Annotated in this window: 89 protein-coding genes, 3 tRNA genes and 3 pseudogenes (2 of these 95 cut by a window edge); 24 read left to right on the top strand and 71 right to left on the bottom strand. The window is 73.8% G+C overall.

The window, feature by feature from the left end; all coding sequences use genetic code 11:
- The 3 genes from smc to DMB38_RS27315 form a co-directional block, all read right to left on the bottom strand.
- Positions 1 to 1,800, bottom strand: the 5' portion of a protein-coding gene (gene smc / locus DMB38_RS27325; RefSeq protein WP_125937375.1) for a chromosome segregation protein SMC. Its footprint begins 1,773 nt before the window's first position; the window shows 1,800 of its 3,573 coding nt (coding positions 1-1,800); the start codon lies at positions 1,798 to 1,800; its stop codon lies beyond the left edge, outside the window.
- Positions 1,801 to 2,042: 242 nt separating this feature from the next.
- Positions 2,043 to 2,243, bottom strand: coding sequence for a hypothetical protein (locus DMB38_RS27320; protein ID WP_047018321.1), 201 nt, complete (start codon positions 2,241 to 2,243; stop codon positions 2,043 to 2,045).
- Between the two features lie 288 nt (positions 2,244 to 2,531).
- Positions 2,532 to 2,813, bottom strand: a complete 282-nt coding sequence (locus DMB38_RS27315) for an acylphosphatase (protein ID WP_047018320.1) — start codon at positions 2,811 to 2,813, stop codon at positions 2,532 to 2,534.
- 145 nt (positions 2,814 to 2,958) lie between these two features.
- On the opposite strand from DMB38_RS27315, the gene DMB38_RS27310 reads away from it, so the two are divergent.
- Positions 2,959 to 3,936: a CAP domain-containing protein gene (locus DMB38_RS27310; RefSeq protein WP_125937374.1), complete on the top strand. Its 978-nt coding sequence runs from the start codon at positions 2,959 to 2,961 to the stop codon at positions 3,934 to 3,936.
- Positions 3,937 to 3,964: 28 nt separating this feature from the next.
- Here the strand turns inward: DMB38_RS27310 and mutM are convergent, their stop codons facing one another.
- The 8 genes and pseudogenes from mutM to recG form a co-directional block, all read right to left on the bottom strand.
- Positions 3,965 to 4,819 (bottom strand): bifunctional DNA-formamidopyrimidine glycosylase/DNA-(apurinic or apyrimidinic site) lyase, encoded by an 855-nt coding sequence (gene mutM, locus DMB38_RS27305; protein ID WP_125937373.1) that lies wholly within the window; start codon positions 4,817 to 4,819, stop codon positions 3,965 to 3,967.
- A 7-nt stretch (positions 4,820 to 4,826) separates the two neighbouring features.
- Positions 4,827 to 5,774: a ribonuclease III gene (rnc, locus tag DMB38_RS27300; protein ID WP_125937372.1), complete on the bottom strand. Its 948-nt coding sequence runs from the start codon at positions 5,772 to 5,774 to the stop codon at positions 4,827 to 4,829.
- Between the two features lie 18 nt (positions 5,775 to 5,792).
- Positions 5,793 to 5,966 (bottom strand): 50S ribosomal protein L32, encoded by a 174-nt coding sequence (rpmF, locus tag DMB38_RS27295; protein WP_018844671.1) that lies wholly within the window; start codon positions 5,964 to 5,966, stop codon positions 5,793 to 5,795.
- A gap of 2 nt (positions 5,967 to 5,968) precedes the next feature.
- A complete protein-coding gene (locus DMB38_RS27290; protein WP_164716129.1) occupies positions 5,969 to 6,649 on the bottom strand; it encodes a YceD family protein in 681 nt (226 codons plus the stop codon).
- Positions 6,650 to 6,766: 117 nt separating this feature from the next.
- Positions 6,767 to 7,950 (bottom strand): annotated as a pseudogene (locus tag DMB38_RS27285) (ATP synthase F0 subunit B).
- A gap of 24 nt (positions 7,951 to 7,974) precedes the next feature.
- Positions 7,975 to 8,454 (bottom strand): pantetheine-phosphate adenylyltransferase, encoded by a 480-nt coding sequence (gene coaD, locus DMB38_RS27280; RefSeq protein WP_078898719.1) that lies wholly within the window; start codon positions 8,452 to 8,454, stop codon positions 7,975 to 7,977.
- Between the two features lie 88 nt (positions 8,455 to 8,542).
- Positions 8,543 to 9,118 carry a 16S rRNA (guanine(966)-N(2))-methyltransferase RsmD gene (rsmD, locus tag DMB38_RS27275; protein WP_125937370.1) on the bottom strand — a complete coding sequence of 192 codons (576 nt, stop codon included), beginning with the start codon at positions 9,116 to 9,118 and terminating at the stop codon, positions 8,543 to 8,545.
- 151 nt (positions 9,119 to 9,269) lie between these two features.
- Entirely contained in the window at positions 9,270 to 11,549 is a 2,280-nt protein-coding gene (recG, locus tag DMB38_RS27270) for an ATP-dependent DNA helicase RecG (protein ID WP_125937369.1), read from the bottom strand.
- A gap of 165 nt (positions 11,550 to 11,714) precedes the next feature.
- On the opposite strand from recG, the gene DMB38_RS27265 reads away from it, so the two are divergent.
- A complete protein-coding gene (locus DMB38_RS27265; protein WP_125937368.1) occupies positions 11,715 to 13,583 on the top strand; it encodes an HSP90 family protein in 1,869 nt (622 codons plus the stop codon).
- Positions 13,580 to 16,747 (top strand): tetratricopeptide repeat protein, encoded by a 3,168-nt coding sequence (locus DMB38_RS27260; RefSeq protein WP_125937367.1) that lies wholly within the window; start codon positions 13,580 to 13,582, stop codon positions 16,745 to 16,747. The genes DMB38_RS27265 and DMB38_RS27260 overlap by 4 nt, the downstream gene beginning before the upstream one ends.
- Positions 16,748 to 16,943: 196 nt before the next feature.
- Here the strand turns inward: DMB38_RS27260 and DMB38_RS27255 are convergent.
- Positions 16,944 to 18,660 (bottom strand): annotated as a pseudogene (locus tag DMB38_RS27255) (DAK2 domain-containing protein).
- A 221-nt stretch (positions 18,661 to 18,881) separates the two neighbouring features.
- Here DMB38_RS27255 and rpmB point away from each other — a divergent pair.
- Positions 18,882 to 19,067 carry a 50S ribosomal protein L28 gene (gene rpmB, locus DMB38_RS27250; protein WP_018839653.1) on the top strand — a complete coding sequence of 62 codons (186 nt, stop codon included), beginning with the start codon at positions 18,882 to 18,884 and terminating at the stop codon, positions 19,065 to 19,067.
- 151 nt (positions 19,068 to 19,218) lie between these two features.
- Here rpmB and thiD read toward each other — a convergent pair whose 3' ends face one another.
- Together thiD and DMB38_RS27240 are read right to left on the bottom strand one after the other, a co-directional pair.
- The gene (thiD, locus tag DMB38_RS27245) at positions 19,219 to 20,067 is read right to left on the bottom strand and encodes a bifunctional hydroxymethylpyrimidine kinase/phosphomethylpyrimidine kinase (RefSeq protein ID WP_125937366.1); all 849 of its coding nucleotides are present in this window, start codon (positions 20,065 to 20,067) and stop codon (positions 19,219 to 19,221) included.
- Positions 20,060 to 21,034, bottom strand: a complete 975-nt coding sequence (locus tag DMB38_RS27240) for a thiamine-phosphate kinase (RefSeq protein WP_125937365.1) — start codon at positions 21,032 to 21,034, stop codon at positions 20,060 to 20,062. The genes thiD and DMB38_RS27240 overlap by 8 nt, the downstream gene beginning before the upstream one ends.
- Before the next feature lie 137 nt (positions 21,035 to 21,171).
- Between DMB38_RS27240 and DMB38_RS27235 the strand changes: the two genes are divergently transcribed.
- Together DMB38_RS27235 and DMB38_RS27230 are read left to right on the top strand one after the other, a co-directional pair.
- A complete protein-coding gene (locus tag DMB38_RS27235) occupies positions 21,172 to 21,405 on the top strand; it encodes an Lrp/AsnC ligand binding domain-containing protein (protein WP_018839656.1) in 234 nt (77 codons plus the stop codon).
- A gap of 23 nt (positions 21,406 to 21,428) precedes the next feature.
- On the top strand, positions 21,429 to 22,016 hold the full coding sequence (locus DMB38_RS27230) for a DUF3515 domain-containing protein (RefSeq protein ID WP_125937364.1): 588 nt from the start codon (positions 21,429 to 21,431) through the stop codon (positions 22,014 to 22,016).
- Between the two features lie 57 nt (positions 22,017 to 22,073).
- Here DMB38_RS27230 and DMB38_RS27225 read toward each other — a convergent pair whose 3' ends face one another.
- The 3 genes from DMB38_RS27225 to DMB38_RS27215 are packed head-to-tail and all read right to left on the bottom strand — an operon-like array spanning position 22,074 to position 25,059.
- Entirely contained in the window at positions 22,074 to 23,243 is a 1,170-nt protein-coding gene (locus DMB38_RS27225; RefSeq protein WP_125937363.1) for a D-alanine--D-alanine ligase family protein, read from the bottom strand.
- A 32-nt stretch (positions 23,244 to 23,275) separates the two neighbouring features.
- Complete coding sequence (locus tag DMB38_RS27220) at positions 23,276 to 24,316, bottom strand: NAD(P)H-dependent glycerol-3-phosphate dehydrogenase (RefSeq protein WP_125937362.1); 1,041 nt, start codon at positions 24,314 to 24,316, stop codon at positions 23,276 to 23,278.
- Positions 24,313 to 25,059, bottom strand: coding sequence for a lysophospholipid acyltransferase family protein (locus DMB38_RS27215; protein ID WP_125937361.1), 747 nt, complete (start codon positions 25,057 to 25,059; stop codon positions 24,313 to 24,315). The genes DMB38_RS27220 and DMB38_RS27215 overlap by 4 nt, the downstream gene beginning before the upstream one ends.
- 156 nt (positions 25,060 to 25,215) lie before the next feature.
- On the opposite strand from DMB38_RS27215, the gene cofC reads away from it, so the two are divergent.
- Both cofC and DMB38_RS27205 read left to right on the top strand, forming a co-directional pair.
- Positions 25,216 to 26,079 (top strand): 2-phospho-L-lactate guanylyltransferase, encoded by an 864-nt coding sequence (gene cofC, locus DMB38_RS27210; protein WP_240662495.1) that lies wholly within the window; start codon positions 25,216 to 25,218, stop codon positions 26,077 to 26,079.
- 24 nt (positions 26,080 to 26,103) lie between these two features.
- Positions 26,104 to 26,307, top strand: a complete 204-nt coding sequence (locus tag DMB38_RS27205; RefSeq protein ID WP_125937360.1) for a hypothetical protein — start codon at positions 26,104 to 26,106, stop codon at positions 26,305 to 26,307.
- Positions 26,308 to 26,427: 120 nt separating this feature from the next.
- Here the strand turns inward: DMB38_RS27205 and DMB38_RS27200 are convergent, their stop codons facing one another.
- From DMB38_RS27200 to leuC, 4 genes are all read right to left on the bottom strand, one after another.
- Entirely contained in the window at positions 26,428 to 27,090 is a 663-nt protein-coding gene (locus DMB38_RS27200) for an HU family DNA-binding protein (RefSeq protein WP_125937359.1), read from the bottom strand.
- Positions 27,091 to 27,211: 121 nt separating this feature from the next.
- The gene (locus DMB38_RS27195) at positions 27,212 to 27,430 is read right to left on the bottom strand and encodes a hypothetical protein (protein WP_125937358.1); all 219 of its coding nucleotides are present in this window, start codon (positions 27,428 to 27,430) and stop codon (positions 27,212 to 27,214) included.
- A gap of 126 nt (positions 27,431 to 27,556) precedes the next feature.
- A complete protein-coding gene (leuD, locus tag DMB38_RS27190; RefSeq protein ID WP_125937357.1) occupies positions 27,557 to 28,168 on the bottom strand; it encodes a 3-isopropylmalate dehydratase small subunit in 612 nt (203 codons plus the stop codon).
- A 3-nt stretch (positions 28,169 to 28,171) separates the two neighbouring features.
- Complete coding sequence (leuC, locus tag DMB38_RS27185) at positions 28,172 to 29,584, bottom strand: 3-isopropylmalate dehydratase large subunit (protein WP_125937356.1); 1,413 nt, start codon at positions 29,582 to 29,584, stop codon at positions 28,172 to 28,174.
- A gap of 168 nt (positions 29,585 to 29,752) precedes the next feature.
- Here leuC and DMB38_RS27180 point away from each other — a divergent pair, with 168 nt between their 5' ends.
- Entirely contained in the window at positions 29,753 to 30,469 is a 717-nt protein-coding gene (locus DMB38_RS27180; RefSeq protein WP_047018299.1) for an IclR family transcriptional regulator, read from the top strand.
- Positions 30,470 to 30,528: 59 nt separating this feature from the next.
- On the opposite strand, the gene DMB38_RS27175 is transcribed toward DMB38_RS27180, so the two are convergent.
- The 11 genes and pseudogenes from DMB38_RS27175 to DMB38_RS27125 form a co-directional block, all read right to left on the bottom strand.
- A tRNA-Glu gene (locus tag DMB38_RS27175) sits at positions 30,529 to 30,604 on the bottom strand.
- A gap of 37 nt (positions 30,605 to 30,641) precedes the next feature.
- Positions 30,642 to 30,714: transfer RNA gene (locus DMB38_RS27170), tRNA-Glu, on the bottom strand.
- A 24-nt stretch (positions 30,715 to 30,738) separates the two neighbouring features.
- Positions 30,739 to 30,810: transfer RNA gene (locus tag DMB38_RS27165), tRNA-Gln, on the bottom strand.
- Between the two features lie 99 nt (positions 30,811 to 30,909).
- On the bottom strand, positions 30,910 to 31,503 hold the full coding sequence (locus DMB38_RS27160; RefSeq protein ID WP_078572953.1) for an ATP/GTP-binding protein: 594 nt from the start codon (positions 31,501 to 31,503) through the stop codon (positions 30,910 to 30,912).
- Positions 31,484 to 32,052, bottom strand: a pseudogene (locus DMB38_RS37200) (DUF742 domain-containing protein). The gene DMB38_RS27160 and the pseudogene DMB38_RS37200 overlap by 20 nt, the downstream one beginning before the upstream one ends.
- Before the next feature lie 167 nt (positions 32,053 to 32,219).
- On the bottom strand, positions 32,220 to 32,633 hold the full coding sequence (locus tag DMB38_RS27150) for a roadblock/LC7 domain-containing protein (RefSeq protein WP_078524293.1): 414 nt from the start codon (positions 32,631 to 32,633) through the stop codon (positions 32,220 to 32,222).
- A gap of 9 nt (positions 32,634 to 32,642) precedes the next feature.
- On the bottom strand, positions 32,643 to 35,405 hold the full coding sequence (locus DMB38_RS27145) for a sensor histidine kinase (protein ID WP_125939309.1): 2,763 nt from the start codon (positions 35,403 to 35,405) through the stop codon (positions 32,643 to 32,645).
- Positions 35,406 to 35,861: 456 nt separating this feature from the next.
- Complete coding sequence (locus tag DMB38_RS27140; RefSeq protein ID WP_078572953.1) at positions 35,862 to 36,455, bottom strand: ATP/GTP-binding protein; 594 nt, start codon at positions 36,453 to 36,455, stop codon at positions 35,862 to 35,864.
- Positions 36,436 to 36,846 carry a DUF742 domain-containing protein gene (locus DMB38_RS27135; protein ID WP_026276533.1) on the bottom strand — a complete coding sequence of 137 codons (411 nt, stop codon included), beginning with the start codon at positions 36,844 to 36,846 and terminating at the stop codon, positions 36,436 to 36,438. Before DMB38_RS27135 ends, DMB38_RS27140 begins: the two co-directional genes overlap by 20 nt.
- 73 nt (positions 36,847 to 36,919) lie before the next feature.
- A complete protein-coding gene (locus DMB38_RS27130; RefSeq protein WP_047018298.1) occupies positions 36,920 to 37,342 on the bottom strand; it encodes a roadblock/LC7 domain-containing protein in 423 nt (140 codons plus the stop codon).
- Positions 37,343 to 41,116 (bottom strand): nitrate- and nitrite sensing domain-containing protein, encoded by a 3,774-nt coding sequence (locus DMB38_RS27125; RefSeq protein ID WP_125937355.1) that lies wholly within the window; start codon positions 41,114 to 41,116, stop codon positions 37,343 to 37,345.
- A gap of 629 nt (positions 41,117 to 41,745) precedes the next feature.
- Between DMB38_RS27125 and DMB38_RS27120 the strand changes: the two genes are divergently transcribed.
- From DMB38_RS27120 to gltX, 3 genes are read left to right on the top strand one after another with little or no spacing between them, the layout of a single operon-like run.
- A complete protein-coding gene (locus DMB38_RS27120; protein WP_125937354.1) occupies positions 41,746 to 41,940 on the top strand; it encodes a hypothetical protein in 195 nt (64 codons plus the stop codon).
- Between the two features lie 45 nt (positions 41,941 to 41,985).
- The gene (locus tag DMB38_RS27115; RefSeq protein ID WP_125937353.1) at positions 41,986 to 42,798 is read left to right on the top strand and encodes a fumarylacetoacetate hydrolase family protein; all 813 of its coding nucleotides are present in this window, start codon (positions 41,986 to 41,988) and stop codon (positions 42,796 to 42,798) included.
- 19 nt (positions 42,799 to 42,817) lie between these two features.
- Positions 42,818 to 44,296 (top strand): glutamate--tRNA ligase, encoded by a 1,479-nt coding sequence (gene gltX, locus DMB38_RS27110; protein ID WP_125939308.1) that lies wholly within the window; start codon positions 42,818 to 42,820, stop codon positions 44,294 to 44,296.
- A gap of 83 nt (positions 44,297 to 44,379) precedes the next feature.
- Here the strand turns inward: gltX and DMB38_RS27105 are convergent, their stop codons facing one another.
- Both DMB38_RS27105 and DMB38_RS27100 read right to left on the bottom strand, forming a co-directional pair.
- Complete coding sequence (locus DMB38_RS27105; protein WP_047018293.1) at positions 44,380 to 44,592, bottom strand: acyl-CoA carboxylase epsilon subunit; 213 nt, start codon at positions 44,590 to 44,592, stop codon at positions 44,380 to 44,382.
- 65 nt (positions 44,593 to 44,657) lie between these two features.
- Positions 44,658 to 46,265, bottom strand: a complete 1,608-nt coding sequence (locus DMB38_RS27100) for an acyl-CoA carboxylase subunit beta (RefSeq protein WP_125937352.1) — start codon at positions 46,263 to 46,265, stop codon at positions 44,658 to 44,660.
- 215 nt (positions 46,266 to 46,480) lie between these two features.
- On the opposite strand from DMB38_RS27100, the gene DMB38_RS27095 reads away from it, so the two are divergent.
- Together DMB38_RS27095 and DMB38_RS27090 are read left to right on the top strand one after the other, a co-directional pair.
- A complete protein-coding gene (locus tag DMB38_RS27095) occupies positions 46,481 to 46,981 on the top strand; it encodes a MarR family transcriptional regulator (protein WP_125937351.1) in 501 nt (166 codons plus the stop codon).
- A gap of 100 nt (positions 46,982 to 47,081) precedes the next feature.
- The gene (locus DMB38_RS27090) at positions 47,082 to 48,713 is read left to right on the top strand and encodes an MFS transporter (protein ID WP_125937350.1); all 1,632 of its coding nucleotides are present in this window, start codon (positions 47,082 to 47,084) and stop codon (positions 48,711 to 48,713) included.
- On the opposite strand, the gene cimA is transcribed toward DMB38_RS27090, so the two are convergent.
- Entirely contained in the window at positions 48,634 to 50,280 is a 1,647-nt protein-coding gene (cimA, locus tag DMB38_RS27085; RefSeq protein ID WP_125937349.1) for a citramalate synthase, read from the bottom strand. The two genes, DMB38_RS27090 and cimA, sit on opposite strands and share 80 nt — an antisense overlap.
- Positions 50,281 to 50,665: 385 nt before the next feature.
- Here cimA and DMB38_RS27080 point away from each other — a divergent pair, with 385 nt between their 5' ends.
- Positions 50,666 to 51,742: a S1 family peptidase gene (locus DMB38_RS27080; protein WP_125937348.1), complete on the top strand. Its 1,077-nt coding sequence runs from the start codon at positions 50,666 to 50,668 to the stop codon at positions 51,740 to 51,742.
- 69 nt (positions 51,743 to 51,811) lie between these two features.
- Here DMB38_RS27080 and DMB38_RS27075 read toward each other — a convergent pair whose 3' ends face one another.
- Together DMB38_RS27075 and DMB38_RS27070 are read right to left on the bottom strand one after the other, a co-directional pair.
- Positions 51,812 to 52,921 (bottom strand): branched-chain amino acid aminotransferase, encoded by a 1,110-nt coding sequence (locus DMB38_RS27075; protein ID WP_125937347.1) that lies wholly within the window; start codon positions 52,919 to 52,921, stop codon positions 51,812 to 51,814.
- A gap of 271 nt (positions 52,922 to 53,192) precedes the next feature.
- Positions 53,193 to 54,233 carry a 3-isopropylmalate dehydrogenase gene (locus DMB38_RS27070; RefSeq protein ID WP_125937346.1) on the bottom strand — a complete coding sequence of 347 codons (1,041 nt, stop codon included), beginning with the start codon at positions 54,231 to 54,233 and terminating at the stop codon, positions 53,193 to 53,195.
- Positions 54,234 to 54,414: 181 nt separating this feature from the next.
- Between DMB38_RS27070 and DMB38_RS27065 the strand changes: the two genes are divergently transcribed.
- Positions 54,415 to 55,947: a metallophosphoesterase family protein gene (locus DMB38_RS27065; RefSeq protein WP_240662494.1), complete on the top strand. Its 1,533-nt coding sequence runs from the start codon at positions 54,415 to 54,417 to the stop codon at positions 55,945 to 55,947.
- Between the two features lie 40 nt (positions 55,948 to 55,987).
- On the opposite strand, the gene DMB38_RS36260 is transcribed toward DMB38_RS27065, so the two are convergent.
- The 5 genes from DMB38_RS36260 to DMB38_RS27045 form a co-directional block, all read right to left on the bottom strand.
- A complete protein-coding gene (locus tag DMB38_RS36260) occupies positions 55,988 to 56,134 on the bottom strand; it encodes a hypothetical protein (RefSeq protein WP_164716128.1) in 147 nt (48 codons plus the stop codon).
- A gap of 219 nt (positions 56,135 to 56,353) precedes the next feature.
- Complete coding sequence (locus DMB38_RS27060; protein ID WP_125937344.1) at positions 56,354 to 57,067, bottom strand: HAD family hydrolase; 714 nt, start codon at positions 57,065 to 57,067, stop codon at positions 56,354 to 56,356.
- 60 nt (positions 57,068 to 57,127) lie between these two features.
- Positions 57,128 to 58,711: an FMN-binding glutamate synthase family protein gene (locus DMB38_RS27055; RefSeq protein WP_125937343.1), complete on the bottom strand. Its 1,584-nt coding sequence runs from the start codon at positions 58,709 to 58,711 to the stop codon at positions 57,128 to 57,130.
- 114 nt (positions 58,712 to 58,825) lie between these two features.
- The gene (pruA, locus tag DMB38_RS27050) at positions 58,826 to 60,457 is read right to left on the bottom strand and encodes an L-glutamate gamma-semialdehyde dehydrogenase (RefSeq protein ID WP_125937342.1); all 1,632 of its coding nucleotides are present in this window, start codon (positions 60,455 to 60,457) and stop codon (positions 58,826 to 58,828) included.
- Positions 60,458 to 60,528: 71 nt separating this feature from the next.
- The gene (locus DMB38_RS27045; protein WP_125937341.1) at positions 60,529 to 61,455 is read right to left on the bottom strand and encodes a proline dehydrogenase family protein; all 927 of its coding nucleotides are present in this window, start codon (positions 61,453 to 61,455) and stop codon (positions 60,529 to 60,531) included.
- Between the two features lie 130 nt (positions 61,456 to 61,585).
- Here DMB38_RS27045 and DMB38_RS27040 point away from each other — a divergent pair, with 130 nt between their 5' ends.
- Positions 61,586 to 62,980 (top strand): helix-turn-helix domain-containing protein, encoded by a 1,395-nt coding sequence (locus DMB38_RS27040; protein ID WP_125937340.1) that lies wholly within the window; start codon positions 61,586 to 61,588, stop codon positions 62,978 to 62,980.
- Positions 62,981 to 63,066: 86 nt separating this feature from the next.
- Here the strand turns inward: DMB38_RS27040 and DMB38_RS27035 are convergent, their stop codons facing one another.
- The 8 genes from DMB38_RS27035 to DMB38_RS27000 all read right to left on the bottom strand — a co-directional run bounded on the left by DMB38_RS27035 (position 63,067) and on the right by DMB38_RS27000 (position 75,345).
- On the bottom strand, positions 63,067 to 64,587 hold the full coding sequence (locus DMB38_RS27035; protein ID WP_125937339.1) for an MFS transporter: 1,521 nt from the start codon (positions 64,585 to 64,587) through the stop codon (positions 63,067 to 63,069).
- Positions 64,588 to 64,653: 66 nt separating this feature from the next.
- Positions 64,654 to 65,310 (bottom strand): TetR/AcrR family transcriptional regulator, encoded by a 657-nt coding sequence (locus DMB38_RS27030; RefSeq protein WP_125937338.1) that lies wholly within the window; start codon positions 65,308 to 65,310, stop codon positions 64,654 to 64,656.
- A gap of 239 nt (positions 65,311 to 65,549) precedes the next feature.
- Positions 65,550 to 67,169, bottom strand: a complete 1,620-nt coding sequence (gene serA / locus DMB38_RS27025; RefSeq protein WP_047018278.1) for a phosphoglycerate dehydrogenase — start codon at positions 67,167 to 67,169, stop codon at positions 65,550 to 65,552.
- Between the two features lie 215 nt (positions 67,170 to 67,384).
- Positions 67,385 to 68,383, bottom strand: coding sequence for a ketol-acid reductoisomerase (gene ilvC / locus DMB38_RS27020; RefSeq protein WP_125937337.1), 999 nt, complete (start codon positions 68,381 to 68,383; stop codon positions 67,385 to 67,387).
- A gap of 171 nt (positions 68,384 to 68,554) precedes the next feature.
- Positions 68,555 to 69,079, bottom strand: coding sequence for an acetolactate synthase small subunit (gene ilvN / locus DMB38_RS27015; protein ID WP_018838935.1), 525 nt, complete (start codon positions 69,077 to 69,079; stop codon positions 68,555 to 68,557).
- A 29-nt stretch (positions 69,080 to 69,108) separates the two neighbouring features.
- Positions 69,109 to 71,037, bottom strand: a complete 1,929-nt coding sequence (locus DMB38_RS27010; RefSeq protein WP_125937336.1) for an acetolactate synthase large subunit — start codon at positions 71,035 to 71,037, stop codon at positions 69,109 to 69,111.
- A 233-nt stretch (positions 71,038 to 71,270) separates the two neighbouring features.
- Positions 71,271 to 74,099: an EAL domain-containing protein gene (locus DMB38_RS27005; RefSeq protein WP_125937335.1), complete on the bottom strand. Its 2,829-nt coding sequence runs from the start codon at positions 74,097 to 74,099 to the stop codon at positions 71,271 to 71,273.
- A gap of 313 nt (positions 74,100 to 74,412) precedes the next feature.
- The gene (locus DMB38_RS27000) at positions 74,413 to 75,345 is read right to left on the bottom strand and encodes a 2-hydroxyacid dehydrogenase (protein ID WP_240662493.1); all 933 of its coding nucleotides are present in this window, start codon (positions 75,343 to 75,345) and stop codon (positions 74,413 to 74,415) included.
- 106 nt (positions 75,346 to 75,451) lie between these two features.
- Here DMB38_RS27000 and DMB38_RS26995 point away from each other — a divergent pair, with 106 nt between their 5' ends.
- Together DMB38_RS26995 and DMB38_RS26990 are read left to right on the top strand one after the other, a co-directional pair.
- The gene (locus tag DMB38_RS26995) at positions 75,452 to 76,444 is read left to right on the top strand and encodes an aldo/keto reductase (RefSeq protein WP_047018273.1); all 993 of its coding nucleotides are present in this window, start codon (positions 75,452 to 75,454) and stop codon (positions 76,442 to 76,444) included.
- Between the two features lie 184 nt (positions 76,445 to 76,628).
- On the top strand, positions 76,629 to 77,777 hold the full coding sequence (locus DMB38_RS26990) for a PQQ-dependent sugar dehydrogenase (protein ID WP_125937334.1): 1,149 nt from the start codon (positions 76,629 to 76,631) through the stop codon (positions 77,775 to 77,777).
- Positions 77,778 to 77,835: 58 nt separating this feature from the next.
- Here DMB38_RS26990 and DMB38_RS26985 read toward each other — a convergent pair whose 3' ends face one another.
- Entirely contained in the window at positions 77,836 to 80,910 is a 3,075-nt protein-coding gene (locus DMB38_RS26985) for an AAA family ATPase (protein WP_125937333.1), read from the bottom strand.
- 271 nt (positions 80,911 to 81,181) lie between these two features.
- On the opposite strand from DMB38_RS26985, the gene DMB38_RS36255 reads away from it, so the two are divergent.
- The 4 genes from DMB38_RS36255 (at position 81,182) to DMB38_RS26970 (ending at position 88,111) form a co-directional block, all read left to right on the top strand.
- On the top strand, positions 81,182 to 81,352 hold the full coding sequence (locus DMB38_RS36255) for a hypothetical protein (protein ID WP_164716127.1): 171 nt from the start codon (positions 81,182 to 81,184) through the stop codon (positions 81,350 to 81,352).
- Positions 81,353 to 81,354: 2 nt separating this feature from the next.
- A complete protein-coding gene (locus tag DMB38_RS26980) occupies positions 81,355 to 84,396 on the top strand; it encodes a helix-turn-helix transcriptional regulator (protein ID WP_125937332.1) in 3,042 nt (1,013 codons plus the stop codon).
- Between the two features lie 240 nt (positions 84,397 to 84,636).
- Positions 84,637 to 84,792 (top strand): hypothetical protein, encoded by a 156-nt coding sequence (locus tag DMB38_RS36250; protein ID WP_164716126.1) that lies wholly within the window; start codon positions 84,637 to 84,639, stop codon positions 84,790 to 84,792.
- 298 nt (positions 84,793 to 85,090) lie between these two features.
- Positions 85,091 to 88,111 (top strand): helix-turn-helix transcriptional regulator, encoded by a 3,021-nt coding sequence (locus DMB38_RS26970; RefSeq protein WP_125939306.1) that lies wholly within the window; start codon positions 85,091 to 85,093, stop codon positions 88,109 to 88,111.
- 162 nt (positions 88,112 to 88,273) lie between these two features.
- On the opposite strand, the gene DMB38_RS26965 is transcribed toward DMB38_RS26970, so the two are convergent.
- From DMB38_RS26965 to mnmA, 13 genes are all read right to left on the bottom strand, one after another.
- Positions 88,274 to 91,291 (bottom strand): helix-turn-helix transcriptional regulator, encoded by a 3,018-nt coding sequence (locus DMB38_RS26965; RefSeq protein WP_125937330.1) that lies wholly within the window; start codon positions 91,289 to 91,291, stop codon positions 88,274 to 88,276.
- Between the two features lie 34 nt (positions 91,292 to 91,325).
- The gene (locus DMB38_RS26960; RefSeq protein ID WP_125937329.1) at positions 91,326 to 91,967 is read right to left on the bottom strand and encodes a hypothetical protein; all 642 of its coding nucleotides are present in this window, start codon (positions 91,965 to 91,967) and stop codon (positions 91,326 to 91,328) included.
- Between the two features lie 35 nt (positions 91,968 to 92,002).
- Complete coding sequence (locus tag DMB38_RS26955; protein WP_125937328.1) at positions 92,003 to 94,237, bottom strand: MMPL family transporter; 2,235 nt, start codon at positions 94,235 to 94,237, stop codon at positions 92,003 to 92,005.
- Positions 94,238 to 94,361: 124 nt separating this feature from the next.
- Positions 94,362 to 95,855: an Asp-tRNA(Asn)/Glu-tRNA(Gln) amidotransferase subunit GatB gene (gatB, locus tag DMB38_RS26950; RefSeq protein WP_125937327.1), complete on the bottom strand. Its 1,494-nt coding sequence runs from the start codon at positions 95,853 to 95,855 to the stop codon at positions 94,362 to 94,364.
- Between the two features lie 37 nt (positions 95,856 to 95,892).
- Entirely contained in the window at positions 95,893 to 96,132 is a 240-nt protein-coding gene (locus DMB38_RS26945; RefSeq protein ID WP_047018264.1) for a hypothetical protein, read from the bottom strand.
- Positions 96,129 to 97,631 (bottom strand): Asp-tRNA(Asn)/Glu-tRNA(Gln) amidotransferase subunit GatA, encoded by a 1,503-nt coding sequence (gene gatA, locus DMB38_RS26940; protein WP_125937326.1) that lies wholly within the window; start codon positions 97,629 to 97,631, stop codon positions 96,129 to 96,131. The genes DMB38_RS26945 and gatA overlap by 4 nt, the downstream gene beginning before the upstream one ends.
- A gap of 2 nt (positions 97,632 to 97,633) precedes the next feature.
- Positions 97,634 to 97,930: an Asp-tRNA(Asn)/Glu-tRNA(Gln) amidotransferase subunit GatC gene (gatC, locus tag DMB38_RS26935; protein WP_125937325.1), complete on the bottom strand. Its 297-nt coding sequence runs from the start codon at positions 97,928 to 97,930 to the stop codon at positions 97,634 to 97,636.
- Positions 97,931 to 98,100: 170 nt separating this feature from the next.
- On the bottom strand, positions 98,101 to 100,248 hold the full coding sequence (locus DMB38_RS26930) for a bifunctional diguanylate cyclase/phosphodiesterase (RefSeq protein ID WP_125937324.1): 2,148 nt from the start codon (positions 100,246 to 100,248) through the stop codon (positions 98,101 to 98,103).
- A gap of 149 nt (positions 100,249 to 100,397) precedes the next feature.
- Positions 100,398 to 102,557: an NAD-dependent DNA ligase LigA gene (gene ligA / locus DMB38_RS26925; RefSeq protein WP_125937323.1), complete on the bottom strand. Its 2,160-nt coding sequence runs from the start codon at positions 102,555 to 102,557 to the stop codon at positions 100,398 to 100,400.
- Positions 102,558 to 102,572: 15 nt separating this feature from the next.
- A complete protein-coding gene (locus DMB38_RS26920) occupies positions 102,573 to 103,631 on the bottom strand; it encodes a methionine synthase (protein WP_125937322.1) in 1,059 nt (352 codons plus the stop codon).
- A 33-nt stretch (positions 103,632 to 103,664) separates the two neighbouring features.
- A complete protein-coding gene (locus DMB38_RS26915) occupies positions 103,665 to 104,375 on the bottom strand; it encodes an SDR family oxidoreductase (protein WP_047018258.1) in 711 nt (236 codons plus the stop codon).
- 12 nt (positions 104,376 to 104,387) lie between these two features.
- Positions 104,388 to 104,924 (bottom strand): TIGR00730 family Rossman fold protein, encoded by a 537-nt coding sequence (locus tag DMB38_RS26910; protein ID WP_125937321.1) that lies wholly within the window; start codon positions 104,922 to 104,924, stop codon positions 104,388 to 104,390.
- A 112-nt stretch (positions 104,925 to 105,036) separates the two neighbouring features.
- The gene (gene mnmA, locus DMB38_RS26905; RefSeq protein ID WP_206337751.1) at positions 105,037 to 106,176 is read right to left on the bottom strand and encodes a tRNA 2-thiouridine(34) synthase MnmA; all 1,140 of its coding nucleotides are present in this window, start codon (positions 106,174 to 106,176) and stop codon (positions 105,037 to 105,039) included.
- A gap of 99 nt (positions 106,177 to 106,275) precedes the next feature.
- On the opposite strand from mnmA, the gene DMB38_RS26900 reads away from it, so the two are divergent.
- On the top strand, positions 106,276 to 107,037 hold the full coding sequence (locus DMB38_RS26900) for an N-acetylmuramoyl-L-alanine amidase (RefSeq protein WP_125937320.1): 762 nt from the start codon (positions 106,276 to 106,278) through the stop codon (positions 107,035 to 107,037).
- An 89-nt stretch (positions 107,038 to 107,126) separates the two neighbouring features.
- Here DMB38_RS26900 and DMB38_RS26895 read toward each other — a convergent pair whose 3' ends face one another.
- The 7 genes from DMB38_RS26895 to DMB38_RS26865 form a co-directional block, all read right to left on the bottom strand.
- On the bottom strand, positions 107,127 to 108,317 hold the full coding sequence (locus DMB38_RS26895) for a cysteine desulfurase family protein (protein WP_125937319.1): 1,191 nt from the start codon (positions 108,315 to 108,317) through the stop codon (positions 107,127 to 107,129).
- Positions 108,318 to 108,444: 127 nt separating this feature from the next.
- Positions 108,445 to 109,104, bottom strand: coding sequence for a trimeric intracellular cation channel family protein (locus tag DMB38_RS26890; protein WP_206337750.1), 660 nt, complete (start codon positions 109,102 to 109,104; stop codon positions 108,445 to 108,447).
- A 27-nt stretch (positions 109,105 to 109,131) separates the two neighbouring features.
- Complete coding sequence (locus DMB38_RS26885) at positions 109,132 to 110,337, bottom strand: dipeptide ABC transporter ATP-binding protein (protein ID WP_125937317.1); 1,206 nt, start codon at positions 110,335 to 110,337, stop codon at positions 109,132 to 109,134.
- Positions 110,334 to 111,509 (bottom strand): ABC transporter ATP-binding protein, encoded by a 1,176-nt coding sequence (locus tag DMB38_RS26880; RefSeq protein ID WP_125937316.1) that lies wholly within the window; start codon positions 111,507 to 111,509, stop codon positions 110,334 to 110,336. The genes DMB38_RS26885 and DMB38_RS26880 overlap by 4 nt, the downstream gene beginning before the upstream one ends.
- On the bottom strand, positions 111,506 to 112,513 hold the full coding sequence (locus DMB38_RS26875) for an ABC transporter permease (RefSeq protein ID WP_125937315.1): 1,008 nt from the start codon (positions 112,511 to 112,513) through the stop codon (positions 111,506 to 111,508). Before DMB38_RS26875 ends, DMB38_RS26880 begins: the two co-directional genes overlap by 4 nt.
- Before the next feature lie 75 nt (positions 112,514 to 112,588).
- Positions 112,589 to 114,319 (bottom strand): ABC transporter substrate-binding protein, encoded by a 1,731-nt coding sequence (locus DMB38_RS26870; RefSeq protein ID WP_125937314.1) that lies wholly within the window; start codon positions 114,317 to 114,319, stop codon positions 112,589 to 112,591.
- Positions 114,320 to 114,435: 116 nt separating this feature from the next.
- Positions 114,436 to 115,343 carry the 3' portion of an ABC transporter permease gene (locus DMB38_RS26865; protein ID WP_125937313.1) on the bottom strand. Its footprint extends 91 nt past the window's final position, so 908 of the gene's 999 nt are visible here — the last part of the coding sequence; its start codon lies off the right edge, out of view; the stop codon is at positions 114,436 to 114,438.

Raw genomic sequence — 115,343 nt, 5'->3', positions numbered from 1 at the left:
CAGTTGGTCGGGGCCCGCGACCAGGGCGGCGAGGTGGCGGGCGCCGGGCGGCAGCTCGCCGTCGGGCAGCGGCTCGTACGGGGCGTCGCCGAGGAGCAGCGCGGCGCGCCCGGCGTCGTGCTTGCGCAGCAGCCGCAGCGCGTCGGCCGCGGCGGCGGGTCCCGAGACGGCGAGGGCGTCGGCGGCGGCGCCGAGCGCGGCGGCGACGGCGACCTCGTACCCGGGGGCGACGGTGAGCAGTTCGGCGGCCGGGCCGAGCACGCCGGTGAGCTTGTCGCGGGCCTGGAGCAGGGTGCCGGTGCCGTCCTTGCGGCGCAGGCCCAGGGCGAGGGCGTCGCGGCGGGCGGTGGTGGCGGCGCGGGCGCGTTCGGCCTCGGCGGTCTCGTCCCGGGCGGCGGTCAGCTCGGCCTCGGCCGCCTTGAGGGCGCTCTTCGCCGCCTCCTGCTCGGCGGCCAGGTCGCTCTCGTCCCCGGCCAGCCCGTCGACCTCGGCCTTCAGCGTCTCGTACGCCTCCTGCGCGGCCGCGGCGCGCTCCTCCGCCTCGTCGCGCGCGGTGGCCAGCCGGTCGATCTCGGCCTGCGCCGAGGCGGCGCGGCCGCGGGCGGCGGTGACCTTGCCGCTGAGCCGGGCGAGCCGTTCGCGGCGGTCGGCGACGGCGCGGGCGGCGTCCTTCAGCCGCCGCTCCTCCGCGGCGAGTTCGCGCTCCAGTTCGGCCCGGTGGGCGACGGTGTCCTCCAGCGCCCGTTCGGCGGCCTCCAGGGCGGCTTCGAGCTCGGCCTCCTGCTGGCGGATGCGCTGCGCCTCGCGCTCCAGGTCCTCCGGGTCACGGCCGCGGCGTTCCTCCTCGGGGGCGGCGGTGGCGTGCTTGGCGCGGGCGTCGGCGAGGCTGACGGTGCCGCGGACCCGCTCGGCGAGCTGGCCGAGTTCGTGCCAGGCTCCCTGCGCCTCGGTGAGCCGCGGGGTGAGGGCCCGCACCTGCTCCTCCAGGGCCGATTCGCGCGCGCGGGCGGCGGTCAGCTCGGCCTCGGTGGCTTCCTTGCGCTCCTTCAGCGCCGCCTCGTCGGCGATCTCGGCGGAGAGGGCCGCGCGGAGGGTGACGAGGTCGTCGGCGAGCAGCCGGAGCCGGGCGTCGCGCAGGTCGGCCTGGATGACGGCGGCCCGGCGGGCGACGGCGGCCTGCCGGCCCAGCGGCTTGAGCTGGCGGCGGAGTTCGTCGCTGAGGTCCTGGACGCGGGCGAGGTTGGCCTGCATCGCGTCCAGCTTGCGCAGCGCCTTCTCCTTGCGCTTGCGGTGCTTGAGGACGCCGGCGGCCTCCTCGATGAAGGCGCGGCGGCCCGAGGGGTCGGCGTGCAGGACGGAGTCGAGCTGGCCCTGGCCGACGATGACGTGCATCTCGCGGCCGATGCCGGAGTCCGACAGCAGTTCCTGGATGTCGAGGAGGCGGCAGGTGTCGCCGTTGAGCTGGTATTCGCTGCCGCCGCTGCGGAACATCGTCCGGGTGATGGTCACTTCGGAGTAGTCGATGGGCAGCGCGCCGTCGGAGTTGTCGATCGTCAGCGAGACCTCGGCGCGGCCGAGGGGCGGCCGGCCGGTGGTCCCGGCGAAGATGACGTCCTCCATCTTGCCGCCCCTGAGGGACTTCGCCCCCTGCTCCCCCATCACCCAGGACAGCGCGTCCACCACGTTGGACTTTCCCGAGCCGTTCGGGCCGACGACACAGGTGATGCCCGGCCCGAAGCGGAGGGTGGTGGCGGAGGCGAAGGATTTGAACCCCCGGAGCGTGAGGCCCTTCAAGTGCACTGGCGAGCTCTCCTCCGGCGACGAAACATGTGCCGGAGACTCTATCGCGCAAGCCGGTTTCACTGGGTAACCGCCGGGGCACATCAATTACGGAGCATCACCCCCGGGGTGCCGGCTCCGGGGCGGGTTCCCTGCCGGGGGATCCGTAAGAGACGGAGAAACGACGAAGGGACGCCCGTAAGCGTCCCTTGACAGTTATCTCAAGCGGTTGAGGTGCAGACCTGACGGTTCTCGCATGATTGTCAGGTAAGCGCAGGCTCCGCCTGGGGTACGTCGAGCAGTGACTCGCTGTTGTGAGCAGCGGCGGCGGCGAGCATGTCGTTCTCGGCCTGGACGCGGACGAGCTCCGACTCCAGGTCCTGAACACGCTGCTGCAGCCGTCGCATCTCGGCGAGGAGTCGCGGGTCAGTACCGCCGACGTAACCGAGAAGCGCCTTTGCCATGATTGCAGGTCCTCCACACTGAGTGACCGACCGAGCGGTGTGGGTCGTGAGGGATTTCGCACCCGCGTGTCTGCCCATGGCACAAACAGCAAGGGTGCGCGGGGCTTCAAGCGTCTCACCAAATAGTTTGACGGTCAACACGATCACACCCCGCATCGGGCGCCGCGCGTGGAATTGCAAGCCGCGGGGGGTGGCAGGACCCGTCTGGTGTGAGAGCTTTGCACGCCCGGCAGCCGTTGGCAACCCGCTGGTCATCCCTGTCGGACCAGCCCTTATGGCGGAGCGTGCTCAACGGATGGCAAATGAGTGATATCCGCCGCGCGGCTCGTCCCAGATCTCCGTCACACCCGACACGCGGCCCGGCGTGTCGGCGGACCGCAGCCACTCCAGCAACTCCTGACACTGCGCTCGCGGACCCTCGGCGACGATCTGGACCCGGCCGTCCGCGAGGTTGGCGGCGAAGCCGCTGAGGCCGCCGATCTCCAGCGCGCGGGCGCGGGTGAACCAGCGGAAGCCGACGCCCTGGACCACGCCGCGCACCCATGCCGTCATGCGGACGTCTGTACTCATGTGACGCACGTTATCCGGACGATGTGGCCGCGGGCACGTCCGGCGTGGGGGTCATGGCGTACAGTCTGCCGACAGCAATATCACTCGTGTGTGCGAGTGGCGCGTGTGCAGGAGATGTTGTCGTCGGACGTGAGGGGTCAGCCGGATGGGCCGCCACAGACGCTCGGAGCCGCAGCCCCCGACAGGCCACCGCGGGCACACGCCCGCCGCATACGGCTCGTACGACTCCTACGGTGACCGCGAGGCGCACGGCACCGGCCGGTCGCGGGGGCAGCACCGCAAGCAGAGCCCGGCCAGGGCCGGGATGCTCGGTACCTCGGCGGCGCTGGCCGTGGGCGCGGTGGCGATGGCCTCCGGGGTCCTCGGCAGCGGCTTCGACCTCGACCGCGGCGGCGGCGGTCCCGCCGGGCACGTCCAGGCGGGTGACCCGCCGTCCCCGAGCACCCAGGGCTCCTCCGAGCTGCCGACACTGGAGTCGTCGCCGTCCGCGAGCGACGGGTCTGAGCGGCCGGGAAGCGGGACGCCGGAGGCGAAGAAGACCGGCGGCAAGGACGCGCGGGACGGCAAGGAGTCGAAGAGCGCTTCGCCCTCCACCTCGGCGCCCGAGCGCGAGAAGCGGGAGTCCGCGGAACCGTCGTCGAAGTCCCCGAGCCCGTCCCGTACGGAGTCGCGGTCCCCCTCCCCCACGAAGACGGAGACCTCCGCGCCCACCCCCTCGGCGAAGCCGACCGCCACCGCCGACGCCGCCACCGCCGCGGAGGCGGAGGTGCTGCGGCTGGTCAACCAGGAGCGTGCGCAGGCGGGCTGCCGCCCGCTGACGAACGACCCGGAGCTGGCGAAGCTCGCCGGCGACTACAGCCAGGACATGGCGGAGCGCGGCTTCTTCGACCACACCGACCCCGACGGCAACGACCCGTGGGAGCGCGCGCAGGACTACGGCATAGCCGACCTCGGCGGCGAGAACATAGCCCGCGGCCAGGCCAACGCGCAGTCGGTGATGGACGCCTGGATGAGCAGCGAAGGCCACCGCGCGAACATACTGAACTGCGACTTCCGCACCCTGGGCGTCGGCGCCCACTTCGGCGACGGCGGCCCCTGGTGGACGCAGAACTTCGGTTTCTGAGGCGCGGGTTGCGGGTGGTCCGGCCGGGTCAGGGGCGTGGTGGGCGCTGGCAGCGGGGGCAGAAGTAGCTGGAGCGGTTCATCCAGGGGCGGCGGCGGATCGGGGTGCCGCAGCGGCGGCAGGGTTCGTCCTCGCGGCCGTACGCGTCGAGCGAGCGGGCGAAGTAGCCGGACTCGCCGTTGACGTTGACGTACAGGCTGTCGAAGCTGGTGCCGCCGACGTCGAGCGCGGCGTTGAGCACCGCGCGGACGTGCCCGAGGAGTTCCGCGGTGCGGGGGCGGGTGAGGCCGGCGGTGGGGCGCTCGTAGTGCAGGCGGGCGCGCCACAGGGCCTCGTCCGCGTAGATGTTGCCGACGCCGCTGATGAGCGACTGGTTCAGCAGCGCCCGCTTGATCGTGGTCCGGCTGCGGCGCAGCGCCGCGTGGAACGCCGCGTCGTCGAACTCCGGGTCCAGCGGGTCCCTGGCGATGTGCGCGATGACGTCGGGCAGCCCCCCGGCCGCGTTCGGGTGGAGCGAGAGGCCGCCGAACGTGCGCTGGTCGACGAAGCGCAGCTCCGTGTCCGTCTCGTCCGCGAAGCGGACCCGGATCCGCAGGTGTTGCTCGTCCGGCGCCGCCTCCGGCTGGACCAGGAGCTGGCCGCTCATGCCCAGGTGCGCGAGCACCGACTCGGGGCCGTCGGCCAGCGGCAGCCACAGGTACTTCCCGCGCCGCCGCGGCTCCCCCAGCGGGTGCCCCGTCAGCCGGGCGGCGAAGTCGCCGGCGCCCGCGGGGTGCCGGCGTACGGACCTGGGGTGCAGCACCTCGACGGAGCCGACCGTGCGGCCCGCGACCCACTTCGCCAGGCCGCGGCGCACCACCTCGACCTCCGGCAGCTCCGGCATCGCCGCGCTACCGGTCGGCGGCCTGCGCCGCCCCGGCGGGGCCCGCGGCGGCGTCACCGTCCGCGGAGTCCGGTACGTCCGCGGGCGTACCGGCCGGCGCGGACGCGCCGTCGGACGCGGGCGTACCGCCTGATGCGGACGCGTCGTCGGACCCGCCGGACGGCGCGGGCTCCGGTGCCGCGGCCGCGGAGCCGTTGCTCCCCGCCGCGCCCGTGCCCGCCTCGCCGTCCGTCCCGGTCGCGCTGATCGCGCGCCAGGCCGTGTCCGCCGCCTGCTGCTCCGCTTCCTTCTTGCTGCGGCCGGTGCCGGTGCCGTACGTGACACCACCGACGCGGGCGGCAGCCGTGAAGGTCTTCTCGTGATCCGGGCCGGTCTCGCTGACCAGGTACTCCGGCACGCCCAGTCCCCGGGCGGCCGTCAGCTCCTGCAGCGACGTCTTCCAGTCCAGCCCCGCCCCGAGGTTCGAGGACTTCTCGATCAGCGGGTCGAAGAGCCGGTGCACCAGCTCCGACGCCGCCTCCAGTCCCTTGTCCAGGTAGACCGCGCCGATCACGGCCTCCAGCGTGTCCGCGAGGATCGACGCCTTGTCCCGGCCGCCCGTCCCCTCCTCGCCCCGGCCGAGCCGGATGAACGCGCCCAGGTCGAGCCCGCGGCTGACCTCGGCGAGCGCACGCGAGTTGACCACCGCGGCCCGCAGCTTGGCCAACTGGCCCTCGGGCAGGTCGGGGTGGCCCCGGAACAGCGTGTCGGTGACCACCAGGCCGAGCACCGAGTCCCCGAGGAACTCGAGCCGCTCATTGGTGGGCAGACCGCCGTTCTCGTACGCGAACGAGCGGTGGGTGAGGGCGCGCACCAGAAGGGCGGGCTCGAGTTCGTACTCGAGCCGCCCTTCCAGGATCTTGGGGGACGAGGCTGTGTCGGCCGGCGCCTTCCGCGGCGTAGTGGCATCTGACATGAGCCTTCTCCCCGTCGCTCAGACCTCGAGGACCTGGCGGCGGTTGTACGTGCCGCAGTTCGGGCATGCGATGTGCTGCTGCTTCGGCTCGTGGCAGCGCTCGCATGCCACCAGGTGCGGGACCGCAGCCTTCCACTGCGACCGGCGGTGGCGCGTGTTGCTGCGCGACATCTTCCGCTTCGGAACGGCCACGGCTACTTCTCCTGCTTCTCGCCGGCGCCGTCGTCAGCGCCGCTCGTATCGTTCTTCTCGCCGTCCGAGACGGTCTCGGCGAGTCCCTGCAACGCCGCCCACCGGGCGTCGACGACGTCGTGCCGGTGGTCCGGGTCGTCCGCGAGCCGCGCCCCGCAGTCGGGGCAGAGGCCCGGGCAGTCCTCCCGGCACACCGGCTGCAGCGGCAGTGCGAGCACCACCGCGTCGCGCAGCTCCGGTTCGAGGTCGAACATGTCGTCCTCGAGGTACAGCGTCTCCTCCTCCGCGTCCGCCTCCTCGGCGTCCGCGCCGGAGCCGCCGCCGCGGGCCACACGGCCCCTGGCGTCGGTCTCCGGGTAGGAGTACAACTCCTGGATGTCCACTCGGAGCTCCTGCCCGAGCGGCTCCAGACACCTTACGCACTCGCCCGTCGCGCGTGCCCGGGCGGTGCCCGTGACGAGCACGCCCTCCATCACCGACTCGAGCCGCAGCTCCAGCTCGACGGGGTCGCCCTCCGGCACGCCCACCACCTCGTTGCCGAGGTCCTTGGGCGCCGGCACGGTGCGGGAGAGCCGCTTGAGCGTACCGGGACGACGGCCCAGGTCCCGTGTGTCGAACACGAGAGGGGCGCGGTGGTCCGGATGGGCTTTCAGGGCTTTCCTGCTTTCGTGCACCCTGCGCATGACGGGCAGGGACGGGCGCGGCGCGATACGGCGAGGGTCCAGAATACTTGAGACCCCGCCCAAGACCCAATCCGGGCGTCCGGCCGCGGCCGGTCCCGGCGGGTGCTCCCCGGCGGCTCAGCGGCCGCGGTCGTCGTACTGCCTGAGCTGCTCCAGGTCGATCATGCTGGTGTCGAAGAGGCTGGTCTCGTCCAGCGCGGCGGGCGCCGGGGTGTAGCCGCCCTGCTGCGGCAGGTGCGCGTCAGTGTGGCCGTACGGCATCTGCTGCCCGGCGTCCGGGTACGCGCCGGCCGGGGCCTGCTCCTGCTGCCCGGCCTGCTGCGCCCAGCCGTAGCCGGGCTCCGGCTGCTCGTAGCCCTGCTGGTAGCCCTGGCCGTAGCTCTGCGGGTAGTCCGGCTGCTCCGGCTGGGGGTAGCCGGCCTGGCCGTAGCCCTGCGCGGCGGTGACGTCGTAGTACGCGGCGGCCGGCTGCGGGGCGGCGTGCGGGGGCTGCTGCGCGGGGGCGGCGGGATCGCGGGGTCCCGCGGGGCGCCGGGGGCGGGCGCCGGGCCCGGGGGCGGGTCGGCCAGCTCGGCCAGCTCCGCGAGGTAGCTCTCGTCCGTCGTGCCCGTGTGCCCCGTGCCCGGCTGTCCGAAGGTCTCGCCGAGCTGGTCCGTGGGCCGGGCGCCCTGGAGCTTCTGCCGGCCGCGGCCGACCGCCTCCAGGGTCTTGGTGAGCACCGACTGGAACGCCTGGAACTGCGCCTCGACGTACGTGTCCGCGCGCCTGCGCTGCTCCTGCGGGTCGGCGCTGCGCTCGGGCGCCTCGCCCGCCGGGTCCTGCCCCGCCTCGAAGCCCTGCGGGTCGTCGTACCCGGGGGCGCGGCCCAGCAGCTTGTCCCGGCCGCGGTCGACCGAGCCGATGGTCTTGGTGAGGACGACCTCGAAGTTGGCGAGCTTGCTGTCGACGTAGTCGTCGGCCTCGGCGCTGATCTGCTCGGCCTCCTGGCGGGCCTCGCCCAGGATCCGGTCGGCCTCGGCCTGGGCGTGCCGGGCGACCTCGGTGTCGGAGATCAGCGCGTTGCGCCGGTTCTGCGCCTCGTCGAGGATCTGCTCGGCCTCGCGGCGTGCCTCCTCGACCAGTTGCTCGCGCCCGCCGAGCAACTGCTGCGCCTGGGCGAGCGACCCGGGCAGTGCCTCGCGCACCTCGTTCAGCATGCCGAGCAGCTCGGCGCGGTTGACCACGCACGACGCCGACATGGGCATGGACCGCGCGCCCTGGAGGGCCTCCGCGATCTCGTCGAGCTTTCTCTGCACGTCCATGGGGAAAGACTCTACGGCGCCCGGCTAGGACTTGGTGAGGCGTTCGCCGAGTGCCCGGTTGACAACCGGGGGTACGAGGTGGGATACGTCGCCGCCCCAGGTGGCCACCTCTTTGACCAGGCTGGAGGAGAGGAAGCTGTAGGTCGGGTTGGTGGGGACGAAGAGGGTCTCCACGCCCGACAGGCCGTTGTTCATCTGGGCCATCTGCAGCTCGTAGTCGAAGTCGCTGACGGCGCGCAGCCCCTTGACGATGGCGGGGATGTCGCGCTCCTTGCAGTAGTCCACGAGGAGGCCGTGGAAGCTCTCGACCTCCACGTTGCCGTACTCCGTCGTGCACTGGCGGATGAGGTCCATCCGCTCCTCGACGGTGAACATGCCTTTCTTCGACTTGTTGATCATCACGGCGACGTGCACGACGTCGTAGAGCTTCGAGGCCCGGGCGATGATGTCGAGATGCCCGTTGGTGATGGGGTCGAAGGACCCCGGACAGACGGCGCGGCGCAACGGAGGTTCCTCGCTCTCGGTTCCGGTCGTGAGGGTCATGAGGGTGTGGGTGGCGGTCCAGGGTCGGGGGCGGGAGGGACGCGGCCGGTCATGGGGCCGGTGAGGCGGCGCGACCGTACCAGAGCGTGCCTTCGCCGTAGCGCCTGGCCCGCAGCCCCTCGAACCCGTCGGGCCAGGGGAATTCGCCTCCTCGGGTGCTGCGCTCCACGGTGGCGAGCGCGCCCGGTGACAGCCAGTCGTGGGCACGGAGTGTGACGAGTATCTCGCCCACGGCCGCGTCCTCCACCTCGTACGGGGGGTCGAGGAAGACCACGTCGTACGGGTCGGGGGGCGGCGGCCCGGCGACGACCTGCTCGGCGCGGGCGGCGCGCACCTCGGCGCCGGGCAGGCCCAGGGCGCGGACGTTCCGCCGGATGACGCGGGCGGCGCGGGCGTCGGCCTCGACGAGCAGCGCGTGCGCCGCGCCGCGGGAGAGCGCCTCCAGGCCGACGGCGCCGGAGCCGCCGTACAGGTCGAGGACGCGCAGTCCTTCGAGCGGGCCGAGGAGGGCCTGCCAGGTGGAGAAGAGACCCTCGCGGGCGCGGTCGGACGTGGGCCGGGTGCCGGTGCCGGGCGGCACGGCCAGGCGCCGCCCGCCGGCGGTGCCGGCGATCACGCGGGTCATGGCTGCTGGGTGTCCTTGTCCTCACGGGCGCTGTCCGTCCCACGATATGCCTCCGGGGTGACGGGCGCGGTGCCGCCCGGTGGCGCGCGGGCGGCGGGGCACGCGCCACTCGCACCGCCCGCCCCCGCGGAGCCCCGCCGCGGGGGCCGTGTCAGCCCTTGTCGAGGAACTGCTCCCGTTCGTCGTCCAGCAGGCTCGCCAGCGCGCCGCGCAGCTCCGGGTACGCGGTCAGTTCGGGGTCCTCGGCCACGATCGCCGCGGCGGCGTCCCGGGCCTCGGCGATGACGTCCTCGTCGTCGATGACCGTGAGCATCCTGAGGCTGGAGCGGGCCCCGGACTGCGCCTGGCCCAGGACGTCGCCCTCGCGGCGCTGCTCCAGGTCGATACGGGAGAGCCGGAAGCCGTCCTGCGTGGCGGCGACCGCGTCCAGCCGGGTCCTGGCGGGCGTGCCCTCCGGCATCTCGGTGACCAGCAGGCAGAGCCCGGCGGCCGCGCCGCGGCCGACCCGGCCGCGCAACTGGTGCAACTGGGAGACGCCGAAGCGGTCGGCGTCCATGATGACCATGACGGTGGCGTTGGGGACGTTGACGCCGACCTCGATGACCGTGGTGGCGACCAGCACGTCCACCTCGCCGGCCGCGAACCGGCGCATCACGTCGTCCTTGGCGTCCGGCTGCATCCGGCCGTGCAGCACCTCGACCTTCAGCCCGGCCAGCGGCGCCCCGGGGGCGGCGGAGAGCTGGGCGGCGACGTCGAGGACCGCCAGCGGCGGCCGCCTCTCCGCCTCGTCCTCCGGCGACGGCGCCTCCTTCGCGCCCTTCCCGCCCTTCGCCCCCTTTCCGCTCTTGCCGCTCTTGCCGCCCGTGGGCTCCGTCTCCTCCGCGGAGTCGCCGATGCGCGGGCAGACGACGTACGCCTGGTGCCCGCCCTCGACCTCCTCGCGCACCCGCTCCCAGGCGCGGGAGAGGAAGTGCGGCTTGTCGGCCGCCGGCACGACGTGGCTGGCGATCGGCGAGCGGCCGGCCGGGAGCTGGTCGAGCACGGAGGTCTCCAGATCGCCGAAGACCGTCATGGCGACCGTACGCGGGATGGGCGTGGCGGTCATGACCAGCAGGTGCGGCGTGCGCTTGTCGTCCCCGCGGTTGCCCTTCGCGCGCAGCGCGTCCCGCTGCTCGACGCCGAAGCGGTGCTGCTCGTCGACCACGACCAGGCCCAGGTCGTGGAAGTGCACCTTGTCCTCGATCAGCGCGTGCGTCCCGACGACGATCCCGGCCTCGCCCGTGGCCAGGTCGAGCAGCGCCCTGCGGCGGGCCGCCGCGCCGGAGGAGCCGGTGAGCAGCTCGACCTTCGTGCCGTGCTCGGCGCCGCCGAGGAGGCCGGCCTCGGCCAGCTCGCCCATCATCTCGGTGATCGAGCGGTGGTGCTGCTGCGCCAGCACCTCGGTCGGGGCGAGCATCGCGGCCTGCCCGCCCGCGTCCACCACGGCGAGCATCGCGCGCAGCGCCACCAGCGTCTTGCCGGAGCCCACCTCGCCCTGGAGCAGCCGGTGCATGGGGTGGTCGGTGGCCAGGTCGGCGAAGATGTCGGCGGAGACCCGCTGCTGGCCCTCGGTGAGGGTGAACGGCAGCCGGGCGTCGAAGTCCGCGAGCAGCCCCCCGGCGGGCGCCACCCGCGGCACCGCGGGCAACTGCCCGTCGGCGTGCCGCCGCCGGGCCAGGGCCACCTGGAGGACGAACGCCTCGTCCCACTTCAGCCGGTCCCGGGCCGCCCACAGATCGGCCTTGGTCTTCGGCCGGTGCACCTTCAGCAGCGCCTCCCGCAGCGGTACGAGCCCCCGCTCGGCCCGCAGCGCCGCGGGCAGCGGGTCGGCGACGCCCTCCCAGCCCGTGGCCTCCAGCCCGTCCAGCACGGTGTCGACGGCCTGCTGGAGCTGCCAGGAGGCGAGCTGCCGGCACGCCGGGTAGAGCGGGAGGAGCTTGCCCGCCCACTCGTCGGCCTCGGCGTCGGCGCCCGCGCCGTCCTTGCCGGAGAGCGGCTTGTAGTCGGGGTGGGCGAGCTGGCGCTTGCGGTTGAAGACGGTGACCTTGCCGGCGAAGAGGGCGCGCCGGCCGGGCAGCAGCTCCTTCTGCGGGTGGTACGCGCCGCGCCCGAAGAAGACGAGGGTGAGCCGGCCGCTGCCGTCGGTGATGACCACTTCCAGCCGGCGCCCCCGGCCCGTACCGAGCATGGCGGCCTTCTCCACCTGCGCGACGACGGTGACGTGCTCGTCGATCTCCAGGTCGGCCAGGCGCGTCAGCTCCCCGCGCTCGGCGTACCGCCGGGGGTAGTGGTGCAGCAGGTCTCCGGCCGTGTGCAGATCCAGGTGCTCCGCCATGGCCTTGGCGGTCCGGTCTCCGACGGCCGTCTTCAGGGGCTCTTCCAGCACGGACACGCGTCCATTGCACACCATCGGGCCGACAGAGCGTGGAAACCCCTGGTAACCCGGGCCCGCGCGGTCCTACGATGGTCCGCCTCGAACTCCCCTTCGCGATCACCGACGCCGATCGGGATCGCCCGACCCGCGCCGCCCCTTCCACCCCCTGCCGGCGCTCCAGAGATGACATCTGAGAACGCTGCGCCCGCCTCGTCCCACACCTTCCAGGTCGACCTGCGCGGCCTGGTGGACCTGCTCTCCCACCACCTCTACTCCAGTCCGCGGGTCTATCTCCGCGAACTGCTGCAGAACGCCGTCGACGCGGTCACCGCCAGGCGCGCGGCCGACCCCGGCGCGCCGGACCGGATCCGGCTGTACCCGCGGGACGGCGACGGCGCCGGGCTGCGCGTCGAGGACAGCGGGGTGGGGCTCACCGAGGCGGAGGTGCACGAGCTGCTCGCCACCATCGGCCGCAGCTCCAAGCGCGAGGGGGGCCTGGAGTCCGTGCGGGCCGGGTTCCTGGGCCAGTTCGGCATCGGGCTGCTGGCCTGCTTCCTGGTCGCGGAGCGGATCCGGGTGGTCAGCAGGTCGGCGCGGGAGCCCGGGGCGCCGCCGGTGGAGTGGACGGCCGCCGGCGACGGTTCGTACACGGTACGGACCCTCCCCCCGGCCGCCCGCCCCGAGCCCGGCACCACCGTGCACCTGACGGCGCGGCCCGGCTGCGCCGAGTGGTTCGAGCCGGCCCGCGTCGCCGGCCTGGCCCGCGACTTCGGCTCGCTCCTGCCGTACGACGTGCGCGTGGACGAGACGCCGGTCACCGAGCTGCCCGCGGTCTGGGACCGCCCGTACCCGAGCCCGGCCGCCCGCCGGGTGGCGCTCGCGGCCCACTGCCGGGACGTCTTCGGCTTCACCCCGCTCGACGCCGTCGAGCTGGACGTACCGCTCGCGGGCGTACGCGGGGTCGCGTACGTGCTGCCGTCCGCCGTCAGCCCCGCCCAGCGCGCCGGGCACCGCGTGCATCTGAAGGGCATGCTGCTCACCGCGCGCGCCGAAGGGCTCCTGCCCGACTGGGCGTTCTTCGTCCGCTGCGTCGTCGACACGGACAGCCTGCGCCCGACCGCATCGCGGGAGGCGCTGTACGAGGACGAGACGCTGCTGGCCGTACGGGAGGCGCTCGGCGGGGCCGTACGCGACTGGCTGACCTCGCTGGCCACCGGCGACCCCGACCGGCTCACGCAGTTCCTCTCCGTGCACCACCTGGGCGTGAAGTCGCTGGCCCGGCACGACGAGGAGATGCTGCGCACCATGCTGCCGTGGCTGCCCTTCGAGACCACCGACGGGCAGGTGTCGCTGGCGGAGTTCGCGCAGCGCCACCCGGTGGTGCACTTCACCCGCAGCGTGGAGGAGTTCCGGCAGGTCGCGCCGATCGCCTCCGCGCAGGGCATCGGCGTCGTCAACGGCGGCTACACCTACGACGCGGAGCTGGTCGAGCTGCTGCCGCGGGTACGCCCCGGCACCGCGGTCGCCGAGCTGGACCCGGACACCGTCACCGCCCACCTGGACGGCGTCGACGCGGCCGAGGAGCTGGCCCTGTCCGGCTTCCTCGGCGTCGCCCGCGCCCGCCTCGACCCGCTCGCCTGCGACGTCGTGCTCCGCGCCTTCCATCCGCTGACGGTGCCCGCGCTCCACCTCGACGACCGCGCCGCCCGGCACGAACGGGCCCGCGCGGACGAGGCGGAGCAGGCCGACGAGCTGTGGGCGGACATCCTCGGCAGCCTGCGCGGCGGCGCGCCGCGCGCCCGGCTCGTCCTCAACCACCGCAGCCCGCTGGTGCGCAGGATCAGCACGCTGGGCGCTCCCGAGCTGGTCGGCAGCGCGGTCGAGGCGCTGTACGGGCAGGCGCTGCTGATGGCGCAGCGCCCGCTGCGCCCCGCCGACTCGGCGCTGCTCAACCGGGCGTTCGCCGGCCTGCTGGAGTGGGCGACGCACCCGCCGGGGGCCGCGGACCCCGCGGCCGGCGCCCCCGGCACCGGTGAGGAGGACGGCCGATGAGCACGGACGCCCCCGCCCCCTCCCCCGCCGGGCCTCCCGCCGACATCGTCGCCTTCCGCCAGGCGATGCACGACAACGCGCGGGAGCCGGAGGGCCCCGGCCGCAACGCGGGCGCGGAGCGGCTCCTCGCCGAGGCGGAGCGGACCGGCCGCGCGGCGTTCGTCGTCGAGGGCCTGATCCACCTGCTGCAGACGTACAACTTCAGCTCCGAGCAGGACAAGATGTTCGTCCCCTTCGCGCGGCTGCTGCGCATGTGGGACGAGCGTCCGGAGGACTTCGACGAGGAGGACACCCACCGGCTGTTCTGGATGTTCAAGTGGGTCTCCTCGGGGATGACCGACCAGCCGCACATCCCGCTGGCGGCGATGGAGAAGTGGCTCGCCGAGATGGAGCGCCGCTACCGCCTCGCGGGCCACAGCGAACGCGCCGTGCGGCAGGCCGAGTACCACATCGCCGAGCACGTCGGCGACGACGCGCGCGCCGCCCGCGCGTACGCCGCCTGGCGCGCCGCGGAGCGCGACGTCATGAGCGACTGCCACGCCTGCGAGCTGCGCGGCCAGGGCGGTTGGGAGGCGGGGCACGGGGACGACGCCGCCGCGCTCGAGCTGTGGGCTCCGGTGCTGGGGGGCGTGCACACCTGCGCGCACGAGCCGCACGCCACGCTCGCGGAGTCGCTCCTGCCCCTGCTGCGGCTGGGCCGCGTCGACGAGGCGCGGGCCAACCATCTGCGCGGGCACCGGATGGTGCGGCGGATGGAGAGCATGCGGTTCGCGTTCGCGCGGCACGTGGAGTTCTGCGCGCTGACGGGCAACGAGGCGCGGGGCCTGGAGCTGCTGGCGGAGCGGCCCGCCTATCTGACCGACCGGGGCGAGCCGTCGAGTCTGATGGCGTACCTGGCGGTGACGACGCTGCTGACACGGCGGCTGGCGGACCTCGGCCTGGGCGCGGAGCCGGTGGTGGGCCCGCCGGGGGCCGGGGAGCCCGGGCGGGAGTGGACGGTCGCGGAGCTGGGGGCGTACGCGGAGCGCGAGGCGCTGGCGCTCGCCGGCCGCTTCGACGCGCGCAACGGCACGGCGGCGGTGTCCTCGGGCGTACGCGAGCGGATGGCGCGCGAGCCGCTGACGGAGCGGCTGCCGCTGGGGTTGCGCGTGGGCCGGCCGGTGCGCCGGTCCGCGGCTTCCGCGGCCGGTGCCGCGGCGCCGCCCGCCACGGGGGCCCCTGCGGCACGGCCCGGGGTGGCGGAGCTGCTGGCGGCGGCCAGGGAGCTGACCCGGGCCCGCCGCCCCGACGCGGTACGGGCCTGGGCGGACGCGGCGCGCGCCGCGGCGGAGGCGGGCACCGAGCTGTCCGTACGCGACCGGGCGGAGGCCACCGCCCACCGCGCGATGCACCCGGACACCGCCGACGCCGAGGTCGCGGCCCTCCTCGGGACGGCGGCCGGACTCTTCGAGGCGGCGGGCGACCCGGGCCAGGCCGAGGTGGCGCGCGCCCGCGCGGCGTTCGCCCTCGCCCGCGAGGGGCGTACGGACGAGGCCCTGGCGGCGGTCGCGGAGCCCTGTACCCGGGCGCTGGCGCTGCACGCGGAGGGCCGCGCCACGGCGGCCGAGGCGGCGACGGCGCTGATCTGCCGGGCCCGTATCCACATCATGCGCGGCGACGGGGCTTCCGGCGCGCAGGACACCGCCGCGGCGGACGGCTCCGCCGCCGACGCGGTGGCCGCGGTGGCGGACTTCGCCGCGCCGTACGCGGACGATCCGCGCGTCGCGGGACGGATCGCCGAGACGTACGAGCTGCGGGCGGAACTCGCCGCCCGCCGCGGCGAGACGGAGCCCGCCGCGGCGCTGTACGCGCAGGCGGTCGACGGGTACGCCGCAGCGGGCGTGCCCTGGTACGCCGTACGGGCCCAGTCCGCGCTGGCCGGCCTCGCGTCCCGGCTCGGCGACCGCGAGACCGCGGAGCGCGCCGTGCGCGGGGCGCTGGAGCACAGCGCCCTGCACGCCCAGCCCGCCGGGCAGGCGGGCCTGCACCTGCAACTGGCCGACATCCTCTGCAACACCGGCCGCGACGGCGAAGGCGCCGAGCACCTGCTCGAAGCCGCCCTCTGGGCCGACGAGGCCGGCGACTCCGCCGGCACCGGCGCCTGGGCCCGCCACCACCTCGGCGGCGCCCTGCACCGCCTCGGCCGCGCGGCGGAGGCGGCGACGGTGCTGGAGGACGCGCTCGCGGACCTGGGCGCGGAACGGCACGGCGAAGGCGCCGTGGTGCAGACGCGCTGGTGGCTGGGCGACGCCCTGGGGCGGCTCGGGGAGCACCAGCAGGCGGCGGAGCAGTACCTGCTCGCCGCGGAGATCGCCGCGCACTGGCCCCGCGAGGGCGCCCGCGACCACGCGATGCTGGCGACGCTGGCCGCGCAGTCGCTGAGCACCGCGGACCTGGACACCCAGGCGGCCCGCGCCTACGAGCGCGCGGGCGCGCTCTGGCGGGACCTCGGCGACGTCCCGGCCCTGATCCGCACGCTCAGGTCCCGCGCCTGGCTGGCGCTCCGGCCGGAGCAGGAGGGCGCGGCGGCGGGCCGGGCGCTGATGGCGGAGGCGGAGCGGGAGCTGACGACGGCCCTGGCCGCGGACGCCACGGATGCGCAGGGACCGGCCGAGGACGGGAGCCCGGTCCGGGAAGCCGCGGTCCCCGCTCCCGGCGCGCCGCCGGAGGGCGGCGATCCGGTACGGCGCGGAGCCGCCCCGGGCACCGGCCGCGCCCCCGTCCGCGGCGGGCGCCGCGACGTCCTGCTCGCCGAACTCGCCGCCACGCACCGGCAGACCGGGGACCTGATCACCGCCGCCGTCGGCGGCACGCCGCACGACCCGGACGAATCCGGGGCCGAGGCCGCCCGTACCGCGTACGAAGAGGGCCTGGCGCACGTGGTACGCGCGGTGGCGGGCTTCGCCGATCTCGGCCCCGACTGCCGCGACGAGTACACCGGGGCCCAACTGCTCGCCGCCTGGCTGGAGGCCGACCTCGGCCGCCCCGAGGCGGCCGCGCGGCGGGCCCGGGCGGTGCTCGCCGCGTACGCGGACGACGACACCGCGGGCGGGACCGCGGAGTCCCGCCGCGACGAGGCCCGGGCGCTGCTGAACTACGCCGGGGCCGAGGCTGCCGGGGACTGATCGTCCGCCGCACCGCCATCCGGCGCTTGTGCGGCGGGCCCGGCGGCAGCGCCGCCGCCGGGCTCCGCGAGGGAGGCCCTCGTCCGCGGACACCCGGGCTACGGCGCCGCGGTCCCCGGCCGGGCGGTCCGCGCGCGAACGGACCGCGCGGCGCGGCCGCACGCTCCCCCGCCCGGACCGCGCAGCGCCGTTCCCGCTACTCCACCCCGATCAGCAGCGGTGCCGACTGGCTGCCGCCCTCGTACACCACCGTGTCCACCGCCAGGTGCCCGCTCCGTACGTGCGCCTCCAGGCGGGCGCCGAAGCCCCGGGGCAGGCCGGGGCCGAGTACCAGCGTGACCAGTTCGCCGCCGCCCGCCAGCATCCGGTCGAGCACCGCCTCCGCGGTCCCGGCGAGGTCGGCGCCGACCAGCGCCACGTCGCCCTCCACCACCCCGAGCACGTCGCCGGGGCGGCAGATCCCCGCCGTCGTCCACGCCTCCTGCTCCGCGACCGCCAGCTCCGCGTGCCGCGTGGCGCCCGCGGCGGCCGTCATCGCGACCACGTCCTCGTCGAACCGCCGCCCCGGGTCGTGCACCGCGAGCGCCGCAAGGCCCTGGACCGCCGCCCGCGTCGGGATGAGGGCCGCGCGCACGCCGGACGCGCGCGCCTCCTCCACCGCCACGGCCGCGGTGTGCCGCAACTCCGCGTCGTTCGGCAGCAGTACGACCTCCCGCGCGCCCGTCCGCCGCATCGCCTCTGCCAGCTCCCCGCTCGCGGGGAGCTCCCCCTCCCGTACGGTCACCACGCCCGCGCCCGCCTCCGCGCAGAGCGCCGCCAGCCCGTCGCCCGGCACGACGGCGACGACGGCCCGGCCCCGGGCCCGCCGCCGGCATCGCCGCGCGGGGGCGCGGCGGCGCCGGCCGGGAGGTGGGTGATCCGGATGCGGTACGGGCGGCCCGCCTCGACGCCCGCCTCGACGGCGGCACCGGCGTCGTCGACGTGCACGTGCACCCGCCACAGCCCGTCGCCGCCGACGACGACGAGGGAGTCCCCGAGCGCGTCGAGCCGCGGCCTGAGCCGGGCGACGGCGTCGTCGGCGGCCTCCAGCAGGTAGATCACCTCGTACGCGGGCCCGCCCCCGGCCGGCACCGGACAGGCGGCGTCGCCGCCCTCGTGGCGGGCGGTGGTCCTGCGGGAACCCGCCCCGCGGCCCGCCGGCCCTTCGGGCTCCAGCTCCGTGGGGCGCGCGGCACCGCTCAGCGCGTCGGCGAGCGTGCCCAGCACCGCCACCAGGCCCAGCCCCCCGGCGTCCACGACGCCCGCCCGGCGCAGCACGTCCAACTGCCCGGTCGTCGCGGCCAGCGCCTCCCGCGCGCCGTCGTACGCGGCCCTCGCCACCCGCGCCGCGTCGCCCGCGCCCGACCCCTCGGCCGCCGCCGCGGCGGCGTCGGCGACCGTCAGCATCGTGCCCTCGACCGGGTGCTCCACCGCCGCCCGGGCCGCGTCCGCCCCCGCCGCAGCGCGCCCGCCAGCAGCGCCCCGGCACCCGGGCCGGCACCCGGGCCGGAGCCGGTACCCGAGCCCGCGTCCGCCGCCACCACCGCGCCCGTCAGCCCCCGCAGCAGCTCCGCCAGGATCGTCCCCGAGTTGCCCCGCGCCCCGATCAGCGCCCCGTGCGCCATCGCCCGCAGCACGTCCGCCACCGCAGGCTCCACGCCGCCGCCGCTGCCCGCGGCCTCCGCCGCGAACGCCCCGTACACCGCGTCCACCGCCTGCGCCGCCGACTCCACCGTCAGGTACAGGTTCGTCCCGGTGTCGCCGTCGGCGACCGGGAAGACGTTGACCGCGTCGATCTCCTCCCGGCCGCGGCCCAGCGCCTCCAGGGCCAGGGCACACCAGGCCCGCACGGACGAGGCGTCGAGCACCTGCACAACCCCCTCGGAACGGACGACGGCACGGCCGGGTACGGTGTAGCGGCAGCGTAGCCGCTGGACCGGTGATTTCCTCCGCCGGGAAGCGCCGTAGTATGCTGCACAGGTTGCCCGGTCCCGTACCGGGCCTTCCTCCCCCGGCACGGCCGGCCTGCTCCTTCCCGGAGAAGGGCGCGCTGCCGGGTTCCGACCGTACGTGCATCAGAAGCTTGGAGTGACCCGTGGCTGCCAACTGCGACGTCTGTGGCAAGGGGCCGGGCTTCGGCAACAACATCTCCCACTCGCACCGCCGCACCCGCCGCCGCTGGAACCCCAACATCCAGCGGGTGCGCGCCGTGGTCGGGGGGACGCCGAAGCGCCTCAACGCCTGCACCTCGTGCATCAAGGCGGGCAAGGTCTCGCGCTGACGTAGCGCAGCCGCCCACGCACGGCGAGCCGGTCCACCCCGGGGTGGACCGGCTCTCTCGTGTCCGCGCGGCCCCACCGGGCCGTACGGAGAAGGGAGTTCCCGCCCGTACGGGGCACGCCCCCGGCCCGTACGGAACGGAGCCCCGGGGCCTACGCCCCGCGCCACCGCCAGCCGTGGTCCACGGGACCCGTCCCCGCCCCCAGCGGGAAGCCCGCGGCGATCGCCCCCGTGACGTACTCCTTCGCCGCCGCCACCGCCTCCGGCACCGCCCGCCCCCGCGCCAGATACGCGGCGGCGGCGCTCGCCAGCGTGCAGCCGGTGCCGTGGGTGTGCCGCACGGGGATCCGGGGGGCGCGCAGCCAGTGTTCCTCCGTGCCGTCCGTCAGCAGGTCCACGGCGCCCTCGTCCGCCGGCAGATGGCCGCCCTTGACCAGCGCCCAGCGCGGCCCGTACGCGAGCAGCGCCGCCGCCGCCCGCCGCATGTCCGTCTCGCCCGCCACCCGGATCCCGGTCAGCCACGCCACCTCGGCCAGGTTCGGGGTGACGACGGTCGCGACCGGCAGCAGCCGGGTCCGCACCGTGTCCAGCGCCTCGGCCGCCAGCAGCCGGTCGCCGTGGGTCGAGACCCCCACGGGGTCGACCACGACCGGCGCGGGCGTCCCCGCCAGCAGCTCCGCGACCGCCGCCACCGTCTCGGCACCCGCGAGCATGCCGGTCTTGACGGCCTGGACCCCGATGTCGTCGACGACGCTGCGGAACTGGCCGCGCACCGCGGCCACCGGCAGCGTCCAGCTGTCCTGCACCCCGAGCGAGTTCTGCGCGGTCACGGCGGTGACGACGCTCATGCCGTGCACACCGAGCGCGAGCATCGTCTTCAGGTCGGCCTGGATGCCCGCGCCGCCGCCGGAGTCGGAGCCGGCGACGGTGAGCGCCCGCGGCGGCGCGCTCGCGCCGCCCCCGCCGCCCGCCGGGCCCTCCGTGCCCGCCGGCTCAGCCACCGAAGTGGTCCCAGCCGGCCGCGCCCCGCCACGGCTCGCCGTCCACCGTCACCTGGGCCACCGCCGACGGCGCCTGCACCTCGCCGACGACCCGCCACCGCGCGGGCAGCTTCACCTGCGGCGGGAAGGTCGCCACGATCGCGTGGTCCTCGCCGCCCGTCAGCACCCACTGCAGCGGGTCCACGCCCACCGCCTTGCCGATGTCCGCCATCTGGCCGGGCACGTCGAGGGCCGCGGTGCGGACGTCGATACGGACCTTCCCCGCCTCCGCGACGTGGCCGAGGTCGGCCAGCAGCCCGTCGCTGACGTCCGTCATCGAGGTGGCGCCGAGCGCGGCCGCCGCCGGACCCGCCTGGTAGGGCGGTTCGGGGCGGCGGTGGGCCTCGACGAAGGCGCGGGGCGAGCGGAAGCCGCGGGCCAGCACCGCGTGGCCGGCCGCGGACCAGCCGAGCCAGCCGGTCACCGCCACCACGTCGCCGGGGCGGGCGCCGGCGCGGGTGACCGGCTCGTGGCCCTGCATGTCGCCGAGCGCGGTGATCGCGAGCGTGATGGCGTCGCCCCGTACGACGTCGCCGCCGACGACGGCGGCGCCGGCGACCTGGCACTCGTCGCGCAGCCCGTCCATCAGCTCCGCGGGCCAGGTGACGAGGAGGTCGGCGGGGACGACGAGGCCGAGGAGCAGGGCGGTGGGGACGGCGCCCATGGCGGCGATGTCGGCGAGGTTCTGGGCGGCGGACTTGCGGCCCACGTCGTACGCCGTGGACCAGTCGCGGCGGAAGTGCCGGCCCTCGATGAGCACGTCCGTGCTGGCCACGACCCGGCGGTCGGGGGCGCTGATGACCGCGGCGTCGTCCCCCGGCCCGATCCGTACCGCGGGCGTCGTGGTCAGCCGGGAGGTCAGCTCCCGGATGAGCCCGAACTCGCCCAGCTCCCCCACGGTGCCCTGGCCCTGCCCGTGGCCCCTCATCGGATCGCTCCTTCCGTCAACCCGGCGCCCGCGGTCTCGCCCGTCACGGCCGCTCCCGACCCTCCCGCGCCGGCCGGAGTACGCGATACGGTTGCGTCTCCTCTCCCATGATCCTCGAAGCCGCCCCTGGAGGTTCCGTGGTACAGGCTTACATCCTGATCCAGACCGAGGTCGGCAAGGCGTCGGCCGTCGCCGAAGTCATCGCCAAGATCCCCGGAGTGATCCAGGCCGAGGACGTGACCGGTCCCTACGACGTGATCGTGCGCGCGCAGGCGGACACCGTCGACGAGCTGGGCCGGCTCGTGGTCGCCAGAGTCCAGCAGGTGTCGGGGATCACCCGGACCCTGACCTGCCCGGTCGTCCATCTCTAGGCCCCCCGTATGCTCGGCCGGTGATGAGCACACCGTCCCGGCCGCCCCGCACCCCCCGGCGCCCCGGCGCCACGCACCGCGGCGCACGGAGCGAACGCCCCGCCCTGCACTTCCGCCCCACCCGGCCATACCGCTCCGCTCTCCGCCTGCCCGCCGCACTGCTGCTGCTCGCCGCCCCGCTCGCCTGTTCCGGTGGCGGCGGCGGCACGCCGCAGGTGGCCGTGCCGACCCCACAGGGGAAGGCCGTGGACCACTGCCGCGCGCTCGCCGACCGGCTGCCCGGCACCGTCGACGGCCAGAGTCGCCGCGAGACCGATCCGGTCTCGGCGCTCACCGCCGGGTGGGGTGACCCGGCCGTCGAGCTGCGCTGCGGCGTGCCCAGGCCGGAGGTGCTCACGCCCGGGAGTGAACACTACAACCCCACCGCCGACGCGGTGAGCGTGAACGGCGTCGACTGGCTCTACGAGGAGCTGGACGACGGGGCCCGCTTCACCACCACGCAGCGCAGGGCCTTCGTGGAGGTCACCGTGCCCGGGGCGTACGCGCCCGAGGTGAACGCGCTGACGGACCTGGCGGAGGCGGTCGACGAGACCGTGCCCGGCACGCTCTGACGCCCCCGCGGGCCCGGGACCGGTCACGGGCAACGGGCCGCGGGCCGCAGGGGGCTGCTAGCGCAGCCCCGTCGAGCGGCGCAGCGCCGCCTGGATGAGCCGGTCGACCAGCTCCGGGTAACTCACGCCGGACTCCTGCCACATCCGCGGGTACATCGAGATGGGGGTGAAGCCGGGCATCGTGTTGATCTCGTTGATCACGAAGCCGCCGTCGGCGGTGCGGAAGAAGTCCGCCCGCACCAGCCCCTCGCAGGAGCACGCCTCGAACGCGGCGACCGCCAGCCGCTGCACCTCGGCGGTCTCCTCCGCGGTGAGCGGCGCCGGCACGATCCCGGCGGCGGAGTCGATGTACTTGGCCTCGAAGTCGTAGAAGTCGTGGCTGGTGGTCGGCGGGATCTCGGCGGGCACGCTGGCCCGCGGCCCGTCCTCGAACTCCAGCACGCCGCACTCGATCTCGCGCCCCTCGACCGCCGCCTCCACGATGATCTTCGGGTCGTGCCGGCGCGCCTCGGCGAGCGCGTCCTCCAGCGCGCCGAGTTCGCCGACCTTCGTGATGCCGATGGACGAACCGGCCCGCGCGGGCTTCACGAACACCGGCCAGCCGTGGTCGGCGGCGAAGTCCACGATCTTCTTGCGGGCCGCCGCGCCCTCCTGCCCGGGGGCGCCCTGGTCCCACTCGCGCGGCCGGATCACGACGTACGGGCCGACCGGCAGCCCGTACGAGACGAAGACCCGCTTCATGTACTCCTTGTCCATGCCGACCGCGGAGGCCAGCACCCCGGAGCCCACGTACGGCACGCCGGAGAGGTCGAGCATGCCCTGCAGCGTGCCGTCCTCGCCGTACGGGCCGTGCAGCATCGGGAAGACGACGTCGACCTCGCCGAGCGCCTTGGGCACCTGCCCCGGCTCGGCGTAGACGACCTCGCGGCTGCCGGGGTCGGCGGAGAGCACGACGGCGCCGTCCTCGGCCTCCTCGTCGACCAGTTCCTCCACGCGCGGCACCTGGCGGTCGGCGATGGCCATCCGCGCGGGGTCGTCCGCGGTGAGGGCCCAGCGGCCGTCCGCGGTGATGCCGATGGGCAGCACCTCGTACTTGTCCCGGTCGATGGCGGCCATGACGGCGCCCGCGGTGACGACGGAGATGCCGTGCTCGGAGCTGCGCCCGCCGAAAACGACGGCGACGCGCGGCTTGCGGCCCTGGCTTTCGTAGGAGTGCTCGCTGCTCATCGCTCGCAGACTACCCGCTGCGCCGGGCGACGTCAGTGTCCCTCCGCCTTGGCGCTGCGCGACATCAGCTCCTTCAGCGCCACGAGCGGCGGCTTCCCGTCGTGCACGATGCTCACCACGGTCTCGGTGATGGGCATGTCGACGGCGTGTCTGCGGGCCAGATCGAGCACCGACTCACAGGACTTGACGCCCTCGGCGGTCTGCCTGGTGGCGGCGATGGTCTCGGCGAGCGTCATGCCGCGGCCGAGGTTGGTGCCGAAGGTGTGGTTGCGGGAGAGCGGCGAGGAGCAGGTGGCGACCAGGTCGCCCATGCCGGCCAGGCCCGCGAAGGTGCGCGGGTCGGCGCCGAGCACGCTGCCCAGGCGGGCGGTCTCGGCGAGGCCGCGGGTGATGAGCGACGCCTTGGCGTTGTCGCCGAGGCCCATGCCGTCGGCGATGCCGACCGCGAGCCCGATGACGTTCTTGACGGCGCCGCCGAGTTCGCAGCCGACGACGTCGGTGTTGGTGTACGGGCGGAAGTACGGGGTGTGGCAGGCGGTCTGCAGCCGGCGGGCCACCTCTTCGTCGGCGCAGGCGACGACGGCGGCGGCGGGCTGCCGGGCGGCGATCTCGCGGGCGAGGTTGGGTCCGGTGAGCACGGCGACCCGGCCGCGTACGCCGTCGGGACCGCCCGCGGGGCCCGCACCGGCGCCCTGCTTGGCGACGACCTCCTCGATGACCTCGCTCATGCGCTTGGCGGTGCCCAGCTCGACGCCCTTCATCAGGCTGACGAGTACGGTGCCGGGGTCGAGCAGCGGCGCCCAGTGCTCCAGGTTGCCCCGGAGGGTCTGCGACGGCACGGCGAGCACGGTGAACTCGGCGTCCCGGGCGGCCTCGGCGGGGTCGGCGGTCGCGGTGACCGCGTCGGGGAGGCGCACGCCCGGGAGGTAGTCGGGGTTCTCGCGGGTGGCGTTGAGGGCGTCGACGAGCGCGGCTCTGCGGCCCCACATCGTCACCCGGCAGCCGGCGTCGGCCAGCACCATCGAGAAGGCCGTGCCCCACGATCCGGTGCCGAAGACGGCGCAGCGCGTCACGAGTTCTCCTTACGGTCCGCGGAGCGGCGGCGCTGTTCGGCGCGTACGGTCTTCGGATCGAAGCGCTCCGCGGGCGCCTGCTCGCCGCGCAGCTCCTCCAGCAGGCGGGTGACGGCGTCCATGATGACCTCGGTGACCTCCGCGAGCACCTGCGGGGTGGGCTCCTTGCCGTAGAACTCCGACAGGTCCACCGGAGGCCCGGCGAGCAGGTGGAAGGTCTTGCGCGGGAAGGGCCGGGGCTTGCCGTACGGGGGCAGCAGCTCATTGGCGCCCCAGTGGGCGACGGGGATGACGGGCGCCCTGGTGACGAGCGCGACCCGGGCGGCGCCGGTCTTGCCCTTCATCGGCCACAGGCCGGGGTCGCGGGTGAGCGTCCCCTCGGGGTAGAACGCGACGCACTCGCCGTCCTCGACGGCTTTGACCGCGGCCCGGAATGCTTTGGAGGCGTCGGTCGACTCGCGGTAGACGGGAATCTGCCCGGTGCCGCGCATCACGGTGCCGACGACGCCCTTCTTGAACAGTCCGTCCTTCGCCAGGAACCGCGGCACACGGCCGGTGTTGTACTGGAAGTGGGCATAGAAGAACGGGTCGAGATACGAGTTGTGGTTGACGGCGGTGATGAATCCGCCGTCGGCCGGTATGTGCTCCGCGCCACGCCAGTCCCGCTTGACGAGCAGCCGCAGCGGGGGCTTGCAGATGGCCGCGACCAGCCGGTACCAGAAGCCGATCCTCCGCCGTGACACGGTCCTTTTCACCTTCCCGGTTTTTCTTCGGTGCGCGTTTCGTGGCCGAAACAGTCTGGCCCCGGGTCTCACGTCTGTCGAGAACACCGTACGCCCATGTGACCGGGCCGCCCCGCCGCGCGCGGCACGGTCAGGTGACAATGGGGCGTAACGACGATGACGAAACGCACGGCACCAGCGCAGACGGAACTCCCCGGCCGACCGGACCGGCGGCTGTGGCATGTCGTCGTACCGCTGAAGCCGCTCGCGCTGGCGAAGTCCCGGCTGGGCCCGGCGGCGGGCGAGCCGGGACGGGGCCGGCTGGCGCTGGCGTTCGCGCTCGACACGGTCGGCGCGGCACTCGGCTGCCCGGCGGTGGCCTCCGTCACGGTCGTCACCGACGACGCCGAGGCGGCGGGGCAACTGACGGCGGCGGGGGCGCGGGTCGTACCGGACGCACCGCGGGCGGGCCTGAACGCCGCGCTCGCGCACGGGGAGCAGCGGGTACGGGCGGCGGAGCCCGGCGCCGCCGTCGCGGCGCTCAACGCGGATCTGCCGGCGCTGCGCCCCGCGGAGCTGGCCCGGGTGCTCGCGGCGGCGGGCGGCGGCCGGGCGTTCCTGGCCGACGCCCCGGGGGTGGGTACGACGCTGCTGGCGGCGGACGCGGGAGCGGCGCTGGCGCCGGGGTTCGGGGTCGCGTCGCGGGCGCGGCACCTGGCGTCGGGGGCGCGGGAGATCGGGCTGCGCGGGGTGGACTCCGTGCGGCAGGACGTCGATACGGGCGCCGACCTGCGGGCGGCGCTGGCGCTGGGGGTGGGGCGGCACACGGCGGCGGCGCTGGACCGCCTGGCGGCGTGCGGCCGCGAGGTCCACGACCGGGACGAGGTCCACGACCGGGACGAGGTCCGCGACCGGGGCGGGGTCCGCGACCGGGAAGGGGTCCGCGAGCGGGAAGGGGTCCGGGGCCGGAACGGGGCCCCTGCCGGGTGCCCGGGGCACGCCCCGGGTACGCGGGCGGCGTCCGACGGCGTGTGCGGCTGAGCGCCGGCCGGTAACCTGCGGCGCATGCAGGCCACAGCGTTCACGTACGACCCGCAGACCCGCAGCGGCAGCGTGCTCCTCGACGACGGCACGCCGCTGCCCTTCGACGGCGCCGCGTTCGCGGCGGGCGGGCTGCGGCTGCTCAGGCCGGGGCAGCGGGTGCGGATCGAGACCGAGGGCGCGGGCGAGGAGCGCAGGATCGTCCTGGTGACGCTGCAGACCTTCTGAGGCCGCGGCCACGGGGCGCCGCGCGGTTGCGTACGGCGGCGCGCGGCCGGGCCCGGACATGCCGCGGGCCGGTCTCCCCGAGGGGAGCCGGCCCCGCTTGCGGACCCTGCGCCGGGTCCGTCATCGCTTCCTGGCAGTGGTCTTCTTCGCGGTGGTCCGCCGGCCGGCGGCCTTGCGGGCCGGCGCCTTCTTGGCGGTCGCCTTCTTCGCCGGGGCCTTCTTGGCCGACTTCTTGGCGGCCGTCTTCTTGGCGGCGGCCTTCTTCGCCGACGACTTCTTGGCCGTCGTCTTCTTCGCCGAGGACTTCTTGGCGGTGGTGGTCCTCTTCGCCGGCGCCTTCTTGGCCGCGGTCTTCTTGGCCGTGGTCTTCTTCGCGGTGGCCTTCTTGGCGGCGGCGGTGGCCTTCTTGGTGGCCTTCTTGGCGGCGGCCTTGGCGGTGGTCTTGGTGCCGCCGGACAGGCTGCCCTTCGGGGCCTTCTTCACGGCCGTGTCGTGCTTCGGCAGCCGCTTGGTGCCCGAGACGAGGTCCTTGAAGCCCTGGCCCGCGCGGAAGCGGGGCACGGAGGTCTTCTTGACCCGGACGCGCTCGCCGGTCTGCGGGTTACGGGCGTAGCGCGCCGGACGCTCCACCTTCTCGAAAGAGCCGAAGCCCGTGACCGATACACGCTCGCCGGAGACGACCGCACGAATGATCGCGTCGAGGACGGCGTCCACGGCGTCGGCGGCCTGCTGGCGGCCACCCATCTTGTCGGTAATAGCTTCAACGAGCTGGGCCTTGTTCACGTCTTCCCCTTCTGAGGCATTGATTGCCGGAACGAAATGTTCAAGCTTTTTCGCACGTTAGGCAGATATATACCGCAAATCAAAGGCAAAACGTCTCTCATCACCCTTGTGTCGCAACGGACTACCGCTGCGAGCGCGCGTCCAGCTCCCGGCGCAGCCGCTCCAGCCGCCTTGCGGCTCCGGCGAGATCGTGCTTCGCGGCACCCGTGATGGCGAGCAGGCGCCTTGTCAGCTCTGCCCGTTCGGCGTCCGTCGCGGCCACCTCGCGCACCTGGCGGTGGGCCTCCTTCAGCCCGGCGGCGACGGCCTCGTAGAGCGCGAGTTGGCCGTCGGGATCCATGCGCCGATTGTGTCATCTGCGGTGAGTTGTCGCTCGTCGGCATGCCAACGCGGCGGCGCGCAAAGCCCCGCGCCCGCCACCGGTCGGTGGCGGGCGCGGGGCCTCGGCTGGGGCGGAAACCGCCGGTCAGCCCTGTACGGTCTGCGGCTTGAACGCCGGCCGGGCCGCCTCGAAAGCGGCGATGTCGGCTTCGTACCGAAGGGTGATGCTGATGTCGTCGAGACCGTTCAGCAGCCGCCAGCGGGCGTTCTCGTCCAGCTCGAACGAGGCGGCGAACGCGGGCTCCCCCGGCGTACCGCCGGCGCGCACCTCCAGGGCCTGGAGGTCGACCGTCACCTCGGTCCGCGGGTCGGCCTCGGCCAGCTCCCACAGCCGCTCGACGTCCGCCTGCGGCAGCACGACGGTCAGCAGGCCGTTCTTGAGCGAGTTGCCGCGGAAGATGTCGGCGAAGCGGGACGAGACGACGGCCTTGAAGCCGTAGTTCTGCAGCGCCCACACGGCGTGTTCGCGGGACGATCCGGTGCCGAAGTCCGGGCCGGCCAGCAGCACGCTGCCGCCCCGGTACGCCGCGTCGTTCAGCACGAACTCCGGGTCCTTGCGCCACGCCTCGAAGAGGCCGTCCTCGAAGCCGTCCCGGGTGACCTTCTTCAGCCAGTGGGCCGGGATGATCTGGTCGGTGTCGACGTTGCTGCGGCGCAGCGGCACGGCGCGCCCGGTGTGGGTGGTGAAGGCTTCCATGGATCAGACCTCCGCGGTGATCAGGTCGGCCGGGGAGGACAGCCGGCCGGTCACGGCGGTGGCCGCGGCGACCTGCGGGGAGACCAGGTGCGTACGGCCGCCCTTGCCCTGCCTGCCCTCGAAGTTGCGGTTGGAGGTGGACGCCGAGCGCTCGCCGGGGGCGAGCTGGTCGGGGTTCATACCCAGGCACATCGAGCAACCGGCGTGCCGCCATTCGGCCCCGGCGGCGGTGAACACCTTGTCGAGCCCCTCTTCGACGGCCTGCAGCGCGACCCGTACGGAGCCGGGCACGACCAGCATCCGTACGCCGTCGGCGACCTGCCGGCCGTTCACCACCTCGGCGGCGGAGCGCAGGTCCTCGATCCGGCCGTTGGTGCAGGAGCCGACGAACACGGTGTCGACCGCGATCTCGCGCAGCGGCTGCCCCGCGGTGAGGCCCATGTACTCCAGCGCCTTCTCCGCCGCCTGCCGCTCGCTGGCGTCGTCGAAGGACGCCGGGTCGGGCACCTGCGCCGACAGCGGCGCGCCCTGCCCGGGGTTGGTGCCCCAGGTGACGAACGGGGCCAGCTCGGCGGCCTCGATGACGACCTCCCGGTCGAAGACCGCGTCGTCGTCGGTGCGCAGCGTGCGCCAGTACTCGACGGCCGCGTCCCAGCCGGAACCCTCCGGGGCGTGCGGGCGGCCCTTGAGGTACGCGAACGTCGTCTCGTCCGGGGCGACCATCCCGGCGCGCGCGCCGGCCTCGATGGACATGTTGCAGATCGTCATCCGCGCCTCCATCGAGAGCTTCTCGACGGCCTCGCCGCGGTACTCGATCACGTAGCCCTGCCCGCCGCCGGTGCCGATGCGGGCGATGATCGCGAGGATCAGGTCCTTGGCGGTGACGCCCTCGGGCAACTCGCCGTTGACGGTCACGGCCATGGTCCTGAACGGGGCCATCGGCAGCGTCTGGGTGGCGAGCACGTGCTCGACCTGGCTGGTGCCGATGCCGAACGCCAGCGCGCCGAACGCACCGTGCGTGGAGGTGTGGCTGTCGCCGCAGACCACGGTGGTGCCCGGCTGGGTGAGCCCGAGCTGCGGGCCGACGACGTGCACGACGCCCTGCTCGACGTCGCCGAGCGGGTGCAGCCGGACACCGAAGTCGGCGCAGTTCTTGCGGAGGGTCTCCAGCTGCGTACGCGAGACCGGGTCGGCGATGGGCTTGTCGATGTCGAGGGTGGGGGTGTTGTGGTCCTCGGTGGCGATGGTGAGGTCGGTCCTGCGCACCGGCCGGCCCGCCTTGCGCAGGCCGTCGAAGGCCTGCGGGCTGGTCACCTCGTGCAGCAGGTGGAGATCGATGAAGAGAAGGTCGGGCTCGCCCTCCGCGCGCCGGACGACATGGTCGTCCCAGACCTTCTCCGCGAGTGTCCTTCCCATCGCATTCCCATCGTCGTCGATTGCGAACTGCGTGTGCGCATGTCCGTGCCGGTGCCCGCAGGCACCGTCCGCTCCCCTCGCGCCGGACGGGGCGCGGTCTCCCCAGGGTGACGCGTTCCCCGGAAATTTGAACTTGCGTTTCACAGTGTGAGACGTGAGTATCGTTGCATGGACAACTCTAGCGGCGTCGGCGTACTCGACAAGGCGGCTGTGGTACTGAGCGCGCTGGAGTCCGGTCCGGCCACCCTCGCCGGGCTGGTCTCCGCGACCGGTCTCGCCCGCCCCACGGCCCACCGCCTCGCGGTGGCGCTGGAACACCACCGGATGGTGGCGCGGGACATGCAGGGCAGGTTCATCCTCGGCCCCCGGCTCGCCGAGCTGGCCGCGGCGGCCGGCGAGGACCGGCTGCTGGCCGCGGCCGGCCCGGTGCTCACGCACCTGCGGGACGTCACGGGCGAGAGCGCTCAGCTCTACCGGCGCCAGGGCGACATGCGCATCTGCGTCGCGGCCGCCGAGCGGCTCTCGGGGCTGCGCGACACCGTCCCGGTGGGCTCCACGCTGCCGATGAAGGCCGGCTCGGCGGCGCAGGTGCTGCTCGCCTGGGAGGAGCCCGAGCGGCTGCACCGCGGGCTGCAGGGCGCGCGGTTCACGGCCACGGCGCTGTCGGGCGTACGGCGCCGGGCGTGGGCCCAGTCCGTCGGGGAGCGGGAGCCGGGGGTGGCGTCCGTCTCGGCGCCCGTGCGCGGCCCGTCGAACCGCGTGGTGGCCGCCGTCTCGGTCTCCGGACCGATCGAGCGGCTGACCCGGCACCCGGGGCGGATGCACGCCCAGGCGGTCGTGGACGCCGCCGCACGGCTCACGGACGCGCTGCGCAGGACGGGCTGAGGCCCGCCGCGCACGGGAAAGGGCCCCCCGCGCCGCGGGAGGCCCTTCGACGTCTGCGCTGGTACCCCCGACCGGATTCGAACCGGCGCTACCGCCTTGAGAGGGCGGCGTGCTAGGCCGCTACACAACGGGGGCCTGTGGACGATCCTCTCCTCGCGATGGAGAGGACCTGTACCCCCGACCGGATTCGAACCGGCGCTACTGCCTTGAGAGGGCAGCGTGCTAGGCCGCTACACAACGGGGGCGTGCACATCTGCAACTGCGTTGCGCTGGGGTACCAGGACTCGAACCTAGACTAACGGAACCAGAATCCGTCGTGCTGCCAATTACACCATACCCCACCAAAACACAACCCCCGTCGCGGGGGCTCTGTTCCGGTGGCCGCCGTTCCCGGCGACGGACAGAACATTACCCGATCGCGGACCGCACTCCAAAACGGGTTAGCGGAGCCGGGCCATGAGGGCGTGCTCGACCAGCGTGATCAGCGTGGACTTCGACTCGGAGCGCTGACGGGCGTCCGTGGTGAGGATCGGCGTCTCGGGCCCGATCTGCAGCGCCTCACGCACCTCGTCCGGCGAGTACGGCTGATGACCGTCGAACCCGTTCAACGCGATCACGAACGGCAACCCCGAGTTCTCGAAGTAATCCACCGCAGGGAAACAATCCGCCAACCGCCGCGTATCCACCAGCACCACCGCACCGATGGCACCACGCACCAGATCGTCCCACATGAACCAGAAACGATCCTGACCAGGCGTCCCAAACAGATACAGGATCAAATCCTGATCCAACGTGATACGACCAAAATCCATCGCCACCGTCGTCGTGGTCTTCCCCGACACCTGCGACAGATCATCGATCCCCGCAGACGCCGACGTCATCACCGCCTCGGTACGCAACGGATTGATCTCCGACACCGAACCGACGAACGTGGTCTTCCCCACCCCGAAACCACCCGCCACCACGATCTTCGCCGACGTGGTCGCACGAGCCGGAGAAGAACCGGCCACACCACTAGAGCTTGCGAAGTCCACTGAGCACCCTTTCGAGCAAAGTCACATCTGGCTGGCCCCCGCGGCTTCGCCGCCGCCCGGCTGGTGGATCGTGACCAGGCCGGCTTCCGCGAGGTCGGCCACGAGGATGCGCGCGACGCCCAGCGGGAGGGTCAGCAACGCGGAGACCTCCGCGACCGACTTGAGTTCATAGCACAGTCGGCAGATGCGCTGGTGCTCGGGGAGCTGGGAAGTGAGGCGGGAGGGGTCGGCAGTGGTCTGCACCAATGCCTCGATGGCGAGCTGATAACGCGGCCGGGTCCGGCCGCCGGTCACGGCGTACGGGCGCACCAGCCGGGACTGCGGGCCTCGGGCCGCGCGGGCGCCGCGGGCCGCAGCCGCGGACTGGGGCTGCGCCGCGGGCGCGGGACTGCCCCGGTGCTGCGCCGGGCCGCCGCCGTACGGAGACGGCGAGGGGTGCTGCGGCTCCCCCGGGGACGAGGGCACGCCGGGGGCCGCGTACGGTACGCCGGGAGGGCCCGGCTGGTGGGGCATCCCGTGCTGCGGGGGCATCCCATGCTGCGGCGGCATGCCCGGCCGGTCGGACTGCGGGCCGTAGCCGTATCGCCAGTCCTCACCGCCGTGAGGTACCTCTTGGTGCGCTGCCACTGCGTTCCCCTTCCCCGACGGCGTGCCGGAGCGTCACTGCACTCGACGCACCTTAGCCCGGCGAGCATGCAACGTGCATCGGTTGTCGGCTAGTTCAGCAGGCTGCCCTGCAGCTCCGCGCGCAGGTCGGGGGTGAGCACGGCGCCCGCCCGGTCGACCAGCAGCGCCATCTCGTAGCCCACCAGACCGATGTCGCACTCCGGGTGCGCCAGCACGGCGAGGGCCGAGCCGTCGGAGATCGACATGATGAAGAGGAAGCCGCGCTCCATCTCCACCACCGTCTGGTTGACGTAGCCGCCCTCGAAGATCCGCGAGGCGCCGGCCGTCAGCGACGTCAGTCCGGAGGCCACCGCCGCCAGTTGGTCGGCGCGGTCACGGGGGAAGCCGTCGGACATCGCGAGGAGGAGTCCGTCGGCGGAGACCACCACCGTGTGCGACACCCCCGGGGTGTTGTCCACGAAATTGGTGATCAACCAGTTCAGGTTCTGCGCCGCCTGGCTCATCGGGCTCACCTAACGCTCCTGATCGTATGTGCCGGGGCCCACGCCCGGTCCGTCATTCCGCTGCGGCCCCCGCTCGCGGCCCTGCTGGACGCCGCGGCGCAGATTGCTCAGCCTGCCGCGCACGTCCTCCGGGGCCCGGGAGACCTGTGGGCCTCCCAGCGGCGCCTGCTCCGCGGTGCCCTCCACCAGATTCTGGCGGGGCACCCGCCGGGGAAGGCCCGCGGGGGTGATCCCGCCCGCCTTCGGTTCGCGCACCTGCTCGGCGCGCTCCCAGCGTTCGTCGTTCGCCGACCTCCACTCGTCGTCGGCCGGCGCCGGCTCCGGTTCGCCGAAGCCGAAGCCCCCGCGGCCGGTGCCGAGCTGTGCCGTAGATTCCGCTTCCGGTACTGCCGGGCTGTCGTACGCGCCCTGCCCCGTCCAGTGGTTCGACGCGGGGCCGGGCTCTACTTGGCCGTAGGTATCGTACGCGGGCTCCGGCGAGATACCCCCGGGCGTGAAGGCATCCGTACCGGCGGCCTCCGCTTCCGGGTCGCGGAAGCCGGGCGTACGGTCCTGCGCCGCCGCTTCCAGCGCGGCCCTGCGCTCCTCGCGGAGCAGCGAGCGCTGGATGGGGTCGAAGACCCCCTCCTGCCCGCCGAGCGCGGGCATGGCCGGGCGCTCCGGCTCGACCTGCGGGTACGGGGAGTCGTCGAAGCCCAGCTCGGCCGCGCTGCGCGGCCGGCCGACGGCGAAGCCGTTCCCCGGGGGCTGGAAGGAGGGGCGGTCGGCGACGATCCGGGAGACGGTGAACTCGTCGTGCTGGTCGGGCGCCTCGGTGGCGCCGCCGAAGGCGATGGCCTCGGGGAGCATCACCAGCGAGGTGGTGCCGGACTGCTCGCCGGACGGGCGCAACTGCACGCGGATGCCGTGCCGGTCGGCGAGCCTGCCGACCACGAACAGGCCCATGCGCTGCGAGATCGCGACGTCCACGGTGGGCGGGTTGGCGAGCCGGTGGTTGATGTCCGCGAAGTCCTCGGCGGTGAGGCCGATGCCCTTGTCGTGGATCTCGACCATCACCCGGCGGTCGGGCAGCCGGGTGGCGGTGACCCGGACCTTGGTGTGCGGCGAGGAGAACGTGGTGGCGTTCTCCAGCAGCTCGGCGAGGAGGTGCACGAGGTCGGTGACGGCGCTGCCGTGGATCTCGACGTCCGGCACGCCCTCCAGCTCGATGCGCTCGTACGACTCGACCTCCGAGGTCGCCGCGCGTAGCACGTCGACGAGCGGGACCGCCTCGTCCATGTGCCGGCCGGTGTCCTCGCCCGCGAGCACCAGCAGGTTCTCGCCGTTGCGGCGCATGCGGGTGGCGAGGTGGTCCATGTGGAAGAGGTTCTCGAGCTGCTCCGGGTCCGCCTCGTGGTCCTCCAGGCCGGAGATGAGCTCGAGCTGGCGCTCGATGAGGCCCTGGTTGCGCCGGGAGAGGTTGGTGAAGATCGCGTTGAGGTTCCCCCGCAGCAGCGCCTGCTCGGCGGCCAGCCGGACGGCCTCGCGGTGCACCTGGTCGAAGGCGCGGGCGACCTCGCCGATCTCGTCCCTGCTGTGCAGCGGGATGGGCTGCACACGGGTGTCCACCCGGCCGGGGTCGGTGCGGGAGAGCTGGTCGACCAGCATCGGCAGCCGCTGCTCGGCGATGCCGAAGGCGGAGTTGCGCAGCAGCCGCATGCTGCGGCCCATGGAGCGGGCCATCATCGCGGCGATGACGAAGCCGATGAGCAGCGCGCCGACCGCGATGGCGGCGCCGACGACGGTGTCGCGCTTGGCGGACTCGACGATCTCGTGGGCGTCGGCCACGGCGCGGTCGGCGAACTCGATCTCGACGGTGCGGTACGCGGCGATGGGCACGCTCGTGGCCGCGTACCACGTCTGCGGGGTGATGCCCTGCTCGGCGAGGTCCGCGGGCGTGACGTCCTCGCCGATGCTCGCGACGCCGGCGAGCATCGCCGCGGGCTCCGGCGGGGCGGTGAACTCGCCGCCGCCGCCCTCGGCCTCGCGCTGCGCCTCGGCGAGCCGCTGCTTGGCCTCTTCCTCCTGGTCGGCCAGCGCGTCCTTGAGCATGCGGTTGTCGGCGGCGGTGCTGCCGGTCCTGAACTCGTCGAGGGCGATGGGCTCCAGATAGGCGAAGGAGGCGAGCGCGGTCTTCTCCTCGGCCAGCACCCCGGCCTTCTCCGGCGGGCTGACGAGCAGCTCGGTGCCGATGGAGCGGACCAGCGAGGCGGAGGACTTGGCGAGCGAGATCGCATACATCGCGCGCCCGTAGGTGGTGATGTTGCTGGTGCCCAGGCCGAGCTCGTTGGCGAAGGTCATCAGCGGGCGGTACATCTGCGCGTACCCGAGGTGGGTGTCGGTGCCGGCCGCCTGGGGCGTGAACGCCGCCTGGCGCATCTGCTCCAGGTTCTTCTCCTGGTCCCGGAAGGCGTCCAGCCGGCGCTGCAGGCCGGGCTTGTCCGGCATGTCCTCGACCTGCCGGTCGAACTCGGCGGCGGCGGCGTCGGTGGCCTTGCGGGCCTCGGTCACCCGGCTCGCCTCGCGGTCTCCGTGCAGCAGAGGCTGCACGGAGACGTCGCGCTCGGCCATGAGACGCTCTGCGTAGTCGCCGGCGGCCTTGGCGACCTTGGCGGTGTTCTCCGCGTCCTGGGCCTCCTGCCAGGTGTCCACGGAGCTGTTCACCTGGAAGCCCGCGAAGACGATGGCCACGAGCACCGGGATCAGCAGGATCGCGTTGAGCCGCGTCGCCACCCGCCAGTTGCGGGGTGAGAACCGGCTGCCGCTGGGCGGCGGGGCCGGCTGCGCCCCGGCAGGGGGCGGCACCGCCGCGTGCGACGGCGGGCTGAAGTTGCCCCGCGCCTCCTGTGCGGGACCCTTGCTGCTGCGCCTCACCGGACCAACAACCTCTCGGCCTACTCTCGGGTCAGTTCCTCGAATTCCAGCACGCCGCGCGGCACATTCCAAACGCCTGCCGAGGACTTCGTACGATCACGCAGGCACCGTCAAAAAGGGCGTAAGCGGCGCCAACCGACAAAGTGCAACCACGGCATCAGCGGAACGGAGTCGACCGCCTGCGTCCTGTGCAACGCACCCCCTCAATCTGCTTCCAAACGTTATCAACGCCTCAGGGGCAGGTTGCACCGTACGGTGCAACCTGCCCCTGGCGGAGTCTTTGGCCGCGGCGTGCGGCCCGGGCGGCCGGCGCGGTCAGCGGAGCCGGGCCATGAGGGCGTGCTCGACCAGCGTGATCAGCGTGGACTTCGACTCGGAGCGCTGACGGGCGTCCGTGGTGAGGATCGGCGTCTCGGGCCCGATCTGCAGCGCCTCACGCACCTCGTCCGGCGAGTACGGCTGATGACCGTCGAACCCGTTCAACGCGATCACGAACGGCAACCCCGAGTTCTCGAAGTAATCCACCGCAGGGAAACAATCCGCCAACCGCCGCGTATCCACCAGCACCACCGCACCGATGGCACCACGCACCAGATCGTCCCACATGAACCAGAAACGATCCTGACCAGGCGTCCCAAACAGATACAGGATCAAATCCTGATCCAACGTGATACGACCAAAATCCATCGCCACCGTCGTCGTGGTCTTCCCCGACACCTGCGACAGATCATCGATCCCCGCAGACGCCGACGTCATCACCGCCTCGGTACGCAACGGATTGATCTCCGACACCGAACCGACGAACGTGGTCTTCCCCACCCCGAAACCACCCGCCACCACGATCTTCGCCGACGTGGTCGCACGAGCCGGAGAAGAACCGGCCACACCACTAGAGCTTGCGAAGTCCACTGAGCACCCTTTCGAGCAAAGTCACATCGGGGGTTCCGTCGGCATCCGTGCCGCCGCCGGGCTGGTGAATGGCCACGAGACCGGCCTCGGCCAGGTCGGCGACCAGAATGCGCGCGACGCCCAGCGGCAGGGTCAGCAGCGCGGAGACCTCGGCGACCGATTTCACCTCGCGGCACAGGTGGCAGATCCGCTGGTGCTCCGGAAGCAGCCCCTGCAGCCGCATCGGGTCGGCCGACGTGCTCACCAGGGCCTCGATGGCGAGCTGATAACGGGGCCGGGTCCGGCCACCGGTCATGGCGTAGGGCCGGACCAGCGGCTGATCGCCTTCACCTTCGTAGGGCTGATGCTGGGCACCACCGTACGAGTCGGGTGAGGCGGGTGGCGGGGTCATGGATCCTCCGGGCGGGAACATGGCCGATGGGGAAGGTCTGATAAAAGCGGTCGGCCGGGCGGCCGGCCGTGGTTCAGTTCAGCAGGCTGCCCTGCAGCTCCGCGCGCAGATCGGGGGTGAGCACCGCGCCCGCCCGGTCGACCAGCAGCGCCATCTCGTAACCAACCAGGCCGATATCGCACTCCGGGTGCGCCAGCACGGCGAGCGAGGAACCGTCGGAGATCGACATGATGAAGAGGAAGCCGCGCTCCATCTCCACCACCGTCTGGTTCACGCTGCCGCCTTCGAAAATGCGGGAGGCACCGGCCGTCAGCGATGTCAGCCCCGACGCCACCGCCGCGAGCTGGTCGGCACGGTCCCGCGGAAAGCCGTCGGACATCGCCAGCAGCAGTCCGTCGGCGGAGACCACCACCGTGTGCGACACCCCCGGGGTGTTGTCCACGAAATTGGTGATCAACCAGTTCAGATTCTGCGCCGCCTGGCTCAATGGACTCAACTAACGCTCCTGCTGATAGGTGGGACCAAAGCCGTTGCCGCCGAGGGTCTCACCGGTGCCGCCGGCCTGGCGGCCCCGCTGGATCCCCCGGCGCAGGCTGGTGAGCCTGCCGCGCACATCGTCGGGCGCGCGCGAGACCTGGGTCCCGCTGGCGTTCGAGGACTCCTGCGCGGTGCCCGCCACGAGGTTGGCGCGCGGCACCCGCCTCGGCAGCCCCGACGTGGTGACGCCGCCGGCCTGCGGGGTGCGCAACTGCTCCGCGCGGCGCCAGCGGTCGTCGTTGGGAGAGGGGCGCCAGGCCGGTGCGGGGGTGGCCGTGGCCGGCTGCGGCGCGGGAGCGGAGGGTTCGGCCGCGGTGTCCCGGTCCGGTTCCTCGGCGGTGGGCGCGTCGGCCGTGGGCTGCTCGGCGGTGGTGGCCGCGGGGGTCTGCCCGCGGCCGCGGCTCTCGCGGAACCAGTTGGACTCCATCGACTCGAAGATCGGCGTGGGTTCGTCGCCCCGGGTGGGTACGGGGGCGCCGTCGAGCAGGCCGTCGTCGAGGGGCGATTCGGCCCGCTGCGCCGGTACGGCCGCCGGGTACTCGCCGGTGTCGTGCGGGGCCGGGCGCTGCCCGGGGACCGCGTACTCGCCGGTGTCGCCGGGGCCGGGGCGCTGACCCGGCATCGCGTACTCGCCCGTGTCACCGGGACCCGGACGCCGGCCGGGCATCGCGTACTCGCCGGTGTCCCCGGGGCCCGGACGCTGGCCGGGCATCGCGTACTCGCCCGTGTCGCCGGGGCCGGGGCGCTGACCCGGCATGGCGTACTCGCCGGTGTCACCGGGACCCGGACGCGCCACCGGGTGCTCGCCCGTGTCGTACGACGCGGGGGCCGCCGGGGGCAGCGCGTGGGCGCCGGTGTCCTGCGGGCCGCCGCCGGGGCGGGCCACGGGGTGCGCCCCGGTGTCGCCAGGACCGGACTGCGGGCGACGCTGCAACGGCGGCGCCGGGTGCTCGCCGGTGTCCTGCGGGGCGCCGTACGCGGCCGACTCGCCGGGTACGGGCGCCTGCGGAGAGCGCGGCGGCGGCACGGAGCCGAACGCCGGGATGCCCGCGGCGCCGCCGGGCGGCGGGCCCGCGGTGTCGGGGCGGGAGAACTGCGTGGTGTCGGCGTCGTCGTGCTGCCGCGGTCCCTCGTGCCGGTCGCGGCCGGAGTCGCGCAGCCCGGCGCCGGTGTGCTGGGCCTCCGCGGGCTCGCGGGCACCGGAGTCGGCGCCCGGCCTGCCGGGCAGCCCGGAACGGCCGGGCGAGGACCCGAGGCCGCTACCCGAATGGGAGTTCGCCCCCGGTGCGGTGCCGAAGGCCGAACCGCCCGGGAAGGCGGAGCCCGTACCGGGGCCGGACGAGCGGCCGAAGGCCGAACCGGCGCCCGCCGGTTCGCGCCCGGGCAGTCCGGGCCGCTTGCCGGGACCGCCGGGGCCGCCCGCATCGCCGGGCCCGCCCGAGCCGCCGACGTCGCGGCTGGGCAGCGCGGGCCGGCCGGGACCTGCGCCCGCCCCCACCTGGCCGCGCTGCTGCGCGGCGCCGAGCCTGCTCATCGCGCCCGCGCGGGCCGCGGCACCGCCGCGCCCCGGGGCGCCGTTGCCGGCGCCGCCGGCGCCCGCGCCCGGTGCGCCGGACGCGGCGCCCGCCGGCTGCTTGCCGCCCGCGCCGCCGCCGTTCTGCGTGACGTCGACGGGGAGCATGACCAGCGCGGTGGTGCCGCCGGAGTCGGAGGGGCGCAACTGGATGCGGATGCCGTGCCGCAGGGACAGCCGGCCGACCACGAAGAGGCCCATGCGGCGGGAGACGGAGACGTCGACCGTGGGCGGGTTGGCCAGCCGCTCGTTGATCGCCCCGAGGTCCTCGGGCGACAGGCCGATGCCGGTGTCGTGGATCTCCACGAGCACCCGGCCGTCGGGCAGCGCGTGGCCGGTGACCTTCACCTTGGTCTGCGGCGAGGAGAACGACGTGGCGTTCTCCAGCAGCTCGGCCAGCAGGTGCACGAGGTCGTTGACGACACGGCCGGCGACCTGGGTGGCGGGCACGGCGGAGAGTTCGATGCGCTCGTACTGCTCCACCTCGGAGGCGGCGGCGCGCAGCACGTCGACCAGCGGGACCGGGCGGGTCCACCGGCGGCCCGGCTCCTCGCCCGCGAGGACGAGGAGGTTCTCGCCGTTGCGGCGCATGCGGGTCGCGAGGTGGTCGAGCTTGAAGAGGTTCTCGAGCTGGTCCGGGTCCGCCTCGCGGGACTCCAGTTCGGATATGAGTGAGAGCTGACGCTGGATGAGGCCCTGGCTCCGGCGCGAGAGGTTGGTGAACATCGCGTTCACGTTGCCCCGCAGCAGCGCCTGCTCGGCGGCCAGCCGGACCGCCTCGCGGTGCACGTCGTCGAACGCGGACGCCACCTTGCCGATCTCGTCCCGGCTGCGGATGCCCACGGTCTCGACGGAGGTGTCGACGTCCTGCGGGTCGGCGTCGGAGAGCTGCCTGACCAGCTCGGGCAGCCGCTTCTGGGCGACGGTCTGCGCGGTGTCCTGCAGCCGGCGCAGCGAGCGGACCATGGAGCGGGCGACGACGAAGGCGCCGGCGAGCGAGATGAGCAGGACGAGGAGGATCAGCACGCCGTTGAAGATCGCGTCGTTCTGGGCCTCGGACCGCAGATCGCGCGCGGTCTGCTCCATCTCCTGGAGCAGGTGCTGCTCGATCTTCTTCATCTCTTCGATCTTGACGCTGTCCAGCTCGTACCAGTGCCGGTAGCTCATGTCGGCGTTCTTGATGCTGTCCGGGTTGTTCACCAGGTTCTTGGCGAACGTGTCGGCCTGCTGCACGGAGGCGTTGCCGCCGTCCAGCGAGCGCATCAGATCCGTCAGACCGATCCGGCCCGAGTAGAGGTGGGCGAAGAGCTTGAGCGAGGAACTCTCCGCCTCCTGGGCGGAGGCGGCTTCCAGCCGGTCGGCCTCGGCGAACTCGTCGCGCGGCTCCTCGGCGAGGGCGGCGCTGATGATCGCCTGCTGGACGGACGCGTACTCCTTGGCGGAGGAGAAGGTGGCCAGCGCCCGGGTCTTGGCGATCATGTCCGGGTTGCTGGTCGCCAGGGCCATGTCCTGGGAGAGCGAGACCAGGGAGTCGACCAGTTCGCCGTACGCCTTCACCGTCTGGGCGGCGCCCCCGGTGTCGTCCGAATAGGCCGTCTTGCGAATGCTGTTGATCTTGTTGAGCTTCTCGATGACGCTCGTGAGCGAGTTGTTGACCCCGGCGAGGTCCTCGTCGTCGGTGGTGTCGATCTCGTCCGCGGACCGGGTGAAGGCGATCAGGGCCTTGTCGGTCTCGTCGCGGGCGTCGGTGATGTCCGGGTGCTTCGGGTTGCCGTCGACGATGAGGCCGGCCGACTTGTCGCGCTCCTGCTGGAGCATGTCGGCGAGTTCGGTGGCCTCTTCCGTCATGTCCGTCAGCAGCTTCATGTTCTCGAGCTGCTGCAGGTTCTGCCAGGAGTCCTCGATGCGGAAAGCTCCCAGCGTGGTCGCGGCGACCACGGGGAGCGCGAGGAGCGAGACAAGTCTGGTGCTGATGCGCCAGTTGCGCAGCAGGATCCGGGAGCCCGGGCCCTTGGAGCCCTTGGGCTGCTGCATGTTGGCGAAGTCGCCGGCCTCGGGCGCGGGTATTCGGGCGCTGCCGCGGTCGGCGTTCCGGTCCGGCGAGGAGCTCGCGCTCTGGCCGTACCGAAGGGAGGCTGCGCGGTCGGTCTTCCCACGCACCTCAGGCTCGCCCGGAACGCTGCCGTCAGTCTTCAATCGTCCCTGCACTAGCGTCGCAACCTCTAGGACCGGCTCCGGCGCATGCGCCGGAGCGTTGTCTGGTCGTGCGGGAGCTTAGGCCCCCGCCCGCCGTGAACCAACCGGCGCACGCTCCCCGCACAGCCCCCCGCGTGGCGCCCCGTTGCGCCCTCTGCGTCGACTGCACTCCAGCGACGGTCCGTGGAATTCCAGCACAGTGCCGGGATCTCCAACAAGGCCCGGGGGTAACAGCTCGACCGCAACTACGCACCGTGCCAGACAGATTACATGCGGTTGACGCGGCGGGTGGGGATAACGGACATTTTCCTACGAGGTGCATGGCGCGGGCCCGTGTCCCGGGTCGCGCCCATCGGTCGGGAAATGTCGCCCCTGTGGGTAGATGGCCCGTTTCAGCCCGACGTCGGGGCCGACGATATTTGGCTTTCGTCACCGACGAGGTGAGGAAAGTCACAATGCCGTACGGGATGGGTCCCGGCGGTGCGGGGAATAGCGGCCCCTTACCCTTCCCTTGACACAGTGAATCATTCCGTAAAGCTCGGTCTCGTCGGCCCGACAGCGGGCCCCGGCACGTAAAGGCGCGCGTAACCCTCATGATCTTCCGCACCATAGCCAACCCGCGGCGCACCACCCTCGCCCACCTCGACGACGCCGGGGACCTGCTGCTTCCCGAGCCGCCCGCGGCGGTCGCCGCCCGGATCGCCGCCGCGGCCCCGGCCGCCCAGCCGCCGGAGCGCACCGCGAACCCGCGCCGTACGGTGCTGGAGGAGATCCCGTCCGGCGCCTGACCCGCGCGGCACGGCGGCGAGCGGCGGGGCGATAACCTGGGCCCCGTGCGTATCGCCAGGTTCTCCGTCGACGGCAGCGTCGCGTTCGGTGTGGTCGAGGGCTCCGACGGCTTCGACGGGGCGGGCGCCCCGCGGGGCGAGGTCACCCTCGACGTGATCAAGGGCCATCCCTTCGCCGAGTTCGAGCGGTCCGGCCGCAAGCTCCCGCTGGACAAGGTGCGGTTGCTGCCCCCCGTCCTCCCCAACAAGGTCGTCGCGATCGGCCGCAACTACGCCGAGCACGCCGCGGAGCTGGGCAACGAGGTGCCGGAGGTGCCCGTCACCTTCTTCAAACCGTCCACCTCGGTGATCGGGCCCGGCGACCCCATCGCGTACCCCTCCTTCTCCGAGGACCTGCAGCACGAGGCGGAGCTGGCCGTCGTCATCGGCCGGCTCTGCCGCGACGTGCCGCTGGAGCGGGCCCAGGACGTGATCCTCGGCTACACCTGTGCGAACGACGTGACCGCGCGGGACGTGCAGCGGCGCGAGAAGCAGTGGGCCAGGGCCAAGGGCTTCGACACCTCCTGCCCGCTCGGCCCCTGGGTCGAGACGGACCTGGGGCACGACAGGATCGCCGGGGGCATCGCCATCCAGTGCACCGTCAACGGCGCCCAGCGCCAGCTCGGCAGCACCACGGACCTGATCCGCTCGATCCCGGAGCTGATCGTGCACGTCACCGAGGCGATGACGCTGCTGCCCGGCGACGTCATCCTCACCGGGACCCCCGCGGGCGTCGGCCCGCTCCACGACGGCGACGAGGTCGCCGTCACCATCGAAGGCATCGGCACTCTCGCCAACAAGGTGATCAAGCGTGGCTAGCGCAGCCCCCCCGGCCCCCCTGCGGGTCCGCTTCTGTCCCTCCCCCACCGGCAACCCCCACGTGGGCCTGGTGCGCACCGCCCTCTTCAACTGGGCGTACGCCCGCCACACCGGCGGCTCGCTGGTCTTCCGGATCGAGGACACCGACGCGGCCCGCGACTCCGAGGAGTCGTACGAGCAACTGCTCGACTCCTTCCGCTGGCTCGGCATCGACTGGGACGAGGGCCCCGAGGCCGGCGGCCCGCACGCGCCGTACCGGCAGTCGCAGCGCATGGACATCTACGCCGACGTGGCCGGCCGGCTCCAGGACGCCGGGCACGCCTACCGCTGCTACTGCACCGCGGCGGAGCTGGAGGAGCGCCGCGAGACGGCGCGCGCGGCGGGGCGGCCCTCCGGGTACGACGGGCACTGCCGCGACCTGAGCGCCGAGCAGGTGGCCGCGTACGAGGCCGAGGGCCGCACCTCGATCGTCCGCTTCCGCATGCCGGACGAGACGATCACCTTCACCGACCTGGTCCGCGGCGAGCTGACCTTCGCACCCGAGAACGTCACGGACTACGGGATCGTGCGCGCCAACGGCGCCCCGCTCTACACCCTGGTCAACCCCGTCGACGACGCGCTGATGGAGATCACGCACGTGCTGCGCGGCGAGGACCTGCTCTCCTCCACCCCGCGGCAGATCGCGCTCTACCGCGCGCTGATCGACCTCGGCGTCGCCAAGCGGGTGCCGGACTTCGGGCACCTGCCCTACGTCATGGGCGAGGGCAACAAGAAGCTCTCCAAGCGCGACCCGCAGGCTTCGCTCAACCTCTACCGGGAGCGCGGCTTCCTGCCCGAGGGGCTGATCAACTACCTCTCGCTGCTGGGCTGGTCGCTCTCCGCCGACCGGGACGTCTTCACCCGCGAGGAGCTGGTCGCGGCCTTCGACATCGCCGACGTCGTGCCCAACCCGGCCCGCTTCGACCTGAAGAAGGCCGAGGCCATCAACGCGGACCACATCCGCATGCTCGACGTGAAGGACTTCGCCGAGCGCTGCGCCCCCTGGCTGCGGGCGCCGCACGCCCCGTGGCCGGCGGAGTCGTTCGACCCGGACGCCTTCGCGGCGGTGGCGCCGCTGGCGCAGACGCGGCTGACCGTGCTCTCCGACATCACGGCCAACGTCGACTTCCTCTTCCTCGACGAGCCGGTGTTCGACGAGAAGTCGTGGGACAAGGCGATGAAACCGGGGCAGCCGGGCGCGGCCGACCTGCTGCGCACGGCGCGCGCGAAGCTGGCGGCGGCCGAGTGGTCGGCGGAGCCGCTGAAGGAGGCGGTGCTCGCGGCGGGCGAGGAGCACGGCCTGAAGCTGGGCAAGGCGCAGGCGCCGGTACGGGTCGCGGTGACGGGGCGGACGGTGGGGCTGCCGCTCTTCGAGTCCCTGGAGGTGCTGGGCCGCGAGCGGACGCTGGCGCGCGTGGACGCGGCACTGGCCAGGCTGGCGGCGGAGCCGCGGGGCTGAGGCGGCACGGCGCCGACGACGCGTGAAGGCCCCGCCTGCGGCGGGGCCTTCGGTGTGCGCGGGGCCGGGTGTCGCCGGCCGGGTCAGCGCTGCCAGCTGTGCGGGGCGCGGAACCCGTGCTGGCGCTCCAGTCGGCGCCAGCGGGCCGCGGAGCCGCCGTGCCCGCCGTGGCGGGCGTGCGTCGGCTGCGGGGCGGCGGCGCGGGCGAGGAGCACCGCGGTGAGCGCGGCGAGCTCCTCCTCGCTGGCCTCGCCCTTCTCGACGCGGACGAGGTTCTCGGTGTGCTGCGTGGTCACGTCTGTGCTCCTGGGCTGTTCTGCGCGGTCGGCTGCGGGCTGCGGGGCGTGCGGAAGCGGCGGGGTCACTGCGGCGGGTTGCCGTGCTTGCGCGCCGGCAGGTCCGCGTGCTTCGTACGCAGCATCGCCAGGGACCGGATGAGGATCTGGCGGGTGTCCACGGGGTCGATGACGTCGTCCACGAGGCCGCGTTCGGCCGCGTAGTAGGGGTGCATCAGCTCCGCCTTGTACTGCTTGACCATGTCGGTGCGCTTGGCGTCGGGGTCGTCCGCGGCCGCGATGTCACGCCGGAAGATCACGTTCGCCGCGCCCTCCGCACCCATCACCGCGATCTCGTTGGTCGGCCAGGCATACGTCAGATCCGCACCGATGGACTGACTGTCCATCACGATGTACGCCCCGCCGTACGCCTTCCGCAACACCACCGAGATCCGCGGCACCGTGGCATTGCAGTACGCATACAGCAGCTTCGCCCCATGCCGGATGATCCCGCCATGCTCCTGATCCACCCCCGGCAGGAAGCCCGGGACGTCGAGCAGGGTGACGATCGGAATATTGAAAGCATCGCACATCTGGACAAAGCGGGCACCCTTCTCGCTCGCCTCGATGTCCAGAACCCCCGCAAGGGACTGCGGCTGATTGGCGACGATGCCCACCACCTGACCGTCCAGCCGGGTGAGCGCACAGATCAGATTCGTCGCCCAGCGCTCATGCACCTCAAGGTACTCACCGTCATCGACGAGCTCCTCGATCACCCTGCGCATGTCATACGGGCGGTTGCCGTCCGCCGGCACCAGATCCAGCAGCACATCACCACCGCGGTCCGCCGGATCCTCCGCGGTGACCGCCGGGGGGTTCTCGCGGTTGTTCTGCGGCAGCATCGACAGCAGATACCGCACCTCCTCCAGGCACGTCACCTCGTCGTCATACGCGAAGTGGCACACCCCCGAGGTCTCCGCATGCACATCCGCACCGCCCAGCCCGTTCTGCGTGATCTCCTCACCCGTCACCGCCTTCACCACGTCCGGACCGGTGATGAACATCTGCGACGTCTCACGCACCATGAACACGAAGTCCGTCAGCGCCGGACTGTAGGCCGCACCACCCGCACACGGACCGAGCATCACCGAGATCTGCGGAATCACCCCCGACGCACGGGTATTGCGCTGGAAGATCCCCCCGTAACCGGCGAGCGCCGAGACACCCTCCTGAATACGCGCACCCGCACCGTCGTTCAGCGACACCAGCGGCGCACCCGCCGCGATCGCCTTGTCCATGATCTTGTGGATCTTCTCCGCATGCGCCTCACCGAGAGCGCCGCCGAAGATCCTGAAGTCGTGCGCGTAGACGAACACCGTCCGCCCGTGCACCGTCCCCCAGCCGGTGATGACGCCATCGGTGTACGGCCGCTTCGCCTCCAGGCCGAACCCCGAAGCACGATGCCGCCGCAGCGGCTCCACCTCACTGAACGACCCCTCGTCCAGCAGCAGGTCGATCCGCTCCCGCGCAGTCAGCTTCCCCTTGGCCTTCTGCGCGGCGGTCGCCCGCTCACTCGGCCCCGCGTGAGCCTGCTCGCGAATGCGGCGCAGTTCGGCCGCCCGCCCCCGGGCCTCGTTCTCGACGGCGCCTGCCGTCGCTGCCGCGTCGGAGGGGGCGTAGTCCACTGTGGTCATGAAACGACGGTACGGGTACTTGGGCATCGAACCTTATGTCATTTCCCTACAACGTCGGCCGGTAAATCATGAGCACCCGGCACTATGCGCAGGTGACGGGGCCAGAGATCGGCCAACGACACGTCGATCAGGGCTGTAGGGCTTCGACAAGCAGTTGGACAGATCGTTGGCGCACGAGAAGGTTCCGTAGCAGACCTTCTTGTTAGTCTGGAGCCATGACCACCATGCCCGCATCCCGCGCACCCGCCCGTACCGTGCCGGACATCACCGGCATCCTCATGCACACCGCGCACGTGCTCAACACCCGGCTGTCCGCCGCACTGACGGAGGTCGGACTGCTCCAGCGCGAGCAGTGCGTGCTCGTCCACGCGCTCGCGGCCGAGCATACCCAGGGGCAGCTCGCCGAGCTGTCGCGCATGGACAAGACCACGATGGTCGTGACCGTGGACGGCCTGGAGAAGGCCGGGTACGCCGAGCGGCGGCCGTCGAGCACGGACCGCAGGGCGCGCATCATCCACGTCACCGAGGCCGGCGCGGAGGTCGCCGCGCGCGGCCAGGAGGTCGTCGACCGCGTGCACCAGGAGGTGCTCGACGCGCTGCCGGCCGCGCAGCGGGACGTCTTCGTCGCCGCCCTGGAGGGCCTGATGGCCGGCCCGCTCGCCGAGCCCGTCCCGTCCGAACAGCCGGTCCGCCGGGCCCGGCAGGCGCGGCGGTAAGCGGCGAGAAGGTCCGTACAAGAAAACTGAATAAGAGATAGTCCCGTAGAAAACTATCTGCTACGGTCTTTCCTGTTGCCCAAGCCTCAGGAGAGACCGCATGAACGCCACCGACGCACCGCAGGACCGATCCCGCTGGTTCGCACTCGCGATCCTTTGCACCGGCGCGCTGATGATCGTCCTCGACGGCAGCATCGTCACCGTCGCGCTGCCCGCCATCCAGGAGGACCTGGGGTTCTCCCCCGCCGACCTGACCTGGACGGTCAACGCCTACATGATCGCCTTCGGCGGGCTGCTCCTCCTCGCCGGCCGCCTCGGCGACCTGCTCGGCCGGAAGCGGGTGTTCGTCGCCGGCATCGCGCTCTTCACAGCCGCCTCACTGCTGTGCGGCGTGGCCACCGAGCCGTGGGCACTGATCGCCGCCCGCTTCCTCCAGGGCGTCGGCGGGGCGCTGGCCTCGGCCGTCGGGCTCGGCATGATCGTCACGCTCTTCACCGACGCGAAGGAGCGCGCGAAGGCCATCGGCGCGTTCGCGTTCACCGGCGCGGTCGGCGCCTCGCTGGGCCAGGTGCTCGGCGGCCTGCTCACCGACGCGCTGAGCTGGCACTGGATCTTCTTCATCAACGTGCCCATCGGGCTGGCGACCGCCGCGCTGGCGCTGCGCGTGCTGCCGGGCGACCGCGGCATCGGCCTGGCCGCGGGCGCCGACGTCGCCGGGGCGCTGCTGGTCACGTCCGGGCTGATGCTCGGCGTCTACACCATCGTCGAGACCGAGAGCCACGGCTGGGCCTCCGGCCGCACCCTCGGCTCCGCCGCGCTCGCCACGGCCCTGCTCGCCGGCTTCGTGCTCCGCCAGGCCCGGGCCGCCGCGCCGCTGCTGCCACTGCGGGTATTCCGCTCGCGCACCGTCGCCGGCGCCAACGCCGTCCAACTGCTCGTCATCTCGGGGATCTTCGCCTTCCAGATCATCGTGGCGCTCTACATGCAGCAGGTACTGGGCTACGGGGCCGCGGAGACCGGTCTGGCGATGCTGCCGGCCGCGCTCACCATCGGCGTCACCTCGCTGCTCGTCTCCGCCCGGCTGGTGGCGCGGTTCGGCGAGCGGACGGTGCTGCTGGCCGGGCTGGTGCTCCTCGCGGCCGGCCTGGCGCTGCTCGTCCGCCTCCCGCGGGACCCGGCCGAGGTGAGCTACGCGGCCCATCTGCTGCCGACGATGCTGCTGCTCAGCGGCGGCGGGCTGGTGCTGCCCGCGATGACCGCGCTGGGCATGTCCGGGGCGCGCGAGGACGACGCCGGGGTGGTGTCGGGGCTCTTCAACACCGGGCAGCAGATGGGCGGCGCGCTGGGCGTCGCGGTGCTCACCACGCTGGCGGCGGGGCGCACGGAGTCGCTGGCCGCGGCCGGGGAGGGCCGGGACGCGGCGCTGACGGGCGGCTTCCAGCTCGCGTTCGGCATCGGGGCGGTGCTGGTCGCCGCGGCGGCGGTGCTGACGGTCGCGGTGCTGCGGCCCCGTACGGCAGGCGGGCCGCGGCAGCCCGGCTCCGGCGCGCGGGCCGCCGGTGCGGAGGGTCCGGCCGCGGATGCCGCCGGTGCGAAGAGCGCCGGGACCACGGGCGCAGGTGCGGGCTCCGGCGCCGCCCCGGCGCCCGGTGCTACTCCTGCGGCACGACTCCGGCCCGCAGCAGACCGTAGGCGTACGCGTCGTCCAGCGCCTGCCACGACGCCGCGATGACGTTGTCCGCGACGCCGACGGTGTCCCACTCGCCGCGGCCGTCGCCGGTGGTGATGAGCACCCGCGTCGTCGACGCGGTGCCGTGGGTCCCCTCCAGGATCCGCACCTTGTAGTCGATCAGCTCGAAGTCGGCGAGCTGGGGGTAGATCCGCTCCAGTGCCACCCGCAGGGCCCGGTCCAGCGCATGGACCGGGCCTTTGCCCTCCGCCGTGACGACGGCCCGCTCGCCCTTCGCCCAGAGCTTCACCGTGGCCTCGTTGGCGTGGGTGCCGTCCGGCCGGTCCTCGACGATGGCCCGCCAGGACTCGGTACGGAAGTAGCGCCGCGTCCTGCCGGACTCGCGCAACTGCAGCTCCTCGCGGAGCAGCAGCTCGAAGGAGGCGTCGGCGGCCTCGTACGTCAGCCCGCGGTGCTCGTTCTCCTTGACCCGCTCCACGACCCGGCTCAGCAGTTCGCGGTCGTCGCCTAGGTCGAGGCCGAGGTCCTTGCCCTTCAGCTCGATCGACGCCCGGCCCGCCATGTCGGAGACCAGCATGCGCAGCCGGTTGCCGACCAGCTCGGGGTCGATGTGCTGGTAGAGGTCGGGATCGACCTTGATGGCGGAGGCGTGCAGGCCCGCCTTGTGGGCGAAGGCCGAGACGCCCACGTACGGCTGGTGGGTGGCGGGCGCGATGTTGACGACCTCGGCGACGGCGTGCGAGATCCGGGTCATCTCCGCCAGCTTGCCGGCGGGCAGCACGCGCATGTCGTACTTCAGCTCCAGCGCGGCCACCACCGGGAAGAGGTTGGCGTTGCCGACGCGCTCGCCGTAGCCGTTGGCGGTGCACTGCACGTGGGTGGCGCCGCCGTCGACGGCGGCCAGGGTGTTGGCCACGGCGCAGCCGGAGTCGTCCTGGGCGTGCATGCCCAGTCTTGCTCCGGTGGCGGCCAGCACCTCGGCGACGGTCTCGCGCACCTGGCCGGGGAGCATGCCGCCGTTGGTGTCGCAGAGCACGACGACGTCCGCGCCCGCCTCGTGCGCGGCGGCGACGACCTGCTTGGCGTACGCGGCGTTGGCGCGGTGGCCGTCGAAGAAGTGCTCGCAGTCGACGAAGACCCGGCGGCCGTGCTCGCGCAGGAACGCGACCGTGTCGCGGACCATCGCCAGGTTCTCCGCGAGCGTGGTGCGCAGCGCCAGTTCCACGTGCCGGTCGTGCGCCTTGGCGACCAGGGTGATGACGGGGGCCTTCGACTCCAGCAGCGCGAGGACCTGGGGGTCGTCCTCGACCCGTACGCCCGCCTTGCGGGTGGCGCCGAAGGCGACGAGCTGCGCGTGCCGGAAGTCGACCTCGTCGCGGGCACGGCGGAAGAACTCCGTGTCCCGGGGCACCGCGCCGGGCCAGCCGCCCTCGATGAAGCCCACGCCGAAGTCGTCGAGGTGCCGGGCGATGGCCAGCTTGTCGGCGACGGTCAGGCTGATGCCCTCGCGCTGCGCGCCGTCGCGCAGCGTGGTGTCGAAGACGTGGAAACCATCGTCGGAAGCCTCGGGGGCCTCGGGGGCCTCGGAGGCGGCGGGCTCTGTGCTCATCGAAGTGCTCCTGTCGGGATGGTGTGTGCTCTCCGGTCCCGGAAATGGAAAAGACCCCTCGCGGGTCGCGAGAGGTCTGCGCGCGGGTCTGGGACGCGGTGAGCCGGCACCGCATGCGGATCGCGGTACGGGTCAGCGCGGACCGGCGCGCCTGTTGCCAATAATCATGACGGCAGACGAGGTCACGTCGGGAAGTGTGGCACACACGCCGCCCGATCTGGAGACCCGTCTCACGATACGGGCAGAGTGCCCACGTTTCGTACGAGGAGGTCAGGGCGCAATTGCGGTCTTGTGTGGATGACATGCGCGTGCCAATTTGGTCCAGGCCAGTCGGTACGGCACCTCCCACAACCCCCACATGGTTCACACAAAGGAGAACCACCGCATGAGACCCCAGAAGTCCGCGCGTCTGGGTGGCACCATCGCCGCCCTTCTCCTCCTCGGCACCGCCGCACTCGGCTCCACGGCCGCCGCGGCGCCCCCGCCGGCCGACCGTTCCGGGCAGGGGGTGCAGGCCGACGCCGCCACCCTCGCGCTCGACGCCGACGTCACCCGCACCCTCGGCAGCGACAGCGCCGGCACGTACCTGGACGCCGAGACCGGCGACCTGGTCGTGACGGTCACCGACAAGGCCGCCGCCGCCGAGGCCCGCGCCGCCGGCGCCCGCGCCGAGCTGGTCGAGCACAGCGCCGCGGAACTGCGCTCCGCGATGGGCGCCTTCGAGGACCGGGCGAAGATCACCGGCACCTCCTGGGGTGTCGATCCGGCCACCAACCAGATCGCCGTGCAGGCCGACTCCACCGTCTCGGCCGCCGAGTACGCGAAGCTGAAGAGCGTCGCGAGGAGCCTCGACGGCGCGGCCCGGGTGGAGCGGGTACCCGGGGCGTTCAAGAAGGAGGTGCTCGGCGGCGACGCGATCTACGGCGGCGGCTACCGCTGCTCCGCGGCGTTCAACGTGACCAAGAACAACGCCCGCTACTTCGTCACCGCGGGCCACTGCACCAACGCCGGCGCCTCCTGGTCGGCCACCAGCGGCGGCGCGGCCATCGGCACCCGCGAGGGCACCAGCTTCCCGACCAACGACTACGGCATCGTCCGCTACACCGACGGCTCCTCCCCCGCGGGCACCGTGAACCTCTACAACGGCAGCACCCGGGACATCACCAGCGCCGCCAACGCCGTCGTCGGCCAGGCCATCCAGAAGAGCGGCTCCACCACCCAGGTCACCAGCGGCACCGTGACCGCGGTGAACGTGACCGTCAACTACAGCGACGGCCCCGTCTACAACATGGTCCGCACCACCGCCTGCTCCGCCGGCGGCGACAGCGGCGGCGCCCACTTCTCGGGCAACGTCGCGTACGGCATCCACTCCGGCAGCTCGGGCTGCTCCGGCACCAACGGCTCCGCCATCCACCAGCCGGTCACCGAGGCGCTCAGCGCGTACGGCGTGAGCGTCTACTGACGCACGGCAGCGCACCACGGCACGAAGGGGGCCGCCGCCGCAGCCCGGCGGCGGCCCCCGGCCCGTGCCTCAGCCCAGCTCGTGCATCCACCCGTGCGGGTCCGCCGCCTGCCCCGTCTGCACGTCGACCAGCGCCTTCCGCAGCCGCGCCGTGACCGGCCCCATCGACCCGTCGGCGACCGTCCACTCCGCCGTGCTCGACTTGGCGTGCCCCACCGGCGTGATGACCGCCGCCGTGCCGCACGCGAAGGTCTCCGAGATCGTGCCGTCCAGGCAGCCGGCCTGCCACTCCTCCTTGGAGATCCGCACCTCGCCGGTCCGGTAGCCGAGGTCGGCGGCGATGGTCAGCAGCGAGTCGCGGGTGATGCCCGGCAGCAGCGTGCCGGTCAGCTCGGGCGTGACCACCTCCGCCGCCCCTTCCTGCCCGCCGGGCCCGCCGCCCCGGACGAAGTAGAGGTTCATCCCGCCCATCTCCTCGATCCACCGGCGCTCCACCGCGTCCAGCCACACCACCTGGTCGCAGCCCTGCTGGACGGCCTGGAGGGTGGCGGCCATCGCGCCCGCGTAGTTGCCCGCGCACTTGGCCTCGCCGGTGCCGCCGGGCGCGGCGCGCACGTACTCCTCGGTGAGCCAGACCGACACCGGCTTGATGCCGCCCGTGAAGTACGCGCCCGCGGGCGAGGCCAGGACCATGAAGAGGTACTCGTGCGCCGGGGAGTTCACGCCGAGGCCGACCTCGGTGGCGAACATGAAGGGGCGCAGGTAGAGCGACTCCTCGCCGGTGCCCGGCACCCACGCCTTGTCCTGGCGCACCAGCGCGTCGATGGCCGCCACGAAGGTCTCGACCGGCAGCTCCGGCATCGCCAGCCGGCGCGCGGAGAGCTGGAAGCGGCGCGCGTTGGCGTCGGGCCGGAAGGTGCGGACGCTGCCGTCCGGCTGCCGGTAGGCCTTCAGCCCCTCGAAGATGGACTGCCCGTAGTGCAGCGCCATCGTCGCCGGGTCGAGGGTGAGCGGCGCGTACGGCTGGAGCTGCGCGTCGTGCCAGCCGCGGCCTTCGGTCCACTTGATCGTGACCATGTGGTCGGTGAAGTGCTTGCCGAAGCCGGGGTTGGTGAGGATCGCCTCGCGCTCCGCGTCGGACAGCGGGTGCGCGGACGGCTTGAGCTCGATCGTGGTCATGAGATTCGTGTCCTTCACCGTTCGGTGGGTGGCGGACCGCGTCCCGTACCGAGGTCCTCGCACCCGAAGGTACTAGGACGTCCGAGCATTACCCCGTGCCGCGGCCCCGCTGTCGATTATGACGGGGGCGCGGGCAGCGGCAAGCGTGGCGGTGGTACGCGGCCCGAAGGGTCATCGTCGCACCGACCCCGCCCGGAGGGCAGGGTCGCCGGCCGTACGGAGAAACCTGACCGGCCGGGCCGGCCGCGGCGAGCGTGTGTGGTCCCGGCGGTCAGCCGGATACTCGGGCGGCGAGCGCGTCGCCGATCTCGTCCGTGGTGCGCGCGGTGGCGCCCCGCGCGGCGAGGTCGGCCTCGACGGCCTCCTCGACGCGGGCGGCCTGCGCGGCGTAGCCGAGGTGGCGCAGGAGCAGGGCGACCGACAGCACCGTGGCCGTCGGGTCGGCCTTGCCGGTGCCGGCGATGTCCGGCGCGGAGCCGTGGACCGGCTCGAACATCGACGGGAAGGCGCCGGCCGGGTTGATGTTCCCGGAGGCGGCGAGACCGATGCCGCCGCTGATGGCGGCGGCCAGGTCGGTGAGGATGTCGCCGAAGAGGTTGTCGGTGACGATCACGTCGAACCGCTCGGGCTGGGTGGTGAGGAAGATCGTCGCGGCGTCGACGTGCAGGTAGTCCGTGGTGACGTCGGGGTACTCGGCGCCGACCCGGTCGAAGGTGTCCTTCCACAGGTGGCCGGCGTACACGAGCACGTTGTTCTTGTGCACGAGCGTCAGCTTTTTGCGCGGGCGGGCCTGGGCGCGCTCGAACGCGTCCCGGACCACGCGCTCCACGCCGTACGCGGTGTTGACGCTCACCTCGGTGGCGACCTCGGCCGGGGTGCCGGTGCGCAGGCTGCCGCCGTTGCCGGTGTACGGGCCCTCGGTGCCCTCGCGGACGACGACGAAGTCGATGGCGGGGCGGCCGGCGAGCGGGGTCTCGGTGCCCGGGAAGAGCTTCGACGGGCGCAGGTTCACGTAGTGGTCGAAGGCGAAGCGCAGCTTCAGCAGCAGCCCGCGCTCCAGCACGCCGGACGGCACCGAGGGGTCGCCGATGGCGCCGAGCAGGATCGCGTCGTAGTCCTTGAGGGCGGTCAGCTCCGCGTCCGGCAGGGTCTCGCCGGTGGCGTGCCAGCGCCGGGCGCCCAGATCGTAGCTCTCGGTCTCCAGCTTCACGTCCTGCGGCAGGACGGCGGAGAGCACTTTCAGGCCCTGGGCCACGACCTCCGGGCCGATGCCGTCGCCGGGAATGGACGCGAGACGAATGCTGCGAGACATGTGAGGGAGCCTACGCGCTACGTCTTGCGGGATGACACCGCCGTCCGGGATGTGGACATACCGCGGGCGTTCACCACGCCGACGGCCGCGGTTCTCCGGTGCGCCGGCAACGAGGGGGAATGCTCGGGCATATGGAGACCCCCGGCTTCGGCATCCCCCACGGCTCGCCCGCAGCATGAGCATGGCCGAACAGCACGAGTACCTGCGCCGCGCGCTCTCCCGGCGCCGCGTCGTCACCGGCGCCGGCGGTCTGGCCGGCGGGCTGTTCCTCGCCGGGTGCGGCGACGGGGGCGGGGGCGGAAGCGGGAGGGCCGGACGTACGGACGACTCCCCCGCCGACTCCGTCAGCCCCGCGCCCTCCGGGGCGCCCGCGGCGTTCGGCCGGCATCTGGCGTTCGGCGCCGACCCGCGCAGCCAGATGCGGGTGGGCTGGCAGCTCCCGCTGCCGGTGCGCCGGCCGTACGTCCGCTTCGGCACGGACCGCGGCGGCCTCGGCGAGCGCGTCGAGGCGGAGATCCGGCCGCTGAAGACCCCGGCGCTCAGCGGCCTCCCGGCGGTGGAGCAGCACTACGTGCACGCCGCGCTCGACGGGCTGGAGCCCGGAACGGAGTACGTCTACGGGCTCGGCCACGAGGAGTTCGACCCCGCCGCCTCACCGGGCGCCGAAGCGTACCTGGCGGAGTTCCGCACCGCGCCCGCCGGGCCGGAGCGCTTCGTCTTCACCGCCTTCGGCGACCAGGGCACGGGATCCGCCGCCCGCGCCGTCACCCGGGGCATCCGCGACCTGCCCGGCGGCCCGCCGGCGTTCCACCTGCACGCCGGCGACATCTGCTACGCCGAGGACTCCGGGCGCGGGCTGGAGGGCGACCGCTACGACGCCCGGGTGTGGGACCGCTTCCTGCGGCAGATCGACCCGGTGTCCTCGCGGGTCCCGTGGATGCCGGCGATGGGCAACCACGACATGGAGGCGTGGTACTCCCCCGACGGCTACGGCGGCCAGCGCGCCCGCTGGACGCTGCCGGACAACGGGTTCGACCCGCGCGAGGCGCCCGGTGCGTACTCCTTCGTCTACGGCAACGTCGCCGTCGTGGCGCTGGACGCCAACGACGTCTCGTACGAGATCCCGGCCAACCTCGGCTACACCGACGGCGCCCAGGCGCGCTGGCTCGACCGGCGGCTCGGGGAGCTGCGCGGCGCGCCCGGGGTCGACTTCGTCGTGGTCTTCTTCCACCACTGCGCGTACTCCACCAGCACGCACGCCTCGGACGGCGGGGTGCGGGAGCACTTCACGCCCCTGTTCGACACCCACCGCGTCGATCTGGTGATCAACGGCCACAACCACGTCTACGAGCGGACCGACGCGCTGCGCGCCGGGGCCCTGACCCGGCCGCTGCCCGTCGGCGGCTCGGTGGACACCGAGCGGCACGGGGCGGTCTACGTGACCGCGGGCGGCGGCGGGCGCAAGCTGTACGACTTCAGCGCGCCGGACAGCTACGAGGGCCGGCGCCGCGACCGCGACGTCGTGCACACCTTCTCCTGGGCACGCGGAGGCGAGAAGGCGCTGGAGGACGTGGAGTGGTCGCGGGTGCGCTACACCGGCTACTCGTTCCTGGCGGTGGAGTCCCGGCCCGGCACCTCGCCCGCGCTGCGGGTCGCCGCGTACGCCGAGGACGGCACGCGGATCGACCGGTTCGAGCTGGTACGGGGCCGCTGAGCGGCCGCCGTGCGCGGGCCGGGGTCCCGGGGGCGGCGGCTCAGTGGCCGGTCGCGCCGCCGTTGTCGCGGCGGTCGAACGCCCGCTGGAGCGCGGCGGCGGCGTTCTTCCGGGCGATCGCGGAGTCCTGGCTCTGCTCGGTGCGGGCGGAGTGGCGGGCGCGGCGGACCGTGGTGGTGGCAGCCATGGGGCAGCTCCTCTGGGGCGCTGGGAAGACGTGGGGACGCCGCTGGGGCGGGAGCGGCGCCGCAGGGGTGACCTGCGTGAGGCGCCAGACCTCGACCACCGTCGCTGATCGGCGAGCGTTCGGCTCCTATAAAAGTAGGACGTCAAAGCGTTCTTGTCTCGCCATATACTCGGGCTTCCTACTATCTGAGACGGCACCGCCCCTGACCTGCGGTGATCGTTACGGGTCCAGGGTGCCGAGGAGCGGCCCGAGCTGGCCGGGCGAGGTGATGCGGCGCACATCCGGGGCCCCCTTCCCGGCCACCCGTGCGGCCGCGCCCGGACGGTCCAGCCAGATCCCCGTCAGCCCGGCCGCGTCCGCGCCCGCCGCGTCGGTGTCCGGACGGTCCCCGACGTAGGCGACGCGCTCCGGCGGCAGCCCGAGGGCGGCGCAGGCGGCGTGGAAGGCGCCCGCGGCGGGCTTGGCGATGCCGAGCTCCTCGGAGCACACCAGCGCCTCGAAGCGGTCGTGCACGCCGATGGCGCGGAGCTTCTCCTCCTGGTGCGGGGCGCTGTTGTTGGACAGCAGGCCGTGCCGGCGGGGCGGGCTGAGGCCGTCGAGCGCCGGTACGACGTCGGGGAAGACCCGCCAGTGCCGCCGGTACGCGGCCAGGTAGCCGGCCATCCAGACGTCGGCCTCGGCGTCGGTCAGCGGCCGGCCGGCGAGCACCCGGGCCCGCTCGCGGCGCTGGGCCAGGAAGGTGAACTCCCCGGCGAGGTAGCGGTCCACGTACTCCTCGGAGACCGCGTGCCAGTGGTCCGCGGCGGCCTCGGGCGAGGCGTACCGGCCCAGCAGCCCGCGCGCGGTCAGGTACTCGAGCGCGGCGCGCCGCTCGGCGCCCGAGTGGTCGAAGATCGTGTCGTCGATGTCCCAGACCACGGCGAGTATCCGCATGTCACGACGGTAGCGCGGGGAGGGCGCGGGCGGCTGCCGGAGAGCGCGCGGAGGCGTCCTTCAGATCGTGAACCGGTCCGGATCGGCCGCCGCCCAGTCCGCGGCCCAGGCCCGCGGCGGCTCGGCCAGGAGCTGTCCGGGCGCCGGCGGCGGCAGCGGCCGGTCGTCCCGGCGGACGGCGCGGGGCTCGATGCGGACGCGAAGCTGGTGCCGGCGAAGTTGCGCCGGGTCGTCCACGCCCATCGCCGACATGATCTCCAGGGCGCTCTGCACGGTGGCGCGCTGGAAGCGCTCGACGCGCACCGTCTTGTCCGCCACGTCCAGCGAGCGCACGCGGAGCGGATCCTGCGTGGTCACGCCGACCGGGCAGGTGTTGGTGTGGCAGCGCTGGGTCTGCAGGCAGCCGAGGGCGAACATCATCGCGCGGGCCGAGTTGGTGTAGTCGGCGCCCTGGATGAGCCGCTTGACGATGTCGGAGCCGGTGGCGACCTTGCCCGCGGCGCCGATGCGGATACGGTCCCGCAGCCCGGTGCCGATGAGGGCGCCGTGCACGGCCGCCAGTCCCTGGGTGAGCGGGGCGCCGATGTTGTCGGCGAACTCCAGCGGCCCCGCCCCCGTACCGCCCTCCGAGCCGTCGACCAGGATGAAGTCGGGCGCGGTGCCCTCGGCGAGCATCGCCTTGCAGACCGCGAGGAGCTGCACCCGCGAGCCCACGCACAGCTTGATCCCGGCCGGCTTGCCGCCGGCCAGCTCCCGCATCCGGGCGACGAACCGCACCAGCTCGCGCGGGGTGGAGAAGACCCGGTGGTACGGCGGCGAGACCACGGTCTCGCCCTGGGGCACGCCGCGGGTGCGGGCGATCACGGCGTCGACCTTGGCGCCGGGCAGCAGCCCGCCGATGCCGGGCTTGGCGCCCTGGGACAGCTTCAGCGACACGCACCTGACCCGGTCGTCGGCGGCCTTGTCGGCGAACTGCCGGGCGTCGAAGTCGCCGTCGGGGGTACGGCAGCCGAAGTAGCCGGTGCCGATCTCCCACACCAGGTCGCCGCCGGGCCGCAGATGGAACTCGGAGATGCCGCCCTCGCCGGTGTCGTGCGCGAAGCCGCCGCGCGCGGCGCCGCCGTTGAGGGCGAGGATGGCGTGGGAGGACAGGGCGCCGAAGCTCATCGCGGAGACGTTCAGCAGCGCCATGTCGTACGGCCTGGTGCAGTCGGGGCCGCCGACGCGGACCCGCGGCGGGGTCGTGGGCATCGCCACCGGGGCGATGGAGTGCACGAGGAACTGGTGGCCGGGGGCCTCCACGTCCAGCTCCGTGCCGAAGGGCTCCTCGGCGTCGGTGCCCTTGGCGCGCTCGTAGACGATGCTGCGCACGTTGCGGTCGAAGGGGCGGCCGTCGAAGTTCCGCTCGATGAAGTACTGCTGCATCTCGGGGCGGAGCCGTTCCAGCAGGAAGCGCAGATGGCCCACCAGCGGGTAGTTCCGCAGCACGGAGTGGCGGCGCTGGAGCACGTCCCACACGCCGAGCGCGGTGAGCGCCAGGAACACGCCCGCGGCCGGCCACCACGCACCGGACACCAGCGTCGCGGCGAGGGTGCACCCGACTGCGGCCACGACGACGGCGGCGAAGAAGCTGTTCCTCTTCATACGCGATCCATCGGACCACAGCACCGGCCCGCACGCACGGGGCCGCCCCCGGCCGACGGGGGAGGCGACCGGGGGCGGCGTGTGCGGGGACCGCGCGGAGCGGTCCTGCGGGCGTCAGCCCATGTGGGGGTAGCGGTAGTCCGTCGGAGCGTCCATCGTCTCCTTGATGGCGCGCGGCGAGGACCAGCGCAGGAGGTTGAACTTCGAGCCCGCCTTGTCGTTGGTGCCGGAGGCGCGGGCGCCGCCGAAAGGCTGCTGGCCGACGATCGAGCCGGTGGGCCGGTCGTTGACGTAGAAGTTGCCGGCCGCGAAGCGCAGCCGCCGGGTCGCGTCGGCGATGACCGCGCGGTCCTGCGCGAGGACGGCGCCGGTCAGGGCGTACGCGGCGACGGACTCCATCTGGTCCAGCATCGCGTCGTAGGTGTCGTCCTCGTACACGTGCACGGCGATGATCGGGCCGAAGTACTCCTCGGTGAAGACCTCGTTCTCCGGGTCCGAGCAGACGATGACCGTGGGGCGGACGAAGTAGCCGACGGTGTCGTCGTACGTGCCGCCCGCGACGATCTCGCACGCCGGGTCGGCCTTGGCGCGGTCGATGGCGGCCTTGTTCTTCGCGAACGCCCGGTCGTCGATGACGGCGCCGATGAAGTTCCCCAGGTCGGTGACGTCGCCCATGGCCAGGCCCTCGACCTCGGTGACCAGCGACTCCTTCAGCCCGCCGTCCCACAGCGAGCGCGGGACGTACGCGCGGGAGGCGGCCGAGCACTTCTGGCCCTGGTACTCGAAGGCGCCGCGGGTGATGGCGGTCTTCAGCTTCGCCACCTCCGCCGTCGGGTGGGCGACGATGAAGTCCTTGCCGCCGGTCTCGCCGACGATCCGCGGGTACGCCTTGTAGCCGGGCAGGTTCTTGCCGACCTCGCCCCACAGGTACTGGAAGGTGCGGGTGGAGCCGGTGAAGTGGATGCCGGCCAGGTCCGGGTGCGGGAGCGCGACCTCGGAGACCTCCTTGCCGTCGCCGGTGACGAGGTTGATGACGCCGGGCGGCATCCCGGCCTCCTCCAGCAGCCGCATGAGCAGCACGGCGGCGTGCGTCTGGGTCGGGGACGGCTTCCAGACCACGACGTTGCCCATGAGGGCGGGCGCGGTCGGCAGGTTGCCGGCGATCGCGGTGAAGTTGAAGGGCGTGATCGCGTAGACGAAGCCCTCCAGCGGGCGGTGGTCGAGCCGGTTCCACACCCCGGGCGGCTGGACCGGCGGCTGCTCGTCCATGATCTGGCGGGCGAAGTGGACGTTGAAGCGCCAGAAGTCGACCAGCTCGCAGGGCGCGTCGATCTCCGCCTGCTGCGCGGTCTTCGACTGGCCCAGCATGGTCGACGCGGCGATCGTCTCGCGCCACGGCCCGGCGAGCAGGTCGGCGGCCTTGAGCAGGATCGCGGCGCGGTCGTCGAAGGAGAGCGCACGCCAGCCGGGCGCGGCGGCCAGCGCGGCGTCGATGGCGTCCTGCGCGTCGGCGCGGGTGGCGGTGCCGTACGTGCCGAGGACGGCCTTGTGGTTGTGCGGCTGCACGACGTCGACGCGCGCGCCGCCGCCCATGCGGCGTACGCCGCCGATGGTCATCGGCAGCTCCATGGGGCTCTCGGCCAGCTCCTTGAGCCTGGCCTCCAGCCGCGCACGCTCCGGTGTGCCGGGGGCGTAGGTGTGCACCGGCTCGTTGTACGGGGCGGGGACCTGGGTCACAGCGTCCATGGTTGCCGTTCTCCTTCGAGGTGCGGAGTCTTTCGGGGGCTCTCGGGGGCTCGCGGGGGCTCGCGGGGTCGTCAGCGGCGGCCGGCCAGGGCGCGCAGGAAGAAGGCCGTGTTCGCCGGGCGCTCGGCGAGCCTGCGCATGAAGTAGCCGTACCAGTCGGTGCCGTAGGGGGTGTAGACGCGCATCCGGTGGCCCTCGGCCACCAGCCGCTGCTGCTCCTGGGTGCGGATGCCGTAGAGCATCTGGAACTCGTACTCGTCCGTCTTGCGGCCGTGCCGGCGGGCCAGCTCCTGGGTGATGGCGATCATCCGGGGGTCGTGGGTGCCGATCATGGGGTAGCCGCGGCCGGTCATGAGGATCTTCAGGCAGCGCACGTACGCCCGGTCCACCTCCGCCTTGTCCTGGAAGGCGACGACGGCCGGCTCCTTGTACGCGCCCTTCACCAGCCGCACCCGGGAACCCTCGCCGGCGAGGTCGCGGCAGTCCTCCTCGGTGCGGAAGAGGTACGCCTGCAGCACCGCGCCGGTCTGCGGGAAGCGCTCGCGCAGGGTGCGCAGGATGGCGAGGGTGGAGTCGACGGTGGTGTGGTCCTCCATGTCCAGGGTAACCGTGGTGCCGGCCGCGGCGGCGGCTTCGACCACCGGAGTGACGTGGGCGAGCGCGAGGTCGTGGCCGCCGGGCAGCGCCTGGCCGAAGGCGGAGAGCTTCACCGACATCTCGGCGCGGGCTCCCAGGCCCTCGTGCGTCAGCGCCTCGGTGAGGGCGAGGTAGGCGTCCCGGGCACGCAGCGCCTCGCGGGGGTCGGTGACGTCCTCGCCGAGGTGGTCGAGGGTGACCTCCAGGCCGCGGGCGGACAGGTCGCGGACGGCGGCGACGGCGTCGGCCAGTTCCTCGCCGGCCACGAAGCGCGCGACCACCTGGCGGCTGACCGGCGCGGCCGAGACGAGGCGACGGATTCCGTCGCTGCGCGCGGCGGCGAGAAGCACGGGACCCAGCACGGGGCACCTCCACGGTCGGGGCGCAGGTAACACCTCCGTGAAATCTAAGGATCGCTCCGATCCTGGGCCATCGACACCTGTCACGCATCCGCGAGCGCCGTCTCATACAGATGTATGAGAGGCTGCGGTCATGCGCGGCGACTACCAGCAGCTGGTGGACGAGGTCTCGGCGGCGCTCGGCGCCCCCGCCACCCTGGAGGACCGGGACTTCGGGCTGATCGCGTTCGGCGTCCACGACACCGGCGACGGCTCGTCGGGCGGCGTCTCCTCGCTCATGGACCCGGTCCGCACGAAGTCCATCCTGCACCGGCGCTCCACGGCGGCGGTGCGGGCGTGGTTCGAGGCGTACGGGATCGCGCGCGCGACCGGGCCGCTGCGGATCCCGCCGGACCCCTCCGCCGGGGTGCTCACCGGGCGGATCTGCCTGCCGGCGCGGCACGACGGGGTGGTGCAGGGGTACGTCTGGCTGCTCGACGACGGGCACCTGGCCGACGTCGAGCTGGGCGGTCCTGGACGGGCGCAGGACCCGCGGATCGCGCAGGCCATGCGGACGGCGGCGCGGATCGGGGCGCTGCTGGCGGCGGAGACCCGGGCGGGCGCGGCGGCGGGCGCGCTGCTGCACGACGTGCTGGCAGGCCCCGTGACGGGGCGGGACGCGGCGCTCGCGGAGCTGCGCGACGCGCTGCCGGGCGGCGCGGCGGGGCCGGTGGCGGCGGTGGCGGTACTGCCCTGGCGCCCGGCGGACCCGGCGGCGCCCGGCCCGGGGCTGCCGCGGACGGCGGCGACGACGCTGGTGCGGGTGGGCGGCGGGGGCGGGCGCGACGGGGAGAGCGCGGGCGCGGGGACCGGCGCGCGGGTACGGACGGGCGCGGGCGGCGGGTCGGGCGGCGGGGCAGAGCCGGTGCGGGCGCTGGCGGCGCTGGTGCTGCTGCCGTCCGCGGGCTCGGTGGATCCTGCGGTGGCGGCGGCGGAGCGGCTGCTGCACGCAGCGGGCGGCGGGCCGCCGGGCGGGACGCGGACCGGTGCGCCCGGCGAGGTGCCGGCGGGGGTACGGCGCGGGGCGCGGGGCGCGGCACGTATCCGCGCCGGAGAGCCCGCCGCGGGTGCGGCTGCCGTACCGGACGCCGTGGCCGGCGTCGGCGACGGGCGGGCGGATCTCGTGGGGCTACCCGATACCTGGCGCGAGGCGCTGGCCGCCGCCCGGGCGGCGCGGGCCGCGCCGCGGCTGGGCCCGGTGGCGCGGTGGCCGGAGATCGGCCCGTACCGGCTGCTCACCGACCTGCCCGGCGGCGCCGACCCGACGGTCGGCCGGCTGCTGGAGCCGGCCCACGCCGCCCTGGCCCATACCGCCGAGGTCTATCTCGACCACGCGGGCCAGGCCGCCCGCACCGCGGCCGCGCTGGGCATCCACCGCCAGACCCTCTACTACCGGCTGTCGCGCGTCGAGGAACTGACCGGCCTCGACCTCACGGCGGGCGAGGACCGCCTGCTCCTCCACATGTCCCTCAAGTCCGCCCGCCTCTGACCTCGGCACGCACCCACGCGGCACGCCGCAGGCGAGACGTGCCCGGCCCGCCCCGGGGGTGTGGCGGGCCGGGGTGCGGGTGGGCGTCAGCCGAGGTGTGCCGCGGGAGCGGGGGACGGGGCGCCGGGCCTGGCGGGGGCGGGGCGGGGGGTGTTCATCACCACCGCCACCACCGCCGCGGCCACGACGAGGATCACCGACGCCACCGTGTACGCCGAACTGAAGCCCTCGACCAGGCCCGCCTTCACCACGTCCGGCACCGGCCCGCCCGCCGCCCGCCGCTCCTCCAGCGCACCCGCCTGCGGCAGCCGCTCGGCGAGGTAGTCGGCGGTGGTGCTGGTCGCGACGGTGTTGAGCAGCGCGGTGCCGATCGAGCCGCCGATCTGCTGCGCGGTGTTGACCGTCGCCGACGCCACCCCGGCCTCCTCCTCGCGCACGCCGTGGGTCGCGTAGTTGATCGCCGGGGCCATCACCATCCCCATCCCGAAGCCCAGGACCAGCTCCGCGGGCAGCACCCCCGCCGCGTACGAGGTGTCCACGTCCACCGTCGCCAGCCACCCGGTGCCGGCCGACGCGAGCAGCAGCCCGGGGACGATGAGCGCCCGCGGCGGCACCCGGGGCAGCAGCCGGCTGGCGAGCCCCCCGGCCCCCGCCAGCACCCCCGCCGTCAGCGGCAGGAACGCCACCCCGGTCTTCAGCGCGGAGTAGCCCATGACGACCTGCATGTAGTACGTGAGGAAGAGGAACATGGCGAACATCCCCACGGTGGCCAGCGCGATGCCCAGGAACGCGCTCCCCCGGGCCCGGCTGAGCACCACCCGCAGCGGCAGCAGCGGCGCCGCCGCGTTCCGCTCGTACAGCACGAAGCCGGTGAGCAGCGCCACGCCGAGGAAGAGCAGCCCGAGCACGAGCGCCGAGTCCCAGCCCTCCGACTCCGCCTCGCTGCACCCGTAGACGACGGCGACCAGGCCGGTCACCGCGAGCACCGTGCCCGGCACGTCGATCCGCTGCCGCGCCTGCGGGCGGGTGTCGGCGGGCAGCACCCACCAGCCGGCCGCCGCCAGCACCGCGATGGGCACGTTCACGTAGAGGCACCAGCGCCAGTCCAAGTACTCGGTGAGCGCCCCGCCCGCGACCAGGCCGATCGCGCCGCCGCCGGCGGCGATCGCGCCGAAGATGCCGAAGGCGCGGGCGCGGTCGCGCTGCTCGGTGAAGCTCGTGGTGAGCAGCGACAGCGCCGCCGGCGCGAGCAGCGCGGCGAACGCCCCCTGTGCGGCCCGCGCGCCCAGCAGCGCGCCGAAGCCGGGCGCCGCCCCGCCGAGCGCGGAGGCGGCGGCGAAGCCGACGAGCCCGGTGAGGAAGGCCCGGCGGCGGCCGGTGTAGTCGGCGATCCGGCCGCCGAGGAGCAGCAGGCCGCCGAAGGCCAGGGTGTACGCGGTGATCACCCACTGCCGGTCGCCGTCGGAGATGCCGAGGTCCGCCTGCGCGGACGGCAGGGCGATGTTCACGATCGTGACGTCCAGGACGATCATGAGCTGCGCCAGCCCGATGAAGGCGAGGGCGAGCCAGCGCCGCGATCCGGTCGCTTCCGTTTTTGTAGTGTCCATGCCACTACCTTTCTCGTGCGTGCTCGGGGTTTCGGGTGGCTGCGGGGCTTGCGGGCGGGACCGGCGCTAGCCGTCGTTCCCGCCGACGATGCGGTCCGTGGCCCTGATGAACCGGGCGGCGGTGATCGCCGGGCCCGGCAGCCCGGCGCCGCGGGCGCGGGCGGCCTCGGGGCGCAGCCCGTCGAGATAGAGCTCCAGATGGCGGTGGGCCAGCGCCTCGTCCTCCGCGAACCCGCCGCCGGGCAGCAGCAGCGTCAGCCGCATCACCATGAACGGCACGTCGCCGAAGACCACGTCGTCGCGGAGCCGGCCGGCCCGCTGCGCCCGTACGATCAGCTCCTGCACCGGCCGCAGCGTCCGCGCGCGCAGCTCCGCCAGCTCCTCGTCGATCCGGATCCGGCCGGAGAGCGCGGGGAGTACCGCGCCGATCCGCAGGTTGAGCGCCGTGTGGGCGAACCGGCGCAGCGCCTCGAACGGCTCGTCCCCGCCGGCCAGCGCCTCCTCGGCCGCTCCGCGCAGCTCGGCGAGGGTGGCGGCGGCGACGCCGCGGATCAGCGCCTCGCGGCTGCCGAAGTTGCGGTAGAGCGTGGCGATGCCCACGCCGGCCCGGCGGGCGACGTCCTCCAGCGGGGCGTCCGGGCCCTCGCCCACGAAGACCTCGCCGGCCGCCTTCAGGATCAGCTCGCGGTTCCGCCGGGCGTCCGCGCGCATCGGGGTCCGCATGGCCACTCCTCAACCGAAGGGAAATTCTCCACTTACCCGCACCGTAGGAGGGAACCGGAGAGATTTCATCCGTCTGGGGCGAAGTGAGAGGGCATCGCGCGAAGATCCTCCGCATCACGCCGCGGGCACCCCGGGCCCCGGCCCGGCCGGAGCACCGGGCCCTGACACGCGTACGGGCCCGGGCCGGCGGCATCGCTGCCGCCCGCCCGGGCCCGGTGCCCGGGGTCTCCCCCGGTCCGCTACTCGGTGAGGTTCACCGCGCGCGCCGAGGCCGCGCCGATCTCACCCGCGATCTCCTGCACGACGGCCGGCGGGATCGTGTCGTCCACGGTGAGCGCGACCAGCGCCTCGCCGCCCGCCTTGGCCCGCGACACCTGCATGCCGGCGATGTTGATGCCCGCCTCGCCCAGGATCCGGCCCATGGTGCCGACGACGCCGGGGCGGTCCCCGTAGCTGAAGAAGGCCATGTGGTCGGCGAGCGTCAGGTCCACGTCGTGCTCGCCGACGGCGACGATCTTCTGCTGGTGCTTCGGCCCGGAGAGCGTGCCGGAGACCGACACCTCCTCGCCGCTGGCGAGCGTGCCGCGCACCGTCACCACGTTGCGGTGGGCGTTCGACTCCGAGCTGGTGGTCAGCCGCACCTCGACGCCGCGCTCCTGCGCGAAGAGCGGGGCGTTCACGTAGCTCACGGTCTCGGCGACGATGTCCTCGAAGACGCCCTTGAGCGCCGACAGCTCCAGCACCTTCACGTCGTGCTGCGTGATCTCGCCGCACACCTCCACGTCGAGCCGGACGGCGACCTCGCCGGCCAGCGCCGTGAAGATCCGGCCCAGCTTCTCGGCCAGCGGCAGCCCGGGCCGCACGTCCTCGGCGATGACGCCGCCCTGGACGTTGACCGCGTCCGGCACCAGCTCGCCGGCGAGCGCGAGCCGCACCGAGCGGGCCACGGAGATGCCCGCCTTCTCCTGCGCCTCGCCGGTGGAGGCGCCGAGGTGCGGGGTGGCGACGACGCTGTCGAACTGGAAGAGCGGCGAGTCCGTACACGGCTCGGTGGCGTAGACGTCGAGGCCCGCGCCCGCGACCCGGCCCTCCTTCAGCGCGGCGGTCAGCGCCTCCTCGTCCACGATGCCGCCGCGGGCGGCGTTGACGATCCGGACGGACGGCTTCACCTTCTGCAGCGCCTCGTCGCCGATGAGACCCAGGGTCTCGGGGGTCTTCGGCAGGTGGACGGTGATGAAGTCGGAGGTCTCCAGCAGTTCGTCGAGCGATACGAGCTTGACGCCCATCTGCGCGGCGCGCGCGGCCTGCACGTACGGGTCGTACGCCACGACGCTCATGCCGAACGCGGCCATGCGCTGCGCGACGAGCACGCCGATGCGGCCGAGGCCGACGACGCCGAGCACCTTCTCGTTCAGCTCGACGCCGGTGTACTTGGAGCGCTTCCACTCGCCGGCCTTCAGCGCGGCGTTGGCCTGCGGGATGTTGCGCGCGCTGGCGATGATCAGGCCGCAGGCCAGCTCGGCGGCGGTGACGATGTTGGAGGTCGGCGCGTTGACGACCATGACACCGGCCTTGGTGGCGGCGGGCACGTCGACGTTGTCGAGGCCGACGCCCGCGCGGGCGACGACCTTCAGCCGGCGCGCGGCGGCCACGGCCTCCGCGTCGACCTTGGTGGCGCTGCGGATCAGGATCGCGTCCACGTCGGCGATGGCGGCGAGCAGCTCGGCCCGGTCGGCGCCGTTGCAGTGGCGGATGTCGAAGTCGGGACCGAGGGCGTCGACGGTGGCCGGCGAGAGCTCCTCGGCGATCAGTACGGCGGGCTTCCCGGGGGTGGCGCCGGTTGCGGGGGCAGTGCTCACGTGGTCCTCACTGGATTCCTGTACGGGACGGCCGTCCCGACGGCCGCAGGTGGAGGGATGCAGGCGCCGGTCCGCCGGACAGACGCGTGCTGCCGCGTTTGAAGGACACACGACGCTGTGAGCCTGACGCGCGATGTACCAAGAGTGTAGTGGCGCCGGGCGGTGGCCGGGCGCCGCTGCGCCCCGCCACCGCCCGAACGAGCGACCCGGTCCGCTCAGTCCTTGTCGTCGACCCAGCTCATGAGCTTCCGCAGCTCCTTGCCGGTCGTTTCGATCAGGTGGTCGGCGTCGCGCTTCTTGTACTCGTTGTAGCGCGGCAGGCCGTTGTGGTACTCGGCCATCCAGTCCTTGGCGAACGAGCCGTCCTGGATCTCGCCGAGGATCTTCTTCATCTCGGCCTTGGTGTTGTCGTTGATGATCCGCGGCCCCGAGACGTAGTCGCCCCACTCGGCGGTCTCGGAGACCGACCAGCGCATCTTCTCCAGGCCGCCCTCGTACATGAGGTCCACGATGAGCTTCAGCTCGTGCAGGCACTCGAAGTACGCGATCTCCGGCTGGTAGCCCGCCTCGACCAGGGTCTCGAAGCCGGCCTTGACCAGCGCCGAGGTACCGCCGCAGAGCACGGCCTGCTCGCCGAAGAGGTCGGTCTCGGTCTCCTCGGTGAAGGTGGTCTTGATGACGCCGGCGCGGGTGCCGCCGATGGCCTTCGCGTACGACAGGGCCAGCGCGAAGCCGCCGCCGCTGGCGTCCTGCTCGACGGCCGCGATGCACGGCACGCCGCGGCCCTCCTCGAACTGGCGGCGGACCAGGTGGCCCGGGCCCTTCGGGGCGACCATGCAGACGTCGACGTTGGCGGGCGGCTTGACGAAGCCGTAGCGGATGTTGAGGCCGTGGCCGAAGAAGAGCGCGTCGCCGTCCTTGAGGTTCTCCTTCACGGACTCCTCGTAGACCTTGCCCTGCACCGGGTCCGGCACCAGCATCATGATCACGTCGGCCTCGGCGGCGGCCTCGGCGGGGGTGACGACCCGCAGGCCCTGCTCCTCGGCCTTCGCCCGGGACTTGGAGCCCTCGTGCAGGCCGACGCGGACGTCCACGCCGGAGTCGCGCAGCGACAGCGCGTGGGCGTGGCCCTGGCTGCCGTAGCCGAGGACCGCGACCTTGCGGCCCTGGATGATGGACAGGTCGGCGTCGTCGTCGTAGAACAGCTCGGCCACGGTTGCGATCTCCTTGAGTCTTGCGGTTGGTCCCACCGTACGTCTGGCGCGGCGGGGGTCCTGGGGGGTTCGGGGGTCTCCCCCGAAAGATCTTCCTTCACTGCGACTCCACGGAGTGCAGCAGGGATACGACGGGGCGGGGTGCCGCCGCGGCGGCACCCCGCCCGGGGGTTACGCGGTCCTGTCGAGGGCGCGGAGGGAGCGGTCCGTGATGGAGCGGGCACCGCGGCCGATGGCGATCGTGCCGGACTGCACCAGTTCCTTGATGCCGTACGGCTCCAGCATCTTCAGCATCGCCTCCAGCTTCTCGCCGCTGCCCGTGGCCTCGATCGTGACCGCCTCCGGGGAGACGTCCACGGTCTTGGCGCGGAAGAGCTGGACGATCTCGACGACCTGGGAGCGGGTCTCGTTGTCGGCGCGCACCTTCACCAGGACGAGTTCGCGCTGCACCGCCGCGCCCGGCTCCAGCTCGACGATCTTCAGCACGTTGACGAGCTTGTTGAGCTGCTTGGTGACCTGCTCCAGGGGCTGGTCCTCGACGTTCACCACGATCGTCATCCGGGAGATGTCCGGGTGCTCGGTGGTGCCGACGGCGAGCGAGTCGATGTTGAAGCCGCGGCGGAAGAACATCGCGGAGATCCTGGCCAGGATGCCCGGCTTGTTCTCCACCAGGACCGACAGCGTGTGCTTGGACATGTCTTCGTCTCTCTCTTCGCTGCCCGGCCTCAGTCGTCTTCGCCGTCGCCGAAGTCCGGGCGGACGTCGCGCGCGGCCATGATCTCGTCGTTGGAGGTGCCGGCCGCGACCATCGGCCAGACCATCGCGTCCTGGTGGACGATGAAGTCCACGACGACGGGGCGGTCGTTGATGGCGTTGGCCTTCTCGATGACCGCGTCGAGCTGCTCGGGGTCCTCGCAGCGCAGGCCGACGCAGCCCATGGCCTCGGCGAGCTTGACGAAGTCCGGGCAGCGGGTGCCGGCGGCCTGGCGGGCCTGCTCCTCGGCGCCGCCGGCGCTCTCGGCCGCGCCGCCGTTGCCGTTCGGCCCGGAGTGCAGCACGGTGTTGGAGTAGCGGCGGTTGTAGAAGAGGGTCTGCCACTGGCGGACCATGCCCAGCGCGCCGTTGTTGATGATCGCGACCTTGATCGGGATGCCGTTCAGCGCGCAGGTGACCAGCTCCTGGTTGGTCATCTGGAAGCAGCCGTCGCCGTCGATGGCCCAGACCGTCGCGTCCGGCGCGCCGGCCTTGGCGCCCATGGCGGCCGGGACGGCGTAGCCCATGGTCCCGGCGCCGCCGGAGTTGAGCCAGGTGCGGGGCTTGTCGTAGTCGATGTAGTGGGCGGCCCACATCTGGTGCTGGCCGACGCCCGCGGTGTAGACCGTGTCCTCCGGGGCCAGCTCGCCGATGCGCTGGATCACCTGCTGGGGCGAGAGGGTGCCGTCGGAGGGCAGGTCGTAGCCGAGGGGGTACGTCTCGCGCCAGCGGTCGAGCTGCTGCCACCACTCCGCGTACCGTTCGGTGCCCGTGCCCTGCCGGTCGCCCTGCTCCTGCTCGCTCTGCACCGCCACGATCAGGTCTGCGATGACCTCGCGGGCGTCGCCGACGATCGGCACGTCCGCCTCGCGGTTCTTGCCGATCTCCGCGGGGTCGATGTCGGCGTGCACGATCTTGGCGTACGGCGCGAAGGTGTCCAGCCTGCCCGTCACCCGGTCGTCGAACCGGGCGCCGAGCGCCACGATCAGGTCGGCCTTCTGCAGCGAGGTGACGGCGGCCACCGTGCCGTGCATGCCCGGCATGCCCAGGTGCTGCGGGTGGGTGTCGGGGAAGGCGCCGAGGCCCATGAGGGTGGTGACGACGGGCGCGCCGGTCAGCTCGGCGAGCACCTTCAGCTCGGCGGTGGCGCGGGCCTTGAGCACCCCGCCGCCGACGTACAGCACCGGGCGCCGGGCGGCGCCGACGAGCCGGGCGGCCTCGCGGATCTGCTTGGCGTGCGGCTTGGTGACCGGGCGGTAGCCGGGCAGCTCGTGCCGCGGCGGCCAGGAGAAGACGGTGGGCGACTGCAGCGTGTCCTTGGCGATGTCGACCAGCACCGGGCCCGGCCGTCCGGTGGAGGCGATGTGGAAGGCCTCGGAGATCACCCGCGGGATGTCCGCCGGATCGGTGACCAGGAAGTTGTGCTTCGTGATCGGCATGGTGATGCCGCAGATGTCCGCCTCCTGGAAGGCGTCGGTGCCGATCGACTTCACCACCACCTGGCCGGTGATCGCGACCAGCGGCACGGAGTCCATGTGCGCGTCGGCGATCGGGGTGACGAGGTTGGTCGCGCCCGGGCCCGAGGTGGCCATGCAGACGCCGACCTTGCCGGTGGCCTGCGCGTACCCGGTGGCGGCGTGGCCCGCGCCCTGCTCGTGGCGGACGAGGACGTGCCGGACCTTCGTGGAGTCCATCAGCGGGTCGTACGCGGGGAGGATGGTCCCGCCCGGAATGCCGAACACCGTGTCCGCGCCCACGGCCTCCAGGGCGAGGATGAGGGACTGCGCGCCCGTCACGGTCTTCTCTGCCGGTGTGTGCCCCGGAACGCGGGACTGTCCCCCGCTGCGGGCCCGCGGCGGCTGCGGGTGGGGCTCACTCCGCGGGGGAGCCTGCTCGGTCATCGGTTTCTCTTCTCGTCTTCGATTCGGTGCGAGGGTTGGGGGTGAAGCAGCGGGTTCGAGCAACAAAAAACCCCTCGTGCCGGATGGCAAGCGAGGGGAGCGCGTCGGCGCGGTCCGGGAGTCGGGATCCGCTTCAGCCGACGCGCTGTCCAAGTACGAGAATTCGGGTGCGCATGGACCAGACCTTGCCCCCGGCGCGCCGGGGGTGTCAAGTTCGTGGAACCCGGGTCTCACTATGTGAGCGCAATGGCCGATGCATCCTCTTCCGGCAGCGCGAACGCTCCCAGGGCCAGTGCGTCCCGTACTCGCTCCTCCTCCAGTGGTTCGCAGTAGGCCATGCCCTGCGCGTGCCGGCAGCCCAGCGCGCGCAGTACCTCGGCCTGCTCGGGCAGGTCGACTCCCTCGGCGGTCGAGTCCAGGCCCAGCTCGCCGGCGATGCCGATCATCCCGGCCGCGATGGCACGCAGCCGGGGCGATTCGGCCAGGCCGTCGACCAGGCCGCGGTCCAGCTTGAGCACGTCCACCGGCAGCCGGCGCAGCGCGGCGATGGCGGCGTGGCCGCTGCCGAAGCCGTCGAGCGCGATGCGCACGCCGAGGCGGCGCAGCGCCACCAGGCGCCGCTCCAGCTCGTCCATGCCGGCCCGGGCGTCGCTGTCGGCGACCTCGATGGTCAGCGCGCCGGGCGGCAGCCCGTGCCGCATCAGCAGCGCCTCCACCAGTTGCGGGGACATGCTCCGGTCGGTGAGCCGGGCGGCGGACATCCGTACGGTCACGGGGATGCCCATGCCCGCCTCGTACCGCGCGGCGGCCTGCTCGACCGTCGCCTCCAGCAGCCAGCGCGCCAGCTCCGCGGTACGGGCCCGGTCCTGCCCGCTGCCGCGCCCGCCGGTGTCCGGCGGCCCCTGCATGAACTCGGCCGGCGTGTGCACGATGCCCTGCGCCGAGCGCCAGCGCGGCTGCGCCGACAGCGCCGCCAGCCGCCCGCTCGACAGCTCCACCACCGGCTGGTGGACGAGCGTGAACTGCCCGTCGTCCAGCGCGGAGCGCAGCCGGTTCGCCATCTCTATCCGGCGCACCACCTCGGCCTGCATCTGCGGCGCGTACAGCTCGACGCGCGCCTTGCCCGCCTGCTTGGCGCGGTACATCGCCAGGTCGGCGTTGCGCATCAGCTCCGCGGGCGTGCTGCCGGGCTCGGCGAAGGCCACGCCGATGCTGGCCGCGACCCGCACCTCGACGCCGCCCGCCGTGTACGGCTCGGAGAGCCGCACCCGCAGCCGGTCGGCGACCTCGCGGGTGCGGCGCTCGCGCCCGGCGCCGTCGGACCGGTTCTCGCCCGCGGCGCCGCCGACGAGCAGCACCGCGAACTCGTCGCCGCCGAGCCGGGCCGCCGAGTCCCCGGAGCGGATCGACTCCTGCAGCCGGCGGCCGGCCTGGATGAGCAGTTCGTCCCCGGCGGCGTGGCCCACGGTGTCGTTGACCGCCTTGAAGCCGTCGAGGTCGATGAAGAGCACGGCCGCGTTCGCGTCCCCGGCCCGCCGGCCGCCGAGGGCGTGGCCGACGCGCTCGGTGAAGAGCGCCCGGTTCGGCAGGTCGGTGAGCGCGTCGTGGGAGGCGCTGTGCTGCAACTGCGCCTGGAGCCGGACGCGCTCGGTGACGTCCCGGGAGTTGAAGATCAGGCCGTTGTGGTGCCGGTTGACCGTCGACTCGACGTTCAGCCAGCCGTCCTCGCCGTAGCCGCCCTCGCCGGCGCGGGCGCCGCGGCGGCCCCGGCCGGCCCGGAAGCGGCACTCGATGCGGATCGAGCGCGCCCCGCCGGGCGGCGCCGACAGGAACCGGCGCACCTCGTGCAGCACCCGGCCCAGGTCGTCGGGGTGGATGAGCCCGGCCAGCTCGCAGCCGACCAGCTCCTCCGGGTCCGTGCCGTAGACGCCCTGGGCGGCCGGGCTGACGTAGCGCAGCACGCCGGACGGCGCCGCGATCATGATGACGTCACTCGACCCCTGCACCAGCGAGCGGAAGTGGTTCTCCTTCTGGGCCAGCTCCTGGGTGAGGCTGATGTTGTCCAGCAGCATGATCGCCTGGCGGACGACCAGCGCCAGCACGACCGTGCACGCGGTCATCAGCACCACGCGGTCGACGCTGCGGCCGTCCAGCAGGTTGTAGAGGATCCCCAGCGTGCAGACCCCGGCCGCGAGATACGGCGCGAGCGCGCCGATGTGCCCGGCGATGGGGCGGCCGCGCTCCTTCTGGCCGGGCTCCTCGGCCTCCTCCGCCTCCTCGGCCCTGCCGACCCAGGGGGCGTACGCGAGGAGCACCGAGCCGGCGAACCAGCCGGCGTCCAGCAACTGCCCCGAGCGGTACTGCTCCTGGAGCAGCGGCGAGGTGAACAGCGCGTCGCACAGCACCGTGAGCACCAGCGCGCCGATCGCCGTGTTGATCGCGGAGCGGCCGGCCGCGGTGCGCCGGAAGTGCAGCGCCAGCACCATGCTCACCAGCACGATGTCCAGCAGCGGGTACGCGAGTGAGAGCGCGACCCGCGGCACCGACTCGTCGTCCCCCGCGGCGTGCGCCAGGGCGAGCGTCCAGGAGATGGTGAGCAGGGAGCCGCCGATGAGCCAGGTGTCCAGGCCCAGGCAGATCCAGCCCGCTCTGCTCACCGGCCGCCGGGCCAGCACCAGCAGTCCGATGACCGCCGGCGGCGCGAAGAGCAGGAAGAAGAAGTCCGCCACGGACGCCTCGGGCAGCGGGCGCCGGAGCACGACCTCGTACCAGCCCCAGATCCCGTTGCCGATGCCCGCCATGGCGGACGAGACGCCGAACATGAGCCAGGCCGGCCGGAAGCGGCCCTGGCGGATACGCGCGTAGTAGAGACACGAGAAGGCGGCCGCGAACGCCGCCGCGCTCAGCCCGAAGTCCCCCATGATCAGGGCGATCCGGGAAGAGCCCCAGCCCAGAGCGGCACCGGTGGCATACCCCGCGCAGAGCACCGCGAGGACCAGCTGGGGTACGAACCCCGCGGGCAACGGCGGCCTGGGCACCACCGCCCCGATCGACGCGGTCACCGCGCCCCCCGGCTGCCGGGAGCCGGCCCCGTCCGCGGCCGCGCCGCGACGCCGGCTCTCAGGACCGGGAGGCGCGCGGGACTACCGCGCTGCCCGCGTCCCGGAAAGGATTTCCACTTGCCGTGCATGTGCCCATCGCCCCCCTCGATATCGGATGCGCCGCCGGCAGCGGGCCGGCCACGTTGACGTCGGGAGCAATCCCCGCTGCGGACGATACACCAGGTTCGTCACGCAGGGACATACTTCCTCTACGGAGCGTAACTAAAACCGAGAGTTGTCTGTCAACTACGTAGAGTGTTCATGCGGTTGTCCATCAGGCAACGGCGACCACGTGCTCCACCGGTTCACCTGCGGCGAACCGCCGCAACTGGGCACGCAGCAGCCTCTCCGCACGCGGCCGGAAGGCGGACGTGGGCCCGCCGGTGTGCGGGCTGATCAGCACTCCCGCTGCGTGCCACAGCGGGTGTCCCGGCGGCAGCGGCTCGGGGTCCGTCACGTCGAGCGCGGCCCGCAGCCGGCCCGGTGTCACCTCGTCCAGCAGGGCCTTCGTGTCGACGACGGCACCGCGGGCGACGTTCACGAGCAGCGCGCCGTCCTTCATCCGGGCCAGGAACCCGGCGTCGACCAGGCCGCGGGTGGCGTCGGTCAGCGGGGTCGTCACGATCACCACGTCGGCGGCGGGCAGCAACTCCCCTACGCCGTCGAGGGCGTGGACGGGACCGCGCGGTGTGGTGCGCGGGGAGCGCGCGATGCGTATGACCCGCTCGCACTCAAAGCCCGCAAGCCGGTCTTCCACCGCGCTTCCGATGGCGCCGTAGCCGAGGATCAGCACGGTCTTGTCGGCGAGCGACGGGTGGAAGCCGCCGCGCCACTCCTCCGCGTCCTGGTTGCGCACGAAGTCGGGGATGCCGCGCAGCGAGGCGAGGGTGAGCGCGAGCGCCAGCTCCGCGGTCGACGCCTCGTGCACGCCGCGGGCGTTGCACAGCCGGGTCCCCGGCGGCAGCGTGGAGAGCCTGGGCAGGAAGTCGTCGACCCCGGCGGTGAGCGTCTGCAGCACCTTCAGCGCCGTCATCCGCGGCACCGGGTCGTGCGTGATCCGGCGCATGTAGGGGGCCACCAGGAACACGCAGTCCGCCGGGTCCGCGGGGAACCCGGGCTCGGCGTCCCAGTGGACGTAGTCGAGTTCCGGCGGCAGACCGGTGATCTCGTCCGGCGGAATCGGCAGCCACACCTGTCCATCGCTCATGGGCACGAGGCTAGGTGATCGACGCGGGCGCGCGGGGTGTGAGGGGGGCGTGCGGCGGCCGGAGGCCGCCGGCCGGGTGTCGGCGCCAGGGTCTAGTGTGCCTTGCGTGGAGCGCAGGACGATCGGGGCGGCGGCCCTGGAGGTGGGCGCGGTCGGCCTCGGCTGCATGCCGATGAGCTGGGCGTACAGCACGTCGCGGCAGCAGGGCGACGAGTCCGTACGGGCCGTGTGCGCGGCGCTCGACGCCGGCGTGAGCCTGCTGGACACCGCCGACATGTACGGGCCGTTCACCAACGAGCTGCTGGTCGGCCGGGTACTCAAGGAGCGGCGCGCGGACGCGTTCGTCTCCACCAAGGTCGGCCTCCTCGTCGGCGAGCAGCACGTCGTCGCCAACGGCCGCCCGGCGTACGTCAGGCGCGCCTGCGACGCCTCGCTGCGCCGGCTCCAGACCGACGTCATCGACCTGTACCAACTGCACCGCGAGGACCCCGAGGTGCCGGTCGAGGAGACCTGGGGCGCGATGGCCGAGCTGGTGGCGGCGGGCAAGGTGCGCTCGCTGGGGTTCTGCGCGGTCGGCGCGCGGGCGGACCGCCGGGCGGGCGGCGGGATGTACGACGCGACGATCCGCCGGCTGGGCCGGGTGCAGCAGGTGTTCCCGGTGAGCAGCGTGCAGGCGGAGCTGTCGGTCTGGTCGCCGGAGGCGCTGGCGAGCCTGCTGCCGTGGTGCGAGGCGCGGCAGGTCGGGTTCCTCGCGGCGATGCCGCTGGGGCACGGGTTCCTCACCGGCACGCTGACGCCGGGGCAGGGCTTCGAGCCGGACGACATACGGGCCAGGCACCCGCGGTTCACCGCCGAGATGATGGCGGCGAACCAGCCGGTGGTCGCCGGGCTGCGCCGGGTCGCCGAGCGGCACGGCGCGACGCCGGCGCAGGCGGCGCTGGCATGGGTGCTGGCGCAGGGGGCGCACGTGGTGCCGGTGCCGGGGGCGAAGCGGGCGCGATGGTCGGTGGAGAACGCCGCGGCGGCGGGGCTGCGGCTGGGGCCGGCGGACCTGGCGGAGATCGCGGCGCTGCCGCCGGCGCAGGGGTCGTGGGAGTAGCCGCGCGGACGGCCTTCCGGCCGGGGCCCCGGGCGGCGGTGCGTACGCGTGCGGGCGGGCGGGCTCGTACGGACGCGTGACGCTCGTCCGTACGGGCGGGAACGCCCCACCGGCGCGCGGTGTACGCCCGGTTGTGATGTGCTGGGTACGTTCCGGCCGCCGCCCGCCGAAGGAGAACCGTCCCGTGAGAGCCCGCGCCTTCACCGCCGTGGCCGCCGCCGCACTCGTGCTCGCCGCAGGCTGCTCGTCGGGCGACGACGACGGCTCCGGCGGGAAGGACGCGGCGTCCTCCACCGCGCCCGCCGGCAGCGGCGGCGCCACCGACGGGGGCGAGCCGCCACCGGCCAAGGGCTCCGCGAAGGTCGTCGGCACGGTCGCCGAGAACCTGGAGACCCCGTGGGGCCTGGCCGAGCTGCCCGGCGGCGACCTGCTGGTCTCCTCCCGCGACACCGGCACCGTGTACCACGTGGCGGCCGGGGGCGGGAAGGTCACCGAGGCCGGCGAGGTGCCGGGCGTGCAGCGCGAACCGGGCAACGAGGGCGGCCTGCTGGGACTCGCGCTCGGCGCCGACGAGATGCTCTACGCCTACGTCACCTCCGACAGCGACAACCGCATCGTACGGATGACGTACGACTCGGACGGGCCGGAGGGCAACCGGCTGGGCGCGCCGGACACCGTCTTCCGCGGCATCCCCAAGGGCGGCCGGCACAACGGCGGGAGGATCGCGTTCGGCCCGGACAGGATGCTGTACGTGGGCACCGGCGAGGCCGGCGACCCGGCGCTGGCACAGGACAAGGACTCGCTGGGCGGCAAGATCCTGCGGATGACGCCCGACGGCGAGCCGGCGCGTGGCAACCCGGAGGCGGGCTCGGTGGTGTACTCGTACGGCCACCGCAACGTGCAGGGGCTGGCCTGGGACGACGACAAGCGGCTGTGGGCGGCGGAGTTCGGCGACCAGAAGTGGGACGAGCTGAACCTGATCGAGCCGGGGAAGAACTACGGCTGGCCCGAGGTCGAGGGCAAGGAGAACCGCGACGGCTTCGTCGACCCCGTCGTGCAGTGGCCCACCCCGGACGCCTCGCCGAGCGGCATCGCGTTCGCGGACGGGTCGATCTGGATGGCGTCGCTCCGCGGCGAGCGGCTGTGGCGGATCCCGCTGGACGGCACGAAGGCGGCGGCGGACCCGCAGGCGTTCTTCGACGGCAGGTACGGGCGGCTGCGCACGGTGCAGCGGGCGTCCGACGGCGACCTGCTGCTGATGACCAACGAGACGGACCTGCGCGGCACGCCGGAGAAGGGCGACGACCGCATCCTGCGGCTGGAGGTCAGCTAGGCCCTTGGGGAACGCGTACGCCAGGAGGCGTACGCGGGCGTGCGGGCCGGGGCGGGACTCAGGCGCCCTCGAAGAGCCGCAGCCGGTGCGCGACCGCCGCCGCCTCACCCCGCGCCGCCACCCCCAGCTTCGCCAGGATGTGGGATACGTGCACGCTCGCCGTCTTCGGCGAGATGAACAGTTCCTCGGCGATCTGCCGGTTGCTCCGCCCCGCCGCCACCAGCCGCAGCACGTCCGCCTCCCGGGCCGTCAGCCCCAGCGACTCCGCCGGATCCTCCGGTTCCGCCGGGGCGGCGGCCGCGGTGAAGGCGATCCGGGCGCGGGCCGCCAGGGCCTCCGCGTCGCGGACGAGCCCGGCCGCGCCGAGGTCCCTCGCCGTGTCGTACGCGAGCCGTAGCGCCCGCGCCGCGCCGTCCCGGGCTGCGGCCGCGGCCTGGCCGCCCGCGAGCACCGACTCCGCCCAGCGGTAGCGGGTCACGGCCTGCTCGTACGGCCACTCCAGCTCCGCCCACGCCGCCTCGGCCTCCGTCCAGCGGGCCGTCGCGTCGCGGCCCTCGGCCGCGCACAGCTCCGCCTCCGTCATCAGCGCCAACGCCTCCCACGGCGGCGCGAACCGCGGCAGGTTGCGCATCGCCGCGCGGATCGCGGCCAGCGCCGCGGGCCGGCCCGTCTCGGCCGCGGGCAGCCCCCGCAGCCGGGCCTCGGCGGCGGCCGTGGCGTACAGCAGCGGCCAGGCGTAGCGCTGCATGCCCAGCCGCAGCCCGTCGCCGACGGCCTGCCCGAACGCGGCCCGCACCTCGGCGACCCGCCCCTCCGCGGCGGCGAGGCGGATCGTCATCTCGGCCCGCGGCAGCTCGTACTGCGGCTGCCGGTCGCCGCCGAACTCGTCGCGGGCCGCGGCGAGTTCGCCCTGTGCCGCGGCGTGGTCGCCGCGCAGCAGCGCCAGCAGCGCACGGAGAGACAGCGCGCTGCCGCGCAACTGCGTGCTGCGCGCGGTGCGGAACTGCGCGTCCACGGCCTCCTCCGCCTCGGCCCAGCGGCCGAGCGACAGCAGCGCGGTGGCGCGGTTGCCGTGGCTGAGGGAGAGGAACGTGGCCAGACCGGAGTCGGCGAGCATCTCGACCGCCTCGTCGGCGGCGGCCACCGACTCCGCGGACCTGCCGACGCCTTCGAGGGCCGAGGGCAGGTTCGCGTACGCCCGGGCCGCGGCCACCACCAGGCCATCGGCCACCGCCCGTTCCCGTACCGCGTGGAACTCCGCGATGCCGCCCTCGACATCGCCGGAGTCGACCATCATCCAGGCCCGCGGGATGCGCACGGTCAGCTCGGTCTCCTCGGCGCCGACCAGCCGGGCGAGCTGCACGGCGCGCTCCGCGGCCTCGATGGCGCCGCCGCCGGGTGCATGGATCGCCTGCCAGTCGGCGACCTCGGCGAGCACCTGCGCGTGCACCGGCGACGGCGGCAGGCCGCGGACCAGTTCCTGCGCCCGGTCCAGGTCCGCCCAGCCGTCGCCGCGGCCGAGGCCCTGGATGCAGCGGGCGCGCTCGAGGCGGAACCACGCGGCGCGCAGCGGTGCCCGGCTGCCGAGCAGCCGCAGCGCCCGGTCGCCGAGCGTGAGGGCCCGGCCGAACGCGGACGCGAGCCGGGCCGCGAACACCGTCTCGGCCAGCAGGTCGGCGAACTCGGGCTCCTCGGCGCGCGGGTAGGCGCCGCCGGAGTCCGGCACGGTACGGGAGGCGGGCGGCGCCTCGTCCCACAGCGCGACGGCCCGCTCCAGCAGCGCGAGCTGGTCGGCGAAGGCGTGCCGGGCGCGGGCGTCCGCGGCGGCGGCGAGGACGGCGGGCAGGGCGCGGGCGGGATCGCCGGCCAGATACCAGTAGCCGGCCAGCCGCGCGGGGCGCTCGTCGGCCCGTACGAGGGCGGGGTCGGCCTCCAGCGCCTCGGCGAAGCGGCGGCTGAGGCGGGCGCGTTCGCCGGGCAGCAGGTCGTCGGAGACGGCCTCGCGCATCAGGGCGTGCCGGAAGCGGTACGCGTCCACCCGCTCGTCCGCCGGGAGCAGCACCCCGGCGCCGATGGCGGTGCGCAGCGCGTCGAACAGCGCGTCCTCGCCGAGCCCGGAGACGGCGGCGAGCAGCGCGGTGTCGACGCGGTCGCCGCCGACCGCGGCCAGCGCGACGATCCGGCGGGCGGGGTCCGGCAGCGCCTCGGCCCGTACGAGCAGCAGGTCGCGCAGCGACTCGCCGATGCCGCCCGCGGGGCGCCCGGCGACCGCGCCGCCCCTGCCGCCCGTGCCGGCGCCGAGGCCCGCGGCCAGTTCCTCGACGAAGAACGCGTTGCCGTCCGAGCGCCCGTAGACCTCCGCCACCAGGTCCTCCGGGGGCTCGCCGCCGCGCAGCCCGGCGAGCTGGCTGCGCACCTCGTCGCGGCTGAACCGGGCCAGCTCGAACCGGCGGACGCCGCGCAGCCGGTCCAGCTCGGCGAGGCCGGGGCGCAGCGGGTGGCGGCGGTGCAGGTCGTCGGAGCGGTAGGTGGCGACGACGAGCAGCCGGGCGGCCTGGACGGAGCGCAGCAGGTAGCCGAGGAGTTCGCGGGTGGAGTGGTCGGCCCAGTGCAGGTCCTCGACGACCAGCACGAGCACCCGCTCGCCGGCCAGCTTCTCCAGCATCCGGGCGGCCAGCTCGTACAGCCGCGCCCGCCCGGCCTCGCCCTGGGCGGCCGCCGGCAGGTCGGGGATCGGCCCCAGCTCGGGCAGCAGCCGGGCCAGCTCGCCCTCCTGCCCGGCGACGGCCTCGTCCAGCCGGTCGCCGAGGCGGCGGCGCAGGGCGCGCAGCGCGGTGGAGAAGGGCGCGAAGGGCAGGCCGTCGGCGCCGGACTCGATGCAGTTGCCGACGGCGGTGACCGCACCCGCGGCCTCGGCGCGCGCCAGGAACTCCTCCACCAGCCGGGACTTGCCGACGCCCGCCTCGCCGCCGACGAGCACGGCGCACGGCTCCCCCGCGGCGGCCCGCTCGTACGCCTCCGTCAGCGCGCCCAGCTCCGCGGCGCGGCCGACGAAGACCCGGACGCCGGTACGCGTGCCGGCGTCCGCGCCTGCCGGCTCCAGGGGCTCCGGGGACTCCACGCGACCGAGCATCGCACGTCACGCGGCCGGGCGCGGCGCCGGCCCGGAGGTCGCCGGGGAACCGGGCGCGGCCGGGGCCGCGGGGGGCCGCTGGGGGCCGTAAGTGGGGGTCCTCGGGGCCCGTAAGAGGGGCCTTAGGCCGCGGGGCCCGGCCGGGGCGGGCATCTAAGGCGCCGGGCGCGGAGAGATGAGGAAGTCGCCCGATGCGCCGCACCCCCCTGGGAGACGAGTCTTGAGGCACAGGGAGAACACGGCGAGGAAGCCGACTCACAGGGGAGCGAATATGTACGACTACGAGATCCACCGGGCCAGGTCCGCCGAGCTGCGCCGCGAGGCGGAGCAGTACCGGATGGCACGCGGCGCCACCGCCGCCCGCCGGGCGCGCCGCCGCGGCGCGGCCGGCGACCCGGGCGGGGCCGCCGCCCGCCGCGGGAGCTGGGTGAAGGCGGCCTGAGGATGGCCGCCCCGCCGGCACCTGTCGCCGGGGCCGAGGCGCATGACATCCTCGGCGGCGTGAGAGCCGTCCGCCTCAGCCCCGTACTCGCCGGGCGCACGGAAGAACTCAAGACGCTCGACGCCGCGCTCGCCCGCGCTTCCGCGGGCGAGCCGCAGGCGTTCGTCGTCGCGGGCGAGGCCGGGGTGGGCAAGACCCGCCTGGTGGAGGAGTTCCTGGCCGCGGCGCGGGCCGCGGGCGCGGTGACCGCGGCCGGCGGCTGCGTCGAGCTGGGCGCGGACGGGCTGCCGTTCGCCCCCTTCACCACCGCCCTGCGCGCCCTCCAGCGCGAGCTGGGCGACGAGGCGATCGCCGCGGCCGTCGGCGGCCGCGAGGAGGAGCTGTCCCGGCTGCTGCCCGACTCCTCGTACGCGCCCCCGGCCGGTGCCCCGCCGCACGAGCGCGACGGCCGCACCCGCCTCTTCGAGCTGACCGCGCAGAGCCTGGAGCGGCTGGCCGCGGAGCGCACCGTCGTCCTCGCCCTGGAGGACCTGCACTGGTCCGACCGCTCCACCCGCGAGCTGCTCTCCTTCCTCTTCCGCACCATGCAGGCCACCCGGCTCGTGGTGCTGGCGACGTACCGCTCCGACGACATCCACCGCCGCCACCCCCTGCGCCCGTTCCTCGCCGAACTGGACCGGCTGCGCTCCGTGCGCCGCATCGAGCTGGCCCGGCTCAGCCGCGACGAGGTCGCCGCCCAGCTCACCGGCATCCACGGCACCGTGCCGGCGCCCACCCACGCCGACGACATCTTCCGGCGCAGCGAGGGCAACCCCTTCTTCGTCGAGGAGCTGTCGGCCAACCCCGACTGCAGCCTCAGCGAGTCGCTGCGGGACCTGCTGCTCGTCCGGGTCGAGCGGCTGACCGAGCCCGCCCAGCGGGTGGTACGGGTCGCCGCCGAGGCCGGCAGCCACGCGGAGCACGCGCTGCTCTCCGCGGTCACCGGCGAGGGCGAGGACGCGCTGCTGGAGTCGCTGCGCGAGGCCGTCGCCCACAACGTGCTCGTACCCGACGAGGACGGCGAGTCGTACCGCTTCCGGCACGCGCTGCTGCGCGAGGCGGTCCGCGACGACCTGCTGCCCGGCGAGCGCTCCCGGCTCAACCGCCGCTACGCGGAGGTGCTCCAGGCCGACCCCACGCTCGTCCGGGCCGAGCAGCGGCTCACCCGCATCGCCCGCCACTGGCACCACGGCCGGGACAGCACGCGGGCGCTGCCCGCGGTGCTGGCCGCGGCGGTGGAGGCGCGCTGCCGGCACGCCTTCGCCGAGCAGTACGAGCTGCTGAAGCGCGCGATGGAGCTGTGGGACGACGTACCGCGGGAGATCCGCGCCCGGCTGCGGCCCGCGGACCGCATCGAGGACTTCGAGACGGGCGCGGCGGACACCCCCCTCACCGAGCTGGACCTGCTCGCCGAGACCGTCGTCGCCGCCCGGCTCGCGGACGAGCGGGAACGGGCCCTGGCGCTCACCCGGCGCGCGCTGGAGGCCATCGACGAGGCCGCGGAGCCGCTGCGCGCGGCGTGGTTCTGGGTGCAGCGGCACTGGCTGGTGGAGGACCTCGCGCGCGGCGACGGCCGCGCGGAGCTGGACCATGCGCTGCGGCTGGTACGCGACCTGCCGCCGTCGCGGGTCCCGGCGCTGGTGCTGACGGCCGCGGCGAGCTGGGAGATGCTGCACCGGCCGGGCCGGCCCGAGGGGCTGGCGGCGGCCGAGCTCGCGGTACGTACCGCCGCGGCGGCCGGCGAGGAGAACCTGGAGCTGAACGCGCAGGTGACCCTGGGCATCCACCTGGAGGACTCCGGCCGGGAGGAGGTGGGCGTGGGCATCCTGCGCGAGGCCCGCGACCGGGCCCGGCGCAGCGGCGACTACACGGCGGCGGCGCGCGCGGAGCTGAACCTGGCCGCGGCGCTGGAGAACCTGGGCCGCTCCCGGGAGGCGGCGGAGGTCGCCGCGGACGCGGCGCGGGCGGCGGCGAGCCGCGGGCGGCGCGACAAGGTGGCCTTCTCGCTCGGCAACCAGGTGGACTCCCTGGTGGCGATGGGCCGTTGGGACGAGGCGGAGCGCGTCGCCGACCGGGCGGAGCGGGACGCGGTCGTCGCCCTGACGTACGGCAACCTCGTCCAGGCCCGCGCCCGTCTCGCGCTCTTCCGCGGCGACGTGGCGCGGGCGGAGGCGCTGCTGGCCACCGCCCGCGACCGGCTCGGGCCGCAGCAGACGCAGCCGCAGATGGCGATCCCGCTGAGCACGCTGACGGCGTCGGTCGCGGCGGCGCGCGGCGACCTGACGGGCGCCCGCGAGGAGGCCGCCCGCACCGTCGACGCCGGTCTGGCGCCGGGCGTGCACCGGTACGCGTGGCTGCTGCTGGAGGTGGCGGCGGAGGCCGAGGGGGACGGGCGGCGGGTGCCGGCGTTCGCCCGGGGCACCGCCGCGGCGCTGGCGCGGATCCGTACGGCGGCGGCGGGGCTCTCCTGCTCGGCGCCGGTGTGGGCGGCGCACGCGCTGCTCCTGCGCGCGCAGTTGGCCCGCGCCGCGGGCGACCCCGACCCGGCGCCGTGGGCCGCGGCGGCGGCCGCGTTCGAGCCGCTGGACCGGCCGTACGAGCTGGCCCGGGTGCGGCACCGGTGGGCGGAGGCGCTGCTGGCCGCCGGCGACCGGGAGGGCGCCGCGCCCCTCCTCGCCGACGCCCACGCGACGGCCGGCGCCCTGGGCGCGGTCCCCCTGCGCACGGCGGTCACGGCGCTTGCCTCCCGCGCCCGGGTGTCCCTCGGCGGCCCGGACCCGGCCCCGGCGGACCCGGTGCGGGCGCTGGGGCTCACGTCGCGGGAGCAGGAGGTGCTGCGGCTGGTGACGGCGGGACGCAGCAACCGCCAGATCGCCGAGGAGCTGTTCATCTCGCCGAAGACGGCGAGCGTGCACGTGTCCAACCTGATGGCCAAACTCGGCGTCTCCGCCCGCGGCGAAGCCGCCGCGACGGCCCACCGCCTCCGGCTCTTCGAGGACGCGTAGGACGGACGGCCGCGACCCGCCGCCCGGCTCCGGCCGAGGTGGTGGCTGCGGCTCTAAGGCACCTGAGGCCCCCGGCGGCGCGAATCCCCGGGGGCCTTAGGCGTGTACGCGCGCGTAGGCGCCCCGGGTAAGGCGGCGGGCGCCCGGAGATGCGGAAGTCTCCCGATGTGGCGGACCCCCCTGGGCCGCGAAGCTGGAATCACACCGCAGGAGACCAGCCGGAACGCAGGGGAGAACGAGATGTTCGCATACCAGATGCACGAGACCCGCTCCGCCGACCTGCGCCGCGAGGCGGCGCAGTACCGCCTCGCCCGCGAGGCCGCCGTGGCCCGCCGGGAGCAGCGCCGGGCGGCCCGCCGGGCGCGCGTCCTGGCCCGCTGGGTGAAGGCGGCCTGACGTGCCGTACGGTGCGGCGGATCGCCGTACGGTCCGGGCCGCGCGGAGACGGGATCCCGCCGCGGGACCCGGGGACCCCGGGCGGCCGGCCGCTGCCCCGCCGGGCAGCGGCCGCCGCCCCCACCGAAGACCGGACCTGGACCCACGCGCCCGGACCGGACCAGAGAGCGCCCACCCGCGCACCGCGGGCCGGGCGCTCTCGTCGTCCGCGGCCCCTCCCCCGCGGCTTCGCCGTGCTGCCCCCGTGTCGTAAGGCTGTGCGATGCTCTCCACTGTGACGATCTCGTGCGTGAGCCCCGTGCTCGTCGGCCGGGCCGACGAGCTGCGCTCCCTCGGCGCCGCCCTGGAGCGGGCCGGTGCCGGCGCGCCGCAGGCCCTGCTGGTCGGCGGCGAGGCCGGGGTGGGCAAGACCCGGCTGGTGGAGGAATTCGCCGGCCGCGCCGAGCGGGCCGGCGCCGTGGTGGCCGTCGGCGGCTGTCTGGAGCTGGGCGCCGAGGGGCTGCCGTTCGCGCCGTTCGCCACCGCGCTGCGCGCGCTGCACCGCGCGCTCGGCGACGAGCTGGTGCGGGCCGCCCGCGGCGGCGAGGCCGAGCTGGCCCGGCTGCTGCCCGAGCTGGCGGGCGCCGGTGGCGCGGAGGACCCCGGGGACCGGCACGACGTCGAGGCCAAGGCCCGGCTCTTCGAGCACGCCGCCCGGCTGCTGGAGAAGCTGGCCGCCGAGCGGACGGTCGTGCTGGTGCTGGAGGACCTCCACTGGTCGGACCGCTCCACCCGCGAGCTCTTCGGCTACCTCATCCGGTCCTTGCAGGGCGCCCGCGTCGTGCTGCTGGGCACCTACCGCTCGGACGACATCCACCGCCGCCACCCGCTGCGCCCCTTCCTCGCCGAGCTGGAGCGGCTGCGCACGGTGCAGCGGCTGGAGCTGGCGCGCTTCTCCCGGCAGGAGGTGATCGGCCAGCTCACCGCGATCCGCGGCGCCGGGCCGCTGCCCCACCTGGTGGACACGATCTTCCAGCGCTCGGACGGCAATCCCTTCTTCGTCGAGGAGCTGACCGCCCTGCTGGACTGCGGCGGCTCGCCGGACGCGCTGTCGGAGTCGCTGCGCGACCTGCTGCTCGTCCGGGTCGAGGCGCTGCCGGAGGCGACGCAGCGGGTGCTGCGGACCGCCGCGGAGGCCGGCTCGACCGTGGAGTTCGGGCTGCTGCTCGCGGTGTCGGGGCAGGACGAGGAGGAGCTGATCGAGGCGCTGCGGCCCGCGGTCGACGCCGGCATCCTGATGCCCGCGGCGGGCGGCCCCGGCGCCGACAGCTACCGCTTCCGGCACGCGCTGCTCCGCGAGGCCACCGGAGACGACCTGCTGCCCGGCGAGCGCTCCCGGCTGCACCGGCGCTACGCGGAGGCGCTGGCGGCCGATCCCTCGCTGGTCCGCCCGGAGGAGCACGCCGCCCGGCTGGCCAGCCACTGGTACGCGGCCCGCGACCCGGCCCGGGCACTGCCCGCCGCGCTCAAGGCGGCCGACGAGGCGGGGATGCGGCACGCGTTCGCCGAGCAACTGGCCCTGCTGCGGCGGGCCGTCGAGCTGTGGGACGAGGTGCCCGAGGAGCAGTTGCGCGAGCTGCCCGCGGCGCGCTACGCCGAGTCGTATCCGCTGTGCCGCTGCGCCGACCAGCCCCACCTGCACTTCGTCGACCTGCTCGCCGAGGCCGCCGTCGCCGCCCGGCTCGACGACTCGCACGAGCAGGCGCGCACGCTCACCCGCCGGGCGCTGGAGCTGCTCGACGAGGAGGCGGAGCCGGAGCGGGCGGCGTGGTTCTGGCTGGAGCGGCAGTGGCAGGTCGTGAACAGCGGCGGCGCCGACGGCTGGGCGGAGCTGGGCAAGGCGCAGGAGCTGGTGGCGGACCGGCCGCCGTCGCCGGTGAAGGCGGACGTGCTGGCGACGGCCGCGCTCTGGAAGATGCTGCACAGCCCCGACCCGGCGAGCATCCCGCTGGCGGAGAGCGCGGTGGAGCAGGCCCGGCTGGTCGGCGCCGCGGAGGTCGAGCTGCACGCGCGGATCACGCTGGCCACGCTCCGCACCCACGCCGCCGACGTCGAGCGCGGCATCGCCGAGCTGTACGAGCTGCGCGACGCCGCCGACCGCAGCGGGGCCCCGACCGTCATCGGCCGGGCGCACAACAACCTCGCGTCCGTGCTGGAGATGACCGGCAGGTCCCGCGAGGCCATCGAGGCGGCGCGCGGCGGTCTCGCGGCGGCCAGGAAGCAGGGCCTGCGCGACTCGATCGCCTTCATCGGGTGCAACATGGTCGACGCGATGATCTCCGTCGGCGAGTGGGACGCCGCCGAGCAGGACCTGGCCCGGCTGCGGTCGTACGGGGCCCAGGCCCGTACCCGCGCGTTCGCCGGGCTCGCCGCCGCCTGGCTGGCGCTGTACCGCGGGGACGTGGACCGGGCCGGGGAACTGCTCGCCGAGGCGCGCGAGGCCGCGGGCGCGAGCCAGGCGGAGCCGCAGGGCTCGTACCGCATGGTGCAGATCGGGGCGCGGATCCTGATGGAGCGCGGGCGGTACGACGAGGCGCGGGCGATGCTCGCCGAAGGGCTGGTGAAGCTGCCGGAGCTGGGGCACGAGTCGTATCTGTGGCAGCTCCTGGTCTCCGCGGCGGCGGCCGAGGGCGACGCGCGCGGGCTGCCGGGCACGGCGGCGGGCCGCGACGAGCTGCTGGACCGGCTGGAGCGCGCGGCGGGGCAGTTGGACACGCCGACGCCGATCTGGGTGGCGTGGCAGCGGTACTTCGTCGCGGAGCTGGCCCGGGCGCGGGGCGGCTCCGAAGTGGCCCTGTGGGAGGCGGCGGCATCGGCGCTGGAGCCGCTGGAGCGGCCGCACGAGCTGGGCTGGGTGCGTTACCGGTGGGCGGAGGCGCTGCTCGCGGGCGGCGCGGCCGTGCCCGTACGGGAGCGGGCGGCGCGGCTGCTCGGGCAGGCGTACGCGGCGGCCCAGGCGCTGGGCGCGGCGCCGCTGCGCGACGGCGTCGAGCAGTTGGCGGCCCGCGCGCGGATCCCGCTCGCGGCTCCCGGCGATGCGGCGGCGCAGGCGCCGGCGCCCGCCGATCCGGCGGAGGCGCTGGGGCTGACGGCCCGCGAGACGGACGTGCTGCGGCTGGTCACGGCGGGGCGGAGCAACAGGCAGATCGCCGAGGAGCTGTTCATCTCGCCGAAGACGGCGAGCGTGCACGTGTCCAACCTGATGGCCAAACTCGGCGTCTCCAACCGCGGGGAGGCCGCGGCGGTGGCACACCGAATGCGCCTCTTCGAGAGCGCCTGACACCCCCTCGGCTCCACCGGGATGGCGGGCGCCGGTCCGTCCCGGGGGCGGAGGGCCCGGCGGGCACGGTCGCGGGGCGCCGTCCTGCACCGCCCCGGGTTTCCCCGTCACCGTATGGGTCCGGCAGCCGCGCTCCGCGACGCGCGACCCGGCCCGCGGGGGTCAGTCCTCGAAGAGGCGCAGGCGGTGGGCCATCGCGGCCGCCTCGCCGCGGTTCGACACACCCAGCTTCGCCATCAGGTTCGACACGTGCACACTCGCCGTCTTCGGCGCGATGAACAGCTCTTCCGCTATCTCGCGGTTGCTCCGTCCCACCGCCACCCGCCGCAGCACGTCCGTCTCGCGGGCCGTGAGGCCCAGCGACTCCACCGGGTCCGCCGGCGGGCGGGACGCCCTGCCGAGGGGGACGCGGGCGCGGCCCGCGAGGTGTTCCACGGACTCGCGGAGCGGGGCCGCGCCGAGGCGGACCGCCGTCGCGTGCGCCTCGGCCAGCAGCGGGGCCGCGATGTCGCGGGCCGCCGCGCCGCCGCCCGCGGCGCCGGCGAGCAGCGTCTCCGCCCGGCGGTACGCGATGTGCGCCAGCGTGTGCGGGTGGCCCAGCGGCTCGTACGCCGCGGCGGCCGCCGCCCAGACGGCGGGGTCGGCGAGCCCGCGGGCGCGGGCCAGTTCCGCCGCGAAGAGGCGGGACGACGGCGTCCAGGGCGGCCCCTCGGCCGGCAGGACCGCCGCCGCGTCCGCCAGCCGCGCCACGATCTCCGCACGCCGCGCCTCCGGCACCCCCGGCACCCCGGCGACGTCCCCCGCCAGCCGGGCGCCGGCGACCAGGAGCTGCCAGACGTACGCCTCCTGGCCGGAGAGCGGCAGCAGCGCCAGGTGCCGCTCCAGCAGGTCCAGCGCCTCCGGCGCCTTTCCCAGCGTCCACAGGGCGCTCATCTCCACCGCGGCGAAGGGCAGTTCGTACTGCGGCTCGCCGTCGTTGCGCCCCCGGTACCTGCGGGCCGCGGCGATCAGCTCCGGCACCAGCTCGAACTCCCCGCGCAGCAGCGCGAGCTGGGCCCGCCGCAGCGCCACCGACGCGCCGGTGCGGGAGCCGGCCGCGTGCCGCTTCCACTCCTGGCGCATCTGCTCCGCGCGGTCCCACTCGCCCAGCGAGGTCAGCGACTCCACCACGTTGAGCGCGGCGAAGGCCGCGGCGTCGTACAGCCCGCGGCCGTACATGTCCTTCATGCCGGCGAGGCCCGCCTCGACCGCCTCCGCGGACCGGCCGGCCTTCTCCAGCGCGTCGCAGAGGTTGATACACGCGCGGCCCATCTGGCGGTGGGCGCCGCGCTGCCCGGCCAGGTCCCGTATCTCGTACAACTCCGCGATCCAGGCGTCGGAGTCGCCCTTGGCCGAGCGCAGCGTGCACAGCGTGATCCGCGCGCCCAGCTCGACCTCCCCGGCGCCCGCCTGCCTGGCCAGCTCGACGGCGCGCTCGGCGAGGGCCATGCTGTCCAGGTCGGAGGCGTGCAGCAGCTCCCACATCGCCACGTGCGCGAGCACGTCGGCGTGGGTGGCCGAGGCCGGCAGGTCGTGCACCAGCTCGTGCGCCCGGGTGAGCTCCGCGCGGCCGTCGCCGCGGCCGGCGAGCGCGATGAGCTTGGAGCGCTCCAGCCAGAACCAGGCGGCGCGCAGCGGGTCCCGCGTCTCGTCGACGACCTTGAGCGCCTTCTTCACGAACTTCAGCGCCGCCTCCCACTGGTGGTCGAGCCGGGCCGCGAACGCGGCGTGCGCCAGCAGGTCGACCAGGTGCAGCTCGATCTCCTCCGGCCGGTCCCCGCAGCCGCACGGCGGATACGACTCGAGGCCGCCCTGCGAAGGCAGCCCGCGGCGCTCCTCGGGCGACACCTCGTCCCACAGCTCCAGCGCCCGCTCCAGCAGCTTGAGCTGCTCGGCGTAGGCGTGCCGGGCTCGGGTCTCCAGGGCGGCGTGGAGCACGGCGGGCAGGGCCTTGGCGGCATCGCGCGCGTAGTACCAGTAGCTCGCCAGGCGGGTCGCCCGCTCCTCCGCCGCGACCAGCCCGGCGTCGGCTTCCAGGGCCTCCGCGTACCGCCTGCTGAGGCGGGTGCGCTCGCCGGGCAGCAGGTCGTCGAGGACGGCCTCGCGCAGCAGGGCGTGCCGGAAGCGGTACGCCTCGCCCTCCTCGTCGGGCACCAGCACGTTCGCCCCGACGGCGGCGCGCAGGCCCTCGATCAGCTCGTCCTCGGTGAGGCCGGAGACGACGGCGAGCAGGGCGTGCGGGACGCGCGTGTTCCGCGCGGCGAGGCGCACCACGCGCTGGGCGCCCTCGGGCAGCGCCTCGACCCGTACCAGCAGCAGATCCCGGAGGGAGTCGCTGAGGCGGCCCGCGTCCTCGCTGAGGGCCAGCTCCTCGACGAAGAAGGGGATGCCCTCGCTGCGCGCGTACACCTCGGCGGTCAGCTCGCGCTCGGGCTCGGCGACGCCGCGGATGCCGGCGAGCTGGCTGCGCACCTCGTCCTCGCTGAGCCGGGCCAGCTCCAGCCGCTGCACGGAGCGCAGCCGGTCCAGCTCGGCGAGGAAGGGCCGCAGCGGATGGCGCCTGTGGACGTCGTCCGAGCGGTACGTCATGAGGACCACGAGGCGGGCGCCCTGGACCGAGCGGACGAGATAGCCGAGCAGCTCGCGGGTGGAGCGGTCCGCCCAGTGCAGGTCCTCCAGGGCCAGCACCACGGTGCGCCCCGCGGCCAGCCGCTCCAGCAGGCCGACGGTGAGCTCGAAGAGCCGGGCCCGGCTGTCCTGGCCGTGCGGCTCCTCGGTGACCGGGCCCAGGTCGGGGAGGAGCCGGGCGAGCACCGGCTCCTGGCCCGCGGCCAGCTCCGTCAGCTCGGCGCCGACCTTGCGGTGCAGCATGCGCAGCGCCGTGGCGAACGGCGCGAAGGGCAGGCCGTCCGCGCCCAGCTCCAGACAGCCGCCGACCGCGGTGACCGCGCCGGCGCCCTGCGCCGCCTCCAGGAACTCGTCCAGCAGCCGGCTCTTGCCCACGCCTGCCTCGCCCCCCACGAGCAGCACCTGCGGCTCGCCGAGCGCGGCGCGGGCGAGCGCGGCGTCGAGGGTCTTCAACTCGTCATGACGGCCTGCGAACACCGGGCTGATCGTTCGGCTCTGCACGCTGTCGAGCATCGCACGCTGCACTGACAGCGTGGAATCGGTTTTCTCACTGACCGGGCACGGTGGGCAGGCCGGCGAAGACGTCGAAGCGCATGACGGCCGCGATCACCAGCCCGAGCGCGCCCAGCACCACCCCCGCGACGGCCACGGCCCGTACCCACACCACGGGCCGCAGGCCGCTGTCGCCGAACGCCGGGCGGACGAGCACCGCCGCCGACACGATCAGGGCGACGACCGCGGTGAGGCCGTTGAAGAGGGCGATGGTGTGCCAGGGGGTGCCGTACGCGGCGGAGATCTGCTCGGCGGCGGTGCCGTTGGCGGATTCGAGCTGGCCGGTCAGCTCCCTGCGGGCGGAGACGAGGTCGGCCAGCCAGGTGCCGGTGAGCGAGGCGAGGCCCAGGGCGGCGCCCACGATGGCCGCGGCGCCGGCGGCGACGCCGGTGGAGGCGCGGGCGGCGGGGAGCAGTTCGCCGGGCTCGTCGCCGTCGGGGCCCTTCCCGGCCCGGTCGGTCTCATCGGCCCCGTCGGCCTCGGTGTCGTCGCCCTCCGTGTCGTCGTACGCGGCCTCGTCGGCGGCCGGCGCGTCCACCGGGTCCGCGGTCTTCGCGGTGCCGGCGGCCCCCGTGGCGTCCGCGGCGTCGGTCCCGGCGGCGCCGGCCGCCCGGTCGGTCTTCGATAGTGCAGTCATGCCGGGCACCGTAGGCGGCCCGTCTGAGAGGAGTATTAACGAACCGCCGTCTCCTCCGGCAGCCGGATGTGCTCGGCGGCCGCCGGCTCCTCCGGCCCCTCGACGCCGATGTGCGGCAGCCGCTTCTCCAGCCAGCCGGGCAGCCACCAGTTGGCCCGGCCCAGCAGATGCATGAGCGCCGGCACCAGCAGCGTGCGCAGCACGAAGGCGTCCAGCGCCACCGCCGCGGCCAGCGCCACCCCGAACATCGCGATGATCCGGTCCCCGCCCAGCGCGAACGCCGAGAAGACCGCGATCATGATGAGCGCCGCGCAGTTGATGACCCGGCCGGTCTCGGCGAGCCCGACCCGCACCGCCCGCCGGTTGTCGCGGGTCGCCCGCCACTCCTCGTACATCCTGCTGACCAGGAAGACCTGGTAGTCCATCGAGAGCCCGAAGAGCACCGAGATCATGATCACCGGCAGGAACGGCTCGATCGGCCCGGTGGCGCCCAGCCCCAGCAGCCCGGCACCCCAGCCCCACTGGAAGACCGCCACCACCACCCCGAAGGACGCCGTCACGGCCAGCACGTTCATCAGCGCGGCCTTCAGCGGTACGCCCACGCTGCGGAACGCCACCAGCAGCAGCAGGCAGCCCAGCGCGATCACGACGCCGCCGAAGAGCGGCAGCTTGCCGACGATCACCTCGGCGAAGTCGTCCTGGCCCGCCGTGATGCCGCCCACGTGCACCTGCATCGACGTGCCGTCCGCGGCCTCCGGCAGCACGTCCGAGCGCAGCCGGTCCACCAGGTCCGACGTCGCCTCGTCCTGCGGCGCGGTCTCCGGGGTGACGGTGATCAGCCCGGTGCCGCCGCCCTTGCCGTGCACCGCAGCGGTGGCGTCGGCGACGCCCGGGGTGCCGCGCAGCGTCTCGGGCAGCGAGTCGAAGGCGACCCGGTCGCCCGCACCGTCGAGGTGGGCGACGAGCGTGAGCGGGCCGTTGCTGCCGGGGCCGAAGCCCCCGGCCATCATGTCGTACGCCTGCCTGGTGGTGGCGCTCGCGGGATGGTTGCCCTGGTCGGAGCTGCCCAGGTGGAGCGCGGCGACGGGCAGCGCGAGGACGCCCATGAGCACCAGCGCGAGCGCGCCCAGCAGCCGCGGCCGGCGCTCCACCAGACCGGCCCAGCGGGCGGCGAGCCCGCGCGGCACCTCGGGCCGCGGGCCGTTCTCGACGAGCGCGCGCCGCTCGCGGCGGCTGAGGGCCTTCATGCCGATGACGCCGAGCAGCGCCGGCAGCAGCGTGATCGAGGCGGCGACGGTGAGCACGACGGTGAGCGAGGCGGCGACGGCGACGCCGGTGAGGAAGTTCAGCCGCAGCACCAGCATGCCGAGCAGCGCGATGCACACGGTGACGCCCGCGAAGACCACGGCCCGCCCGGCCGTGGCCACGGCGCGTTGCGCGGCCTCGCCCACGGGCAGCCCCTCGCGCAGTCCGCGGCGGTGTCTGGTGACGATGAACAGGGCGTAGTCGATGCCGACGCCGAGGCCGACGAGCATGCCGAGCATGGGGGCGAAGTCGGCGACGGCCATGGCGTGGCCGAGGAGGGTGACGCACCAGTACGCCGTGCCGACGCCTACGAGCGCGGTCGCGATCGGCAGCGCCATCGCGGCGAGCGAGCCGAACGCGACGAAGAGCACGACCGCCGCGACGACCACCCCGACGGCCTCGCCGTAGTGCACGGACGGCGCCTGGAGCAGCCCGGCCCCGGGGCCGCCCACGGCGACCTCCAGACCGTCGCCCGCCGCCGTCCCCGCGGCGTCCACGACCTTGCGGACGTCTCCGGTCGCCAGGTCGTCCACGGCCCCGTCGTAGGTGACGGTGGCGTACGCCGTGCGCCCGTCGGCGCTGACCGCCCCGCCGTCACCGGCGCCGTTCCCGGTGGCGGCCCCCGCCTCGCCGGCGGCGTACGAGCCGTAGGGGCCGCTCACCTCCGAGACCCCCGGCAGCCCGGCGATCTCCGTCAGCGCCGCGTCCACCCGCTCCCTGGTCTGCGCGTCGCCGACCCCGCCGTCGTCGTGCCAGACGACGGAGTCCGCAACGCCGTCCATGCCGGGGAACGCCTCGGCCATGAGCACCTGCGCCCGCCCGGACTCGGTGCCCGGGACGTCGTAGTCGTTCGAGTACGCCGGCCCCAGCAGGGCCGCCGCGACGGCGGTCCCGGCGAAGGCGGCGAGCCAGAGCAGGACGACGAGCAGGCGGCGGCGGAGACACCACCGGGCGAGACCGGACACGGGCGGCTCCCTGGGATATTCACGATCTTTCAGGGAGGTCGGCCCTCAAAGACTCCTGCACCTGCGCTGCCACTGTTACAGGTGCGGGAGATCGTTGGTCCGATGAGTGGCTTTTTTCACACCATCAGTCCGCTACGCCCAGCTTCTCCATGATCAGCTCCCGGGCGCGGGCGGCGTCCGCCTGGCCGCGGGTGGCCTTCATGACCGCGCCGACCAGCGCCCCCGCCGCCTGCACCTTGCCGCCGCGGATCTTCTCCGCGATGGCCGGGTTGCCCGCGATGGCCTCGTCGACCGCGGCGCCGAGCGCGCCCTCGTCCTTGACGATGGCCAGACCGCGCTTGTCGACGACCTCGTCCGGGGTGCCCTCGCCGTCCAGGACGCCGGTGATGACCTGGCGGGCCAGCTTGTCGTTGAGCTTGCCCTCCGCGACCAGCGCCGCCACCCGCGCGACCTGCTCCGGCGTGATCGCCAGCGCGGCCAGCTCGACGCCGTCCTCGTTGGCCCGCCGGGCCAGCTCGCCCATCCACCACTTGCGCGCCGCGGTGGCGTCCGCGCCCGCGTCGATGGTGGCGACGATCGGGCCGATGGCCCCGGCGTTGAGGATGGACTGCATGTCGTGCGCGGAGACGCCCCACTCCTCGCGCAGCCGGTTGCGGCGCAGCCGCGGCAGCTCCGGCAGCCCGGAGCGCAGTTGCTCCACCCACGCGCGGGCGGGCGCGACGGGCACGAGGTCGGGCTCGGGGAAGTAGCGGTAGTCCTCCGCCTCCTCCTTGGTACGGCCCGAGGTGGTGGTGCCGGTGTCCTCGTGGAAGTGGCGGGTCTCCTGGACGATCTTGCCGCCGCCGTCGAGGACTTCGGCGTGCCGGATGACCTCGGAGCGCACCGCGCGCTCGACGCTGCGCAGCGAGTTGACGTTCTTCGTCTCGCTGCGGGTGCCGAAGACGGTGGCGCCGGCCGGCATCAGCGACAGGTTCACGTCGCAGCGCATCTGGCCCTGCTCCATCCGGGCCTCGGAGACGCCGAGGGCCTTGATCAGCTCCCGCAGCTCGGCCACGTACGCCTTCGCCACCTCGGGGGCCTTGGCGCCGGCGCCGGTGATCGGCTTGGTGACGATCTCGATCAGCGGGATGCCGGCCCTGTTGTAGTCCAGCAGCGAGTGCGAGGCGCCGTGGATCCGCCCGGTGGCACCGCCCACGTGGGTGGACTTGCCGGTGTCCTCCTCCATGTGGGCGCGCTCGATCTCGACCCGGAAGACCTCGCCGTCGACCTCGACGTCGAGGTAGCCGTCGTACGCGATGGGCTCGTCGTACTGCGAGGTCTGGAAGTTCTTCGGCATGTCCGGATAGAAGTAGTTCTTCCGGGCGAAGCGGCACCACTCGGCGATCTCGCAGTTGAGCGCCAGGCCGATCTTGACCGCGGACTCCACGCCCGTCTCGTTCACCACCGGCAGCGCGCCGGGCAGGCCGAGGCAGACGGGGCAGGTCTGGGTGTTGGGCCCGGCGCCCAGCGCGGTGGCGCAGCCGCAGAACATCTTGGTCGCGGTGCCGAGCTCGACGTGGACCTCCAGGCCCAGCACCGGCTCGTACGTCGCGAGGGCGTCCTCGTACGTGACAGTCACAGCTCTCTTCCAGCCTCTCGACCCCGGCGCGGCCCGCTCAGCCGGCGAGGATGTCGTCGTCGTTCATCCGGCGCAGCTCCCGCACCAGCAGGGCGACGCCGGTGGCGATGGCGGCGGCGGACACCGCGGCGTCGAGCTGACGCAGCCGGTCCTCCTCGAAGCGCGCCTGCTTCATCTGCTTGGCGACGCTGATCACGCCGAAGAGCGTGGACGTGAGGGAGATGTACACACCGGTCTTGGACTTCTTGAAGTCCTTGGCCTTGGCGAACTTGCTCATAGGGCGGGTGCCTCCTCCAGCAGGGGGTGGCCCCACCGGTCGGTGAACGCGGCCTCCACCGCGGCACCGACCTTGTAGAGCCGGTCGTCGGCCATGGCGGGGGCGATGATCTGCAGCCCCACCGGGAGCCCGTCCTCCGGCGCGAGGCCGCAGGGCAGCGACATCGCGGCGTTGCCGGCGAGGTTGGACGGGATGGTGCACAGGTCGGCGAGGTACATCGCCATCGGGTCGTCGACCCGCTCGCCGATCGGGAACGCGGTCGTCGGGGTGGTCGGCGAGACGAGCACGTCGACCTGCTCGTAGGCGCGCTCGAAGTCACGGGTGATGAGGGTGCGGACCTTCTGCGCCGAGCCGTAGTAGGCGTCGTAGTAGCCGGAACTCAGCGCATACGTACCGAGCATGATGCGGCGCTTGACCTCGGGGCCGAAGCCCGCCGCCCGGGTGAGCGAGGTGACCTCCTCGGCGGAGTGCGTGCCGTCGTCGCCGGCGCGCAGGCCGTAGCGCAGGCCGTCGTAGCGGGCGAGGTTCGAGGAGACCTCGGCGGGCGCGATGAGGTAGTACGCGGCGAGCGCCCTGTCGAACGCCGGGCAGGACACCTCCACGACCTCGGCGCCCAGCTCGCGCAGCAGCTCGACGGCCTCGTCGAAGCGCTGCATGACCCCCGGCTGGTAGCCCTCGCCGCGGAACTCCTTCACCACGCCGACGCGCGTCCCGGCCACCGAGCCGTGGCGCGCGGCCTCGACGACGGCCGGGACGGGGGCGTCGATGGAGGTGGAGTCCATCGGGTCGTGGCCGGCCAGCACCTCGTGCAGCAGCGCCGCGTCCAGCACCGTACGGGCGCACGGGCCGCCCTGGTCGAGGCTGGAGGAGAACGCGATCATCCCGTACCGCGAGACGCCGCCGTAGGTCGGCTTGACGCCGACCGTGCCGGTGACGGAGGCGGGCTGGCGGATGGAGCCGCCGGTGTCGGTGCCGATGGCCAGCGCCGCCATGTACGCGGTGATGGCGGCCGACGAACCGCCGCCGGAGCCGCCGGGGATCCGGGTGAGGTCCCAAGGGTTGCCAGTGTGGCCGTAGGCGCTGTTCTCGGTGGAGGAGCCCATCGCGAACTCGTCCATGTTGGTCTTGCCGAGGATGACGACGCCGGCTTCCTTCAGCCGCCGGGTCACGGTCGCGTCGTACGGCGGGACCCAGCCCTGGAGCATCTTCGACCCCGCGGTGGTGGGCACCCCCTCGGTGGTGAAGATGTCCTTGAGCGCCAGCGGCACGCCGGCCAGCGGGCCGAGCTGCTCGCCGCGCTCGCGCCGGGCGTCCACATCGCGCGCCTGGGCGAGCGCCCCCTCGCGGTCGACGTGGAGGAAGGCGTGCACCTTCTCGTCCACGGCCTCGATGCGGGCGAGATGGGCCTCCGCCACCTCGACCGCGCTGACGTCGCCCGCGGCGATCTGCGCGGCGGTCTCGGCCGCCGTCTGCCTGATGATTCCCGAGCTGTCGGCCACGGTCACTCCTCCCCCAGGATCTGCGGCACCTTGAAACGCTGCTGCTCCTGCGCGGGCGCGCCGGAGAGCGCCTGCTGCGCGGTGAAGCCCGGCCGGACGGTGTCCGGGCGCATGACGTTCGTCAGGGGCAGCGGGTGGCTGGTCGGCGGTACGTCCTCGCCGGCCACATCGGCGACGCGGGCGACCGCGCCGATGATGGCGTCGAGCTGGCCGGCGAAGTGGTCCAGCTCCTCGCCGCTCAGCTCCAGGCGCGCCAGCCGGGCGAGGTGGGCGACCTCCTCGCGCGTGATGCCAGGCATGCGGGTCATCCTCACAGGGTGGTGTGACGGTTTCGGGGCAATCCTATGGGGCGCGGGGCGGTGCGCCCGACCGGGTTTCCCGGCGGGGGCGGTTCCGGCCGCCTCCACGGCCGCCCCGGCCGTACGTGACGGTTCGTCCGCCCGGGTGCCCTGCGGCGGCGGGGCGGCGGTCACTTCACCGGCTTGACCGGCTCCTCCGCCTCGCCCGGCTGCGGCACGGCCCCGGCCGCCGCCGGCTCGTCCGCCGGGCGCGCGGCGGACGCCGCGGCCGGCAGCGCCCTGGCCCCGGGGCCGGGGCCGCGGGCGCGCAGCCAGGCGGTGGTCTCCGCCGGCGGCATGGCGGCGGAGACGAGCCAGCCCTGCACCGCGTCGCAGCCGAGGTCGCGCAGGTGCTCCCAGGTCTCGTCGTCCTCGACGCCCTCGGCGACGACGCGCAGGCCGAGGGAGTGCGCGAGGTCGACGGTGCAGCGGACGATCTCCAGGTCCTCCGGGTCGACGGCCAGCCGGGCGACGAACGAGCGGTCGATCTTCAACTCGCTCACCGGCAGCCGGCGCAGATGGACCAGCGACGAGTAGCCGGTGCCGAAGTCGTCGAGCGACATCTTCACGCCGTGCCCGGTGAGCCCGGCGAGCGTGTCGGCCGCGCGCTGCGGGTCCTCCAGCAGCACGTGCTCCGTTATCTCCAGTTGCAGCGCGCCGGGCGGCACGCCGTGCCGGGCGAGGCGGGCGGCGACGGCGCCGGCGAAGCCGGGCGTGTGCACGTCGCGCGGCGAGACGTTGACGGCGACGGGCACCTGGAGGCCGGCGGCGCGCCAGTCGGCGACCTGGGCGAGCGCGGTCTCCAGCACGTACTCGGTGAGCACCGGCATCAGGCCCGAGGTCTCGGCGATGGCGATGAACTCCTCCGGGTTCACGTGCCCGCGCTCCGGGTGCGCCCAGCGGACCAGGGCCTCCAGGCCGACGACGCGGCCGTCGAAGCCGACCTTCGGCTGGTAGTGCAGCGCGACCTCGCGGGCCTGGAGCGCCCGGCGCAGGTCGCCCAGCAGGCCCAGCCGGTCGGGGGTGTTGCCGTCGCGGCGGGCCTCGTAGACCTCGACGCCGCTGCGGTCCCGCTTGGCCTGGTACATCGCCACGTCGGCGCGCTGGAGCAGGCCCTCGGTCTCGGTGGCGTGCTCGGGGTAGACGGCGACGCCGGCGCTGGCCTCCAGCACCAGGCTCATCCCGTCGAGGTCGAGCGGGGAGCCGAGGGCGGCGACGAGCGTACGGGCCACCCGCTGGGCGCTGGTGGCGGAGTCGGTGAGCGGGATGAGCACGGCGAACTCGTCGCCGCCGAGGCGGGCGGCCTCCGCGCCGCGGGGCAGCGCGAGCCGCAGCCGGCCGGCGAGCTGGAGCAGCAGCCGGTCACCGGCGCGGTGGCCGAGGGTGTCGTTGACGGCGCGGAAGCGGTCGAGGTCGATGAGGATGAGGGCGGCGCGCCGTCCTGTGCTCTCGGCCTCGGCCAGGGCGTGCCAGGTGCGCTCCAGCAGCCACTGGCGGTTGGGCAGTCCGGTCAGCGGGTCGCGCAACTGCTCCTCGGCGCGGGCGCGGGCCATCCACAGGCTGGAGTCGAGGGCGATGAGCGGCACCGCGAAGAGCGGCAGCAGCACGGGGGTGTTGACGGCCACGACGATGATGAGCGGCGCGATGCCGAGGAGCGCGGCGCCGCCCAGGCCCTGGCGGGTGAGGGCGGCGCGGGCGAGCAGGCCGGGGCCTTCGCGGTGGCCGGGGTCGGCGTACCAGGTGAGCACGCGGGTCACCAGGACGTACGCCAGGGCGGCGGCGATCAGCTCGGGCAGCGCGTACAGGTCCCAGGAGCCCGGCTCCCAGGGCTCCTCGACCGTCGGGTGCTCGCCGCAGGTCCACAGCACCACGGCGGCCGTCGAGATGCCGAGGATCTCGACGGCCCCGTGCAGCGGCGCCTGGCGGCGGTGCGGCCGGCGGACCAGGGCGACGGCGAGGATGACCAGCAGGCTGACGGCGACGGCCGGGATCCAGCCGTAGAGCAGCAGCACGGCGAGGGTGAGCGCGGCGGCCGAGCCGTTCCCTCCGGACCAGCGGTCGCGGCCGGGTGCGACCAGATGGGCGATGAGGACGGCCGTCAGGACGGCCAGGCCCCAGCCCGCGGTGCCGCGGGGAAAGAGCGCGTGGCCCTGCCGCAGCCCGTACAGCACCCCGATGGCGAACACCAGGCCGCCCGCGGCCTGCGCCAGCCACGGCAGGGCGGGCAGCACCAACCGGCGCAGCACCGGCGCCGGTTCCGTGCTCTCCGTCGGTCGCATCCCGTCCCTCTCACCGCCTGGGCGCGCGTCGGCGCGCCCATCCACACTAGGCCGCGAAAGCCTTTCTGGGGCGGCGATCGGCTGCGGTCGCCCGATTGCCCCCGACTCGCCGGGTTTCGGTCAGCGCTCGAACGGGCCGGGGGCGGCGGTTACTCGGGCGGGGGCAGGGCGGCGTCGCGGGCGGCGTCGGGTCCCTGCTCCAAAAGGACGGCGAAGCCCGCGTCGTCGAGGATCGGAAGCTTCAACTGCACGGCCTTGTCGTACTTGGACCCGGGGTTGTCGCCGGAGACCACGAAGTCGGTCTTCTTCGAGACCGAACCCGTCACCTTGGCCCCGCGGCTCTGCAGCGCCTCCTTCGCGCCGTCCCGGGTGTGCGACTGGAGCGTGCCGGTGACGACGACGGTCAGCCCCTCCAGCGGACGCGCGCCCTCCGACTCCTGCGCCTCCTCCTCCATCCGCACGCCCGCCGCGCGCCAGCGCTCGACGATCTCGCGGTGCCAGTCCTCGGCGAACCACTGGGTGAGCGAGGCCGCGATGGTGGGCCCGACGCCCTCGGCCGCGGCCAGCTCCTCCTCGCTCGCCGCCATGATCCGGTCGATGGAGCGGAACTCGCGGGCCAGCGCCTCCGCGGCGACGGGGCCGACGTGCCGGATGGACAGCCCGGCGATGATCCGGGCCAGCGGCCGGTCCTTGGCGGCCCGGATGTGACCGAGCATCAGCTCGGTGTTCTTCTTCGGGTTGCCCTCCTTGTTGGCGAAGAAGGTGACGACCTTCTCCTCGCCGGTCTCCGGGTCGCGCTTGGGCAGCCCGGTGTCCTGGTCCAGCACGTACGACTTGATGGGCAGCAGGTCCTCGACCTTCAGGTCGAAGAGGCCGCCCTCGTCCCTGAGCGGCGGCTCCGCCGGCTCCAGCGGCTGGGTGAGCGCCGTCGCGGCGACGTACCCGAAGTTCTCGATGTCCAGGCAGCGGCGTCCGGCGAGGTAGAACAGCCGCTCGCGGAGCTGCGCCGGGCAGGAGCGGGCGTTGGGGCAGCGCAGGTCGACGTCGCCCTCCTTCATGGGCTTGAGCGCCGTGCCGCACTCGGGGCACTCCGCGGGCATCACGAACTCCCGCTCGCTGCCGTCCCTGAGGTCCGTGAGCGGGCCCATGATCTCGGGGATCACGTCGCCCGCCTTCCGGAGCGCGACCGTGTCGCCGATGAGGACGCCCTTGGCCTTCACCACGTCCTGGTTGTGCAGCGTGGCGAACTCGACCTCGGATCCCGCCACCGTCACCGGCTCGACCACCGCGTACGGCGTTACCCGTCCGGTGCGCCCGACGCCTACGCGGATGTCGACCAGCTTGGTGTTCACCTCCTCCGGCGGGAACTTCCAGGCGATGGCCCAGCGCGGCGCGCGGGACGTGGAGCCCAGGCGGCCCTGGAGGGCGATCTCGTCGAGCTTGACGACGACGCCGTCGAACTCGTACGCCACGTCGTGCCGCCGCTCGTGGTAGCGGGAGATGAAGGCCCGTACGCCGTCGATCCCGTCGACCACCTTCGTGTACGGCGAGGTGGGCAGGCCCCACTCCTTGAGCAGGTCGTACGCCCCGGAGAGGCGGTCGAAGCGGGCGCCTTCGAGCGCACCGATGCCGTGCACCACCATGTGCAGCGGGCGGGAGGCGCTGACCTGGGGGTTCTTCTGGCGCAGCGAACCGGCCGCGGAGTTGCGCGGGTTGGCGAAGGGGGGCTTGCCCTCGGCCACCAGGTCCGCGTTGAGCTTCTGGAAGTCACCGAGCGAGAAGTACACCTCGCCGCGGATCTCCACGAGATCCGGGACGTTCTCCCCCCGCAGCCGGTGCGGGATATCGCCGATGGTGCGGATGTTCGGCGTGATGTCCTCGCCGGCGCGGCCGTCGCCGCGGGTGGCGCCGCGGACCAGCCGGCCGTGCTCGTACGTCAGGTTGACCGCGAGGCCGTCGACCTTCAGCTCGCACAGCAGGTGGTACGGCTGGGGGTCCAGCTCCCGGGCCATCCGGTCGGCCCAGGCGTCCAGCTCCTCGTCCGAGAACGCGTTGTCCAGCGAGAGCATCCGCTCGCGGTGCCGGACGGAGGTGAACTCCGTCTCGTACGCCCCGGCGACCTTCTGGGTCGGCGAGTCGGGCGTGACCAGCTCCGGGTGCTCCGCCTCCAGCGCCTCCAGCTCCCGGAGCAGCTTGTCGAAGTCGGCGTCGCTGATGACGGGCGTCGTCACGTAGTACCTGAAGCGGTGCTCCTCGATCTGCTCCGCCAGCAGCCGATGCCGCTCACGCGCCACGCTGTCCGTACTCACACCGGCCTCCCGTTGTCACTCCGGGTCCCGGGCGAGGGACCCTGCGGCACGGACGCAGTGGGCGAGGGCCCGGCGGGCGTACTCCGGGTCCGCGCCCGCGAGGCCGCACGCCGGAGTGATCACCACACTGCCGGCGAGCGCCTGCGGCGACAGCCCCAGCCTGCGCCACAACGTCCTGACACCCCCGACGCTACCTGCAGGGTCTGACATCTGACCCGCACCGCCGGGCGCGCCCGCGGACGCTTTCGGCGTCGCCGGCACGACGCCCGCGAAGAGCCCGAGCCCGCCCTCCACGGCCTCGCCGACGGTCTCGTCCTGGCGTTCGGTGAGCAGCGCCGCGTCGTACGACACGGCCGCGGCGCCCGCGCGGTGCAGCAGGGCGAAGGGCACGTCAGGGGCGCAGGAGTGGACGACGACCGGGGTGCCGGCCGGGCCGGTGGCGCCGGCGGCGGCGATCACGTCGCGCAGGGTGCCCTCGACGACGGCGCGGTCCACGGCGCGGTAGGTGCGGTAGCCGCTGGCGGTGGCGACCCGGCCGGTGAGCACGGCGGTCACGGACGGCTCGTCGAGCTGGAGCACCACCTCGGCGCCGGGCACTCGGCGGCGTACCTCCGCCAGATGGGCGCGCAGCCCCTCGGCGAGCGAGGCGGCCAGGTCGCGGCAGGCGCCGGGGTCCCGCAGCGCGGCCTCGCCGCCCTTCAGCTCCAGCGCGGCGGCGAGCGTCCAGGGCCCGGTGGCCTGGACCTTCAGCGGTCCCGCGTAGCCCTGGGTGAACTCCTCCAGCGCGTCCAGGTCCTCGCCCAGCCAGGAGCGCGTCCTGCGGGTGTCCATCCCCGGCCGGTCGGCGACGCGCCAGCCGCTGGGCTGCAGGTGTGCGTAGACGTCGACGAGCATCCCCACGCTGCGGCCGACCATGTCGGCCCCGGGCCCGCGGGCGGGCAGCTCGGGCAGGAAGGGGAAGTCGCCGACCTCGCCGGTCACGGTGCGCGCGGTCTCCCGCGCGTCCTCGCCCGGCATGGATCCCACGCCGGTGGCGGCACCTGCGCCCCAGGGGCGCGTCGCTGTCTCAGTCACGAGGGTGAGGGTATGCCGAAAGTGCGACAGTCCCTACGGGCCGGGGCGTACGGAGACGTCGGTGAGCTGGGCGTCGCGCGGCAGGTCGAGGGCCGTCAGCAGGGTGGTCGCCACCGACTCCGGGTCGATCCAGCGCCCCGGCTCGTACTCCCGGCCCTCCTGCCGGTGCACCTTGGCCTGCATCGGCGTGGCGGTGCGGCCCGGGTAGACCGTGGTGACCCGCACGCCGCTGCCGGCCTCCTCCGCGCGCAGCGCGTCGGCCAGCGCCTTCAGCCCGTGCTTGCTCGCGCCGTACGCGCCCCACCCCGGTCCCGCGTTCAGCCCGGCGCCGGAGTTGACGAACACGACGTGCCCTCGCGCCGCCCGCAGCCGCGGCAGCAGCAGCCGGGTCAGCTCGGCGGGCCCCGTCAGGTTCACCGCCAGCGTCTCGTCCCAGACCTTCGGGGTGGTCTCCGCGACCGGGCCCAGCTCCACCACGCCCGCGACGTGCACCAGCGAGTCGAGCCGGGCGGGCAGTTCCTGCCCGGCCAGCGCGTCGGCCAGGCCGCCCGGCGCACCGAGGTCGGCCACGACGGTGTGCGCACCGGGGAAGCGCTCGGCCAGCTCCGCGGCGCGGGCCTCGCCGCGGACGAGGAACCAGAGCCCGGCGGATCCGCGCGCGGCCAGCCGCCGGGCCAGCGCCTCGCCGATGCCGGAGCCGGCGCCCGTGATCAGATGTGTGGTGGCAGGGGTGATCTCACTCATGCGGTCATCCTGTCACCGCGCCGGACGGGCCTCCAGGTACGTCATGGCGGACTCGGGGTCGTCCGCGAAGAACATCAGCTCCGTCAGCGGCAGCGGCAGGAACCCCTCCGCCTCCATCCGCCGGAACTGCTCCCGCAGCCCGTCGTAGTACCCCGCGGTGTTGAGCAGCACCACCGGCTTGGCGTGCAGCCCGTGCTTCTTCAGCTCCAGGATCTCCGTGGCCTCGTCCAGCGTGCCGGTGCCGCCGACCATGATCACGACGGCGTCGGAGCGGCCGAGCAGCTCCGCCTTGCGCTCCGCGAGGTCCCCGGCGATCACCATCTCGTCGGCGCCCGCGCGCGCCTTGTCGGCCAGGAACGTCACCGAGACCCCGACGAGCCGGCCGCCGTACTCCTGCACCCCGTCGGCGACCACCTTCATCAGGCCCACGTCGGAACCGCCCCACACCAGCGTGTGCCCGCGCTTGCCGAGGAGTTCGGCGAAGTGGCGGGCGGGCGCCGTGTAGCGCTCGTCGAGGTCGGCGGCGGAGAGGAAGACGCAGATGTTCATGCGTCACACGGTACGCGCGGGCAAGGGCGCCGCGGACCGGCGCGTTTCGGCCGCGCTACGCGGCCTTGGCCGCACTATGCCGCCTTGGCCGCACTGTCCGGCCCTGGCCGCACTATGCCGCCGGCGCGCCCGCGCGGCGGGTGGTGGCGATGGTGGCGGAGCCGACCACGCGCGTGCCGTCGTAGAGCACCACGGCCTGCCCCGGCGCCACCCCGCGGACCGGCGCGGCGAAGCTCACCCGCAGCTCGCCGCCGGCGACCTCGGCGGTCACCGCCGTCTCGCCGCCGTGCGCGCGCAGTTGGGCGGTGTACGCGCCGGGTCCCGCCGGCGGCGTACCGCACCAGCGCGGCGAGATCGCCGTCAGCGCCTCGACGTCCAGGGACGCGGCCGGGCCGACCGTGACGGTGTTGTCGACGGGCGAGATGTCGAGCACGTAGCGCGGCCGGCCGTCGGGGGCCGGGTGGCCCAGGGCCAGGCCCTTGCGCTGGCCCACGGTGAAGCCGTACGCGCCGGAGTGGGTGCCGACGCGGGCGCCTGACTCGTCCAGGATGTCGCCCTCGGCGGTGCCGAGGCGGCGGGCGAGGAAGCCCTGGGTGTCGCCGTCGGCGATGAAGCAGATGTCGTGGCTGTCGGGCTTCTTCGCGACGAACAGCCCGCGCTCGGCGGCCTCCGCGCGGATCTCGGCCTTTGTGGTGTCGGTCTCGCCGAGCGGGAACATCGCGTGCGCGAGCTGCCGTTCGTCCAGCACGCCGAGGACGTACGACTGGTCCTTGGCGGCGTCCGCCGCGCGGTGCAGCTCGCGGCTGCCGTCCTCGCGGGTGACGACCTTCGCGTAGTGGCCGGTGCACACCGCGTCGAAGCCGAGGGCCAGCGCCTTGTCGAGCAGCGCGGCGAACTTGATCTTCTCGTTGCAGCGCAGGCAGGGGTTGGGCGTACGGCCCGCGGCGTACTCGCTGACGAAGTCCTCCACGACGTCCTCGCGGAACCGCTCGGCGAGGTCCCAGACGTAGAAGGGGATGCCGATGACGTCGGCGGCGCGGCGGGCGTCGTGCGAGTCCTCGATGGTGCAGCAGCCGCGGGCGCCGGTGCGGAAGGACTGCGGGTTGGCGGAGAGCGCGAGGTGCACCCCGGTGACGTCGTGTCCCGCCGCCGTGGCGCGGGCGGCGGCGACGGCGGAGTCCACGCCGCCGGACATGGCGGCGAGGACCTTCAGACGGGCGGGGCGGGCCGTGGGTGTCGCTCGTGGTGTCATAGCCACTCCAGGGTAACGAGCCCGCGGCGCGGAACCGTCCGGCGGCCGGAGGCGTTGGCCGATCGAGACCAACGAGCGGGAACGAGAAGGAACGACCGCATGCCGACGACGGACGGCGCAGAACCGGCGCGCGGGGCGGGGGAGCCCGGCGCGGATCCCGGGCCGCCCGCGAGCGGGCAGCCGCGCACGCGCTCCAGCCGCCGCGCCGTGCTCGCCGCCCTCGGCGTGGGCGCGGTCGGCGCCGGCCTCGGCTGGGCCGGGTACGAGCAGCTCAAGCGCATGTGGTGGCAGATCCCCGGCATCGACAAGCCGCGCAGGCCGGGCGAGCTGGACTACGCCGCGGCCGGCTGGGCCGGCGCCTCGGAGGCCAACTGGCGCCGCGCCGACCGCCCCGCGGACTACGGCATCGACCGCGTCGTCGTCCACGTCACCGAGGGCAGCTACGCGGTGGCGCTCCAGGTCTTCGGCGACCCGGGCCACGGCGCCGCCACCCACTACGTCATCCGGGCGGAGGACGGGCACGTGGCGCAGACGGTCCGGGAGCTGGACGTGGCCTTCCACGCGGGCAACCGGGAGTGGAACGAGCGCAGCGTCGGCATCGAGCACGAGGGCTTCGTGGACCGCCCGGAGACGTTCACCGACGTGATGTACCGCTCGTCGGCGGAGCTCACCGCGGACATCTGCCGGCGCTACGGCATACCCGTGGACCGGGAGCACATCGTCGGCCACAACGAGGTCCCGGGGGCCGACCACACCGACCCCGGGCCGCACTGGGACTGGCCGCGGTACATGCGCCTGGTGCGCAGGGCGCACGCCGCGGCGGAACGGAGGGCGAACGCCCGCCCGGCGCGCGACTCCTGATCCCGGCGGCGCGCGCGCAGAGCCGCGCATCCGCTACGGGCCGCACCGCCCCGCGCCGCCGCGGGCCAGGCCGGATGAAGCCGGCCGGGTCAGGTCAGCCCCGCCGCCCGCGCCCGTGCCACCGCGGGCCCGATCGCCGCCGCCAGCGCCGCCACGTCCGCCTCCGTCGACGTGTGCCCCAGCGAGAACCGCAGCGTGCCCCGCGCCAGGTCCGGGTCCGCCCCCGCGGCGAGCAGCACGTGGCTGGGCTGGGCCACCCCCGCGGTGCAGGCGGAGCCGGTGGAGCAGGCGATGCCCTGGGCGTCCAGGAGCAGCAGCAGGGAGTCGCCCTCGCAGCCGGGGAAGGAGAAGTGCGCGTTGGCGGGCAGCCGCCCGGCCGGGTCCGGGTCGCCGTTGAGCACCGCGTCGGGCACCGCGGCCCGTACCGCCGCCACCAGGGCGTCGCGGAGCGCGCCCACCTCGGCGGCGAACTCCGCGCGCCGCTCCGCGGCCAGCTCCGCCGCCACCGCGAACGCCGCGACCGCCGGCACGTCCAGCGTGCCGGAGCGCACCTCGCGCTCCTGCCCGCCGCCGTGCAGCAGCGGCTCCGGCGCGTACCCGCGGCCGAGGAGCAGCGCCCCGATGCCGTACGGGCCGCCGATCTTGTGCCCGGTGAGCGTCAGCGCGGCCAGCCCGCTCGCCCCGAAACCGACCTCCGCCTGGCCCGCGGCCTGCACCGCGTCGGAGTGCATCGGCACGCCGTACTCGCGTGCCACGGCGGCGAGTTCCGCGACCGGCAGGACCGTGCCGATCTCGTTGTTGGCCCACATCGCCGTCACCAGCGCCACGTCGCCCGCGCCCCCGGCGGGGCCGCGCTCCAGCGCGGCGCGCAGCCCGTCGGGGTGCACCCGGCCGTAGGCGTCGACGGGCAGCCAGTCGACGGTGGCGCCCTCGTGCTTCTGCAGCCAGTGCACGGCGTCCAGCACCGCGTGGTGCTCGACCGGGCTGGCGAGTACCCGGGTACGGGCTGGGTCCTCGGCCCGCCGCGACCAGTACAGGCCCTTCACCGCGAGGTTGTCCGCCTCGGTGCCGCCGGAGGTGAAGACCACCTCGCTGGGCCGGGCGCCGAAGGCGGCGGCCAGCCGCTCCCGGGACTCCTCGACGGTGCGCCGGGCCCGCCGGCCCGCGGCGTGCAGCGAGGAGGCGTTGCCGGTGGCGGTGAGGCGTTCGGTCATGGCCCGCACCGCCTCGGGGAGCATCGGGGTGGTGGCGGCGTGGTCGAGGTAGACGGCCTGGTCCATGATGGTCCCGATTCTACGGCGCCCGCCCCGCCCGCCGAACGCCGCCTTCCGGCCGTACGGACCCCGGCTCCGGCACCCGTCTCCGTACCGCACCCGCCGGGCGGCAGCCCGCCCCCCCGGCCCGCCCTCAGCCCTCCCCCGCGGCCCTGCTGCGCCGCTGCCAGGCGCGCGGGGCCCGCCAGCGGAAGCGCAGCGCCAGCAGCCGCAGCACGAACGCCACCGCCGCCGCGGCCGTCGCCGTCGCGGGCCCGGCCTGGTCGAAGCGGATCAGCAGCGCGGTGGCCACCGCGCCGACCAGCGCCGGCACCGCGTACATCTCCCGGTCCCAGCGGAGCAGCGACGGCACCTCACCGGCGAGCAGGTCGCGCACCACGCCGCCGCCGGCCGCGCTGGTCAGCCCGAGGACGGCGGCGGAGGTGAGGCCGAGCCCGTACTCGTCCGCCTTGAGCGTGCCGGTGACGCAGAAGAGCCCCAGTCCGGCCGCGTCGAAGACCATGACCGCGCTGGTGATCCGCTCCACCTCGGGGTGGAGGAAGACGACCAGCAGCGCGGCGACGAGCGGCGTGAACAGGTATCCCGGCTCGGTGAACGCGGCCGGCGGCACCGCGCCGATCACCAGGTCCCGCAGCAGCCCGCCGCCGAGCCCGGTGGCCAGCGCGAGCACCGCGATGCCGAAGACGTCGAAGTTCTTCCGGACCGCGAGGAGCGCGCCGGAGATCCCGAAGACGAAGATCCCCGCGAGGTCCAGCCAGTGCTGCAAGGACGGGGTGAACAACTCGTCGGACACCACGCCCCCGTGTTACTCCGGCACGTCCTACTTCTTGTCGTCGGGCGCCTGGTCGGGCGCGTTCTCCGGGTGCCAGCAGGCGGTGCGCCGGCCGGGCTTCAGCTCCAGCAGCGGCGGCTCCTTGGTCTTGCAGACCTGGGTGGCCTTCCAGCAGCGGGTGTGGAAGCGGCAGCCGAGCGGCGGCGCGATCGGCGAGGGCACGTCGCCGTTGAGCAGGATCCGCTCGCGCTGCTGCCGGCGCTTGGTGTCCGGCACCGGCACCGCGGACATCAGCGCCTTGGTGTACGGGTGCAGCGGTTCCTGGTACAGGCTGGTGCGGTCGGCGAGTTCGACGATCTTGCCCAGGTACATGACCGCGATCCGGTCCGAGACGTGCCGGACGACGGACAGGTCGTGGGCGATGATCACGTAGGTGAGGCCGAACTCCTGCTGGAGGTCGTCCAGGAGGTTGACCACCTGCGCCTGGATCGACACGTCCAGCGCCGAGACCGGCTCGTCCGCCACGATCAGCTTGGGCTGCAGGGCGAGCGCGCGGGCGATGCCGATGCGCTGCCGCTGGCCGCCGGAGAACTCGTGCGGATAGCGGTTGTAGTGCTCGGGGTTGAGCCCGACCCGCTCCAGGATCCCCTGGACCTCCTTCTTCACCCCGCCCTCCGGCCGCACCTTCTGCAGCTTGAAGGGGGCGCCGACGATGGTGCCGACGGTGTGCCGCGGGTTCAGCGAGGAGTACGGGTCCTGGAAGATCATCTGCACGTCGCGGCGGAGCGGGCGCATCTGGCCCGTGCTCAGGTGCGTGATGTCCCGGCCCTGGAACTCGACGGTGCCGCCGGTGGGCTCCAGCAGCCGGGTGATCAGCCGGCCCATGGTGGACTTGCCGCAGCCGGACTCGCCGACGACGCCCAGGGTCTCGCCGGGCAGCACGTCGAAGTCGATGCCGTCCACGGCCTGCACCGCACCGACCTGGCGCTGCATGAGGCCCTTGCGGATGGGGAAGTGCTTGGTCAGCCCGGAGACCTTCAGCAGCGGCTCGGTGCCGGCGGCGGGCTTCTTGCGCAGCCGCGCGCCCGGAATGGTCGCGGTCGCCTTCGCCCCGCCGGCGTCGGCCGGGCCGGCCGCCGCGGCGCCGGTCTCCTTCCCGTCCCCCGCTGTGGGGGCACCCCCGCCAGTGGAGGCGGAGCCGGCGGAGGAGCTCGCCTTGTCGGCCTTCGTCTCGGGCACAGCGTCGTCCTTCACAGCTTCGGCGCAATCTCTTCGGTGTAGATGCGCTCCCGGTCTTCCTGCCGCAGGTGGCAGGCGGCGAAGTGCCTTCCCCCACCGGCTACGCCCTCTCCCCCACCGGCTACGCCCTCACTGGCGGGGGTACCCCCACTGGCGGGGGTGCCCCCACCGCCGACCTCGCGCAGCTCGGGCCGTACGGTGCGGCTGGCGTTGTCCGCGGGCACGTCCGCGTACGGGCAGCGGGGGTGGAACGCGCACCCGCTGGGCACGTTGATGAGGCTCGGCGGGCTGCCCTTGACCGGGATGAGCCGGTCCGTGGCCTCGCGGTCGATGCGCGGCATGGAGCCGAGCAGGCCCCAGGTGTACGGGTGCTGCGGCCGGTCGAAGATCTGCTCGGCCGAGCCCCGCTCCACGCACCGGCCGCCGTACATCACCACGATGTCGTCGGCCAGTTCCGCGACCACGCCGAGGTCGTGGGTGATGATGATGACCGCGGAGCCGAACTCCTTCTGCAGATCCCGGATCAGGTCGAGGATCTGCGCCTGCACGGTGACGTCGAGCGCGGTCGTCGGCTCGTCGGCGATGAGCAGTTCGGGGTTGTTCACCAGCGCCATCGCGATCATCGCGCGCTGGCGCATGCCGCCGGAGAACTGGTGCGGGTAGTCGTCGACGCGCTTGTCGGGCTGCGGGATGCCGACCCGGTCGAGCATCTCGATGGCCCGCTTGCGCGCGGTCTTCTTGTCGACGTCGTGGTGGACCCGGTACGCCTCCACGATCTGGTACCCGATCTTGTAGTACGGGTGCAGCGCGGAGAGCGGGTCCTGGAAGATCATCGACATCTCGCGGCCGCGCAGCCGGCGCACCGCGTCGGGCTCCGCGGAGAGGAGCTCCTGCCCGTTGAGCCAGATCTCGCCGGAGATCTGCGCCCGCCGGCGCTTGCCGTACTGCCCTGCGGTGTGCAGGCCCATGACGGCCAGCGAGGTGACGGACTTGCCGGAGCCCGACTCGCCCACGATGCCGAGGGTCTTGCCCTTCTCCAGTTGGAAGGAGAGCCCGTCGACGGACTTCACCACGCCGTCGTCGGTCGGGAAGTGGACCTTGAGGTCCCGGATGTCCAGGAACGCCGACGCTTCGGCGGCGGCCGGTACCGGCTCGCCGACGGCGCCCGTCTTCGTCAGACCGGTCACGAGACCCTCACCCTCGGGTCGATGGCGGCGTACACGAAGTCGACCACCAGATTGCAGATCACGATGAAGAAGGCGGCGAACAACGTCACACCGAGGATCGGTGGCAGGTCGTTCTCGCTGATGGACTGCACCGCCCAGGAACCGACCCCGTTGAAGGAGAACACCGTCTCGGTGATCACCGCCCCGCCGAGCAGCAGCGCGAAGTCCATGCCGAAGATCGTCACGATGGGCGTCAGCGCGGAGCGCAGTCCGTGCCGGGCGATCACCACCGGCTCCTTCAGGCCCTTCGCGCGGGCGGTGCGGATGTAGTCCTCACCCATGGTCTCCAGCATCCCGGCGCGCGTGAGTCTCGCATAGAGCGCGGAATAGAGGAACGCCAGGGAGAACCAGGGCAGCACCAGCCCCTGGAACCACCGCACCGGGTTCTCGGTGAGCGGTGTGTACTCGTTCGGGAAGATCTGCCAGTGGAAGGTGAACAGCGCCAGCGCGATGGTGCCGGTGAAGAACATCGGCAGGGAGACGCCGGCCAGGGCGATGCCCATCGCCGCGCGGTCGAAGATCGACCCCGGGCGCAGCGCCGAGATCACGCCCGTCGTCACCCCGGAGATCAGCCACAGCACGGCGGCGCCGATGGCCAGCGAGGCGGTGACCGGCAGCCGGTCCAGCATCTCCGGCCAGACCTCTTGGTGGTCGCGGAAGGAGTAGCCGAGGCAGGGTGTGCTGCACTGCGACGGGTCGGGGCCGAAGTTGAACTCCCGGCCGGCGAAGATGCCGCGGATGAAGTCCCAGTACTGGACGTAGACGGGATCGTCGAGGCCGAGGTTCTTCTTGACCGCGTCGATGGTCTTGGGGTCCGGGCTCTTGCCGATGTACTGCGCGGCGAGCTGGTCGGGGGTGCTGCCTGCCAGCCGCGGCAGGACGAAGAAGATGGCGTAGGTGATGGCGCTGACGACGAACAGCAGCAGCACCGCGGCCAGCAGCCGCCGGATGAGATACGCGAACACGAGGGCGTGCCTTCCACGGTCCGGGCGGCGCGGGCGGTGCCGGTGAGGGCACCGCCCGCGCAGCCGGTGGGGATGCTACTTCAGGCCGAGGTTCAGGTAGTCGTACTGACCGCTGAACGCCTGCGAGACCACCAGGTTGGTGAGCTTGTCCGAACGCTGGTGCAGGACCTTGAAGTAGGAGAGGGGCACGATCGCCGCCGTCTCCAGCATCTTCTTGTCCACCTCGGCGTACGCCTTGGCGCGGGCCGCCTTGTCCGGGTTCGCGATCGAGTCGTCCAGGAGCTTGTTGATCTCCGGGTCGTCCAGGTACGAGATGTTCGTGTTACCGGACTCGCCGAGCGCGCCGCCGTTGGCGATCTGCTGCAGGAAGCCGTAGCCGCTGGGCCAGTCGGAACCCCACTGCATCATGTACAGACCGGCGTTGTTGTCCTCGGTCCACTTGCGGGAGCCCGCGAAGTCGGTGAAGTACTTGCCGCCGGGGAACTTCTGGATCTCGGCGTTGATGCCGACCTTCTTCAGGGCCGCCTGGATCGCGGTGGCGTTGTCGATCTCGTCCTGCCGCTCGGTGCGCGCGGTGAGCACGGTGTCGAACCCGTCGGGCTTACCGCACTCCTTCAGCGCGGCCTTGGCCTTCTCGACGTCGCCCTTGCTGCCCTCGGTGGCGTACGGGTCGTCGTACGCCTCGTGGCTCGGCACGTCCGGGGGCAGCGCGGTGGTGGCGATCTCGCCCTTGGGCTCGCCGCCGAGCGCGCGCATCGAGGAGTCCTTGTCGACGGCGTACTCCACGGCCTTGCGGCAGTTGACGTCGTCGAAGGGCGCGAGCTGGGTGTTCATGGCCAGGTAGGTGAGCCGGCCGCCGGTCGGGTTGTCGATGTTGCTGGCCTTGTCCCGCAGGAGCTGGGACTGGGTCTGAGCGGTGACGCCGAGGGCGTCGAACATGACGTGGGTCTTACCGGCCTCGATGTTCTTGTCGATGGTCTCGGGGTTGACCTTGAACCGGACCTCGATCTTGTCCGGGAGCTGCTTGCGGATCTTGTCCGTCTTGGGGTCCCACTGGTCGTTGCGGACCAGGGTGGCGGACTTGTCCAGGTTGAAGCTCTCGAACTTGTACGAGCCGGAGGAGACGATGTTCTTCTGGTAGTCCGCGCCGTTGTCCTTGTCCCGCGGCACCGGCGCCGTCTGGGTCATGGCCACCAGGTAGTCGAACTCCTGGAACGCCTGGTCGAGCTTGAAGACGATCGTGTGGTCGTCCGGGGTCTCGATGGACGAGATGCCCTCTTCGCTCTTGTCCTTGTACGGACCCTTGTAGTCGTCCGGGTTCTTCAGGTACTGGGCGAAGTAGTTCGGGCCGAGGGAGAGCACGTCGCGGGCGTAGTTGCTCCGCTCGACGGCGTACTTGACGTCGCCGGCCGTGATCTCGGTGCCGTCCTCGTACTTGACGCCCTTCTTGATCTTGTACGTCCAGGTCTTGCCGCCGTCGGACGCCTCACCGGGACCCTCGGCGAGGTCCGGCACCGGCTCCGCGGCCTGCGCGCCCGGACCGGGGGCGTAGGTCATGAGGGAGCGCGCGTACAGGCGGCTGAAGTTCCACACGTAGCCGTAGTACGTGTTGCCCGGGTCCATCGAGTCCGGCACGTCGGCGGACTCGTAGACGAGGGTGCCGCCCTTCTTGTCGGAGGCGTTGAGGACCTTATCGATCGCCGCGTTCGCGGCGGCGCCGCCGCCCTCGCCGTCCGAGTCGTCGTCGTTGCTGCCACCGCCGCAGGCGGAGACGGTCAGCGCGACCGAGACGGCAACCGCGAGCATGGCGGCTGATTTCGACCTGAGTTTCATGGTGAGGCGTTGCCCCCTGGTTCGGAGTGATGGGACGAGAGCGGGAACGGCGGGTGCCGCGCCCAGGCTGCTTCTTGGGGTCATCGGTGTCATCGGCGGCCCTTGGGATCGAGTGCGTCCCTGAGCCCGTCGCCCAAGAGGTTGAAGGCCAGCACGGACAGGAAGATCGCCACGCCCGGTACGACCATGAACATCGGATCGACCTGGTAGTAGTCGATCGCGCTGCTCAGCATGCCGCCCCAGGAGGCCTGCGGCGGCTGGATGCCCACGCCGAGGAAGCTGAGCGCCGCCTCGAAGAGGATGTTGGTCGGGATCAGCAGGGTGGAGTAGACCAGGATCGGCCCCACCAGGTTCGGCAGCAGCTCCCGGAAGAGGATGAAGGGGCCGCGCGCGCCCAGGCTCTTGGCCGCCTCCACGAACTCGCGTTCACGGAGGCTGAGCGTCTGTCCGCGGACGATGCGGCCGATGTACGGCCAACTGAAGAAGCCGATGACGAAGATCAGCACGCCGATGTGCAGCTCCAGGCCCTTCAGCCCGAACGCGCCGCCCTGCAGCGCGGCCGAGATCGAGATGGCGAAGAGCAGCACCGGGAAGGCCAGGAACGTGTCCATGGTCCGGCTGATGATCGTGTCCGCCCACTTGCCGTAGTAGCCGGCGATCACGCCGAGGACGGTGCCGATCACGACGGCGACCATGGTGGCGCCGAAGGCGACGAGCAGCGAGACCCAGGAGCCTTCGAGGATCCGGGTGGCGATGTCGCGGCCGAGCCGCGGCTCCACGCCCAGCGGGTGGTCCCAGCTCATGCCGCCGAACGAGCCGTACGGCGTGGCCAGGGAGGGGTCGACCAGGTCCTGGTTGAGCCTGTTGGGGTCGAGCCCGAAGGCCGCCTGGATCGGCCGGGAGAGCGCGGCGATCAGGATGAGGAGCACCACGAGGACGCCGCCGGCCATGGCGACGCGGTCGCGCTTCAGCCGCATCCAGGCGATACGCCCGAGCG

It is taken from the genome of Streptomyces sp. WAC 06738 (assembly GCF_003945505.1).
Lineage (GTDB): Bacteria > Actinomycetota > Actinomycetes > Streptomycetales > Streptomycetaceae > Streptomyces.
Note: the sequence above shows the minus strand (reverse complement) of the source record. Positions and strands in the feature narration are given on the sequence as shown.

Excerpts from the sequence above, each read along its gene's own strand:
- DMB38_RS27320 (WP_047018321.1), bottom strand. The coding sequence starts at position 2,243 with ATGGCAAAGGCGCTTCTCGGTTACGTCGGCGGTACTGACCCGCGACTC.
- DMB38_RS26945 (WP_047018264.1), bottom strand. The coding sequence starts at position 96,132 with ATGAGCAAGTTCGCCAAGGCCAAGGACTTCAAGAAGTCCAAGACCGGT.
- rnc (WP_125937372.1), bottom strand. The coding sequence starts at position 5,774 with ATGTCAGATGCCACTACGCCGCGGAAGGCGCCGGCCGACACAGCCTCG.
- DMB38_RS27205 (WP_125937360.1), top strand. The coding sequence starts at position 26,104 with ATGCAGGCCACAGCGTTCACGTACGACCCGCAGACCCGCAGCGGCAGC.
- DMB38_RS27055 (WP_125937343.1), bottom strand. The coding sequence starts at position 58,711 with ATGAAGAGGAACAGCTTCTTCGCCGCCGTCGTCGTGGCCGCAGTCGGG.
- DMB38_RS27180 (WP_047018299.1), top strand. The coding sequence starts at position 29,753 with ATGGACAACTCTAGCGGCGTCGGCGTACTCGACAAGGCGGCTGTGGTA.
- rsmD (WP_125937370.1), bottom strand. The coding sequence starts at position 9,118 with ATGACCCGCGTGATCGCCGGCACCGCCGGCGGGCGGCGCCTGGCCGTG.
- DMB38_RS26985 (WP_125937333.1), bottom strand. The coding sequence starts at position 80,910 with ATGCTCGGTCGCGTGGAGTCCCCGGAGCCCCTGGAGCCGGCAGGCGCG.
- DMB38_RS27315 (WP_047018320.1), bottom strand. The coding sequence starts at position 2,813 with ATGAGTACAGACGTCCGCATGACGGCATGGGTGCGCGGCGTGGTCCAG.
- DMB38_RS27310 (WP_125937374.1), top strand. The coding sequence starts at position 2,959 with ATGGGCCGCCACAGACGCTCGGAGCCGCAGCCCCCGACAGGCCACCGC.
- DMB38_RS27040 (WP_125937340.1), top strand. The coding sequence starts at position 61,586 with ATGCGCGGCGACTACCAGCAGCTGGTGGACGAGGTCTCGGCGGCGCTC.
- DMB38_RS26915 (WP_047018258.1), bottom strand. The coding sequence starts at position 104,375 with ATGAGTGAGATCACCCCTGCCACCACACATCTGATCACGGGCGCCGGC.
- DMB38_RS27195 (WP_125937358.1), bottom strand. The coding sequence starts at position 27,430 with ATGGATCCCGACGGCCAACTCGCGCTCTACGAGGCCGTCGCCGCCGGG.
- mnmA (WP_206337751.1), bottom strand. The coding sequence starts at position 106,176 with ATGACACCACGAGCGACACCCACGGCCCGCCCCGCCCGTCTGAAGGTC.
- DMB38_RS36255 (WP_164716127.1), top strand. The coding sequence starts at position 81,182 with ATGTACGACTACGAGATCCACCGGGCCAGGTCCGCCGAGCTGCGCCGC.
- DMB38_RS27230 (WP_125937364.1), top strand. The coding sequence starts at position 21,429 with ATGAGCACACCGTCCCGGCCGCCCCGCACCCCCCGGCGCCCCGGCGCC.
- DMB38_RS27000 (WP_240662493.1), bottom strand. The coding sequence starts at position 75,345 with ATGAGCGATGGACAGGTGTGGCTGCCGATTCCGCCGGACGAGATCACC.
- DMB38_RS27075 (WP_125937347.1), bottom strand. The coding sequence starts at position 52,921 with ATGACCACGATCGAGCTCAAGCCGTCCGCGCACCCGCTGTCCGACGCG.
- DMB38_RS27065 (WP_240662494.1), top strand. The coding sequence starts at position 54,415 with ATGGCCGAACAGCACGAGTACCTGCGCCGCGCGCTCTCCCGGCGCCGC.
- DMB38_RS27240 (WP_125937365.1), bottom strand. The coding sequence starts at position 21,034 with ATGAGGGGCCACGGGCAGGGCCAGGGCACCGTGGGGGAGCTGGGCGAG.
- DMB38_RS27010 (WP_125937336.1), bottom strand. The coding sequence starts at position 71,037 with ATGACCGAGCAGGCTCCCCCGCGGAGTGAGCCCCACCCGCAGCCGCCG.
- mutM (WP_125937373.1), bottom strand. The coding sequence starts at position 4,819 with ATGCCGGAGCTGCCGGAGGTCGAGGTGGTGCGCCGCGGCCTGGCGAAG.
- DMB38_RS27080 (WP_125937348.1), top strand. The coding sequence starts at position 50,666 with ATGAGACCCCAGAAGTCCGCGCGTCTGGGTGGCACCATCGCCGCCCTT.
- DMB38_RS27060 (WP_125937344.1), bottom strand. The coding sequence starts at position 57,067 with ATGCGGATACTCGCCGTGGTCTGGGACATCGACGACACGATCTTCGAC.
- DMB38_RS27030 (WP_125937338.1), bottom strand. The coding sequence starts at position 65,310 with ATGCGGACCCCGATGCGCGCGGACGCCCGGCGGAACCGCGAGCTGATC.
- cimA (WP_125937349.1), bottom strand. The coding sequence starts at position 50,280 with ATGAGCACAGAGCCCGCCGCCTCCGAGGCCCCCGAGGCCCCCGAGGCT.
- DMB38_RS27290 (WP_164716129.1), bottom strand. The coding sequence starts at position 6,649 with ATGCGCAGGGTGCACGAAAGCAGGAAAGCCCTGAAAGCCCATCCGGAC.
- DMB38_RS27260 (WP_125937367.1), top strand. The coding sequence starts at position 13,580 with ATGAGCACGGACGCCCCCGCCCCCTCCCCCGCCGGGCCTCCCGCCGAC.
- leuC (WP_125937356.1), bottom strand. The coding sequence starts at position 29,584 with ATGGGAAGGACACTCGCGGAGAAGGTCTGGGACGACCATGTCGTCCGG.
- DMB38_RS27035 (WP_125937339.1), bottom strand. The coding sequence starts at position 64,587 with ATGGACACTACAAAAACGGAAGCGACCGGATCGCGGCGCTGGCTCGCC.
- DMB38_RS27070 (WP_125937346.1), bottom strand. The coding sequence starts at position 54,233 with ATGTCTCGCAGCATTCGTCTCGCGTCCATTCCCGGCGACGGCATCGGC.
- ilvN (WP_018838935.1), bottom strand. The coding sequence starts at position 69,079 with ATGTCCAAGCACACGCTGTCGGTCCTGGTGGAGAACAAGCCGGGCATC.
- DMB38_RS27135 (WP_026276533.1), bottom strand. The coding sequence starts at position 36,846 with ATGACCCCGCCACCCGCCTCACCCGACTCGTACGGTGGTGCCCAGCAT.
- DMB38_RS27100 (WP_125937352.1), bottom strand. The coding sequence starts at position 46,265 with ATGACCACAGTGGACTACGCCCCCTCCGACGCGGCAGCGACGGCAGGC.
- DMB38_RS27225 (WP_125937363.1), bottom strand. The coding sequence starts at position 23,243 with ATGAGCAGCGAGCACTCCTACGAAAGCCAGGGCCGCAAGCCGCGCGTC.
- DMB38_RS27265 (WP_125937368.1), top strand. The coding sequence starts at position 11,715 with ATGACATCTGAGAACGCTGCGCCCGCCTCGTCCCACACCTTCCAGGTC.
- DMB38_RS26900 (WP_125937320.1), top strand. The coding sequence starts at position 106,276 with ATGCCGACGACGGACGGCGCAGAACCGGCGCGCGGGGCGGGGGAGCCC.
- DMB38_RS36260 (WP_164716128.1), bottom strand. The coding sequence starts at position 56,134 with ATGGCTGCCACCACCACGGTCCGCCGCGCCCGCCACTCCGCCCGCACC.
- DMB38_RS26980 (WP_125937332.1), top strand. The coding sequence starts at position 81,355 with ATGGCCGCCCCGCCGGCACCTGTCGCCGGGGCCGAGGCGCATGACATC.
- DMB38_RS26930 (WP_125937324.1), bottom strand. The coding sequence starts at position 100,248 with ATGCGACCGACGGAGAGCACGGAACCGGCGCCGGTGCTGCGCCGGTTG.
- gatC (WP_125937325.1), bottom strand. The coding sequence starts at position 97,930 with ATGCCTGGCATCACGCGCGAGGAGGTCGCCCACCTCGCCCGGCTGGCG.
- DMB38_RS27095 (WP_125937351.1), top strand. The coding sequence starts at position 46,481 with ATGACCACCATGCCCGCATCCCGCGCACCCGCCCGTACCGTGCCGGAC.
- cofC (WP_240662495.1), top strand. The coding sequence starts at position 25,216 with ATGACGAAACGCACGGCACCAGCGCAGACGGAACTCCCCGGCCGACCG.
- DMB38_RS26965 (WP_125937330.1), bottom strand. The coding sequence starts at position 91,291 with ATGCTCGACAGCGTGCAGAGCCGAACGATCAGCCCGGTGTTCGCAGGC.
- DMB38_RS26870 (WP_125937314.1), bottom strand. The coding sequence starts at position 114,319 with ATGCTCGCGGTTGCCGTCTCGGTCGCGCTGACCGTCTCCGCCTGCGGC.
- DMB38_RS26910 (WP_125937321.1), bottom strand. The coding sequence starts at position 104,924 with ATGAACATCTGCGTCTTCCTCTCCGCCGCCGACCTCGACGAGCGCTAC.
- DMB38_RS27120 (WP_125937354.1), top strand. The coding sequence starts at position 41,746 with ATGATCTTCCGCACCATAGCCAACCCGCGGCGCACCACCCTCGCCCAC.
- leuD (WP_125937357.1), bottom strand. The coding sequence starts at position 28,168 with ATGGAAGCCTTCACCACCCACACCGGGCGCGCCGTGCCGCTGCGCCGC.
- DMB38_RS36250 (WP_164716126.1), top strand. The coding sequence starts at position 84,637 with ATGTTCGCATACCAGATGCACGAGACCCGCTCCGCCGACCTGCGCCGC.
- pruA (WP_125937342.1), bottom strand. The coding sequence starts at position 60,457 with ATGGACGCTGTGACCCAGGTCCCCGCCCCGTACAACGAGCCGGTGCAC.
- DMB38_RS26960 (WP_125937329.1), bottom strand. The coding sequence starts at position 91,967 with ATGACTGCACTATCGAAGACCGACCGGGCGGCCGGCGCCGCCGGGACC.
- DMB38_RS27150 (WP_078524293.1), bottom strand. The coding sequence starts at position 32,633 with ATGAGCCAGGCGGCGCAGAACCTGAACTGGTTGATCACCAATTTCGTG.
- DMB38_RS26895 (WP_125937319.1), bottom strand. The coding sequence starts at position 108,317 with ATGGACCAGGCCGTCTACCTCGACCACGCCGCCACCACCCCGATGCTC.
- DMB38_RS27090 (WP_125937350.1), top strand. The coding sequence starts at position 47,082 with ATGAACGCCACCGACGCACCGCAGGACCGATCCCGCTGGTTCGCACTC.